Origin of the sequence: Rhizobium sp. NLR22b (assembly GCF_019685295.1) — a bacterium.
Classification (GTDB): domain Bacteria; phylum Pseudomonadota; class Alphaproteobacteria; order Rhizobiales; family Rhizobiaceae; genus Rhizobium.
The window spans coordinates 1-111,664 of the sequence record NZ_JABDWM010000014.1 but is presented as its reverse complement, the minus strand read 5'-3'; the positions used below and the strand labels follow the sequence as shown (position 1 = coordinate 111,664).

The window sequence follows — 111,664 nt, the reverse complement described above, 5'->3', positions numbered from 1 at the left end:
GGAGCAGCGCCTGGCGATCTCGATTGTGTTCTCAAGCGCTTCCGGCAGGTCGGAAAAGAGCTTGGCCATCTCGGCCCGGCTCTTCAGGTAGTGATCCGGAGTCAGGCGAAAACGGCTATCGTCGGAGACGATGGCGTTATGCGCAACCGCCATCAGCGCATCATGGGCGTCGTAATCGTCGCGGGTCGGAAAGAAGGCTTCGTTGGTGGCGACGAGCGGCAGGTCATGCGTGTAAGCAAGCCTGACGATCTTCTGTTCGTGCCGCCTGTCGTAGGTGCCGTGCCGCTGCAGCTCGACATAGAGTCTGTCGCCGAAGAGACGCTTCAGCGTGAGCAGCCGGGCTTCCGCCTGGGCGTGGTGACCTTCCCTGACAGCCGCGTCGACCGGCCCGGTCACCGCGCCGGTCAAGGCGATCAGCCCTTCCGTGCCTGCCTCTTCCAGCCAGGAAGCTCTGATATGAATGGCCTGGTTGCTATCGCCGCCGAGATAGGCGCGGCTGACGAGATCGACCAGCCTTTCGTAACCAGCCTCCGTCGCGGCAAGAAGAACGATCGACGGCAGCTTGATCAGGGCCGGCTGACCGCCGCGCTTTTCGCTTTCCAATCCGTCTTCCATGTCGATCGAGACCTGGCAGCCGATGATCGGCTGCAGGCCCTCGTCCATTGCCTTCTGGGAGAATTCAAGGGCGACGAAGAGATTATTGGTGTCGGTAATGGCGATCGCCGGCTGACTGTCGCCGGTCGCCTTGTAGAGGATCTTCTTCAGAGGCAGCGCGCCCTCAAGAAGCGAATAGGCGGAGTGGACCCTCAGGTGGATGAAGCCCGGCGTGCCGCCGGTCGCCTCACCCATTGAACCCTTTTCCGTCTCCGCCATGATATGCCTTCCCAATCAGCCGAAATGAATCGGATGCATTGTCGGCATTGAGGGCGATGATGTCCAGAAGAAGACCAGCGTGTGAACCGCATGACTGCCATGCGATCCCCTGAAAACTTTAGATCGCGATGACGATAAGCGAGAAGCTGGCAACGAACATTGCGATGGAGGTGAATGCTGCGATATCACGGATCATGTCAGTCATCTGGCTCTCCTTTACTCGGTATGTTTTCACTTTGTTCCATCTATGTTCCGATGTCAACAGGAATCTTTTCCTTCGCGCTTGCGTTTGAAAGATGCGGGTTCCGTGCTGCGAATCGAACAGCTTCAGCGCTGGCTTTGAACATGCTCCGCGCGACCGGCCCGACATCGCCTGCCGAACGGATCCATACAGCGCATCCGATGTCTGATGCACCTGCCCCAAGGCGATCGAGCAATGCTCGGCCTTTTGTACTTCTTATGTTCTCTGTCTTCTGCTATTTCCGTATCAGATGAGACAGGGAGGAAGATGATCATGCTCGACACCGCGGTGCTGAACGACTTCATCGTAGAGGCGAAAGCCGCGACCTATGTCGGCGGCGGTGTGCCTCGCCCGCCCTGCCGACCGGGTGCCCATGATATCGGCTACTTCAGCGGCGACTGGCGTTATCTGGACAGCTATTTCGGCGGCACCGATTTCGCCGGACAGGAAGTGGTTTGGTTTACCGGCGAACCCGTCTGGGCGATGAATTATTTCGGCTGCGTCGTCGCGTCCGATCTCATCGACGGCAGAGCCGCCGGGACCGTGATCAAGGCGGCGCTGTCGGCAATGTATCGGGAGGGCCGCTTTCTCGGCGGAATGGAATTCGATCATCCGTTCGGCCGCTATGTCGACCGCAGCGAAGGCGGCTGCGAGCGATTCAGTGGCCATGAATGCATCATGGTCGCCGGGCGGAAGGCTTATGTGCTCGATTACCGCGGCGGGCTGGTCGTCCCGTAGTCGAGCTAGAAGTCGACGACCTTGCCATCGGAGATCGTGACGCGCCGATCCATGCGGCCGGCGAGTTCGTGATTGTGAGTGGCGATGAGGGCAGCAAGGCCAGATTGGCGCACCAGCGCCTCCAGCGCATCGAAGACGTAGCTTGCCGTTTCCGGATCCAGATTGCCGGTCGGCTCGTCGGCAAGAAGCAGCGTCGGCGCATTGGCGACGGCGCGGGCGATCGCGACACGCTGCTGTTCGCCTCCTGAAAGCTCGGCCGGGCGATGCGAACCGCGATGGCCGATGCGCATATAGTCGAGGAGCTGACCAGCTCGCTCCTGGGCTTCCTTCCAGGACAGACCGGCGATCAGCTGCGGCATCATGATGTTCTCAAGCGCCGAAAATTCCGGCAGGAGATGGTGGAACTGGTAGACGAAGCCGATCTCGCGGCGGCGGATCGCCGTGCGCTTCTCGTCGGAAAGACCGTCACAGGCATGGCCGTTGATGGTGACTTCGCCGCCATCCGGATGCTCGAGCAGGCCTGCCACATGCAGCAGCGTCGACTTGCCCGTGCCGGAGGGGGCGACGAGGGCGACGATCTCCCCTTTCGACAGCGAGAAATCTGCTCCCTTCAAGATCGTGAGCAGCGTATCACCCTGCCCGTAATGGCGCTCGACGCCGGTAAGCTTGAGGACGACGTTGCGGTTCATGAATGCGGCATTCCTTATTCGTAGCGCAGGGCCTGCACCGGATCGAGCCTGGAGGCGCGCCATGCCGGGAAGATGGTGGCGATGAAGGAGAGGCTGAGCGCCATGACGACCACCGAGATCGTTTCGCTGATATCCATCTCGGCCGGCAGCTGGCTGAGGAAATAGACCTGGGGATTGAAAATCACGGTGCCGGATATCCAGGAGAAGAACTGGCGGATGGATTCGATATTGACGCAGACGAGAACGCCGAGCAGCACACCGGCAAGAGTACCGACGATGCCGATCGCCGCCCCGGTCATGAAGAAGATGCGCATGATGGCGCCGGCGCTGGCGCCCATGGTGCGCAGGATGGCGATATCGCTGCCTTTGTCCTTCACCAGCATGATGAGGCCGGAGATGATGTTCAGCGCCGCCACCAGCACGATCAGCGTCAGGATCATGAACATGACGTTGCGCTCGACTTGCAGCGCCGAAAAGAAGGTCTGGTTGCGCTGGCGCCAGTCAGTGAGGTTGATCTGACGGCCTGCCGCTTCCTCCACTTTGGGCTTCAGAGCATCGATATCGTCGGGGTGATCGACGAAAAGCTCGATCGACTGCACCAGCCCCTCGGCATTGAAATAAAGCTGCGCCTCCTCGAGCGGCATGAAGATGATCGAGGAATCATATTCGGACATGCCGATCTCGAACAGCCCGGAGATCTTGTAGGACTTGACGCGCGGGCTGACGCCCATCGGCGTAATGTCACCATCCGGTGACGTCAGCGTAATCAGGTCGCCGACGCGCAGGCCGAGCTGGTCGGCCATGCGGGTGCCGATCAACACGCCTTGGCCGGAAGCAAAACCCACCATGTCGCCCGGGTTAATATGCTCAGAAACCGCTTTGAGTTTGGTCAGATCTTCCGCGCGGACACCGCGCACCAGCGCACCGGTGCTGCCGCCAGCCTGGGCGGAGGCGAGCACCTGGCCTTCGACCAGCGGCAGCGCCATCTTGACGCCGGGCACGGCGGCGAGCCTGCTGGCGAGATCCGCATAATCAGTGAAAGGTCCGTCGACCGGCTGCACGATCATATGACCGTTGATGCCGAGGATGCGCGAGACGAGTTCGGTGCGAAAGCCGTTCATGACGGCCATGACGATGATCAGCGTCGCAACGCCGAGCATGATGCCGACGAAGGAGAAGCCGGCGATGACCGAGATGAAGGCCTCCTTGCGGCGGGCGCGCAGATAACGCCACGCCACGAGGCGCTCAAAGGTGGAAAATGGCTTGCCAGCCGGACCCAAGCCGGATTTTGAACTCCGGTCCACTGCTGCCTCTGCCATTTCGCCTCCGTTTCCTTAAGCCACGAACCTGTTGATCGCCGCTTCGATGGTCATCGTTTCACGGGCGCCGGTCTTGCGGTCCTTCACTTCGACCTCGCCGTTCGCGACCGCACGCGGCCCGGCGATGATCTGGACAGGTACGCCGATCAGGTCGGCCGTCGCGAATTTCGTGCCGGCCCGGTCGTCGGTATCGTCATACAGCACATCCTTGCCGGCCTTTTTCAGCGCGGCGTAGATCAGCTCGCAAGTATCGTCGCAGGCCTCATCGCCCACCTTCATGTTGATGACGACGACATCGAAGGGTGCGACCGATGCCGGCCAGATGATTCCGTTCTCATCATGCGATGCTTCGATGATGGCGGGAACAAGGCGTGTCGGACCGATACCGTAGGAACCCATGTGGACGAAATGTTCCTTGCCATCCGGTCCTTGCACTTTCGCGCCCATGGGCTCGGAATATTTCGTGCCAAAGTAAAAGATATGGCCAACCTCGATGCCGCGAGCGGAAAGGCGCTCGGCTTCGGGAACGGCGTTGAAGGCAGCCTCGTCGTGCATTTCCGAGGTGGCCGCATAGAGCGAGGTCCACTTGTCGAAGATCGCCTTCAGGCCTTCGACGCTGTCGAAATCGGTGTTTTCGCCGGGAATATCGAAACCGACGAAGTCCTTATGGCAGAAGACCTCGGATTCGCCGGTATCGGCGAGGATGATGAATTCATGGCTGAGATTGCCGCCAATCGGCCCGGTATCCGCGCGCATCGGGATGGCGCGAAGGCCAAGCCGATCGAATGTTCTGAGATAGGCGGCGAACATCTTATTATAGGAATGCTCCGCCCCTTCGCGCGTCAAATCGAAGGAATAAGCGTCCTTCATCATGAATTCGCGCGAGCGCATGGTGCCGAAGCGAGGCCGGATCTCGTCACGGAACTTCAGCTGGATGTGATAGAGATTGAGCGGCAGGTCCTTGTAGGATTTGACGGAGGAGCGGAAAATATCCGTCACCATCTCCTCGTTGGTGGGGCCGTAGAGCATCGGCCGGTCCTGGCGGTCCTTGATACGCAGCATCTCCTTGCCATAGGCATCATAACGGCCGCTTTCCTGCCAGAGCTCGGCCGATTGCAGGGTCGGCATCGAAAGCTCGATAGCTCCGGCGCGGTTCTGCTCCTCACGGATAATGGCGTTGACCTTGTCTAGCACACGCTTGCCGAGCGGCAACCAGGAATAGATGCCCTGAGACTGCTGGCGGATCATGCCGGCGCGCAGCATTAACCGATGGGAGACGATTTCCGCCTCCTTGGGGTTTTCCTTAAGGATGGGCATGAAGTAGCGAGACAGACGCATGGCGATTCCGGAGCAGTTGAGATCCCGCTGGCGAGCGGAATCGAAGATAGGTTGTGAATGTGGGAGCGTTCATAGCCGCTTCGCAGCGGGAAGGAAACCCGCAACTGCTGTCGGGCGCCTCCGGGACACGCTTGTTCGCACCCGCAAAATGAAAGGGCGTGAAAAAGTGCGTGTTTATAAGGACTTGAACGAAAATCTTGTCAACAGAAAAATTTTGCTGGCGTGTAGCAAAAATACAAAAAAAGCTAATGACAAAGCCCAATGTTTGGGCTAGTTTTAGCTCACAAAACAGGCAAGGAAGTTAATTCTTGCCATTTCGCGGTCAAGTCTTGGGAGGATCAGATCTTAGGCGCGCTCGTCGCAGCCCCGGCAACGGTTACAGATCACGCGATACTTAAAACAAGGCTTTTAGCCTTGTTTTTTTTTGGTTTTTCACCCTCTCCCCCCCTTCAAACTCCAGACGGCTTCCGTAAGGTGAGCCCCTCATTCCGTTAGGCGAGCGCTCTGACGCGCCAGCATGACGCCAACTGGACTTCCATGATAAGATTTGCATATGCTCAAAGTTTGAGCAAAAGCTATTTCAATAGAAGCTAGGCCCGAGTTGTGGAAGGGCGTCAAATCCCCAGCCGAAATAAGTGTCGCAGACATACCAGATGCCATAGATCAGCGCTGAGATCAGCGTCGTCAGCGAAAAGACGAAGGCGGCGCGAAAGCGGGTGGGCGCACTTGGCACGGTGCCGAGCACGACATCGTCGTCTTCCGCCTGGGTGCGCAGGCCGATCGGCAGAACGGCGAACAGCGTCATCCACCAGATGATGAAATAGACGGCGAATCCCTGAAGGAAGGTCTGGAGCATTATCTTTCCCGGTGGTGTCTTGCCGACAGAACGCGTGAAGCGCGGTGCCGCTTGGAGCTGGCGCACTTATACGGCGGAATAGCGTCCAACTCAAAGCGAACGCAACATTTCGCCGTCTTCGGGTCACTCTGCCGCAGCGAAAACGAGTCCGATTGTATTTGCTTTAGGCCTGTTCGAGTTCGATCAGCGTGCCGAAGAAATCCTTGGGGTGCAGAAAGAGCACCGGCTTGCCATGCGCGCCGGTCTTCGGCTGGCCGTCGCCAAGCACCCGCGCGCCGGCGACGACCAGTCGGTCACGGGCGAGGATGATATCGTCCACCTCGTAACAGATATGATGCATGCCGCCGGACGGGTTCTTTTCGAGGAAAGTTGCGATCGGCGAGTCTTGCCCGAGCGGCTGCAGCAATTCGACCTTGGTGTTCGGCAATTCGACGAAGACGACGGTGACCCCGTGTTCCGGCAGAGGCTGCGGCTGCGATACGGCGGCCCCCAGCGTGTCGCGATAAGCGGCCGTCGCCGCTGCGAGGTCGCGAACGGCTATGGCGATATGGTTCACTCGGCCGAGCATGGTCAGACCTTGGTGATGAAGGCGGTGACAAGGGGCTTTTTACCCCAGGCGTGATTTGCAGCTGCGCGGATGGCACGCCGCACGGCCTCCTGCAGCATGTCGATATCCTTGCGGCGGGCGCGCGGAATGCTTTCGATGGCGCTGATCGCCGCATCGTAGAGCGTATCTTCCATCTCCTCGCCTTCGTCATCATAAACCGGCAGGCCGATCGAGACGAGATCGGGATCGCCGAGAATGTCATACCGCGCGTCGAGCAAGACGTTTACCGCGACATGGCCGACATAGGAGAGTTTCTTGCGCTCGCCGATACCCATTTCATCGAAATCGCCGATCAGCAGGCCGTCCTTGTAGATCCGGCCATGCGGCGCTTCGCCGATCACCTCGACCGGACCTGGCGCCAGCCGCAGGATATCCCCGTTGCGCACCCGCGGGACGATCGCAATGCCGGATTGCTCGGCAAGCTCCTTATGCGCCGTCAGATGCGTCGCCTCGCCATGCACCGGCACGACGATTTTCGGCCGGGTCCACTCATACATCCTCTGCAACTCGTTGCGGCGCGGATGGCCGGAGACGTGGACGAGCGCCTCGGTATCGGTGATGATATGTACGCCCTGCTCGACAAGGCCGTTCTTGATATCCTGGATCGCCTTCTCGTTGCCGGGAATGGCGCGCGAGGAAAAGACGACGATATCGCCTGCCGCAAAGGCCACGTTGCGCATCTCGTCGCGGGAGAGCTTGGCAAGGGCGGCCCGCGCCTCACCCTGGCTGCCAGTCAGGATGACGACGACCTTGTCGCGCGGAATGTAACCGTACTCCTCCTCGGAAATGAAAGGTTTGACCCCTTCCATCAGGCCGATATCACTAGCGACATCGACGACGCGCTTCAGCGAACTGCCGAGCAGCAGCACTTCGCGGCCGGCCGCCTCGGCAGCCTCGGCTACGGTGCGAATACGCCCGACATTCGACGAGAAGGTGGTGATCGCCACCCGGCCCTCGGCATCCTCGATGATCTTGCGCAGGCTTTCCGACACATCTTTCTCGGAGGGCGAAACACCGTCGCGCAGGGCGTTGGTGGAATCGCACATCAGCGCCAGCACGCCCTCGTCGCCAAGCTGGCGGAAGCGCGTCTCATCGGTCAGCGGCCCGAGCGAAGGCTCGTGGTCGATCTTCCAGTCGCCGGTGTGGATAACGTTGCCGGCCGGCGTGCGGATCATCAGCGACATCGGCTCGGGAATCGAGTGATTGACGGCCACACCTTCGATGCTGAAGGGGCCGACATTGATCGTGTCGCCTGCCTTGAACGGCGTCACCGGCACTTCGCCGATCGTTGCCTTCTCGAAGTTGCGTTTGGCTTCGAGCAGACCCGATGTAAAGGCCGAGGCGAAAACCGGAACATTTAGGCCCGGCCAGAGGTCGGCAAGCGCCCCGTAATGGTCTTCATGGGCATGGGTAATGATAATCGCTTTGAGGTTCTTGCGCTCGCTGGCGAGGAAGCGGATATCGGGCAGAACGAGATCGACGCCCGGCAGGTCGGGTCCGGGGAAAGTGACGCCGCAGTCAACCATGATCCACTGGCGATGCTCGGGCGGGCCGTAGCCGTAAAGGGCAAGATTCATCCCGATCTCGCCGACGCCACCCAGAGGCAGGAATACCAATTCGTCCTGTTTCGCCATAATTTTCGTTTTTTCCGCTATCCAAAAAACACATCACCCGCGGCAATAGACATGACCGTGCCAGCGCCGGTATCGAGCATCAACAAGCCATTATCATCAATCCCGGCGAATTGTCCGGAAATCGACCGGTCCGGTAAATTGACCGTGATATTTTCCCCGACGCCGCAGGCGATGGCGCGCCAGCGCGCGGTGATCTCGGCAATGCCGCGGCCCTGATCCCATATTTCGAGCACATCCGCCGTCGCCGCGAAGAGATGGGCGAAGAGCTCCTCCGGCGACGCCGCGCTCGCATGCTCGCGCAGGCAGGTGACGGGATAGAGCGGATTGTCCGGCATGACCGAGACATTGATGCCGATGCCGACGATCAGCGCATAGCGGCCGTCCGGCAGCCTTTCGCCTTCGATCAGGATGCCGCAGGTCTTCTTTCTGCCGATGAGGACATCGTTCGGCCATTTGACCTCGAGCGGCTCGGCGCCCAGCGGCAGCACCCGGCGGATCGCCTGGTGAACGGCAACGGCGATTGCCAGCGGCAGCGAGCCGAGGCGCTCCATCGGCGCCGGGTCGATCAGCAGAAGAGAGGCGTAGAGATTGCCGCGTTCGGAAACCCAGAGCCTGCCGCGACGGCCGCGGCCGCCCGTCTGCCTCTCGGCCGTCACCCAGAGATTGCCGGGATCCCCCGCCCGGGCTCGGGCGAGGCATTCGCTGTTGGTGGACGATGTTTCCGACAGAGCCTCATGCCTGATATCGCCGAGCGATATCCGGCGCCGTCCGTCGGAGGCCATCAGAAGAGCGTCGCGGCGGCAAGCTCTGCCGCGCCGCCGATCGGGCCGCCGATGAGGACATAAGCGGTGACGAAGAGACCGGAGAGACCGAAGACCAGCCGCAGGGCGCCGGAGACACGGGCGAATTCGCCGGTCGCTTCATCGAACCACATCAGCTTGATGACGCGCAGATAATAATAGGCGCCGACGACCGAGGCGAGAACGCCGATGATGGCGAGCGCATAAAGCTTGGCTTCGATGGCGGCGACGAAAACGAAGTACTTGGCGAAGAAGCCTGCCAGCGGCGGGATGCCGGCGAGCGAGAACATCAGCACCGTCAGCACGACGGCCATGAACGGGTTTGTCGTGGAGAGGCCGGCGAGATCGTCGACGTTTTCGACGACGGTGCCGTCCTTGCGGCGCATCGACATGATGATTGCAAAGGTGCCGAGCGTCATGATCATGTAAATGACCATGTAAAGCATGACGCCGGAAACACCGGTCTGATTGCCGGCAGCTAGGCCGACCAACGCATAACCCATGTGGCCGATCGAAGAATAGGCCATCAGCCGCTTGATGTTCTTCTGACCGATCGCGGCAAAGGAGCCGAGCAGCATCGAGGCGATCGAGATGAAGACGACGACCTGCTGCCAGTCGGCCAGAACCGGCTGGAAGGCGGTGATGACCATGCGTGTCATCATCGCCATGGCGGCAACCTTGGGGGCTGCGGCAAGGAAGGCGGTGACCGGCGTCGGCGCGCCTTCATAAACATCCGGCGTCCACATGTGGAACGGAACGGCCGAGATCTTGAAGGCGATGCCGGCGAGGATGAAGACCAGGCCGAAGATGAGGCCGAGCGACCGTGCGCCCTCGACGGACAGCGCCTGGGCAATTTCGGCGAAATGGGTGTGACCGGTGAAGCCATAGACCAGCGACATGCCGTAGAGCAGCATGCCGGATGACAGTGCGCCGAGCACGAAATATTTGAGACCGGCCTCGGTCGACTTCAGGCTGTCGCGGTTGATCGCGGCGACGACATAAAGCGCCAGCGACTGCAGTTCCAGCGCAAGATAGAGCGAGATCAGGTCGTTGGCCGAGATCATCAGCAGGATGCCGAGAGTCGCCAGCAGCAGGAGAACCGGGAACTCGAACTTGTCGAGCTGATTTTCGCGGGCATGCCCCATCGTCATGAACAGAGCGACCAGCGAACCGAGGAGCGCCACCAGCTTCATGAAGCGCGAGAAGCCGTCGGCCATGTAGACGCCGCCGAAGGCGAGGCCTTCCGCCGGCACGAAGAGCAGCCACAGACCGGATGCGAGCAGCAGCACGATGGCGAGGCCGGTGACGACAAGGCCCGACCGCTCGCCTGAGAAGACGCCGACCATCAACAGGACCAGGGCGCCGACCGCGAGGATGAGCTCCGGCGCGGAAAGATGCAGACTGAGGAGAATTGTTTCAGCGGTCATGTCCGATAAGTCCCGTCATCATTTCATAGACAGCGCAACGTTCTGCGCTGCGTGCACGGCGGCCGTGTAGTTGTTGACCAGCAGATCCACCGAGGCGGCCGTCGCATCGAAGACCGGAGCCGGATAAACGCCGAAGAAGATGGTCAGCGCGACCAGCGGATAAAGGATCAGCTGTTCGCGTCTGGAAAGATCGAGCAGCGCCTTCAGCTTTTCCTTCTCCAGCGCGCCGAAAATTACCCGGCGATAGAGCCAGAGCGCATAGGCGGCCGAGAGAATGACGCCGGTGGCGGCAAAGAGCGCGACCCAGGTGTTGACCCGGAAGACGCCGATCAGCGTCAGGAATTCGCCGATGAAGCCAGACGTGCCGGGAAGCCCGACATTGGCCATGGTGAAGACCATCATCGCCACGGCATATTTCGGCATGTTGTTGACGAGGCCGCCATAGGCGTTGATCTCGCGGGTATGGGTACGGTCGTAGACGACGCCGACGCAGAGGAAGAGCGCGCCGGAGACGATGCCGTGCGACAGCATCTGGAAGATCGACCCCTGAACACCCTGCATGTTGGCGGCGAAGATGCCCATGGTCACGTAGCCCATATGCGCCACGGAGGAATAGGCGATCAGTTTCTTCATGTCGTCCTGCATCATCGCTACCAGCGAGGTGTAGATGATGGCGATGACCGACATGGCGAAGACGAGCGGCGCAAAATAATCGGACGCGACCGGGAACATGCCGAGCGAGAAGCGGATGAGACCGTAGCCGCCGAGCTTCAGGAGCACGCCGGCAAGGATCACCGAGCCTGCCGTCGGCGCCTGAACGTGCGCATCCGGAAGCCAGGTATGAACGGGCCACATCGGCATCTTCACTGCGAAAGAGGCAAAGAAGGCAAGCCAGAGCCAGGTCTGCAGCGCCGGCGGGAACTTGTAGGCGAGCAGCGCGGTGATGTCGGTCGTGCCGGCCTGCCAGTACATCGCCATGATGGCGAGCAGCATCAGCACCGAGCCGAGCAGCGTATAGAGGAAGAACTTGTAGCTCGCATAGACGCGATCCTTGCCGCCCCAGACTCCGATGATCAGGAACATCGGGATGAGGCCCGCCTCGAAGAAGACGTAGAAGAGCACGATATCGAGCGAGACGAAAACGCCGACCATCATCGTTTCGAGGATGAGGAAGGCGATCATGTATTCCTTCAGGCGCCTCTCGATCGAGAGCCAGCTCGCCAGCACACAGAAGGGCATGAGGAAGGTCGTCAGGATGACGAACAGCATAGAGATGCCGTCGACGCCGACGTGGTAGCCAATGCCGGTGCCGAGCCAGTCATGCTTCTCGACCATCTGAAAGCCTGGATTGGCATTGTCGAAGCCGATCCAGATGACGAGCGAGACGATGAAGGTGAAGACGGTGGTGATCAGCGATATCCCCAGCACGTTTCTCCGGCCGCTTTCGCTGTCGCCATTCATCAAGAGCAGGAGCACCACGCCGGCGAGCGGCAGGAAGGTGACCGTTGAAAGAATAGGCCAATCGGTCATCAGAAGGAACTCCCGAGCATCATCCAGGTAACGAGCGCCGCAATGCCGAGCAGCATGGCGAAGGCATAGTGATAGAGGTAACCGGTCTGCAGACGGACCACGCGATCGGTGACGGCGACGACGCGGGCGGCGACACCGTTCGGCCCGTAGGTATCGATGACGCCGACGTCACCCTTCTTCCACAGGAAGCGGCCGAGCGCCCTTGCCGTGCGGACGAACAGGAAGTCGTAGAGTTCGTCGAAATACCACTTGTTGAGCAGGAAATGGTAGAGCACCCGGTGCTGCTTGGCGAGGACGCGCGGCGTCTGCGGCGAGCGGATATACATGTACCAGGCAATGACGAAACCCAGCACCATAGCGATGAAGGGGCTTAAGCCGACAAGCGTGGGTACATGATGGAACTGTTCGAGGAGTTCGTTTTCGGCACCGGTAAAGAGCGCGCCCTTCCAGAACTCGGCATATTCCTCGCCGTAGAACCGGCCTTCGAAGATCACGCCCGCAAATATGGCGCCGAGCGCAAGGATATAGAGCGGCACCAGCATGACCTGGGGCGACTCGTGGACGTGGTGCATGACCTCATGCGAAGCGCGCGGCTTGCCGAAGAAGGTCATGAAGATCAGGCGCCAGGAGTAGAAGCTGGTAAATAGAGCCGCAATGACCAGCAGCGAGAAGGCGAAGCCCGAGACCGGCGAATGCGATGCGTAGGTCGCCTCGATGATCACGTCCTTGGAGAAGAAGCCGGCAAGGCCGAACGGCGTGAAGGGAATGCCGACGCCGGTGATCGCCAGCGTGCCGATGATCATGAGGCCGGCGGTAACTTTGATGTGCGGATACAGGCCGCCCATGTGGCGCATGTCCTGCTCGCCGTCGACGGCGTGGATGACCGAGCCGGCACAGAGGAAGAGCAGCGCCTTGAAGAAGGCATGCGTGAAGAGATGGAAGATCGCCGCGCCGTAAGCCCCTACCCCGAGCGCCACGAACATGTAGCCGAGCTGCGAGCAGGTGGAATAGGCGATGACGCGCTTAATGTCGTTCTGCACCAGGCCGACGGTTGCCGCGAAGAAGGCGGTGATCGCGCCGATCACGGTGACGACCGTGAGCGCATCCGGCGACAGTTCGAACAGCGGCGACATGCGGGCGACGAGGAAGACGCCGGCGGTGACCATGGTCGCGGCATGGATGAGGGCCGAGACCGGGGTCGGGCCTTCCATCGCGTCCGGGAGCCAGGTGTGCAGCAGGAACTGCGCCGACTTGCCCATTGCGCCCATGAACAGCAGCAGGCAGATGCCGGTCAGCGCGTGCGCCTTGTCGAGCTGCATGCCGAAGAGGTTGAGGATCACTTCGCTCGCCTCACCGCCGCCTTCATGCGGGGCGAAATTCGATGCATTGGCGAAGATCGTATCGAGGTTAATCGAACCAAACAGCACGAAGACACCGGCAATGCCCAGCACGAAACCGAAGTCGCCGACGCGGTTGACGATGAAAGCCTTCATCGCCGCGGCCGTCGCCGACGGCTTCTTGAACCAGAAGCCGATCAGAAGATAGGAGGCGAGACCGACGCCTTCCCAGCCGAAGAACATCTGCGCCAGGTTGTCGGCCGTCACCAGCATCAGCATGGCGAAGGTGAAGAGCGAGAGATAGGCAAAGAAGCGCGGGCGATGCGGATCGGTATGCATGTAGCCGATCGAATAGATATGCACCAAGGTCGAGACCGTGTTGACGACGATCAGCATGACTGAGGTCAGCGTATCCACGCGCAGCGACCAGGAGACGTCGACGCCGCCGGACTGGATCCAGCGCAGCACCTCGACCTTGATCGGCCCGCCTTCAAGATGGCCCATGCCAACGTTGAAGAAGACGATCCACGACAGGATGCCGGCGATGATCATCAGGCCGCTGGTTACATATTCCGAGGCCTTGGCGCCGATGGCGCGGCCGAAAAGGCCGGCGACGATCGCGCCGATCAAGGGAAGAAAGACAATAGCCTTATAGAGGAACATGAGCCACTCAGCCCTTCATCATATTGACGTCTTCGACCGCGATCGAGCCGCGGTTGCGGTAGAAGACAACGAGAATTGCAAGACCGATCGCCGCTTCGGCAGCCGCGACCGTCAGAATGAACAGCGCGAAGACCTGGCCGACAATGTCGTTCAGGAAGGAAGAGAAGGCGACCATGTTGATGTTGACGGCAAGCAGGATCAGTTCGACCGACATCAGGATGACGATGACGTTCTTCCGGTTCAGGAAGATGCCGAAGACGCCGAGCGTGAAGAGGATGGCGCTGACTGTCAGGTAGTGGGAAAGACCGATGACCATGTTCTTTGTTCCTTGACCTGCCTTTAGACGCCCTGCCCCGGCTTGACCGTAACCACCTCGACGGCGGTGGCGGGCGTGCGGGCAACCTGCCTGGAAATATTCTGCCGCTTGATGTTGGTGCGATGCCTCAGCGTCAGCACGATCGCGCCGATCATGGCGACCAGCAGCACCAGGCCGGCAATCTGGAAGAAATAGACGTAGTTGGTGTAAAGCACGTCGCCGAGAGCGGCCGTATTGGTGCGCTCGGTCAGTGCCGGGATCGGCATGGCGACTGATTTGGCGATCTCAGGCGAGATGACGCTGCCGCCGATGACGACGATCAGTTCGGCCGCCAGGATGATCCCGATCAATCCGCCGATCGGCGCATATTCGAGCACGCCTGCCCTCAATTCGGTGAAGTCGATGTCGAGCATCATCACTACGAAGAGGAAGAGGACGGCGACGGCGCCGACATAGACGACGAGCAGGATCATCGCCAGGAACTCGGCGCCGAGCAGCAGGAACAGGCCGGCCGCGTTGAAGAACACCAGGATCAGAAACAAAACCGAGTGAACCGGGTTCTTCGCCCAGATGACCATGAACGCCGACGCCACCGCGACAAAGGCGAAAAGATAGAAAAATAGAGCCTGCAGACCCATGTTGGTGCCTTTTTCATCTTCCCCCGGGCAGCCGGGAATTTTCCCTGCCCGATGGAGCTTCGCGGCACTCGCCGGCAAAGCTCCTGTGCATATTGACCGTGACAGGAGCGAGCAGCTCCACCGCGGCGTTTCAGATCTCAATCAGCGGTACGGCGAGTCGATCGCGATGTTGCGGGCGATTTCGCGCTCCCACCGGTCCCCGTTATCGAGAAGGCGCGCCTTGTCGAAATAGAGCTCTTCGCGGGTTTCCGTCGCAAATTCGAAATTCGGACCTTCGACGATCGCGTCGACCGGGCAGGCTTCCTGGCAGAAGCCGCAATAGATGCACTTCACCATGTCGATGTCGTAGCGCACGGTGCGGCGCGTGCCGTCGTTGCGGCGCGGACCGGCCTCGATGGTGATCGCCTGGGCTGGACAGATCGCCTCGCAGAGCTTGCAGGCAATGCAGCGTTCCTCGCCGTTCGGATAACGGCGCAGCGCATGCTCGCCGCGGAAGCGCGGGGAGACCGGACCCTTTTCGAAGGGATAGTTGATGGTCGCCTTCTGGCGGAAGAAATAGCGCATCGACAGAAAGAACGCGCCGAAGAATTCCTTGAGGAACAGCGAGTTGATGGAGCTGGACAAGCTTGCCATCTTCAACCTCCAATTTTGCCGGAAACGAGAGCTGGGATCATTACGCCCATCCCATCAGTTTCAGCACGAATGCAACGATGATGACCATGGCGAGCGACAGCGGCAGGAAGACCTTCCAGCCGAGGCGCATGAGCTGGTCGTAGCGGTAGCGCGGGACGAAGGCCTTGACCATCGCGAACATGAAGAACACGAAGCATGCCTTCAGCATGAACCAGATAATGCCCGGGACCCAATTGAGAATCCAGATATCGACAGGAGGCAGCCAGCCGCCGAGGAAGAGGATCGTCGTCAGCGAGCACATCAGGCAGACGGCCGCATATTCGCCGAGCATGAACATCATGTATGGCGAGGAACCGTACTCGACCATGAAGCCGGCGACGAGTTCCGATTCGGCTTCCGGAAGGTCGAAAGGCGGACGGTTCGTCTCGGCGAGCGCCGAGATGAAGAAGACGATGAACATCGGGAACAGCGACAGCCAGTGCCAGTCGAGAAACGAGGCCGGCAGGCCGAGCATGGTGCCGAGGCCGGTATGCTGCGCATTGACGATGTCGGTCAGGTTGAGCGAGCCGACGCAGAGCAGAACGGTGACGATGACGAAGCCGATCGAGACTTCATAGGACACCATCTGTGCGGCCGAGCGCAGCGCGCCGAGGAAGGGATACTTCGAATTCGAAGCCCAGCCGCCCATGATGATCCCGTAGACTTCAAGCGAGGAGATCGCGAAGATATAGAGAATGCCGACATTGATGTTGGCGATCACCCAGCCATCAGCGAGCGGCACCACCGCCCAGGTGGACAGCGCCAACAGCACGGTCACCAGCGGGGCCAGCAGGAACACCGCCTTGTTGGCGCCGGCCGGAATGATCGGCTCCTTGAACACGAACTTCAGAAGGTCGGCGAAGGACTGGAACAGGCCGAAGGGACCGACAACGTTCGGGCCGCGGCGCAGCTGCACGGCCGCCCAAATCTTGCGGTCGGCAAGCAGCACGTAAGCGATGAAGACGAGCAGGCAGACGAGAAGCAGCAGCGACTGACCGATCATGATGATCCCCGGCCAGACATAGGTTGAGAAGAAAGAATCCATGAGTTCCTGCCCTTACTCTGCCGCGACTTTGAAGTTGTTGCGGGCCAATGCCGAGCACTCGGCCATGACAGCCGAGGCGCGCGCTATCGGGTTCGTCAAATAGAAGTCTTTGACCGGCGACGCAAACCCTGACTTGTTCATCTTGCCGGCTTTTTTCGCGACTGCGGCAATTTGGGCGCTATCAGTTTCGGCGATCTCGTCGATGGCGGCGAAATGCGGGAAAGCGGCATAGAGCCGGCCGCGCAACTCACTCAGTGAATCGAAGGGAAGCTTCTTGCCGAGCACGTCGGACAGCGCACGGATGATCGCCCAATCCTCACGGGCATCGCCCGGCGCAAAGCCTGCGCGATTGCCCATCTGGACGCGGCCTTCGGTGTTGACCCAGGTGCCGGACTTTTCGGTATAGGCTGCGGCCGGCAGGATGACGTCGGCATGGTGCGCGCCGTTATCGCCATGCGAGCCGATATAGACGGTGAGCTTGGCCTTCTTGGCGGTGAAGTCGAGTTCATCGGCGCCGAGCAGGAAGAGCACCTCCATCGACTGCAGCATTTCAGCGGCGTTGACGCCCGCAGCACCCGGCACGAAGCCGAGATCAAGGCCGCCGACACGCGAGGCAGCGGTGTGGAGGACGGCGAAGCCGTTCCAGCCTTCGACGACCGCACCGACCGAACCGGCAAGCTTGGCGGCACTTGCGAGAACACCGGCGCCATCGCTGCGCGACAGCGCGCCCTGGCCGATGATGATCATCGGCTTGGCGGCGTTCTTCAGGACGTTCGCGAAGGCATGGCCGCCATCGACCAGATCCTTGAGCGTGTCGGGTCCGCCGCCGAGATAGTCATAGCTGTAACGCAGTTCACTGGGCTCGCCGATCACGCCGATCGGGAACTTGCCGCGACGCCAGCGCTTGCGGATGCGGGCGTTGAGAATAGCCGCCTCGAAACGCGGATTGGCGCCGATGATCAGCAGCGCGTCGGCCTGGTCGATGCCCGCAATAGTCGGGTTGAAGAGGTAGCTTGCACGGCCGAGCGACGGATCGAGTGCCGTCCCATCCTGGCGACAGTCGAGATTAGCCGATCCCAGCGCCTTGACCAGCTCGGAGAGCGCATACATTTCCTCGACGGAAGCCAGATCGCCAGCGATCGCGCCGATCTTTTCGCCTGAAGTGGCACTGACAGCAGCCTTGATGGCGCCGAAGGCCTCGGCCCAGCTGGCCGGCTGCAGGCGGCCGTCGCGGCGGACGTAAGGCCGGTCGAGGCGCTGCGTCTTCAAACCGTCCCAGATGAAGCGGCTCTTGTCGGAAATCCACTCCTCGTTGATCACCTCGTTGACGCGCGGCAGGATGCGCATGACTTCACGGCCACGGGTGTCGACGCGGATCGCCGAACCGACGGCATCCATGACGTCGATCGACTCGGTCTTGTTCAATTCCCAGGGGCGGGCGGTGAAGGCGAAGGGCTTGGAGGTGAGCGCGCCGACCGGGCAGAGGTCGACGACGTTGCCCTGCAGTTCGGAGGTCATCGCCTGTTCGAGATAGGTGGTGATCTCGGCATCCTCGCCGCGACCGATCAGGCCGAGTTCGGAAATGCCGGCAACCTCGGTGGTGAAGCGGACGCAGCGCGTGCAATGGATGCAGCGGTTCATCACCGTCTTGACGAGCGGGCCGATATACTTGTCCTCGACTGCGCGCTTGTCTTCCTGGTAGCGCGAGGTGTCGATGCCGAATGCCATCGCCTGATCCTGCAGGTCGCATTCGCCGCCCTGGTCGCAGATCGGGCAGTCGAGCGGATGGTTGATCAGCAGGAACTCCATCACGCCTTCACGGGCCTTCTTGACCATCGGCGTGTTGGTGAAGACCTCGGGCAGTTCGCCATTCGGGCCGCCGCGGATGTCGCGCACGCTCATGGCGCAGGAAGCCTGCGGCTTCGGCGGTCCGCCCTTCACCTCGACAAGGCACATGCGGCAGTTGCCGGCAACCGACAGGCGCTCGTGGAAGCAGAAGCGCGGAACTTCAGCGCCGGCATCCTCACACGCCTGCAATAGCGTGAAATGATCCGGAACTTCGATCTCGTTGCCGTCAATCTTCAGTTTTGCCATCGTCGCTCAGTCCTGTTTCCCGTTTGCCTGATGACGGCAAACAAACCTGTTTTGCAACATTCTCTTTGCCGAGCCGGATCTTTCGTCCTGCTGGCAGCCGATGTCGCCCAAATTGTCTGTCGCGCGTTCCAGACGCGGAACCCGCACCGGCATCTGCAGCGTGGGCCCTCCGCCCCTTCGCTGATCCGCCCTATTTCCGGCCGGTTTGCGCGGCCGGACAGCTCATTTCCTTCTGCGGCCCCGCCCGGCCAGAACCTTCGCCTGACCGATCCAGTCGTCGCGTGCGATGCGGCCGCTAAGGCCGAGCTCGGCGTCAAGCCGGGCGATATCCTCGTCGGTCCAGGCGGCAATCTCGGCGAAGCCGCGAATGCCTTTGGTGTTCAACACCTGCTCCAGCTTCGGACCGATGCCGGCGATCAGCTTGAGATCGTCGGCCTTTGCAGCCCGCTGAGCCGGTTTTACCTTCACGCTGGGCGTCGGCTGGCTTGCCTGAGTCGGTTCGCTTGCCGGCTTGACGACTCTCAGCCTCGGCCCAGCCTTCCTTTCGGCGGCAGGCTTGTCGGCCGCGGGCTTGCTGAACGCCTTGACGGCCGGGCGGATGTTCTCCGACCGGATATCGACAGCGGGCGCCGGTTCGTCGGGCGGCGTATCATCGAGGGCGGCGGCGGGTTTGCCCGTCGTTTCCAGAGCACTCTGGAAGGCCCCGAAAAAGGCTCCCGCCATCTGCGTCGAGAAACCGAAGCCAATAGCCGTTGCGGCGGCAAAGGCTGCGGCAGGATGTGCCATCAGCGGATGCACCGGCATTGCCTGTGCGTTTTCCAGCATCTCGGCGGCAAGACGGCCGAAGCCGGCCGCGAAATCGGCGGTCTCTTCCTTCTTCCCACTCTTGGATGCCTTGTCGGTCATGATTATTCAGCCGCCTCCAGAACCGCGCCGTGATCGAGCGCGCTCGCCGTATACTGGTCGATGCGCTTTTCGATCTCGGGACGGAAGTTACGGATCAGACCCTGCACCGGCCATGCGGCGGCGTCGCCGAGCGCGCAGATGGTGTGGCCTTCGATCTGCTTGGTCACCTGAAACAGCATGTCGATTTCGCGCTTCTGGGCGTTGCCCTTGGCCATGCGCTCCATCACGCGCCACATCCAGCCCGTGCCTTCCCGGCAGGGCGTGCACTGGCCGCAGCTCTCATGCTTGAAGAAGGCGGAGATGCGGGCGATCGCCTTGATGACGTCCGTGGACTTGTCCATGACAATCGCGGCGGCCGTGCCGAAGGAGGAACCGACGCCGCGCAGACCGTCAAAATCCATCGGGCAATCGATGATGTCCTTGGCCGGAACGATCGGGCAGGATGCACCGCCCGGAATGACGGCGAGCAGATTGTCCCAGCCACCGCGGATGCCGCCGGCGTGGCGGTCGACCAGTTCGCGGAAGGTGATGCCCATTTCCTCTTCAACGGTGCACGGCTTGTTGACGTGGCCGGAGAGCATGAACAGCTTGGTGCCGACATTGTTCGGACGACCGATGGCCGAGAACCAGCCAGCGCCGCGGCGCAGAATCGTCGGCGCGACCGCGATCGATTCGACGTTGTTGACGGTCGTCGGGCAGCCGTAGAGGCCCATGTTGGCTGGGAAAGGCGGCTTCAGGCGCGGCTGGCCCTTCTTGCCTTCCAGGCTTTCAAGCAGCGCGGTTTCCTCGCCGCAGATATAGGCGCCGGCGCCGTGATGGACGAAGATGTCCATGTCCCAGCCGAGCTTGTTGTTCTTGCCAAGCAGGCCGTAGTCATAGCACTCGTCGATCGCCGCCTGCAGCGCTTCGCGCTCGCGGATGTATTCACCGCGCACGTAGATGTAGGCGGCATTGGCGCCCATGGCGAAGCTTGCGACGACGCACCCTTCGATCAGTGTATGCGGATCGTGGCGCATGATGTCGCGGTCTTTGCAGGTGCCGGGCTCCGATTCGTCGGCATTGACGACGAGGTAATGCGGGCGGCCGTCGCTTTCCTTCGGCATGAAGGACCATTTGAGGCCTGTCGGGAAACCGGCACCGCCGCGACCGCGAAGGCCGGAGGCCTTCATCTCGTTGATAATCCAGTCGCGGCCCTTTTCGAGGATCTGCTTGGTGCCGTCCCAGTGGCCGCGGCTCATCGCGCCCTTCAGGGACTTGTCCTTGAGGCCGTAGATATTGGTAAAGATGCGGTCTTTATCTTGTAACATGCTTCACCTCTTACCGCGGCTTCTTGCCGAAGACCTTGATATATTCCGCTTCGCCGCCCTTGGCGAGCGCCTTGGCCTGCTTGACCCAGTCGTCGCGCTCGATGCGGCCGCGGAAGTTCAGGTAACTATCGACCCATTCGCGTTCGGCCTTCTTCCAGCCTGCGACCTGCGCGAAGGTGAAGATGCCGATTTCATTCAATGTCGCCTCTATCTTCGGACCGACGCCGGAGATCATCTTCAGGTCATCAGGAGCGGCGGGCTTTTCGATGCCGGCCGGACGGTTCTTGTCGGTCAGGCTGGGCTTGGCCGCCGGAGCGGTTTCGGCCTTGGCCGCAGCAGGCGTCGCCTCGGCAGGCGCCGTGCCGGAAACCGGCTGCTCCTCGGCTGCCCTGGCGTTTTTCGCAGCAGCCTTCGGCGCCGTCGCCGGTGTCTTCAAGACCGCATTGGTCTCGGCATCAGTGCTCTTCGGGCGGCCGGCCTCGGAGGGCGGGACCGGCGCAGCGTCGACCGGTGCCGACACGGTTTCGGCCTCGCTCTTCTTGGCGCGTGTCCTTGCCTTCGGCTCTTCGGTCGTCAGCGAGGTCGGGCCGCCTTCCGGTGCTGAGAATATCCGATCGATCTGAGTGCCCGGCTTGATGCTCGCGCCATTGCCGGCAGCAAAGGTGTCGATGATCTCCTCGAGGCGCTCCGGCGTCAGGTCTTCGTACGTGTCCTTGCCGATCATCACCATCGGGGCGTTGACGCAGGCGCCAAGACATTCGACCTCTTCCCAGGAGAGCGTGCCTTCGGCATTGCGCTCGAATGGGTGGGAATGGATCTTGCTCTTGCAGACCGACATCAGCGCTTCCGAGCCGCGCAGCATGCAGGGCGTGGTGCCGCAGACCTGGACATGGGCGCGCGTGCCGACAGGATGCAGCTGGAACTGCGTATAGAAGGTCGCGACCTCGAGCACTCTGATATAAGCCATGTCAAGCATGTTGGCGATCTTTTCGATCGCCGCGCGCGTGACCCAGCCGTCCTGTTCCTGCGCTCGCATCAGCAGCGGAATGACCGCCGACTGCTGGCGGCCGGCGGGGTATTTCTGGATCGTCTTGTCCGCCCAGACCGCATTTTCATCGCTGAAAGCGAATGCGGCAGGCTGAAATTGATCTTCGGCTAATCGACGAACGGACATTCTTCCTCACGCCTTGTCAGTTTAGGGTTCCACACCGCGAAGCGGTCAAAGACTGCATTTCGCAGGCATAGGCCGACTGGTCTTTCTGCATAAATACGACGAATTTGCTGCCATTCGGGATGGCGGCCTTGATCTGATAGCCCTTGGACAAAAGCTCGCCCATGGACGATTGCTGCCCCGGCGGCGTCACTTCCTTATGACCCAGCGGCGTGCCGAGGGTGTCAGCCTCCTGAGCCGAAACCCCGGACGCCGAGAGAAGAATTGCGACGGCCAGCGGCAGAAGCTGCATCAGCGGTCCACCTCGCCGAAGACGATATCGAGCGAGCCAAGGACAGCAGCGACGTCGGCAAGCTGGTGGCCGCGACACATGAAGTCCATCGCCTGCAGGTGGGCGTAACCCGGAGCGCGGATCTTGCAGCGATACGGCTTGTTCGAGCCGTCGGAGACGAGATAGACGCCGAACTCGCCCTTCGGCGCTTCGACCGCGGCGTAAACTTCACCGGCCGGCACATGATAGCCTTCGGTATAGAGCTTGAAGTGGTGGATCAGCGCTTCCATCGAACGCTTCATCTCGCCGCGCTTCGGCGGAACGACCTTGCCGTCGATCGACGAGAAAGGACCGGTCTTCGCATCCGAGAGGAGGCGATTGACGCACTGCTTCATGATGCGGACCGATTGGCGCATCTCGATCATGCGGATGAGGTAGCGGTCATAATTGTCGCCGTTCTTGCCGATCGGGATGTCGAATTCGAGATCGGAATAACATTCGTAAGGCTGGGCGCGACGCAGATCCCAGGCAGCACCCGAACCGCGCACCATGACGCCGGAGAAGCCCCAGGCCCAGCAATCTTCCAACGAGACGACGCCGATATCGACGTTGCGCTGCTTGAAGATGCGGTTGCCGGTCAAAAGATCGTCGATGTCATCGAGCGCCTTGAGGAACGGATCGCACCAGTCGCCGATGTCCTGCACGAGCTTTTCCGGCAGATCCTGGTGGACGCCGCCCGGACGGAAATAGGCAGCGTGCATGCGCGAGCCGCTGGCCCGTTCATAGAACACCATCAGCTTTTCACGCTCTTCAAAGCCCCAGAGCGGCGGCGTCAACGCGCCGACGTCCATCGCCTGCGTCGTGACGTTCAGAAGATGCGAGAGGATGCGGCCGATTTCCGAATAGAGAACGCGGATCAGCTGGCCGCGGATCGGGATCTCGATGCCGAGCAGCTTTTCGACGGCCATGGCATAGGCATGCTCCTGGTTCATCGGCGCGACATAGTCGAGGCGATCGAAATAGGGCACCGCCTGCAGATAGGTCTTGGTCTCGATCAGCTTCTCGGTGCCGCGATGCAGCAGGCCGATATGCGGATCGACCCGCTCCACAATTTCGCCGTCAAGCTCCAGGACAAGACGAAGAACGCCGTGCGCCGCCGGATGCTGCGGTCCGAAATTGATGTTGAAGTTGCGGACGTTATGTTCGGTCATTTGCTAGGCGCTCCGCTATTGCAGGCATTAGCCAGTGGGCAATAGGCAATAGTGTAGTGGTTAGTTCTCACGTTCGTTCTGTCCATCCTGCAGGCGGCGAATAAGCGACCGCAGCATCTTCCCTATCTCCGCAATCAAGGAAAGCGCCGACTGGGTCTGCGAGACCGTGGCTATTCCTACTCGCGCCGAGAGTATCAGATGCGTCTCCAATTCCTTCAGGGATCCTTGGGCGATTTTCAAATGGTGAACATATGCACCCGTTGCCTCGCGCCCGTAACCTTCCGCTATGTTTGCCGCGATGGACGCTGCCGAACGTCTTACCTGGGAGGTAAGGCCATAAACTTCCTCTTTGGGAAATCCCTTGGTCAGGCCGTAACATTCAACCGCAAGATCCATGGAGCGCTGCCACACCGTAAGATCCTGATAGGAATTAATCGCCGTTGCCATTCTCCCTTATCACTATTGCCTACTGCCTATTGGCTTCTGCCTAGAACTACTGTTTCGCCTTCTCATCACCCGGCAGCACGTATTCGGTGCCTTCCCATGGCGACATGAAGTCGAAGTTGCGGAATTCCTGTTTCAGTTCCACCGGCTCATAGACGACGCGCTTCGCTGCGTCATCGTAGCGAACTTCGACGAAACCGGTCGTCGGAAAGTCCTTGCGCAAAGGATGCCCTTCGAAACCGTAATCAGTCAGGATGCGGCGCAGATCCGGATGGCCGGTGAACAGGACGCCGTACATATCCCAGGTTTCGCGTTCGAACCAATCGGCGCCGGGATGAACCGCACAGGCCGATGGGACCGGCGTATCCTCGTCGGTCGCGACCTTGACGCGGATGCGCAGGTTCTTCTTCGGCGACAGCAGATGATAGACGACGTCGAAGCGCAGCTCGCGCTGCGGCCAGTCGACGCCGCAAATATCGATCAGGTTGACGAATCCGCATTTGGCGTCGTCACGCAGGAAGGTCAGGAGCGCGATCAGGTTTTCACCCGTCGCCGTCAGCGTCAGCTCGCCATACTTCAACTGCGATGCGGCGATCAGGTTGCCGCGCGCTTCGCCAAGATAGGAGGCAAGCTCAGTCAGGGCTTCACTCATATGCCTTGTCCTTAACCCTTAGCGTTCGATCGTGCCGGTGCGCCGGATCTTCTTCTGCAGCAGAAGCACGCCGTAGAGCAGCGCTTCGGCCGTGGGGGGACAGCCCGGCACGTAGATGTCGATCGGCACGACGCGGTCGCAGCCGCGCACCACGGAATAGGAATAGTGATAGTAGCCGCCGCCATTGGCGCAGGAGCCCATCGAGATGACGTAGCGTGGCTCGGGCATCTGGTCGTAGACCTTGCGGAGCGCCGGCGCCATCTTGTTGGTCAACGTGCCGGCGACGATCATCACGTCGGACTGGCGCGGCGAAGCGCGCGGCGCAAAACCAAAGCGCTCGACGTCATAACGCGGCATGGAGAGCTGCATCATTTCGACGGCGCAGCAGGCAAGACCAAAGGTCATCCACATCAGCGAGCCGGTACGGGCCCAGTTGATCAGCTCGTCCGTCGAAGTGACGAGGAAACCCTTGTCGGCGAGTTCGTTGTTGATCTCGCCAAAAAATGCGTCGTTGCTCCCGATCGGCTTGCCGGTCGACGGATCGATGATCCCCTTCGGCTGCGGCGCGACGAGCGACTGGTTGCTCACAGGGGTCACTCCCATTCTAGGGCTCCCTTTTTCCATTCATAGATAAAGCCGATGGTCAGCACGAGGAGGAAGACCATCATGGACCAGAAGCCGAACCAGCCGATGGCGCCGAAAGAAACGGCCCAGGGGAAGAGGAAGGCGACCTCGAGGTCGAAGATGATGAAGAGGATCGACACGAGATAGAAGCGGATGTCGAACTTCATGCGGGCGTCGTCAAAGGCGTTGAAACCGCATTCGTAAGCCGAGAGCTTTTCCGAATCTGGCGCTTTGAAAGCCACGGCGAACGGCGCAATGAGCAGCGCCAGGCCGATAACGAGCGCAATGGCGATGAAGATAGCGATCGGAATATAGGAACTGAGCAGTTCAGTCATCATGTTCATCCTTGCTTGTCGGAGGCGCCAGACGGCGCTTTTGGGCAATTGCCCGACAAGCGAACGTGCGTTGCAACAAGCCGTGGTTAGCGCAGCCGACGCCCCGGCGCAAGACTTTTACGGCGGCAATTCGACGCGTCGCGCGCGGACATTATCAAGCAGATGCAACGATGTCGCGACAAATCCGCAGAAGTCGATTCAAGCTGCATGCCTGACCCCTGGAAACTGCATGGCTTTCGGAGGAGAATGGCGCGAGTGACGGGGCTCGAACCCGCGACCTCCGGCGTGACAGGCCGGCACTCTAACCGACTGAGCTACACCCGCGCATGACGGACGGAAGAGCCGGACGGCGGCGCCTGAACGCCTGCTTTGAAATGGCGCGAGTGACGGGGCTCGAACCCGCGACCTCCGGCGTGACAGGCCGGCACTCTAACCGACTGAGCTACACCCGCACTTCATTTCAAGCAATCCGGATGCCTTCGCACCCTCACCAAAACGGCTGGCCGTTTCGATGAGCGGCTAACTACGGGGTTCGCCTTTTAGTGTCAAGCAGGTTTGGAGACAAAACCATGACAGTCGCTGAATTGTTTCGGTAAAGCCGCTGCAGGCAGAACGGAAAGCCGGCAATTCCAACCTCCGCAGCCGCAGCGAGGCACGATGGGAGCCGGCGGCGCAGGCAAAATGGATAAATCCGCCGCCCCCCTTTATCCACAGGCCGACTGCGCCTGATCGGCAGCGCAGACCAGCAGACGACCGCCAAAAAAATCAAAAATTCTTCACAAACACTCTTGCGGTTTTGCCGTGATCCGCATAGATGACGGCCACCAACGCAGCAGGCCGATCGGCTTCGCCAGCGATGGGCGATTAGCTCAGTTGGTAGAGCGCCTCGTTTACACCGAGGATGTCGGGAGTTCGAGTCTCTCATCGCCCACCATTCTATCCTTTTGAAATTGCTAGAACCCCTTGCGCCGTAAAGCTTTTTGCCCATATTGACGTCACAAATCGCGTCACAAAACGGGTCTCGCATGGCTGGCAAGCCTCAACACTGGAAAGAACGCAACGGGCGTTATTCGGCCCGAATCGTGATCCCTCCCCACCTTCGGCCATTCCTCGACAATCGTGCAGAACTTGAAATCCAGCTCGGCGGTGACCGGCGAACGGCCCTTCGCAATCATGCTGCTGCCGTGGCCTCTATCCAGCGGCAGATCGGCATTGCTCGGCAGAAGCACGAAGCCGCAACCGGCCAGCGGCCGAAAGCCCCCTCCTACCCTCTGACGGTCCAGCAGATCGCTCTTCGAGAATATCAATCTCAAATCGATTTCGACGCGGAGATAAGACAGGAGGATTATCGCTATGGCCGGCTAGATCCCGATCCCGATGATGGACGAATGTTCCGCGACGGCTTCTCCGGGCTTCTTTCAGATGACCAGTTAGAGCAGTTGGTCGGCCACAGGATTGCCAGCGCGCGGCTCGCTGGCAACACTGATGCGGTCAAGGGCACAAGCGAGTGGAGGATCATGGCGCAAGCAATGTGCGTTGCCTTCTATGAAGCGATGGGCCGAGAGTTTGAACGCAACGAAGGTATCTTCACCGGCAAACCGACTCACCCCCTGCTTGTCGACGCGCCCGCCATCGAAGACGAACCGATCACCTTCGACAATATAATAGACGACGAGGTGAAGCGCCGGGCGCGCGGGAAAAACGCAAAGCCATTACCTGACCGCACTGTAAAGAAGTATCGCGACCATTGCGCCGCGTTCGCCAAGTGGCGAAAAAACAAGAACGCACTCACGGTCACAGCAGCAGAAGGCAAGTGCTGGATCGAATCATTGCAGGACGCGGGCGAACTCAGCAACCGCACCGTTAAGGCGATGCTTCAGAATCTCCGCACCGTCATGAACTGGGGACGACAGAACGATCCGACGAACTTCTTCCCGGCCGGCAACCCGCTAAATGGCATCAAGGCCCCAGATTACACTACCCTACCCTCTTACCTCCGCGCTTTCACCATGGACGAAGCTAGGCTTGTGCTGACCGCCGCCCGAAAGGAGGACAAAGCAATTTTCCGTTGGATACCGTGGCTTTGCGCATACTCAGGCATGCGGGTGAGCGAGGCTGGAAATCTCCACAAGGAAGACTTCTTTGAAACAGGCGGCCGGTGGTTCTGGAAAGTTACCACAGTGGGGAACCGCACCTTGAAGACAGAAAGCAGTGAACGGCGCGTTCCGGTTCACAAAGCTCTCGCCGAAGAAGGGTTGATCGATTTCGTCAAGGCGGCACCCGCTGGCCGCCTGTTCAAAGGCGAGACGAAAGCGGAAATCAGCGTTCAGCCTCGCGTGGGGACATGGGTTCGTGCCTTGATTCCTTTCGACAAGCGCCCGGAACTTTCTCCTAACCACGGCTGGCGTCACCTGTTCGAAGACCTGTGCCGTCGTGATCATGTGCCGGAAGACGCCCGCAACTACATCACCGGGCGAACGGACGGCAAATCGCAAGAGCTTTATGGTCGCAGTGAAGTCATGCTTCCTGGACTCGCTGCAGCGATGGATCAAGTCCACGCTATCACGTTAGCCTAGTCGCCTTCTGCAAGATCATCTCAAAAGCTGACGATAGCTTCGACGTTCTGATAGCGACCAAGGATTCGTTGCAGTGATGGGCTAACTTCGAAGCCCTCTTCGGTCACATAGGCGTTTGCGAGCATCGCTTTCTCAAGCGATGTGATCGCTGGCGGGCGGCTTCCGTGCGCGGGAAAGTCACCCATGAGAACCATTTCGACATATACTACATCGTCAGATTGATAGACGACCAGAGGGGCGAAGCGCAGTTCCTCGCCCTCGTAGGTGGCAGTGACGAACCGCCTCGCGGCCAGAGCATCCTGGAGCACTATCTCAACCGTGGGCTGGCGATGCCCTTGATTAAGGGCAGGGTTGCCGAGCGATAAACTAAGTGAAAGACCCAACATATAGCGGTTTCCTTTGCGAATCACGACGACATATTGCGATGTTTAGATACTACATCAAAAACGGAACGGACACTTCGCGCATTTTGTTCTTCTTTTGTTCATTTTAGGGATTCACACCGGATTCCGTCCATGAGACAATAGTTCCCAGATTGAAGTTGGGAACAAGAATGAATATCGCCTCTGCACTGTCCAGCGTGAAGAAAGCCATTGGATTCCCGGTAGAAGAAAAGGCCTATTCCCTTAATAGTCCTGACTTCGCCGACATGATCAGCTTCAGACACACCTTTTCTGGGGTGAACGTCAGCGGAAATTCATCCCTCTATGTTCCGGCTGTTCTTCAGGCTCTCCGATTGATCTCAGAAACTATCGGATCTCTTCCTTGCAAGGTCTACCGGGAAACCGAAGATGGCAAGGACGTGGCGACCGATCATTCCGCTTATCGTATCGTCCATAGACGAGCGAACGAATGGACAGGCGCCGGTGATCTCCGCACCAGCCTGACAGCCGACGCGCTCATGCACGGCGACGGCTATGCAAAGGTGGTCCGCTTCCCCGACGACGGCCGGCCGTTCGAGCTTCAGCGCCTGAAGCCGGGCAAAGTGACAGTCCTTGAGAACGAAATGACCGGCGCACCAGTCTTTCGCGTCTCCGAGAAGTCCGGCACTCGTGACTATCCGCACACCGAAATTCTTCATATCCGGTCCTTCCTGGCAACCTCCCCGATCGCGTTCGGCAAGGAAGCTGTTGGCCTTGCGTCGATTCTTGAGCGTCACGGCGCGCAATTCTTCGGTTCCGGTGCTCGCCCGACCGGCATCATCTCCAATGAAAAACCACAGGGCGGCGAAGCCGGTGCCCAGGCAGTCGGCAATATCCGAAAGTCCTTCCGCGAGTGGCAGAAGGGCGGTTCCGGCGATCCGCTGATCCTTGATGCCGGTTGGAAGTATGATCAGCCGGCCATGACCTCAACCGATGCCCAGTTCCTTGAGCATCGGCTGGAACAGGTCCGCGAAATCGCCCGCATCTTTGGTGTTCCGCCGACCATGCTTTTCGAGCTTACCCGCGGAACATGGTCGAACACCGAACAGATGGGCGCGCAATTCCTTCAGCTCTGCCTTCGCCCTTGGCTTGATCGCTGGCAGGACGCTTACGCGACCGTCCTTCTCAGCGAGGATGAACAGGACGACCACTATTTTGAATTCGTCGTTGATGACCTCATGCGCGCAGACGCAGCGAGTCGCACCGCCAACATGACCGCGCTTGTGACGAACCGGATCATGACGCCGAATGAGGCGCGCGCGATCCAGAACATGCCGCCCCTGCCGGGTGGTGACGAACTCATCAATCCGCACACGACCAGCAACGCCGCCCCGACCACGGCCCCGGCGAAGGATGCCGCATGACACAGCATATCGCCTTCTTCGGCGACAGCCAAAAGGCTTTCTCCTTCCCGACCCGCGAACTTATCGAAGAGCTTGAGCGTAAGACCGGCCACGGCGTCGGCGCACTGTTCCGACGTTTCCGCACGTCCGAATACTCCCTCTCTGACGTGCTTCAGGTGATCCGGCTCGGCCTCGTCGGTGGAGGCACCTCCCCAGCCGAAGCTGACCAGCTTGTTTCGATTTACGGCGTCGGGCGTCCGCTCGCCGAAATCTTCGCCGTTGCCGATGGCGTCATCACGGCCCTGTTTTTCGGCAGCGCCTCGGAAAATCCCCACGACGGAACGGGACAGTCCGCATGACCGAGCGCATCGAAATCAAGGCCGCACTCACCGTTGACGACGCCGGCACCATCACCGGCATTGCTTGGCCCTTCGGTTCTCCCGATCGCGTCGGCGACGTGATCGAAAAGGGCGCATTCGCCTCCCCTGAAGTCTTGCCGATGCTGTTCGCGCACGACCAGGCGCAGGTTATCGGCGTTTGGGACCAGATCGAAGAAACCCCGGATGGCCTCACAGTCAAAGGCCGCTTGCTCGTGGACGACGTTGAGCGCGCCCGCGAAGTCCGCGCCATGATCCGCACGAAGGCTGTTTCCGGCCTGTCTATCGGCTTCCGCACAAGGGCTGCGAAGCCCCGGCAGCGCGGGCGCACGATTACGGCCCTCGACCTTCACGAAATCTCAGTTGTCGCCGTTCCCAGCCATCCCGGCGCGCAAATCACGTCAGTAAAGGCCGCCGATGGCACGGCAGAACACAAGGAACCCAAGTTGGAAAACGAAGAAATCGAAATGAAGAATGATCCGGTGATTTCGCCGGAAGACCTGAAGGCCCTCAAGGCCGACATTGCAACCATCAAGGCGAAGCTCAATCGCCCAACTGCTGCGAACAACAACCAGCCGACCGCGGAGAACGACAACGACCTTGAGCGCAAGGCCTTCAATTCATTTCTCCGCCGCGGCGTCGAACGCATGTCCGCCGATGAGGTGAAGGCGCTCACGGTTGCCAGTGACACGAACGGCGGATTCCTCGCCCCGGAAGAAGTCGGCAATGAGCTTATCAAGCTGCTATCCGAATATTCTCCGATCCGCAGCTATGCCCGCGTCGTCTCGATCTCGGCAGAGTCGATCAAGTATCCGCGCCGCGTCTCCGGCACTGCCGCAACGTGGGTGGATGAAACCGAAGACCGCACCGAAAGCGGCATGACCTTTGAACAGGTCACGCTGACCCCCATCGAACTCGCGACCTTCACCGACGTTTCGAACCAGCTTCTCGAAGACAACGCATATGGCCTTGAGGGCGAACTTCTGGCCGACTATGCGCAGTCGTTCGGTCAGACCGAAGGGCTTGCGTTCGTCAAGGGCACGGGCGTCAAGCAGCCGAAGGGCATCATGATCGCTTCCGGCATCAAGGAAGTGAAGACGGGCGTAGCCGCTGCTTTCCCGTCCACGAACCCGGCTGACGTGCTTATCGGCATGTATCACGGCATCGCCACGACTCACGCCAATAATGGCGTCTGGCTGATGAATCGCAACACGCTCGGCACCATTCGCCAGTGGAAGGACAGCACCGGCCGCTATCTCGTTCTCGACCCGATCACCGCAGGCGGCGTTTCCACGCTGCTTGGCCGGCCGATTGTCGAGATGCCCGACATGGATGACATCGGCGGGGGCAAGTATCCAATCCTGTTCGGCGACCTGACCGGCTACCGGATCGTTGACCGCGTCGGACTCTCGACACTTCGCGACCCCTACACCCTCGCAACGAAGGGCCAAGTTCGCTTTCACGCCCGCAAGCGCGTGGGCGCCGACGTGACGCACCCTGACCGCTTCATCAAACTGAAGGTCGCGGCCTAAACCATGACCTACGAGCGGCCCGCATATGAGCAGGTGACGATTGCGCACGGTGGCAACACCGTGATGCTTCGCCCTTCCTTGCGGGCGGCTGCGACCCTTGTTGAACGCCACGGCTTCCCCGGCCTCTTCCGGGCACTGGACGAACTAAACCTCACCATCATTTCCGAAATCATCCTGGCGGGCTCCACCAACCGGCAGGATGCGGCGGCTTTCCTTCTTTCCCATGCTGGAAAGCCGCTTTTCCCTTTTCTTGTTGCCGTGCGCCAACCGCTCGCCGAGTTGATTTCGATGTTCATGCCGGCCCCCCATCCAAAGGCGGAACCATCCAAAGGGAAGGCCGTCTCGTGGTCTGAAGCTTATGTGGGCCTCTTTGGCTATGCGACCGGCTGGATTGGCTGGACGCCTGAAGCCGCATGGAACGCCACGCCGACCGAGATCGATCGCGCCTACGTCGCTCACCTCGACATGCTCAAGGCCATTCACGGTAGCGCAGAGAAAGAGCAGCTCGCCCACGATCCACGTGAGGAAGTCACCGAAGGCGAAGCCCGATCGGGCCTCACCAAGCTCAAGGCCAACGCCCAGCGAGGCAAGCCATGAGCAAACCGCCCCGCCTCTGCTCATGCGGCCGCGTCGTGCCAAACACGGAAATCTGCGAATGTCGCCGATTGGTGACACGCGAGCGCAACCGTCGCCATGATGAGCGCCGGCCTTCAGCCCGCGCCCGCGGCTATAACCATGAGTGGCGCAAAGCCCGCCTCGACTATCTCGCCATGAACCCGCACTGCCGCGAATGTAGCAAGGCGGGCGTCACCCGGCTTGCAACGGTCGTGGATCACATCATTCCGCACCGTGGCGACAAGAACCTCTTTTGGCATCGCGCCAACTGGCAACCGCTTTGCGCCCCTTGCCACAACTCAATCAAGCAACGTCAGGAAAGAAATCTGTAAATGAAAAAGATCACCCTTCCGCCCAATGTATGGACCCGTTTCGACGGTTCTTCGTTCCAACCTCGTCCGCCCGCCGTAATCAAGATCACGACGGTTCGGGCCAAAGAGCCCGATGAGATCGTCCCGCCTGATACCTCAACAGATGCCTTCATCACGAACACTGGCGTTACCGATCAGCTCCTGGACCTGGAGTCTCTGACGCGCGAATTCTTCACTGCTATCTATCTCATGCCAGCCGATAGCAGCGGTGCAGCTACAGTCATTTCGGCTTAGCGATGACACCCGCCGAACGCGCTCGCCAGATCGACAAGGAAGAGTTTGCAGCCGAATCCCAAGCGGCACGCGAGCGCGCCTTCGCTTACTCCAAACACTGCCGGCAGCGTGAACAGCAGCGGGTGCGAGCCTGGATGGGCATCACGAAGAACGTCGTCAACAAGGTCAATCAACTTCACGTCTCAGACCGTGCGCATCGGCATACTGTGAACGGCAAAACGAAAACGTTGGTCGAATGGGCCGACGTCCTCGGCATCACCCCTAAAGCACTGCTCTGTCGTCGTCGCAAACTTGGCTCGATGGAGGCAGCCATCGCCTTCCGACCGGCTGGACGTTGGGCGAAGTGCCCCGACGCCGGGGTATCTCCGAACTTTGCCCCTTCAGAGGGGACCGGCGCGGGGAGCACCGCGGAAGAGACGCCGAAAATAACTTTTTCAGAAAAGGCCTAGTCGCAGCATGTCCGCAGTCAGTCTTGAACTCGCCAAGGCCCATATGAAGATCGACGGAATCGCCGAAGATGAGCTTATTTCGCTCTATATCGACGGCGCGGAAACGTGGGTCGGCAACTATATCGGCCGGCCCATCGCGGATCTCGACCCCGTTCCGGCAGACGTCAAAATCGCACTTTTGCGGCTTGTTTCCTTCTATTTCGAGTGCCGTAACATCGCGACTTTTGGCCTGTCCATGCAGCTTGCGCCGCATGGCGTGACCTCGATCCTCGATAACTACCGAGAAAAGTGGTTCACCGATGGCCAGTAAGGACGGGCTAGACGGTCTAATGAAGGCGTTCGATCGGGTGAAGAACGCCCCGCGCAATAGCATCAATGCCGCTTTGCTCGCCTCGGCGAACGAACTCGCGGACGCTCAGCGGCATCTTGCGCCGGAAGATACCGGCGCGCTGAAGGAAAGCATCGTCGTTACTGGCCCCGGCCAATCGACCCCCGCCTATAGCCAGCCGGGTGGCGAGACCGTGGCCGGCGAGCATGAGGTGATCGTGACCGTTGGTGATCACACCGTCCGGTATCCGCACCTTGTCGAATACGGCACGAGCGACACCGAAGCTCAGCCCTTCTTTTGGCCGGCCCTTCGCCTTCTCCGCAAACGCCTTCAGCAACGAATTGACCGCGCCGGCAGGAAGGCCGTGCTCGACGCATGGAATGGAAAGAATGTTTGAACCGACGCTTGCCTTGCAGACTGCCATCCGCGCCGCTCTCGTGAACTCGCCGGCCGTGGTGGATCTCGTGCCGCTTGACCAAATCCGCGCCGGCAGCACCCGCCCCGACAAGACGCCCTGCATCATTTTGAGCGACGGCAACACGACCTTGCACGGTCACGACTACCGCAGCCAGCGCACGGCATGGGTTTATCTCGACCTGCATATTTGGACCCTGGACGCTGGACAGGACGCGGCGAAGGAAATCGCGGGCGCGGTTATGGCCGCACTGGATAAGCCCCTCAAAATTGAGGGTGGTGACTGTGATCATTTCCGCGTCGTGCGCTCGACCTTCCCGCGCGATCCTGACCCTGCATACGGTCACGGCATCCTGTCAGTCGAAGCTCTCATTCGATGGTTGATTTGACATGCTGAACATCGGAACGATGGATCGCCGCATCACTATTGAGCGCGAAACGGAAACCGTGTCACCGTCCGGCGATGTGCGGAAGGCATGGGCGCCCGTCGCGACTGTTTGGGCTGAAGTGCTTCAGCAAACGGCGAGCGAATTCTTCACCGGCTACGGCGAGGCCGAAACCGGCACCGTGATTTTCCGTGTCCGGTATCGCCCAGGCATCACGACGAAGGACCGCGTGACCAACGACGGCACGGCATACGGCTTGAAGGAAATCAAGGAACTCGGCAGGCACGACGCGCTTGAACTCCGCGGCGAGGCCCTGAAGTCGTGACTCACCTTCGCGGTGTAAAGCCGGCCATCGAACGCGATACCAACGCACTGCTGAGGGCACCGGCAGCGCCGAAGCAGCTTTCCGCCTACGCGCGCGCCGAATGGAAGCGGATTATGCCCGGCCTTATCGAGCGTGGAATCATCACCCGTGGCGATCTCGGCGGGGTGGAAGACTATTGCCGCGCCCGCGGTCTTGTTCGCGAGATTGAGGACGCGCTTCGCACTTCCGGCGAAATCGACATGAAGCTTTGCCGCCTTCAGGACAAGGCAATGCAGACGGCCCGGCAGCTTGCCGCCGAATATGGTCTCTCGCCGGTATCGCGCGCCCGTGTCGGCAGCGCAGCGGCCGACGATGACGACTCCGACAACCCGCTCATGATCGGCAGGAACCGGCCATGAGCAAAAGCGCGTTTCCGCATTGGATTTTTGACGGCAGCACCATTGATGATCCGCTTGGCCGTGGAAAGGACGCTGTTGACTTCATTCGGGCGCTGAAGCATCCGGCCAGTGTCGCCGCGAAGGGCCGATTTCAGCTCTACGATTTTCAGGAGCGAATGACGCGCCGGATTTATGGCCCGCGCAACCCGGACGGAAGCCGGATCGTCCGCACTGTCTTCCTGATGCTGCCCCGGGGCAACCGTAAGACTAGCATCGCCGCAGCGTGGGCGCTTCTCCATACCATCGGCCCGGAAGCCCGCGCGGCTGGGCAGGCCATTTTTGCGGCATCCGACCGCGAACAGGCAGGTATCGGCTTTAAGGAAGCTGCGAACATCGTGCGCGAGGATCGCCGCATCGTGGCCGCGACCCGCATCTATGACGCCCATAACTCGGCAAAAAAGATCATGTGTCGCCTGAATAAGGCCGAATTGCTCGCCGTTTCGAGCGATGGCGCTGCCCAGCACGGCAAGACGCCCAGCTTTGTGCTTGTCGATGAAATCCATGCTTGGAAGGGCCGAGAGCTTTGGGAGGCCCTCAAGTCCGGTATGGCGAAGGTTCCCAACACCCTCATGATTATCGCCACGACGGCAGGCCGTGGGCAGGAGAATATCGGTTTCGAGCTTTACGACTACGCCCGGAAGGTCGCGACGGGCGAGATTCATGATCCGTCATTTCTTCCGATCATCTTCGAAGCAGAACCCGGCGACGATTGGCGCGACGAAGCCGTTTGGCACAAGGTCAATCCTGGCCTCGCGCACGGTTTCCCTGATCTCGGCGGATTGCGGACGATGGCGCGCGAGGCTGAACACCGGCCCGCCGAACGCTTCGCCTTTCAGCAGTTCCACCTCAATATGTGGCAGGCCGCTTCCCGCGATCCGCTTTTCGACATGGCCGTCTATGACGCCGGACGCGACCTGAATTTCGACCTTGCCGAACTTGAGGGCTTGCCTTGCTGGCTCGGCGTGGACCTGTCCCGATCGGGCGATCTTACGGCAATCGTTGCCGCGTTCCGTCATGACGATGGTCGGATCTCGCTTCACCCATGGTTCTTCCTACCGTCCGAAGGTCTGGAGGATAAGGCCAAGGTCGAACAGGTTCCTTATCCCCGGTGGCGCGATGATGGCCTGTTGAACGTGATCGATGGACCGGTGATCGAACCCGACGTGATCGCCGACCAGATCGTTGACATTTGCGGCACCTACGACGTGCGCGAAGTCATCTTCGACCCATCGCTTGCCGGGCCGCTCATGTCGAAGCTCATGGATCATGGCATCAACGTGCTTCAGCTTCCGCAGACGGCAAAGCACATGCACGGCCCGATTTGCGACCTCGAGCGCGTGGTGAATGGCCGCCGAGTCCGCCACGGCGCGCACCCGATCCTTCGCAACCACTTCGAAAGCGTCGTGGTGAAGCGGGCGACCAGCGCCAGCGAACTGACCACGATGCACAAGGGCACCCGCCACAGCAATCATATCGACGGCGCTATCGCGTCCGCGCTTTCCGTCTTCCGGGCCGCCGCGAACGACAACCAGCGCTCAATCTTTGACCTCGACCCCAACGAATTTGACCGGCTTCGCGATGAAGCCGAAGCAGCATAAGGATTTTTGCAATGGATGACGGCCAGCGCCTTTTGGTCACTTTCGAAGCCCGACTGAACAAGTATGAGCGCGATCTTGAGCGCTCCAAGGGCAAGAGCCGCACTAACTTCCGGGCGATCCAGAAAGAGGCCGAAACCGCTGCTTCCGGTATCGAGAATGCGATGGGCGGCGCAATGAAGACGCTCGGCAGCTTCGGCAAGGGCTTGCTCGGCGGCATCGCGGGCGGGCTGGCCGTGGGCGGCCTGGACCAGATTATTGAACGCGTCGGCGAGCTTGCGAAGGGCGTTGCCGAAGTCGGCGACATGGCGAAGATGGCCGGCCTGAAGGTGAAGGACTTTCAGGAACTCAAGTATGTGGCCGAACAGAACCGCATTCCCGTTGATGCCCTGACCGACGCCATGAAGGAGCTTTCGCTTCGCGCGGACGAGTGGATCAAAACCGGTTCCGGCAGCGGCGCGGAATCTTTCCAGCGCATGGGCTATAGCGCGGAACAGCTTGCCCGGAAGCTCCAAGATCCGAAGGCCCTCTTGCTGGATATCATCGACCGTATGCAGCGCCTGGACAGCGCGGCCCGCATCCGCGTCTTCGATGAAGTCTTCGGCGGACAGGGCGGCGAAAAGTTTGTGCAGCTCATCGACCGGGGAGCGGACGGCATCCGCGCGACGATCAAGGAAGCGAACGACCTTGGCCTTGTCATGGATGAGCAGCTCATCGAGCGCGCCGATGAATTTAACCGCAAGTGGTCCGCAGCCGCGAGCTCGTTCGGCACCTATTGGAAAGAAGCCTTCCTCAGCGTGGCATTCCTCGCCGATGACCTCCTTGACCGCTTCAATAAGGTTGATGAACAGACGACCCGCAATGTGCAGTCCGCGCTTGTCTCGACTTATCAGAAGCTCGAAACGGCAAAAACGCGCCTTGCCGACCTCACCCAGGAAAAGGGCGCGTCTCCCGACGATCCGACCATTGATCTCAATATTGAGAGGCAGAAAGAGCTTGTTGAGGAACTGGCCGGCGAAGCCATTAAGCTTCGCGACGTTCTCGACCGGCGCAATGGCTATGACGACAACTTTATCTATAAGACCGGCGAAGACGCCAAGGGCGCAACGCCTCCCGTGAATAACCTCAACACTGCCCTGTCCGGCAGCGGTAGCGCTGCCGCGAGGGCCGTCGCCGGCATCAAGAGCTATTCCGATGCTATCCGCGCCCTGAAGGAAGAGGTGCCGGACTTGGCGAAGTCGCTCGCCGATCTCGATGCGAAGGCGAAGATTGACGCGATCTATCAAAAGGCCATTTCCCAGGCAAGCGGCCAGCGCGAAATCGCCCTGGCTAACGAGATGCGCGGCAAGGCGCTTTCGTCGCTCAACCTCAAGAGCGCGACGGACGACCCCACGAGCTATCTTTCCGCCGTTCTCGCCAACGGCAAGGGGAAGGACAGCATCACCGGAATGGCAGACGCTTTTGCGCAAAAGCTGGCGAAGATGCTCGCTTCCATGCCCGACGATCTCAAGGGCAGCGTCACCATCAATTCCGGTTTTCGCGATATTGCTCGACAGCAGCAGCTTTGGCTTGATGCCCTGAAGAAGTATGGATCCCCGGAAGCCGCCCGGAAGTGGGTGGCACCGCCCGGCAACAGCCAGCACAACAAGGGCAACGCTGCCGATCTAGGATATGGTTCCGATCGCGCGCGCGATTGGGTTCATGCGAACGCTGGCAATTTCGGCCTGTCCTTCCCGCTCTCGAATGAGAATTGGCACATTGAGGATGCCGACGCCCGCGCCAAGAATACTGCCGACGAAATCCAGCGCTTGACCGATGCGGCGCAGAAGCAGGCCGACGCGTATAGCCAGATCACCGGGGGCGCCAGCGAATATACGGCGCAACAGGGTATCGAACAGCAGGCGCTCGGCATGACGGCGCAGCGGGCCGCCGCGCTTCGCTATGAACAGGAAATGCTGAACGAAGCCCAGCGGGCCGGCATCGCGCTCACGCCCCAACAGCGGCAGGAAATCGCCAGTCTTGCCCAGGGAATGGCATCAGCCGAAATTAGCGTGAACAGCTTGCGGGAGAAGCAGGAGCAAGCGCAGGAGACGGCCCACTTCTTCGGTCAGTCCATGACCGACGCGCTCACGGGCATCATTGACGGCACCATGACGGCACAAGAGGCATTGCAACAGTTCCTGAAAACCCTTCTTCAAGCTAGCCTTCAGGCCCTGCTCATGGGTGAGGGTCCGCTTGCCAATCTGTTTGGCACCGCGCCCAAGGCCGACAAGCAGAAAGAGGGTGGTGGTGTTGGCTTCGGTGGACTGTTCGGCTCACTGCTCGGTGGACTGTTTGGATTCGCCGAAGGCGGCTTCACCGGTCGTGGCGGAAAATATGAGCCGGCAGGCGTCGTGCACCGTGGCGAGTTTGTCATGAGCACGGAGGCAACGCGCCGGATTGGTGTCGCGAACCTTGAAGCTATGCACCGTGGCGCACGTCGTGGCGGGTTCGCCGAAGGAGGCTATGTCGGCAACGCACCCGCACTTCGCAAGCCCGACCTGGAGCCCGCGAACAGTAACACCGCGCCTGTCCAGCAGATCACCATTTCCGCCCCTGTCACGGTCAACGCAAACGGTGGCACTCCGGAGCAGAACGCCGATCTCGCTAAGCAAATCGGCGCGCAGATCGAAGGCACCATGCGCGGGGTCGTGGTTTCAGAGATTCAGAAACAAATGCGGCCGGGCAATCTTCTGAGCGCCGGGCGCGGGCGCTAAACGCTAAGCGCCGGAAGTGGAGTAAGGCTTCCCGCGCCTTACAGTCGACTTGAAACAGAAAGACCCCGGCGGGGTCTGACGTCGCCGGGGGCATGAGATGCAATCGCCGCTATGCGACTACCCATATAATAGTCGCCAAAAGCGCCGGTTGCGTGAAAAATTTCCCGAAAAAACTCACGCAACCGGTTCGTTTTGTGGCTATCCTATTCATAAGCAGGGTCTGACTTATCTGCTGTTGAATAGGCTGGCATAGCCGCCGATGATTTCCATACAATACCGTCAGATCCGGCAGGACGAGCAACGCTGGTAGATTGCGACTCGTGAGCGTTATCAGATCGCCAAACTGGTTTGATAACTCTACGCCAGCCATATCCGGCAACGGTATGGGAAGTCTGACATAAAGGCCGACAGTCTGACCCCGGCCTCCCTGTAACAAGGTTGTCAAGTTTGGTATGTCTCCCCGACAAGCTCGTCATATGGGCTGTCGTGCGGCCTCAGAGAAAGAATACTCTTCTTTCCAGACGGAGCTTTACCTAGAGCAATGTGACTGGATGCTTGGCCGATAGGCGTTACATCCTGTTCATGCTCTAGGTAAAGCTATGTCAGCTTCCTAGAGAAAGGTTATAGGGTTTAGGAAAGCTCATGAACGAGCCTGAACTTCCATGGCTAGCGTTACTCGAACATGTTCCGCTTGTATCTGGTGACAGGAATTCGGATTGACTCGTCTGCCGGCTGATCGACCGGCAAGCACGCATAAATCTGCCCATCATTCTCCGCGTCGCCCTCTTGTTTGAGCTGTTCGATCATTTCAGCGATGGAGTCCCGGCACTCCTTCATTGTCCCGCTCCCCGGAGAGATCGACATAATATCGTTGGGGAAGATCGATACCGCGCGCACTCTGGTGTCGTCCGGTAGCTCATCCGCCTTCGCCACGTTCAAACAGGCGGTTGCCAGCAGCACCGCACATAAAATCCTAAGCATCATCCCCCCTACGACGATTCCTATCATTGAGCGTATAGCGCACGTTGGGCGGCGACAAGAACCGACCTGTTCAGCAGTCGTCTGGCCCCCGCGGTAAATCAATATTTACTGACTAAGCGTTTGATATAATTGTTGTTTTTTGAATTTCACGCTTTACATTTGAGGTTAAATGGAGGATATCGATAATCGTTAAAACGAACCGAAGGGCGTTTGAAAATGAAGACTGCAAGCAGCGAAATCTATCTCCCAGACAATCTCTATGAGGAACTCGTGAACCGGCTTGTCGAAGTCATTCCGCTCCTCGGCGGCCGGGACGAACTTGTCGCACGATTGGGGGAAGTGACCGGCATCTGGCCCGAACACTCCCGGCTCGAAGAAGCCGTTGACTTTGCTCTTGCGTCTTAACTCTAACATGTTAAATGTTAGATCATCAGTGAAGGGGCTAATGATGGTCAAGACGGCGGCAGAGTATCAGCGGGCTTATCGGGAACGTTTAAGGGAGAAGGAAAAGGAAGCGATCGGAGTGGCCGACGACGCCTTCCAGATGCCTTTTAACGTGTTCATGGCTGACTTCTGGAATGACGTCACAACCTACCTTGAATGGACGGGCATCAAGGAACTGCCGGACTACGCTGGTGACGGTGATAGCGATCCAGATTGGAACCCGGAAACCGATGGGCCAAATCGCGGAGCACTCGGCCGGGCGGAAAGAATGGTCGGGCTTTACCTCGATGCAGCCAGCGCCCTGGCCGGTTACGTCAACCGCTACAAGGTGCAGGAGATCGGCAACCGGATCGCCGAACTTGAGGCCGCAGACCTCAACGACCCGGACGCACGGAAACAGGCTTTGGCGGATATCGTCAGGCTTACGAAATACCGGGACCAGCTCTCTAAGCAGGTCCGGTGGACCCTTCCACAATGGAAGGTCAAGGGCGAGTGATCGCTTTGAATGCCCTGCCGGAGGCGGTTGCCGCCGCCCCGGCAGGTGAAGGAATGCCGATTGCCAAATCAACCTTCCAGAAAAGGACCATTATCATGCCGAACCGCGACCTTAAAGCCGTCGAAGTCATGGGCCGAAAGGCCTTCAATAGCTTCCTGTTTGAAATTTATGGCGACCGCGCAACCGATAGCGTGAAACCCGATATCGCGCTTCAGGGCGACGGCATCTATCGAGTCGAGGTTTTCAATTCGCCCGAAGGGATTATCGCTGCAGCACACGAGTTGCATCGCGTCCATGTCGCCCGTCTCACGCCAGAGCCCGATTTCGTGGATATGACACCGGCGGACAAAGCCATCATCAAGGGAGCGGCGCGCTAATGTCGGCACAGCCACCCCGCAAAATGCCAGCCGAAGATATCCCCGAATTCATTCGCGGCAAACACCGGCTCTCTCCCGCCGTGCAGAAGATTGTTGATGACAATCGCCGGCAACACGACGAGCAAAGTGAGGTATTCCGAGCCGTCGCTCGCGACATCATCGAAAATGCACAAAAACAGTTGGCGACGGCTCTTAAGCTCGATCTCCATGCCTTCGCCCAAGTGCCCGACGACGTGCTCGACCATCTTCTGGCGACAAGTCGAACGGCAAAGGCACTTGAGGAAGTTCCCGGCACGAAGATCACAGTAAGCTTCATGAGCGAGGTGAACGTCAACGGCATCCGGGTTCCAAACGAGGACTCCGAATAGCAAAGCTAGGCCCGCTTCACAGCGGGCCTTTCTCATTCTGGATTCTCTATGGCAAAATTCTCACCCGAAACAATCGAGAAGCACTTACGGCGCAAACATCCCGGTTGCCCAGATTTCGCCATCGCCTTTTTTGTCGTCGAGATCGCGAAGAAAGATTGGAAGGGGGCGACCATTGGCAAAGCTGTCGGCATCACGATGCAAAACGTGCTTCGCCATAGCATGACCGACTACGACCAATTGCTCTTAGCAGGCGTCGATCGCGAAGAGGCTCGCCGACGGGTGCAGCCAAGAATCAACACAATGATTAACGCTTGGAAGAGGCTCCGGACCTGACGGCCTTTTTCCCTACCGCCAAGAAATGATAAGGCCGATTACTGAGAGAACCACGGCGAGAATACCAACCCAGGCAGCGACTTTGGCCCAGAAAAGCGTTGCCTTACCCGTTTCGCTATTGCGTCGGGCGATTTCACCGCGAGCCTTCAAAGCGACAGGACTGTCATTCATCCCAGCTAATTCCGCAAGCTGTGCATCCGTTAGCTTGCGAGCTTGTTGTTCCATTTCTTCCGAAGTGCCGTTCAGCATTGCGATTGCTTCCACGCTTAAAATTAACGCTATCACAGGACAGAAAATAGTCGGGTATCGCGTTAGTGTCGTCCGGTTTTTACATCCTCCGCCATGATATAAAGTGGGTCTGTAACGCACCCGAAGGAGGCGACATGAACCTAATCGAATCTCTGCAAAACGCGTGGCAGTTGATCCAAAAAGAACCATGGATCTTCCTATCCTTTGCGGGGACGATGGCTACCGGCGGCTTTCTCACCGGCCGGTGGTTTAATGCCGAAAAGGTATCGAACCTTGAAAGCCGGATTGCGCGGCGGGACGAACAAATCAAAGATCTTGAGCAGCGAAATAAGGATCTCAAGGAAAAATTTGAGACTCAGATGCCTACAGCATCTGCAATCGACGAAGTCAAACGTCCACAGCGGCATTACCTAATCGGGCGTTTCACGGCCGAATACCAGAATGAGAATAGAGGAAAGCTAACGCCACGCATGGAAGCCGGCCTCGACTTGCCTCCGGCCGAGTGGATCAATGCCCGTCTCGAGAAACTAGATGAGACTTGGCGTGTCCGAAATGTGCGAGGTATGCATTTCGACATCTACGAGCCCACCGAGCGGTAATTACCTCACAGAAAAAGGCCCGCGTCGGACAGTGCCCCCATGTCCATGGCATATCCCTGACTCGTGTTCTGCAACGAGTCTATTCAGGGTGAATCCGCACCCATAACCACAATGTTGCATTTACTCCAAGAAAACTGGAACAAAAAATACAAACATAACCTTGCGGTTGTAAGCACGGGATAGATTAATAAGAAGCCTGTCGCGCTGATTCGTGCGAGTGAATCCACGATGGCAACCTCAAAGGAGACTACCTTGGAAGACAACGTAAAGAAGTCTTTGGACCAAATTTTCAGCCGCCATCGCGAGGCGGAGCAGGCGCGTCAGGTTCAGAAAGAAGCGATGGTAAGTGCGGAAGCCAAATTCAAGGCTGAGTTCGAGGAGGCAATCGACAGTATTATCCTACCCGTCATGAACGAGATTGGCGAATACATCAAATCGCAGGGCTACGATTTTCGGGTCGACCGCAAGGCCGAACGGGTGGAGAATCCGAGAACCGGCCAGACCACGCCCGCCAACGTAAGCCTGGTGATTATCACGAAAGACGAGCCCCGCCACTCTCAGAGGAATCCGTCATTCACCATATTTGCCGAAGTCCATAGCAAGAAAGTTCGGTTCTACGAAAGCACTCCCAGCATGTCGGGCCCCGCTGGCGACTACCCCCTCACAGCATTAACACGCGAAATGGTTCAGGCCGGCATAGTAAAATTGATAAATCGAGTTTTCTGATCGGACCTGACATGAAGGCCTGATTTTCCGAAAAAAGTCACAAAATATCGTTGGTCACAATGTCACAAATTAGCATATATTAATACATATTTTTCTTTTGCTTCTCATGACTTTATCGAACGTCACAATGAGAGTATCGAGTTTTCGAGTCTCTCATCGCCCACCATTCTTCCCCTCAAGTTTCAAAGAGTGATGTCAACAACCGCAGTCTCATCTGCCGCTGACTGGCTCACGCAGCTATCTGCCTCTGCAGAGGCTGCCGGCTGGGAACGCGGCTTCGGCAAGACGTTCCGGCGCAGCATAGCTGTCCGGCAGGTCAAATGCGGCGCCGTCTGGAAACCAGGTTCCGCCAAAACGGACTACTCCGGCCGCCGGGCCACCTCCTATTGGGCGAATGGATGGGGGCCGGCAAAAGTGGGAGAATCGCCGCCCGGAAAGTCTTCGCGTTTGGAGGCTTATGACACCTGGAGGTGTGCCATGAGGGCTCTCAGCTCCGCATTGACGCTGTGCATCGCGATAGCCCTTGGCGCGCCAAGCGCCACATATGTCAGCCTGCCCGGATACGCGTTCAAAACGAATCCGAACTGTCAGCGCCACGTATCGAAGACGAAGTTTGACAGGAGATGCGACCAGCCGAGACTGGGTTTCAAGGACTTTACGCCCCCGCTTGTGACCGTGCTCGGGATCTGAAGATCCTGCTCGGCTCCTGGCAAATCATGCCTTCGCCAGTTCTTGATCCACCGCGGAAACCAGCCGCGAATCATCCGCCGTCACATCGGGCGCAAAGCGGGCGGCGACTTTGCCGTCGCGGCCGATCAGGAATTTTTCGAAATTCCAGAGGATGTCATCCTCGTCGCCGCCTGAAATGCCGTGGGCATTCAGGCGTTCGCGCATCGGACCCTCGCCCGTCGTCTTCACGCCCGATTTGGTCAGCTGCCGGTAGAGCGGGTGCTGGGCCTCGCCCTTGACCGAAATCTTAGAAAAAATCGGGAAGGTGACGTCGTAGGTGGTGGTGCAGAAATCGAAGATCTCGGCGTCGGTGCCGGGTTCCTGGCCCTTGAAGTCGTTGGCGGGGAAAGCGGCGATGACGAAGCCGCGCTCGCGCTTTTCGCCATAGAGCCTTTCCAGTCCCTCATATTGCGGCGTGAGTCCGCATTTCGAGGCGACGTTGACGATCAGAAGCACCCTGCCCTTGTATTCGTTCAGTGTGATCTGTCGACCATCCACCGTCTTGACCGGAATATCCAGCACATTGCCCATCATGGGAACCTCCAATTGGCAAGGATCGGTCCGGCGAGCTTAGCGATATCGCCGTCATTGTCATCAGGGTGAAGATCAACTCGGCGTCAGCATCCCCGGCGTCGCCGTTGGCAACCCCGGGGCAACCGATCAGGCAGGTGAGGTTTCCCTTACGTCATCGAGCAGGAAATGCACGACGAGGTAATCCGTCTTGTAGTGGCGGCCGCTGTCCGAGACGGATTCGACGCTGCCGCCATCCTTTGGATGCCAGGGATGATAATGAGGGTTGGTGGTGATGAGCGTGATGGCCTTGCCGGCGAACGGCCCCTCGCCCAATCGGAAGCGCATCTCGGCGAGCGGCCAGATTCGCTCGTAATCTTCCATGGCGATGCGCGCCTTCAGCGCCTTCCGGTGCAGCGGCTCGCCGGCGCCTGCTTCTGCGGATGATTCCAGCATCACTTCTTCGGCATCGGCAATGATGGCATTGAACTCTTCGGGCCACATCCGTCTCATGAAGTCGCTCCTCCCAGGGCTCTTTCGTCATTCACAGGCGAAACTTAACGCTTTGTCCGAAAGAAGCAAATTCTTGTCATGCCGTTGTCATCGGCGTCGGCTGGTCCTACGTTCCCTCGAACCGCACCAGGGCCGTCAGCCGCCCCAATCCCGAGATCAGAGATGAAGACACGTGAAGAAAGGCAGGCGCTGCGGGCGAGCATGCCGCGCACCCCGCTCAGCGCCCATCATATGGAAAACGCCCGGCTGCTGCCGGATCGCGGCGAACTGCTCTACCGGATCCCGAATGGCGGCATCGGCGTCGAAGTGGGTGCAGCCTTCGGCGAATATACGGCGGAGATCCTGGAAAAGAATCGCCCCGCCCAGCTTTATCTCATCGATCCCTGGTCGATGGATCGCTACAGCTCCGGGCTCGACGCGATTCACACGAATTTCGCAGCCGAGATCGGCGCCGGCCGGCTGCACCTGATGCAAGGCACATCGCTCGACAAGCTCGCCGAATTCGCGGATGACTTCCTCGACTGGGCCTATATCGACACCGACCATTCGTTCGAGCTCACCTGGCAGGAGCTCTTGCTCTGCGAGAAGAAGGTGAAGCGGACAGGACGCATTGCCGGTCATGATTTCTGCACCGGCAACACGGTCAAACCGATCGTCTACGGTGTCGTCGAGGCGGTTACCAAATTCTGCAAGGATTATGGCTGGCAATTCGAATTCCTGACGGTCGAATCACACGCGCATTTTTCCTATTGCCTGAAGCGCCTCTGATCCGTCTAAAGCGCGGCGCGATCTTCAGATTCGCTTGGCCCGCGCTTTAGTCTTTTTTGCGCATGTCTTTATCGCAAAACCGCTGCACACTTTTGCGAGACATGCTTTACGCCTTGCCGGAATATTGATCGTCGCTGACCTTTTCCATCCAGTCGACATGACTGCCGTCCAATGCCTCGTGGATAGCGATGTGCGTCATTGCCGTGTCCGGGCCGGCGCCGTGCCAGTGTTTTTCGCGCGGCGCAAACCAGACGGTGTCGCCGGCGCGGATTTCGCGAATCTCCTCGCCCCAGCTCTGGGCGAGGCCCTTGCCTGAGGTGACGACCAGCGTCTGGCCGAGCGGATGCGTGTGCCAAGCCGTGCGGGCGCCCGGTTCGAAGGTGACGGAGGTTGCCCTCACCCGGGCCGGCGCCGGCGGCTCGATCAGCGGATCCTGGCGAACATTGCCGGTAAAGTAGTCGGCCGGCGGTTTCGTTGAAGGGCGAGAGCCAGCGGGTTTAATCTCCATGATCGTTCCTTTCCGTCCATTGCGGTTGAAGCCTTGTCTCCGGACGATATTTGATCGAGGCGACCGATCAAGGCCGGATTGGCAATTGCCGCACAGTTGCCCGCCTGATAGGCGAGTGCCTTTCATAACCTGGGGAGATGTTCATGAAACACCATGCTTTTGGCCGCACGCCCTTCACCGTCACCAATGTCGGCTTCGGCGCCTGGCAGATCGGCGGCTCCTGGGGCGATATCAGCGAGGCGGATGGGCGCGCGGCGCTGAATGCCGCGCTCGATGCCGGCATGACGTTCATCGACACGGCGGATGTTTACGGCGACGGCCGCTCGGAAAAGATCATTGCCGATGTCTTGAAGGCACGCGGCGGCGAGCGCCCGATGGTCGCGACCAAGGCAGGCCGCCGCCTCACCCCGCATGTCGCGGAAGGCTATACCAGGGCCAATCTCGAGGGCTTTATCGATCGCAGCCTGGAGAATCTTGCGGTTGACTGTCTCGACCTCGTGCAGTTGCACTGCCCGCCGCGCGAGGTGCTTTACCAGCCTGAGGTCTTCGAGAGCCTGGACACGCTGCAGAAGGCCGGCAAGATCAAGGGCTATGGCGTCAGCGTCGAAAAGGTCGAGGACGGGCTGAAGGCGATCGAATATCCCGGCGTCGTCAGTATTCAGATCATCTACAATATCTTCCGCCAGCGCCCCGCCCATCTGTTTTTCCAGGAAGCACGCCGCAGGAACGTGGCGATCATCGCCCGCGTGCCGCTGGCAAGCGGCCTTCTCTCCGGCAAGATCACCCGGCTTACACATTTCGCCAGCGACGACCACCGCAATTTCAATCGCCATGGTGAGGCCTTCGATGTCGGCGAGACTTTTGCAGGCGTTCCCTTCGAGGTCGGACTGCAGGCGGTCGAGGAAGTGCGCAAGCTGGTGCCAGCCGGCGCCACTATGGCTGGCTTCGCGCTGCGTTGGGTCCTGATGGCTGAAGCGGTCACCGTCGTCATCCCCGGCGCCCGCAATGCCGAACAGGCCAAGGCAAACGCGGCCGCCGCCGACCTCGCGCCGCTTTCGGCCGATGTCATGGCGGCGACGCGTGAAATCTACGAGCGGCTGATCGCACCGCATGTGCATCAGCGCTGGTAAGCTCTGACGGGCCGTTCTAGCCCGCCCGGCCACTTGGCCGGGCCTGAGACATCATCCCAAGAAGGACCGGATCAGACCGTCACGACAATCTTGCCGAACTGCTCGTTCGATTCCAAGAAGCGGTGCGCTTCGACGATCTGTTCGAAAGGGAATGTCCTTGATATGACAGGTTCCAGGGCGCCGGACGCGAGCCCTTCGTAGATAAAGGTCTTTGCAGCCTGCAGCCGCGCCGGGTCGCGGAGAATCTCATGGACGAGATAACCGCGTAGCGTCAGGCCTTTGCCGAGCACCGCAGGGAGCGGAAACGGCGTCGGCTCCTGGTTCAATCCGCCATATTCGATGAAAATGCCGCCCGATGACATTGCCGCGCTCAGCGGTTCGAAAATGGGGCCGGCGACAGCATCGAAGACGACCCGAACGCCATCCCGGCCGGCGACGGCCTTCAGCTTCATTTCCAGATCTTCCTCCTGTGAAGCGAGGACATGCGCAGCACCGGCATCGTGCAATGCCTTACGCTTGCGGGAGGTCCTGGTAATCGCAATCGGCATCGCACCGACCTTGTTGGCAATCTGGATCGCAGCAAGACCCACGCTGCTCGAGGCCGCGGTAACGGCGACGAAATCACCTTTGCTCAACCCGGCAGTGTCGATGAGTGCGCCGTAGGCCGTCAAAAACGGCATCCAGACGGCAGCGGCCGCCTCCCAGGACAGCGTCGGCGGATGCCTGACGACAAATTCGGCGGGAAAATTTATGAGTTCCCCATAAGCCGGCCACTGGACCATGGAGATGGGCGGGATGATGCTAACACGGTCGCCCGGCACAAAACCATCCACACCCTCGCCCACCGCCTCGACGATACCGGCCGCTTCGAGGCCGAGGCCAGAAGGCAGCGGCGCGGTTTCGATATAGGCGCCTGACCGCAACAAAGCTTCAGCGCGATTGATGCCCAGCGCCTTGACACGGATCTGAACCAACCCCGGCTGGGGCGCGGGAATCACTACATCTTCGATGCGGAGAACCTCGGGGCCGCCAAGCTCATGAAAGCGGATTACGCGTGGCATTCGATATCAACTCCAAAATGATTGAACCGAATGATCTATGCCAAGCCGCCTCCAGAAGATAAATTGGCCCGGAGGTAAGACAGAAGAAACCAAGAGTTTGCAATATGGATCGTCTCACCAGCATGGCCGTCTTCGTGAAGGCCGTCGATCTGGGCTCATTCGCAGCGGCCGCCGCGGCTCTTGGCCTGTCCGGACCGATGGTCGGCAAGCATATCCGCTTTCTCGAGGAGCGCTTGGGTGTGAGCCTCATCAACCGGACGACGCGGCGCCAGAGCCCGACGGAATTCGGACGCGCCTATTACGAGCGCTGCCGGATGATCCTTGCGGAGACCGAGGCTGCGGATGCGCTTGCAGTCGACCATCTTTCCGAACCCTGCGGAAGGCTGCGCGTCACTATGCCCGTTCATTTCGGTCGGCGCTGCGTGGTCCCGATCCTAATCGAACTCGCTCAGCGGCATCCGAATCTCGAACTTGATCTATCGCTCAGCGATCCTGTCGTCGACCTCGCGGAGGGCGGCTACGATCTCGCGATCCGCACCGGCGAGTTGGAGGATAGATTGGGCGTCATTGCGCGCCGTGTCGCGCGCCAGCGCATGGTGGTCTGCGCCTCGCCGGCCTATCTCGATGACCACGGCAGGCCTGAACAGCTCAAGGATCTCGGCGGGCACGATGCTATCGTCTATGCCCGCTCCGCCCGGTTCCGTCCGTGGCTTTTTCCACGCGGCGAAGAGCCACCGATTGAAATCAGGCCCAAGAGCCGTTTGAGGCTCGATGATCTCGATGCCATTGCCGATGCGGCAACGGCAGGCATGGGGCTCGCCTGGCTGCCCTCCTGGCTTATCCGGGACCGTGTGCAGGCAGGGATGCTGGTGGTGGTCCTGCCGGACGAGCCGGAATTCCCGTATGATTGTCATGCGCTGTGGCTGCAGACATCGCACCTGCCGCTCAGGACTCGTCTTGCGGTCGACGCATTGGCGGCTGCCTTGCCCAAATTCATGACGTAGGCCATCGGCCGTTCAGGGGCGAATCGGCCAAAAGAAAAAGGCCGGGAGCAAAACCCGGCCTTTAAGTTCGATGGGAACGCGAACTCAGTTCGTGGCGGTCAGGTTGACCGGGAAGAACAGGGTTTCCCCGGACGAGTCGCTCACACCGTCATTATCGGTGACAGCGTAAGGCTTGCCCGATGCGTCGAAGGTGAAGCCTTCGAGCTTGTCGAGCACATAGCCGTTGGTCGCCGTCTTCAGTTCGCCGAGGAAATCGTGCGCTTCGGTCTTCTTCACGACCGGCAGTTCGCCCCCGAGCTTGGCCGGCTTCAGTTCCGAGATCGCCACCTTGTAAAGCTTCTTCAGCCTGGCGGCGTCGCCGACGAGATTGTCGCGCTCGATGATATAGACGCTATCGCCGTGGGCGGAGATCTCAGACAGGCCGACCCAGCCACTTTCCGTCTTGTCGAGCGGATAGCGCACGGCGCCCCATTCCTTCTTCTTCGGATTGTATGAGACGAGCTTGACGAAGCCCTTCTCGTCGTCACCCCACTCGCGCTGGACGGCCATCCAGAGCGTGGCATCGTCGCCGGTGCCGACAATGGTCACACCCTCGAAGCCGTAGCGGATCTCGTTGGCGGCGAGTTCCCTAGGCAGGGCGATCTCGGCCTTGATGTCGCCCTTGGCATTGACGTTGTAGAGGGCATGCGGGACGAGGCGTTCGCTGTTTCCTTCCGAGGCAAGCCAGAAGGAGCCGTCGGCCGCCGCCGCGATGCCTTCGATGTCGAGCTTCTGGGCTGGAGCGCCGTCACGCTTGACGACGAGCGCGTCGATGATGACGGCCGGCTTCTTGGTTGCGTCGATCGTGTAGATCGTCGGCTGCGAGCCCAGAGCGCTGTCGCTGACGGCGTAGAGCATGCCCGGTTTGCCGGGAACGGCGGCGAGACCCGAAAGCGCTGCGAAACCGATCGGAGTGCCTTCCTTGTCGGCGGAGACGATCTGCGGATAGGCTTGGTCGCCTTCCGCACGCTCATAGATCATTACGTGCGAGCGCACCCCGCCGTCCTTGCCGAGATCGAGTTCATTGGCGGTCGCAAAGAGGTTACGCTGCGGGATGGCGACCCCGCCTTCCGGCGAAATGCCCGACGGCAGAAGCTGCATGAGTTCGGGGTCGGCGCCGGTATCCTTATAGACGCCAACGACCGAGGCGCGCTCGGCAAGCAGGAAGAAATATTGGTCGTCGCCGAACTTGGCAGCTTCAAGGCCTTCCGGCTCGACGCCCTTCGATCCCGAACGGCTTTCGGGGTAATGGCCGATATGGGCGACGGCGCGTTCAAAGGAAGCGCCCGATTCATAGAGAACCTTGCCCGCCTTGTCGAAGTTGGTGAAGCCGCGCGAGCCGCCCTGGTAATCGCCTTCATTGGCAATGACGAGGCGGTTGTCGTCCAGCCACTTCACGGCATCAGGCTCGCGCAGGACGCCCTTCGATTCGCTCGAGAATTTCAGGGCGCCGTCGCGTTTGGTGTCGATGCCTGAGAGATCAACGCTGCCGGCGGAGAAGTGGGCCTTCACCTGAGCCGTGTTGGCATCGATGATGACGATCTCGTTGTTGTCCTGCAGCGTCAGCGCAATCTCGTTCTGCCCGTTGAAGGCAACGAATTCCGGCTCCGGGTCTTCAGGGGCGACACCGCCAAGGCCGGTCAGCGCCACATGCCTGATGGTGCCGCAATCGACGGTGCCGTTCTTGACCTGGAAAACGGCGAGGTCGCCCGCCGGCATCTGCGGGATCTTGCCGTCATTGACGTCTTCGTCGCGCTCGTTTTCGATCGCGATGGCACCGAGCGTCTTGTCCTTGTTGAGGGCGATGGAATCCGGCTGGCCGCCGAGATCGCAGGTGTTCTCGATCTTCTTTGTCGCTACGTCGACGATTGCGAGGCGGCCGGAGGGCCTGGCCTTGCTTTCGGAGGTATTGACGGCAACCAGCGCCTTGCCGGCACTCGAGGTGACCGATGTCGGCTCGCCATCCATCATCAGCGCGCCGCCGGCCCTCGGAACCCTGGCGTCGGTGATGTCGATGAAGCCGATCGCATCGAACGGGCTGTCGCTATAGATCAGGGTGTTGCCGTCGTCGGTCGCGGTGATGATTTCTGCGGATGTCGGCGACAGCTTGTCCTTGTCACCAGGCAGGTTCTGAGCGACCGGGAAAGAGGCGATGCGGTTGAAAACCGGCTCGGCCGCAGCCGGGAAGGCCACGGATGCGAGAAGCACGGCAGCGAGCGCTGCCTTGCGGGATGAAACTGTCATGGAAACCCCCAATGTCCAAAAAGATCGAACAGAGGGGTTTGCGGGACCGCTATGACAGAGACATGACAGCCCCCGAAATTTCAGAGGGTCGGCGTCAGGCTGCCTGTTTTTCCCGACGCATCTCGTTCCTCATGATGAAGAGCGACGCGGAAAGAATGAGTGCAGCGCCCAGCCACAGATAGCCGGCGGGCGCATAGCCGAAGAACAGCCAGCCGGCGAGCACGTTGAGCGGCAGCTTCAGGTCATCGAAGGGCTGGACATAGGCGGCGTCGGCGCTGGCATAGGCAAGGGTCAGCAGATACTGCGCCACGACCGTCAGGAGGCCTGCCAGAAGGAAGAGCGCGAGTGTCGTGCCTGGCGGCACTGCGAAGCCCGCAGCAAGCGCCAGACCGCCGTTGATCGGCGTCAGCAGCACCAACAACCAGACGATGATGGTCTCCGGCCTCTCGATACCGGTCAGGCTCTTGGTGATGAGCGACGAGGCACCCCAGAGCAGTGCCGAGAGTACCGGCAGGAGCGCTGCCCAGGTGAAGCTGTCCGACCATGGCTGGAGGATGATCATGGCGCCGGCAAAGCCGACACCGGTCGCTGCCCAGCGGGCCGCGCCGACGCGCTCACCGAGGAACAGGCGGGCACCGAGAATGATGAAGAAGGGTGAGGTCATGACCAGCGCGATCGCCTGCCAGATCGGCACTGAGGCAAGACCGGAAACCCAGGCCTCGACGCCGAGCGCGGCAAAGACGACGCGCACGACGTGCCGCCAGGGATAGTTCGTACGCATAGCCGCAAGGCCGGATTTGCGCAGGAAGGGCAAGGAGAAGAGGAAGGCGAAGGCATATTGCCAGAAAGCAGCAGAGGCTGGCGGAAAGGCGAGCTTCATGGTCAGCCATTGGGTGACGACGTTGAGCAGCGAGAAAGCGACGCCTCCAAGCACCATGAAAGCAGCGCCAGCAAAGGCGCGGGAACGCTGCATTGTAAGGGAATTCTGATTCATGTCTTCCACCCAGAACTACAGCGCCGCGCGTCTTTCCAGACGCGCAAAGGACGCTGTAGCGCTTTTAATTGCTGCATAATTTCATCCTCAAATCGATTCCGATTTAGGGAATTATGCAGGCGACCAACATAAATCAGGACGCATGAGGCGACGGTGCGCAGACGCCGGCAGTCCCCTGCCCGCTCGCGGCCATGCTCATTCTCTTTCATCCGGACTATACCGTCGGCTCCGGAATCGCACCGGATCTGCTGACCCTTCCCCTGCCAAAGCCTCGGAAGGCGCTCGCGGGCTCGGGCCGCAGCCCTTACCGCCGGTGGGGACTTTCACCCCGCCCTGAGAACAGCACCGTTCGTAAAACAAAGCGCTGCCTGCGGCAAGCGGCAAAACAAAAAGGGGTCCGGCGCGCCGAACCCCTCGAAATCCTGCTCAACCGTTCTCGTTTACGGCCGGCGGACGATCAAATCAGCCGTTGACGGCGTCCTTCAGGCCCTTGCCGGGCGTGAACTTCGGAACGTTGCGAGCCGGGATATCGACTTCAGCGCCGGTCGACGGGTTACGGCCCTTCGTTGCAGCGCGATGAGAAACGGTGAAGCTGCCGAAACCAGCGAGGCGGATGTCGCCCTTGTTCTTGAGTTCGGCCTGGACAACGTCAAAAACCGCGTCAACAGCGGAAGCCGCGTCAGACTTCGTCAGTCCTGCCTTTTCGGCGACTGCGGACACGAGTTCATTCTTGTTCATGTTTCCACCCCTTTCTAAATGGTATGAAACGACTCAAATCTAAGCTAGGCGCAGATTAGGTTTCATCAGGCCCGCCGGGAACCCAAAAGCCCTGCAAATCAAGGAAAAGCAAGCGTCTCCATGACGTTTTCACAAAAAAGGCTGGCGTTTCCGCCAGCCTTTTTGCGTCTTTTGCGCCAATAGGGCACAAATGTGGCAAATGCCACTCAATGCGCTATGGTTGCGCCCGTGTCATCGAGGCCTTCGACCGAAGTGATGACGGGCGTTTCCACCGTCCCATCCCACTCGATCGGCTCCGGCCGCCGGATCAGCGCGTGCTTGATCACCTCGCCCATCCGCGAGACCGGAATGATCTCCATGTTGTTCTTCACATTGTCCGGAATCTCCGCCAGGTCCTTGGCGTTCTCCTCCGGAATCAGCACCTTCTTGATGCCGCCGCGAAGCGCTGCTAGCAGCTTTTCCTTGAGGCCGCCGATCGGCAGCACACGGCCGCGGAGGGTGATTTCACCGGTCATGGCCACATGCTTGTTGACCGGGATGCCGGTCATGATCGAGACAATGGCGGTTGCCATGGCGACACCGGCCGACGGGCCATCCTTCGGCGTCGCCCCTTCCGGCACGTGCACGTGGATGTCGTTCTTTTCGAACATAGGCGGTTCGATGCCGAAATCGACAGCGCGCGAGCGGACATAGGAGGCCGCCGCCGAGATCGATTCCTTCATGACGTCCTTCAGATTGCCGGTAACCGTCATGCGGCCCTTGCCCGGCATCATCACACCTTCGATGGTCAGCAGCTCGCCGCCGACTTCCGTCCAGGCAAGACCGGTCACGACGCCGACCTGATCCTCGCCCTCGGCCTCGCCATGGCGGAAGCGCGGGACGCCGAGATAGTCGGCGATGTTGGCGGCCGTCACGTGAACGGACTTCGTCTTGCCCTTGATGATCTCGGTGACCGCCTTGCGGGCGAGCTTCATCAATTCGCGTTCGAAGCTGCGGACACCTGCTTCGCGGGTATACTGCTGGCTGATTGCCATCAGGGCATCGTCGCTGACCGAGAATTCTTCCGGCTGCAACGCATGTTCCTTGATGGCCTTCGGCAACAGGTGCCGCTTGGCGATCTCGCGCTTTTCATCCTCGGTGTAGCCGGCGATACGGATGATTTCCATGCGGTCCATCAGCGGCGCCGGAATGTTCAGCGTATTCGCCGTCGTGATGAACATCACGTCGGAGAGGTCGTATTCGACTTCCAGGTAATGGTCCATGAAGGTCGAGTTCTGCGCCGGATCGAGCACTTCGAGCAGGGCCGAGGACGGATCGCCGCGGAAGTCCATGCCCATCTTGTCGATTTCATCGAGCAGGAAGAGCGGGTTGGACTTCTTCGCTTTCTTCATCGACTGGATGACCTTGCCGGGCATCGAGCCGATATAGGTGCGGCGGTGACCGCGGATTTCGGCTTCGTCGCGAACGCCGCCGAGCGCCATGCGGACATACTCACGGCCGGTCGCCTTGGCGATCGACTGGGCCAGCGAGGTCTTGCCGACGCCCGGAGGGCCGACGAGGCAGAGGATCGGGCCTTTGATCTTGGTGGCACGCGCCTGCACGGCCAGATATTCGACGATGCGCTCCTTGACCTTGTCGAGACCGAAGTGATCGGCTTCGAGGATCTTCTCGGCATTGTTGAGGTCGGCCTTGATCTTCGACTTCTTGCCCCACGGGATGCCGAGCAGCCAATCGAGATAATTGCGCACGACGGTGGCTTCCGCCGACATCGGGCTCATCTGGCGCAGCTTCTTCAGCTCCGCCTCGGCCTTTTCACGGGCTTCCTTGGACAGCTTGGTCTTGGCGATGCGCTCTTCCAGTTCGCTCATCTCGTCGCGGCCTTCCTCGCCGTCACCGAGCTCCTTCTGGATCGCCTTCATCTGCTCATTGAGGTAGTATTCGCGCTGGGTCTTCTCCATCTGGCGCTTGACGCGCGAGCGGATGCGCTTTTCGACCTGCAGGACCGAGATCTCGCCTTCCATGAAGCCGAGAGCCTTTTCGAGACGCTGCTTGACGCTGGTCGTCTCCAGCATCTCCTGCTTCTCGGTGATCTTGATCGACAGATGCGAGGCGACCGTATCGGCGAGCTTGGAATAGTCGTCGATCTGGCTGGCGGCGCCGACCACTTCGGGCGAAATTTTCTTGTTGAGCTTCACATAGCTTTCGAATTCGGAGACGACCGAGCGCGACAAGGCTTCCAGCTCGACCGGATCGTCATGGGGCTCCTCGAGCACATGGCCGAGCGCCTCGTAGAAATCCTCGCGGCTGGAATAGGTGTCGATCTCGGCGCGAGCGCGGCCTTCGACGAGAACCTTGACGGTGCCGTCGGGCAGCTTCAGGAGCTGCAGCACGTTGGCCACCGTGCCGACATTGTGAATCGCCGAAGGGTCCGGATCATCGTCGCTGGCGTTGACCTGCGTCACCAGCATGATCTGCTTGTCCGAGCCCATGACTTCTTCGAGCGCACGGATCGATTTTTCCCGTCCGACAAACAGCGGCACGATCATATGCGGGAACACCACGATGTCGCGCAAAGGCAAAACAGGGTAGGCGGTGCTGCTCGCTACAGACGTTTTCTTCGTCATTTTTTTGTCCTTTCCATCGTCCCGTTACCGGGCTCTCTGCACGGCCGCTTGGGACCGGCCGGCTCTCACTTGGCTCTACAAGTGGAGGTTCTGACTACGCTTTTCAAGCCACGCTAACGCCCGCGTTCCCCGGACGTGACAGCTTTATTACAACGGAACGCCAACACTATGAAGCGCGTGGCTGGACCGGCGCTTACCACTTCCGACCAGGCTAAAATACAACGTCGGCAACAGGCTTACGAGATCATCGCATCATTGCCAAGCATCACCCTTGCACAACATCGGCAAAGGCATATCCGGTCCCCACTGCAAATACTAACAGCGCCTCGCATGGTTTTTCAAATAGAAAGGGGCCCGCCAATGGCAAGCCCCCAAAAGAATCGTGCGAAAGTCCAAGGTCACGCCGACGCGTTGGCCTTTTCCTCCTGGCGATCGGCATAGATGTAAAGCGGACGGGCCGAACCGCGCACCACTTCCTCGGAGATGACGACCTCGCGCACGCCTTCCAGCGTCGGCAGTTCGAACATCGTGTCGAGCAGGATCTTCTCCATGATCGAGCGAAGGCCGCGGGCACCGGTTTTGCGCACAATCGCCTTGCGGGCGATTTCGCGCAGCGCGTCCTCGTGGAAGGTCAGTTCGACGTCTTCCATCTCGAACAGGCGCTGATACTGCTTGATCAGCGCGTTCTTCGGCTCGGACAGGATCTGGATCAGCGCATCCTCGTCGAGATCCTCGAGCGTCGCCAGAACCGGCAGACGGCCGATGAATTCCGGGATGAGGCCGAACTTGACCAGATCTTCCGGCTCCAGTTCGCGCAGGACTTCGCCGACGCGGCGGTCGTCCTGGGCCTTGACGGTCGCGCCGAAGCCGATCGAGGTCTTCTCGCCACGGGCGGAGATGATCTTGTCGAGACCGGCGAAAGCGCCGCCGCAGATGAACAGGATGTTCGTCGTGTCGACCTGCAGGAATTCCTGCTGCGGGTGCTTGCGGCCGCCCTGCGGCGGGACGGAAGCGACCGTGCCTTCCATGATCTTCAGAAGCGCCTGCTGGACGCCCTCACCCGAGACGTCGCGGGTGATCGACGGATTGTCGGACTTGCGCGAAATCTTGTCGACTTCGTCGATGTAGACGATGCCGCGCTGGGCGCGCTCGACATTGTAGTCGGCCGCCTGCAGGAGCTTCAAGATGATGTTTTCGACGTCCTCACCGACGTAGCCGGCTTCCGTCAGCGTCGTCGCATCGGCCATCGTGAAGGGAACGTCGATGATGCGGGCCAGGGTCTGGGCAAGATAGGTCTTGCCGCAGCCGGTCGGTCCGACCAGCATGATGTTCGACTTCGCCAGCTCGACTTCGCCGTTCTTGGAGGCGTGCGCCAGGCGCTTGTAATGGTTGTGAACGGCAACCGACAGGATCTTCTTCGCCTGGCGCTGGCCGATGACGTATTCGTCGAGGACCTTGATGATGTCCTGGGGCGTCGGAACGCCGTCGCGGGACTTGACCATCGAGGACTTGTTTTCCTCGCGGATGATGTCCATGCACAATTCGACGCATTCATCGCAGATGAAGACGGTCGGTCCGGCAATCAGTTTCCGGACTTCGTGCTGGCTCTTTCCGCAGAACGAACAATAGAGGGTGTTCTTGGAGTCGCCGCCGTTGCTGCCGCTGACCTTGCTCATATCATTTTCCTTCCAGCACGCCGCATTTCAAGGCGAAATCGCGGTCCACTCTATCAGCTCCTGGCGGCACTCCGTTTCCGGAGCCTTTGCCGAGAAGGGCTTCAGGGGCTACGAACCGGTCCCAATCAACCATGTTCGGGTTCCGGCGGCAACGAATCCCCTTCGAATGCCAAATGCTATGTCATAAAAATTCAACATAGCATTAATAGTTACTATTAGCGTCTTCGCCGCCAGATGAAAGCCTTGTTCGATCACAAATGAGATAGAACTGTGGCGGCAAAAACACCATCCCAATTAATTACTAGGCCTGCTCGCCTTCCATCTCGAGCCGCGACGTCAAAACCTTGTCGATCACGCCCCAGCCCTGGGCCTCGTCCGCATCCATGAAATGGTCACGATCGAGGGTCTTTTCAACTTCCTCGTAGCTGCGGCCGGTGTGCTTGACGTAGACCTCGTTCAGGCGGCGCTTCATCTTGAGGATGTCGCGGGCGTGGCGCTCGATGTCCGAGGCCTGGCCCTGGAAGCCGCCCGAGGGCTGATGAACCATGATGCGGGAATTCGGGGTGGCGAAGCGCATGTCCTTATGGCCGGCCGCCAACAGCAGCGAACCCATGGACGCCGCCTGGCCGATGCAGAGCGTCGATACAGCAGGTTTGATGAACTGCATCGTGTCGTAGATCGCCATGCCGGCGGTGACGACGCCACCGGGAGAATTGATGTAGAGAGCGATTTCCTTCTTCGGGTTTTCGGCCTCGAGGAAGAGCAACTGGGCGCAGACGAGCGTCGCCATGTGATCCTCGACGGCGCCGGTCAGGAAGATGATGCGTTCCTTCAACAGGCGGGAATAGATGTCGTAGGAGCGTTCACCGCGGTTGGTCTGTTCCACGACCATCGGCACGAGGGCCATTGCGGTATCAACTGGGTTTCTCATGTGCGTCCTTTGTCAACGTCATGCCGGCAGGCCGGGAATCAAAGAAAATGTCTTATCCCTACATAGAGTGTCCCTGCCCTCCTCTTCAAGACACGCATTGGGATAACGTTAAGAAGGAGGGCAAGGCCGCAGGGCTTCGACGCCGGCAGCCTCTTTCTCGCAAACGCCTGTTGGCCGCGAGCCCTCGATGTCGACTCCCCGGCTTTTCTCCATGACAGGATGAAGGAAAGGTTACTCCATTCGACAGCGCTCATGCACGTTTACTCAACGGAAAGCCTATCGCCAGATACCGGCCGAAAATCATGCCGCAGTGCAGCGACATTAAGGAACTGGCGAGCTTCCTCCGCAAGGATGCGGGCCAACAGACAGGTCGACGGGCAAGGGGTTGCTGCCGTGTTCAATATCGCTACGGGTCTCGCCATCTGGTGTTCGGAGGCCATGACGCTCGCTTTGGTGCTTTTCGTCGCCTGGCGCCACAATGTCAGGAACGAAGCCTATCTCTATTGGGGCCTCGGCTTCTTTCTGACCGCCATCGGCTTTGCGATGATCTCGCTGCGCAGCGAAATCCCCAGCCTGCTTTCCATCGAGGTGGGCAATGCCATCGCGCTGCTCGGCCAGAGCGCCTGGGTGGCGGGCTTTCTGGCGCTCGACCGCAAAAAGATCGAATGGTGGGCTCTGCTGCCGCCGGCAATCTGGCTTGCCGGGGTCTTTTTGCCCTGGGTCAACACCGATTATTCCAACCGCGTCGTGCTCTATAATCTCGCTTCTGCGACGGGTGCCACGGCATTGGCCATGGCGGTCGCCGCCGGCGACATGCGCCGCGAGCGCACCCGCATCAAGCTGATGGGGGTGTTCGTTATCCAGGGCTGCCTGTGTTTCGGCTCGGCGCTGACGATGGCGGTGACGCTGCCAAGCGATATCGAGGCGACCAATCTCGGCGGTGTCTCCGCCATGGCAAGCGCCTTCCTGCTCACCATCGCCTTCGCGCTCACTTGCCGACTGGTCATGGAACGCTCCGAACGGCATCTACGCGCGATGACGCTGACCGATTCCCTGACCGGCGTGCTCAACCGTCGTGGCCTGCTCGGCTATTTCGAGTCCATCCAGGAGAGAGCCCATAGCGAGCAGCGGCAGGTCGCGGTGATCCTTTTCGACCTCGATCATTTCAAGCGCGTCAACGACCGCTTCGGCCATCAGTCCGGCGACGCCGTGCTCACCGCCTTCGCTCGCATGGCCCGGCAATATATTCCAAACAACATCTTCGGCCGCATGGGCGGCGAGGAATTCGCCGCCTTCGCGAGCGTCACAGACCAGACGGAAGCCGAGGCGATCGCCGAAGCGATCCGCACCGAATTCTGCCGCCTTCCCGTCAGCACTGGCGAAGCGATCGTTCCGGTCACGGTCAGCATTGGCGTCGCCCTCGCCTCCTCGATCGACGCCAATATCGACAAGCTGATCTCGGCCGCCGACCGAGCCCTCTATGCGGCCAAAGCCGCCGGCCGCAATTGCACGGTCACCTTCGGCGAAGAGGAAGCGGCGGCCCCGGCGCCGGCCACGCCGAGCACCACCGCCGGCGAACTCGTGCCGACGGTCGACGACCAGGTCGAGGCGCTGCGGCGCATGGGCGCCCTGTCACGGGCCAGTTAGCCGTAAAAAAAAAAAAAAGCAGTATCAATCCCCGGGCTTAGACACAGATCTTAAAGCCGTTGGCGCATTCAGATCGGGCGCTCCTCGTTCCGTGCCCAACACGCCTCTCCACATCTTTTCGAGGGCCGGTAAATCCGCTAAGCCTCGGTTCATGACGTTACCGCCCTTCCTTTCGATCGACCCTGCCCTCCGCCATGTCTCGCTGGACGCCCGCAATCCGGCCTTCTACGGCAACCCGAATGCCGTTTACGCCGCGCTCCACGCCCATTGTCCGACCTTCTACTGGACCGAGCAGAAACAGTGGTTCTTCACCGGCTACGACCATGTGAACGCGCTGCTGCGCGACCGCCGCTTCGGCCGGCAGATCCTGCATATCGCCAGCCGCGAGGAACTCGGCCTTGCCGAGCCGATGGCGCATCTTGAAAGTTTCGATCTCTCGGAACGTTATTCCCTGCTCGAGCTCGAACCACCCGAGCACACGCGGCTGCGCACGCTCGTCAATCGCGCCTTCGTCTCCCGCCATGTCGAGAAGATGAAGCCGGAGCTTGTCGAGCTTGCCAACCGGCTGATCGACGGCTTCGCGCAGAAGGGCGAGGTCGAGCTGCTCTCGGCCTTTGCCGACATCATCCCGGTGACGATGATCGCGCGGATGATCGGCATCCCGGAGGAGATGGGGCCGCAACTGCTCGCCTGGTCGCATGCCTATGTGCGCATGTACATGTTCGGCCGCACGCGCCGGCAAGAAGAAGAGGCCGAACGGGCCGCCAGAGAATTTTCCGACTATGTCAGAGTAGTGATCGCTGAACGCCGGGCCGAGCCGCGCGATGACCTGCTGACCCACATGATCCACACGGAGCACAAGGGTCAGTACCTCACCGAGGAGGAGCTCATTTCAACGACGATCGTGCTGCTCAATGCCGGCCATGAAGCGACCGTGCACCAGATCGGCAACTCCGTACACACCATCCTCGACAGCGGCTGCGATCCGGCAGAACTCTTCCGGGATGAAGCGGCGACGGAGCGCACCGTCGAGGAAACCCTGCGTATCTGCGCGCCCGTCCACATCTTCCAGCGCTGGGCGCTCGAGCCCGCTGAGATCGACGGCGTTTCCTTCAGGCGCGGCGACAAGGTAAGCCTCATCCTCGCCGCCGCCAATCTCGACCCGGCGAAATTCACCGACCCCCTCGCCTTCCGGCCAGACCGAAACGAGGCGCCGAACCTCTCCTTCGGCGCCGGCATCCATTTCTGCATCGGCGCACCGCTGGCTCGGCTGGAGCTCAACGTCGTCCTGCCGATCCTGTTCGAACGGCTTTCCGGCCTCAGGCTGGCGAAGACGCCCGTCGTCAAGGACGTCTATCATTTTCACGGGCTCGACCGGCTGGATCTCCGGTGGTGATCGGCACCGGTCGGCAGATCAGCGGAAGCTCTGCGCGGCGTGCTTGTGCGATCTCGCGGCATTACGCTGCCTGTTCTTGAAGCTTGCTGGATATGTCGAGCGCCGACATGGGTTTTCCGATCAAATAGCCTTGCAGTTGGTCGCAGCCGGCCTCCCGCAAGATCGCCGCCTGGCGGATATTCTCGATGCCTTCCGCGGTCACGGGAATCTGCAGAGCGGTCGCCAAAGCGATGGTCGCCTTGAGAACATCGGCGCCATTCGAGGCCTGGTCGAGAGCGGAGACCAGCGAGCGATCGATCTTCATCCGATCAAAGCCGAACTGCCGCAATGCGCCGATGCTTGCATAGCCGCAGCCGAAGTCGTCGAGCGCGAATTTGATACCGACCTGCTTGAGGTGATCTATCGACCGACGCGCCTGATCCGGATTGGTCATGAGGACGCCTTCGGTGATTTCCAATGTCAGGCGCCTGGGATCGAAATCGAGTTCCTGCAGGAGAGAGATCACCTCGGCGGCAAATTCCGGATTGCAGAGCTGGACCGGCGAAACGTTGACGGACAACGCTAAACCGGGCCAGTTCTTGGCGTGCTCGATCGATGTTTTCAGCATGTGACCGCCGAGAGCATCGATGAGGCCGCATCTTTCAGCAAGCGGAATGAAAATCTCCGGACTGATATTTCCTGTCGCAGTGCGCCAGCGGGCTAGCGCTTCAAGACCGGTGACAACGCCCGTCGTCGCCGAAACGAGAGGTTGGAAGACGGCTTCGATCGCGCCATTGCCGATGGCATTCTTCAACAGAGTTTCCAGTTCGGCGACCCTTTGGCGCTCCCGATCCAACTCGGGGTCGTATTCGATCGCCCGCCCTCTGCCATTTTCCTTGGCGCGGTAGAGCGCCATGTCAGCCCTGCGCAAAAGCTCCAGGGGCTCAATGTCTGCGTCACGCGCAGCAGCGCCGATGCTCGCGCCAACCTCGATCGTTCGTCCATCGATTTTGAAGGGTTCGGCAAACAGCGCCAGAATCGTCTCTTCTATCTCCTGACGCGCGACAGTTCCGACCTGGACCAGAGCGAACTCGTCGCCCCCCAACCGGGCCACGGCAACGACTTCGGGGTGGCAGGCGATCAGCGCGTTCGAGACGATCCGGATCAGATCATCCCCGACCGCATGCCCCCAGGCGTCATTGACCGCCTTGAAACCGTCGAGATCGACCAGGTAGAGCCGAGGCGGCGAAATCTCCGAGCCTTTCAGGTCTTCCAGCAGGGCGAGAAGCCCATGCCTGTTCAGGAGGCCGCTCAGGCTATCGTGGTTCGCTTCGAAAATCGCTGCTTGCGCCAGTTGACGAAGACGCCGCGCTTCGGCTGCGCCCACCAGCAGAACGCCGGCCAGGAACAGCACGAGAATGATGATAGCGGCCGCAACAAAAGGGTAGACCTGTCGGAACACGGCGCTTCCCGGCGCTTTGCTCGGCCAGACGAGATGGCCGATGACGCCACCCTTCATATCCGTGATCGGTGTGTTCAGCAGACTCGGCTCGGGCGCGGCGGCAAGGCGCAAGCCCTCGAGTTCGTGTTCGTTCGAAAGCGTGCTGAGAACGTCCGAGTTGAATTCCTTGTAGAAGCTCAGCACGCTGAGCTTCGTCGGAAGCTCGCCTTCCGCTTGATAAGGCTGGATCGGTTGTGACGCGATGAGCGCGATGCCGGTTTCCGTCTTGATGAAATTGACAACCGGCGCCTGTCCGAAATCGGTGGCCGTATTGATCTGCCGGTAGAAAGCTTCGCCGAAAAAGGCGCTCGGCTGGAAGGGCTTGCCTTTGGCATAGGCGGAGACGATCGACGAGCGGTCGGGACCGGTCACGATGGCGCCGTCGTAAAGCGGATAATCCTCGCTGGTTTTACCCCAGTTCTCATAAGCCCAATCCGCGGCGTCGGGAGATGCGATCGCCTTATAGGCATCATCCCATACGGCGTTGTCAGTCGTTGTCGCGCTCAGGCGGCTGACAAAGGCTGCGATCGCCGCGCGAGCGGCGCGGCTGGCTCTGGCATCATCGATTTCGTTCGCCGACCGCGTCATCGTGGCGACGACATGCGCCATGAGGCCGGTCAAGACGAGCGCGACGACGAGGAAGAAAACGGTTGTCGCAATGATGGAAGACGTTTGGGTTCGAACGTGCCTACCCGCAAGATTCGACGACATGCCAATCCCGAAAAGATGAACTGCAAGGTCATGTCTGTGGTGACGGCAGGAGACATCATGTCCGCAATGCGCTGCAGATAAGGTCTAGCATTTGACGATGTAGGTCTCGTTAATGGGAAAGATCAAATGCCCTCCATCCGTGAAAGAGAGGCGGTTATTTCGGGGGAAACGGATCATAATCGCCGCAAACCGGGACAGACCGCCATCGCCAAAGCCGGCTCGCAGCCGCTGTTCAGACCCTGATCACATAGTCCTTGCGAGTCGTTTCAACGACTTCCCAGGTTCCCTTGAAGCCGGGCCTCAAGATCATCCGGTCGCCCTCCCTCAGGTGGACCGGCTCACCGCCGTCCTCCGTGACGATCGAATGGCCTGACAGCAGGCTGAAATATTCCCACTCCTCGTAAACGATCCGCCACTTGCCGGGTGTCGCCTCCCAGATCCCGGAATAGAGGCCGCCGTCGCCCTCCTCCAGATTCCAGGTGCGAAATTGCGGATCACCGGAGATGATCCGAGCGGGCTCCGGCGCGCCGAACTCGGGTTCGACGTTGTCGATGTTGAAGGTGATGAAATTCGCCGCAACCATCGTGGACCTCTCCGCTGTCAGTGTCGTTTGCGGCAAGGGTCTGCGCGCGATTGTTTGAAATTTGTCTCTCGTCTCACAGGGCATTGACCGCGCTTGGGAACCTCCAGGAGCCCCTTCTCCCATCATCTTGAGCGACATTTGTGAAGGTGGCGGTTAGAATTGTCGGTGGTGCTTTCAGTTTGTGAGAGTTTTGCCTGCCTTGGCCGCGGCCGCATCTGACGCAATGCCAGGCTGATAAGGAGCCGCTTGAAATAGGGGCTATCTTGGCGCGGCCGAACGCAGGTCCGGTCGCCGCTCTGTCACTCCGACGGGGACGACTGTCAGAGCAGCGATACCCGCTTCATCGGCTGCAAGCAGAAGCGCCTCGCGGAATCGTTCCGGGCTAATTTTCCCGGTAATTGCATCGACACAGGCTTTTACGGCAGCGACGTATTCCTCGCCGTCATCAGAAGGCCAATCGTTGATCAGGAGATGCGCCGCATCGCCGAGCGTCCGGACGATCTTGCGTGTTGCCGGACCGCGCAAAGCAAGCGCGACCGGCGTGAATGCCGATGATGTATTCCAGCACATCGTCCCCGACCCCTCAAAGGCATGGTTACTGCAATCCTAACCGCGCAACATACGCTTGTTTTCTGAAATTTGGAATTGAAAACTGAGCAATAAAACTGCTTCAACGTGAAGTAGCGGAGACTAAAGAAAGGGGCTCAGGGACCTCCTGTCCGGGCGTCCTGAGGCCCGGCGATATGGGTCGCGCTGATTACGAGGACAGCAATTGATACGACCGATTTGCAACCGGTCGCCACCGAAGTGCAGCCGCTCAGCGTTTGGCACGAAGCCCATGGCCGCCATCATGGACCTGTCAGTGCGTGTGGGTACTGGTCACTCTGACATAATAGCCGTCGGGATCGATAAGGCGAAAGTCACGCAGTCCCCAAGGCTGCACGGCGAGGGCGGAAAGTGGCCAGCCGCTCTCGTCCGCCTTGCGATAGGCATCCTCGACATCAGCGACCTTCAGGACGATCTCGACGCCGAGGCCGACCCTGTCGCCAATTTCGCCGCGTAACGGATGATCGCTCGAAAGGACGCTTCGCGAATTGATCGCGATGGCGGCGTCGCCGTTTCTCAACATCGCATATTCCGTGCTCGTCGAGCCCTCGACTTCAAAGCCCAGGACTCGCTGATAGAAATCAATCGATGTCCGGGGCGTTTGGACAAACAACTCCAACGTCAGGTGCAACTGCGCCTCCCTCTGCGCGAATTCTATGCTTTTACCAGAACAAGCGGACGAACCGCCGCACTGGAACGGCCAAACTTCAACTGCCTGGTCCGGATCAAACACGCTGCCGCCGCAATTCGCGAAGGACTCGTTCAATTCCCTGTTCCACCGTCAGCTTCGATGTGTCGAGAATTTCGCATCCGTATGTCGCTGCTTCGTGCCGTAGGAAGGCGGCCCAGTTCATCATATCCGGATTTGCCAACTCAGGCTGGCCTCGATCAATCGAAAGGCGCCGGGCTCGGGTGTCGTCGTCGCAATCGATCAGGAGGCAGGAATGCGAACCGATCCCGGCACGTTCGGCAGCTTCGGCCAGAAAGGAAAAACGCGACTGCCCCTCGAACAGGACGCTACGTCCTTCTGCCAGGAGCGGCGACAGTCGCGATATCCATGCGAAAGTGGCCGCTCTCTGCCATTCTTCGACGGAGCCGAATTGGTCAACCATCTCTTGCATAGGCGGAGCGCCGATGCTGTCCTTGTAAAAGACTTCGATCTCCTGCCCGTGCCGGCGTCCGACAGCCTCAGCAATGGTAGTTTTCCCGGCTCCCGATGCGCCGGTGAGAATGACGAGTGGCATGAATGTTCCCGCAATGGCGGCCAGCAGAAGGCATCCGCAAGGCGGCGCTGGTTGTATTTCGACAATGATCGTCTGCGAAATTACAACGTTTGCTGCGAAGGACAATCAGATCTTCGAGAGCGCCTGCTCAAGATCGGCGATGATGTCGTTAACGTCCTCGATGCCGATGGAAAGCCGCACCACGTCGGGTCCGGCGCCGGCGGCGATTTTCTGCTCGTCGCTCAGTTGCCGGTGCGTCGTCGAGGCCGGATGAATGACGAGCGAGCGGGTGTCGCCGATATTGGCCAGATGGGAGAAGAGCTCAAGTCCTTCGACCAGAGTCTTGCCAGCCTCATAACCGCCCCGGATGCCGAAGGTGAAGACGGAGCCTGCGCCCTTCGGCGAATAACGCTGCTGCAGGGCATGGTTCGGATCGTCTTCAAGGCCGGCATAATTCACCCAAGCGATCTTGCTGTGCGCCTTCAGCCACCGGGCGACAGCGATGGCATTGTCGCTGTGGCGCTGCATTCTGAGCGGCAGCGTCTCGATGCCGGTCAGAATCAGGAAGGCATTGAAGGGCGAAATCGCCGGGCCGAGGTCGCGCAGGCCGAGCACGCGGGCAGCGATCGCAAAGGCGAAATTGCCGAAAGTCGCGTGCAGCACCATGCCGTTATATTCCGGTCGCGGGCTAGACAGCATCGGGTAATTGCCTGACTTCGACCAGTCGAAGGTGCCGCCGTCGACGATAAGGCCGCCCATGGAGTTGCCGTGGCCGCCGAGAAATTTCGTCAGCGAGTGCACGACGATATCGGCGCCGTGCTCGATCGGACGGATGAGATAGGGTGTTGCCATCGTGTTGTCGACGATCAGCGGCAGGCCGTGGCGATGAGCGACGTCGGCAATAGCGGCGATATCGACGAAAGTGCCGCCCGGATTGGCAAGGCTTTCGATGAAGATGCCGCGGGTCTTGTCGTCGATCTGGCTTTCGAAGCTCGCCGGATCGGCGGAATCGGCCCAGCGCACCTGCCAGCCGAAATTCTCGAAAGCATGGCCGAACTGATTGATCGAGCCGCCATAGAGCTTGCGGGCGGCGATAAAATTTTCGCCCGGGCGCATGATGGTGTGGAAGACGATCATCTGCGCCGCGTGGCCGGAGGCGACGGCAAGGGCCGCCGTACCGCCCTCGAGCGCGGCGACGCGTTCCTCGAGCACGGCCTGCGTCGGGTTCATGATGCGGGTGTAAATATTACCGAAGGCCTGCAGGCCGAAGAGGGCGGCGGCATGGTCGGAATCGTTGAAGACGAAAGCGGTCGTCTGGTAGATCGGCGTCACCCGTGCGCCGGTCGCTGGGTCGGGCTGTGCGCCTGCGTGGATCGCCAAGGTGTTGAATCCAGGATCGTTCTTGGCCATGTCGCCCTCCGAATTGTTGATCACGAGGCAGGATCATAGCTTGTCGCCGACAAAAGTTAATCGCGATCCGTTTCAACCCTTGGGCGTTCGATGGAAAATCCCTCTCAGGGCAGCCCTGCTCAGGCAATGAGACGGGGATATTCGATCGCCGGGCAACGGTTCATCACCACTCTAATGCCGGCAGCCTCCGCTTTTGCCGCCGCGGCATCGTCGCGGACGCCAAGCTGAGCCCAGATGACCTTCGGTAGCGGCCTCAGCGCCAACGCCTCGTTAACGACCCCATCGAGATATTCGGCGGCGCGAAAGACGTCGACCATATCGATCGGCACCGGAACGTCGGCAAGCCGGGCATAGACGGTGCGGCCTTGGATCTGTTTGCCCGCCTGCCCCGGATTGACGGGTATGACCTCATAGCCGCGCGACAGCAGATAGCCCATGACGCCGTTGCTCGGCCGCGCCGGATTGGGCGAGGCACCGGTCAGGGCGATGGTCTTTACCGATTGCAGGATTCCGGTGAGATAATCATCCGTGTAGGCGTCATGATCCATTTCCATTTCTCCATTCCGGGAATGCCTTTGAGCCCGCCGGCATTTTTTGGCATGTCGACAAAACCGGCTGCACGTGTTTTGCGTATATAGGAGTTGAATGGCTCTGAGGATGATTCAATGAGAAATATTGCTCTTGCCCTCACGCTTGTGCTCGCCGCGTCACCCGCAGCGGCGATTTCGCGCTACAACCCGCTCACCATGAGCTGCGCCAGCGTGCGGGCGGCCATCCACAATCAGGGCGCCGTCATCTTCCGCTACCAATCTCCCCGCGGGCTACCGCTTTATGATCGCTACGTCCGCAACAGCAATTATTGTGACGCAACCGATTATGCGGAGTGGACCCATATCCCGTCAAAGGACGATCCCCGCTGCCCGGTTCTGAACTGCCAAAACCTAGACAACCTTGACGGGATGCTCTTCATTCCGAATCATCAGCTCTGACGTTGCCGCCGTCACGCCTCCTCCCGGCCGCCGTTCGCCTTCTCTGCTTGCAAACAAGCTTTGAGCTCAATCGCGCGCTGCGATTTCCCCTAGATTATACAATCTGAAGCTTCTTTTTTGTGTATATCAAAGTTATAGAATAATATCTGTATTTCAGCAGCATAGAAAGATCCGCTTCGGATTTCCCCCAGCATTTTTCCCCTTATGTTCTCCGTAAGAGCCATATATGTTCTCTCGTCCATTAGAAACATCTCATAGTTGAGAAGATCGCCTGGATTGAACGCATATCGCGCGCACGTAAAACTTGTCGTCAGAGCCCGACATTGTCTGCATATTGAAAGGATGCTATGGGAACCGAAAACGCATCCGCGACCGCGGCAATGCATTTTCGTGCAAATATCAGTTGTCTTTCCAGAATTCTGCCCCGTCGGGGCGAGGCGCTTCGCCTTCCTCCGCAGCACCGGATTTATCCCTTGCCTCTCGACGTCATCCTGCTCGTTCTGTTCGGTGCGTTGCTGCATGCGACATGGAACGCGATCGTCAAAGCGGGAAGCGACAAATCCCTGGATGCGGCGTTGATTTCGGCCGGCGGCGCGGTGTCCGCGCTGCCGTTTCTGGCATTTCTGCCGTTGCCGCAGAGCGCAGCCTGGCCGTTCATCGGCGCCTCGGCCATCCTGCAGTTCGCCTATTTCCAGCTGGTTGCCGCCGCCTACCGAGCCGGTGATATCGGCCTCGTCTATCCGCTGATGCGTGGTTGCGCGCCGTTGCTGGTCGCCGCGACAAGCGGTGTCGTCCTGCGCGAAAATCTTTCCGGCGCCGCTCTTGCCGGCACCATGACGATTTCAGCCGGCGTCCTGACGCTCGCCCTGGAGGCTCGGCGCAGCAGCGGCCACGCGGTCGCCTTCTCCATTGCCAATGCTTTCGTCATCGCCAGCTACACTTATGTTGACGGCGTCGGCGCTCGTCTTTCAGGCAATGCGGTTTCCTATACGTTGTGGATGTCGCTGCTGCCGCCGATACTGCTACTTGCCTGGGCGGCGTCGCAGCGCGGCAGCTTGACGGTGCTGCGTCACGTTCGCCGCAACTGGTGGCGCGGCCTGATCGGCGGCGCGGGATCAATTGCATCCTATGGACTGGCACTTTGGGCGATGACGAAGGCGCCGGTGGCGACCGTTGCTGCACTGCGGGAAACTTCGATCCTCTTTGCCCTGGTGCTCTCGGTTGTCGTATTCAAGGAAAAAGCCGGCATCTGGCGTTACGTCGCTGGCGTCGTCATCGCGATCGGCGTGCTGGTTCTGAAACTCGCCTGATCATTCGCCCTTCCATTCCGGCTTGCGCTTGCCGAGAAAGGCGCCGATCCCTTCCTGCGCGTCCTGCGTCAGCATGTTGTCCACCATCACCTTGGCGGCATAATCATAGGCCGCCTCCACTGGTAGTTCGAGCTGCCCATAAAACGCTTCCTTGCCAATTTTCAGGATCAGTGGCGATTTGCCGGCAATCACGGCGGCATATTTGGAAACGACCTGCGCCAGATACTGCTTCGGCACGATGCGGTTGACGAGGCCGAAATCCTTGGCGGTCGAGGCGTCGATCGTCTCACCGGTCAAGAGCATCTCCATAGCCTGCTTACGGTGCGCGGCACGGGAAACGGCCACCATTGGCGTCGAACAGAACAGGCCGATATTGACACCCGGCGTGCAGAACGTCGAAGTGTCGGTGCAGATCGCCAGATCGCACGAGGCGACGAGCTGACAGCCCGCAGCCGTTGCAAGCCCATCGACCTCGGCGATAACAGGTTTTGGCAGATGCGCGATCTTCAGCATCAAATCGGCGCAGAGCCGGAAGCTTTTCTCGAAAAAAGCGGCGCCCTGATCTTCGTCAACGCGATGGGCCGTGAGTTCCTTGAGGTCATGGCCGGCGGAAAAGACGACGCCGGTGGAGGCGATGACGATGACGCGCACATCCAAATCGGCCTGCGCCTTTTCGAGCTCAGCCATCAGCGCTTCGAGAAGCGCGATCGAAAGCACATTGGCCGGCGGGTCGTTAAGCACGAGCCGCAGCACGCCGTCGCGCAACGAGCGGAGCAACAATCCATCCGTCCTGTCCGCTTCCTTTCGGAAGGATACGATTTCGGCCATGATGCTGCTCCCTGCACTCGATTTTCACACATTCGTTCTGCCACAAGGCGCCGCCAATTTCGAGCAGGATCCGCCGTCGCGGTCAAAACCAGAACCATGATTTCGATCTCTCCGCCCTCGCCTTCGCAGGGGTCAGACCGATATCGCGTAGCTCGTCATCGGTGAGTTCCGACAGCTTGCGGCGGCTGCGGCGCTTTTCGAGCCGACACTCGACGGCTACCAGCAGCCGCCTGCTCCAACGCGCCGTCTCACGATGTTTCAGCCGAAGGGCGCTCAGCGGTATCTCCAAGCTTTCGTCGAATTCTATAGTCATCTCTTCATCCTTTCCTGATGGACGAAAGATGCGATGGAAGGTGCCGCGAAAGAAGCTTATGGATATTATTATATGCATAAGGATTTCTTTGGAATGGCTCTCAATCTCGACCAACTCGCAACCTTCATCAATGTCGCCGACCTCGGGAGCTTTACGGCTGCGGCCGACAAGGAAGGCGTGACGCAGCCGGCCGTCAGCCTGCAGATCAAGGGGCTCGAACAGCGGCTCGGCGTCAGGCTGATCGAGCGCGTCGGACGGCGGGCGCAACCGACGGCGGCGGGCATCGACCTGCTTTCGCATGCAAGGCGTCTGCTTCAGGAGGCAGCCGCGGCGGAAGAAGCGATGATGCCCCACAGGGATGGCGCCAGCGGCCGTGTGCGCATCGGCAGCGGCGGCACGGCATCGATCCATCTGCTTCCGCGCGCCATCTCCGCCGCCCGGAAGTCCATGCCCGGCCTCGAAATCACCGTCTCGATCGGCAATGCCGACGATATTCTGCGCGATCTGGAAGCCAACAGTCTCGACATCGCCGTCGTGGCCCTGCCGGCATCGGGACGGAACTTCGAGATCGAACCCTTTTTCGAGGAGGAATTGCTGGCTGTCGCCCCCGCGGGCAGCCCCGTGCCCAAGGGTGGACCGGACGCCGCCTTCATGCGCGACAGGACGCTGCTACTATATGAGGGCGGCAATACGAGACGGGCAATCGACGCCTGGCTGGCAGCCCCGGGCACCAGGATCCGACCGGCGATGGAGTTCGGCAGTATTGAGGCGATCAAGGAACTGGTGGCCGTGGGACTCGGCTGGTCGATCCTGCCGGGGTTGGCGGTGAAGCGCGACCGCGCCGGTCTCCTGACGGCATCGTCGCTGCGGCCGAAGCTGACACGCCGCCTTGGCATGGTTCTTCGCCGGGACAAACATCTGACACGCGGCCTTCGGGAAATGATAAAATGCCTGCGCGCTTTTGAGGATTAGCGATGGTTTTCGACCGACGGCGGGGCAAATATTCAGTTCGATTGTGGGGTATCACAACACCACACTTATAACCATTTGTTTTCATTTGTACTTTTTTCCGTCCGTCGCGAAAGCCGATATTGACCCGGTGTCACATTGCCTTTATACACCGCGCCAGAACGCAGCCTGTCCGGGCTGCTTTCTTTTTGGCAGGTTCGCGCTTGCCAATCCAAGCAACAAGAAACGCCCTTAAAGCCCTCGGGCCAAGGGTCCTAAAAGAGAGTATTCACATGGCAACCTTCTCACAGAAGCCTGCAGAGGTGGAGAAGAAGTGGGTGATCATCGACGCCGAAGGGCTGGTCGTTGGCCGTCTCGCTTCCATCATCGCTATGCGCCTGCGCGGCAAGCACAAGGCAACCTTCACACCCCACGTTGACGACGGCGACAACGTCATCGTCATCAATGCCGACAAGGTCGTTTTCACCGGCAAGAAGTATTCCGACAAGGTCTACTACTGGCACACCGGTTATGCCGGCGGCATCAAGGAACGCACCGCACGCCAGATCATCGAAGGCCGCTTCCCGGAGCGCGTCCTCGAAAAGGCCGTCGAACGCATGGTTCCGCGCGGCCCGCTCGGCCGTCGCCAGATGAAGAACCTGCGCGTCTACGCCGGCTCCAACCATCCCCATGAAGCCCAGCAGCCGGTCGCCCTCGACGTTGCCGCGCTCAACAAAAAGAACGTAAGGAGCGCCTGATCATGGCTGACCTCTCCTCCCTGAAGGATCTCGGCACGGCTTCCGAAGCTGCTGCTCCGGCCCACGTCCGCAAGGTCGATTCGCTCGGCCGCTCCTACGCCACCGGCAAGCGCAAGAACGCCGTTGCCCGCGTCTGGGTCAAGCCGGGCTCCGGCAAGATCATCGTCAACGGCAAGGAATTCGCGGAATATTTCGCGCGTCCGGTGCTGCAGATGATCCTGCGCCAGCCGATCGTCGCGGCTGCCCGTGACGGCCAGTTCGACATCGTCGCAACCGTTGCCGGCGGCGGCCTCTCCGGCCAGGCCGGCGCCGTTCGCCACGGCCTGTCCAAGGCGCTGACCTACTTCGAACCGGGCCTGCGCTCGGTGCTGAAGAAGGGCGGCTTCCTGACCCGCGACAGCCGCGTCGTCGAACGCAAGAAGTACGGCAAGGCAAAGGCCCGCCGCTCGTTCCAGTTCTCCAAGCGTTAATCGCTTCGGACAGACGGAATTTGCGAAAGGCCGGGAAAACCCGGCCTTTTTCTTTGGGTGTTTGATGAATCCCGGGAAGCGCCTGCCGGTCGCCATTGCCGCACTCCGGTTCTGCTGGTAAAAATCCGACAAAACGCTTCGCGAACGAGCGGAGCGGCAATCAAGGTCGCATCATGGGAACAACCAAGTCCGCAGACAACTAAGCCGCAACAACTTTGCGCTGTTGTTGCGGCATCTGTCCAGCAAATCCGATACTGATGAAAGACAGATCGCCGCCGAATGAAAATCATTTGAGCGGACCTTACCCATGTCTTATCCGAAAATTCCGTCGTGGAATTACTCCGTGCCGGCAAGCTTGTTGCTGATCGCCCCTTTCGACGTCCTGGCGTCGCTTGCCATGGACATCTATCTCCCGGTCGTGCCGACGATGCCCCAGGCACTTGGCACCTCGCCTGAAGTCATCCAGTTGACCCTCAGCCTCTACATGCTTGTGCTCGGCGTCGGCCAGATTGTCTTTGGTCCGATCTCCGATATCGTCGGGCGACGGCCCGTGCTGATCGGCGGGGCGGCACTCTTTGCCCTTGCGTCCTTTCTGCTTGCCGGGGCCTCATCCGCACTTCTCTTCGTGGCCTTGCGATTGTTGCAGGCGATCGGCGCCTCGGCGGCTCTTGTCGCCACCTTCGCAACAGTGCGCGACGTCTACGCCGAACGGCCGGAAAGCAGCGTGATCTATAGCCTGCTCGGTTCGCTGCTATCGCTTGTGCCTGCGTTCGGGCCGGTCGTCGGCGCGGTGATTGCCGACCACTATGGGTGGCGAGCCATCTTTCTCGTCATCGGCCTGCTTTCGATCGTTGCCATTCTCAATGCCGGCATGCGGTGGCATGAAACCCGCCCCGCTGCGGCGACGACAACCATCGCCATACGCCCGATCCTCGCGAGCCTGCCCTTCTGGATCTACACGACCGGTTTCAGCGCGGCGATGGGAGCCTTCTTCGTCTTCTTCTCGACCGCACCCCGTATCCTGATCGATCGGGCCGGCTTTTCCGGCATCACCTTCAGCTTCATCTTTGCCTCGGTGGCCTTGGTGATGATCGTGACGGCGCGTTTTGCCAAGCGCTTCGTCACACGCTGGGGCATCACAGGCAGCCTCGCAAGAGGCATGACGTTGCTGCTTGTCGGCGCGGTAACGCTTGCTATGGGAGAGATGTTTCTGCAGGCACCCCTTATCGGCCTCATCCTGCCGATGTGGATCATCGCGATCGGCATTGTCTTTGCGACAGCCGTCACGGCAAATGGTGCGCTTGCGGCTTTCGGCGATACCGCGGGAACAGCCGTGGCGCTCTACTTCTGTGTCGAAAGCCTGCTGGTCGTTGCAGGCACATTGTTCGTGGTTCTGCTCGACGGGAACACAGCCTGGCCACTCGCTGCCTATACCGGCGCGGCAGCGCTGATAACGTTGGCCGGATTGCGTCAGCTAGCGCGGAAGGCCGCCTGAGGAATTTGCCACGGAATGGCGGCAGCTTAAAACGCAGAGCGGCCGTCAAGCGAGGCATCGCTTGAAATCTCGGCGCACCTCGCCTACCCCTTACCTACCCCGAACCGAACATCAGTTCCTTTCGGGGCAGGATCAGGCGGTTTGGTCGTGACGGTGGCCAGGCAATATAAGGTCGACATCGAACGCGACTACGTTGGCGCCCACAGAGAAGGAGCCCCCCTTGGCGAACAAGACCATTGATCACGCCTTCACGGCGACCAGCCTCACCTCCGCCGCCAGCGACCCGACCTTTGCCGGCGCGCTGTCCTTCATGCGCCGCCGCTTCACCAAGGAGCTTGCCGGCGTCGATGTCGCCGTCTGGGGCATCCCCTTCGATGCCGCCACATCGAACAGGCCGGGCACGCGCTTCGGCCCGCAGGCGATCCGGCGTGCCTCGGCGATATTCGACAATGATGCGCAATATCCCTTCAACCGCGACCTGTTTGCCGACATGGCGGTGATCGACTATGGCGATTGCCTGCTCGACTACGGCAATCATCAGGACACACCTGGTGCCATCGAACGCCAGGCCAACGCGATCCTCGACAGCGGCGCCTTTCTGCTGACGCTCGGCGGCGATCACTACGTCACATGGCCGCTGCTGAAAGCCCATGCGGCAAAACACGGGCCTCTCGCACTCGTGCAGTTCGACGCTCACCAGGATACCTGGTTCGACGAAGAGCGGCGCATCGACCACGGCTCCTTCGTGGCGCGGGCCGTGCGCGAAGGTATCATCGATCCTGACCGCTCGATCCAGATCGGCATCCGCACCCATGCGCCGGAGGATTGCGGCCTCAATATTCTCTATGGTCATCAGGTCGAAGACATGAATGCCGGCGACATCGCCTCGGCGATCATCTCTCATACGCGCGGCGCCCCTGCCTATCTCACCTTCGATATCGATTGCCTGGATCCGGCCTTTGCGCCAGGTACCGGCACGCCAGTTGCCGGCGGACCGTCGAGCGCCAAAATCCTCTCGGTGCTGCAGCGCCTGCACCAGCTCGATATCCGCGGCGCCGACGTGGTCGAAGTGTCGCCGCCCTACGACCATGCCGATATCACCGCCATTGCGGGGGCAACGGTGGCAATGTATATGCTTGGCCTTCATGCCGAGCGACGCGCCATTGCGGCCTCACAAGGCTGATTTATCATCGTTCAAATTGAATCCGGAAATCCTCAGAACCCATTGAAAGCGCAGGTCTAACATGGCACCGAAAATCTTCATCGATGGCGAACACGGCACAACGGGTCTGCAGATCCGCACGCGCATGGCCGGCCGCCGCGATGTCGAGCTTCTGTCCATTCCCGAGGCCGAGCGGCGCAACGCCGCCATGCGCGAAGACATGCTGAACGGCGCCGATATCGCCATTCTGTGCCTGCCCGACGACGCGTCGAAGGAAGCGGTCCAGATGCTGTCGGGCAACAACAACGTCCGCGTCATCGACACCTCCACGGCCTTCCGCGTCAATCCCGCCTGGGCCTACGGCTTTGCCGAAATGGACGACGCACAGGCCGACAGGATCAAGGCCGCCCGCTTCGTCTCGAACCCCGGCTGCTATCCCACAGGCGCGATCGGGCTTATCCGGCCGCTGCGCGCCGCCGGCATCCTGCCGGACGGCTATCCGGTGACGGTCAACGCGGTCTCCGGTTATACCGGCGGCGGCAAGCAGATGATCGCGCAGATGGAAAACCCGGATCATCCGGATGCGATCACCGCGCCGCATTTCCTCTACGGCCTGCCGCTCACCCACAAACACGTGCCGGAGATGACCGCACATGGCCTGCTCGACCGAGCCCCGATCTTTTCGCCGTCGGTCGGCAAGTTCGCGCAGGGCATGATCGTACAGGTGCCGCTGCATCTCGGCGATCTCGCCGAGGGCGCGACGATGGAAAGCATTCACGCGGCACTGGTTGCCCATTATGCCGGACAGGACATCGTCACGGTCGTGCCGCTCGCCGAAAGCAAGGCGCTCCCCCGCGTCAACGCCGTCGAACTGGAGGGCAAGGACACGATGAAGCTCTTCGTCTTCGGTACGCCGGGTGGTTCCCAGGTCAATCTGGTGGCGCTGCTCGACAACCTCGGCAAGGGCGCCTCGGGTGCTGCCGTGCAGAACATGGACCTGATGCTCGCCAGCTGAGGCCACGATGCTGGATAGGCTTGTCGCCGATATGCAGGCGTGGTTTGCCGCCGCCCTACCCGGTCACGGCATTTATGCGCTGATGGCGTTTGCCTTGATCGCCGGGCTAGCTCGCGGCTTTTCCGGTTTCGGCGCAGCGTTGATCTTCGTCCCGCTCGGCGGTGCCATCGTCGGGCCGAAGCTGGTCTCGCCGATCCTGCTCGTCATCGACGGCATCGCCACACTGGGGATGATCCCACCCGCCTGGCGCGACGCCAACCGGTCCGAGGTCTTCGTCATGGCGGCCGGTGCGGCACTCGGCGTCCCGACCGGCACGGCGCTGCTGGCGCTGCTCGACCCGACGCTGCTGCGCTGGAGCATCACGATCATCGCCATCTGTCTGCTCGCGCTTCTCGTATCGGGATGGCGCTACCACGGCGCGCCGTTCGCGCCGCTCGGCAGCGGCGTCGGCCTGATTGCCGGACTTTTCAGCGGCGCCGCGCAGCTCGGCGGGCCGCCTGTCGTCGCCTATTGGCTCGGCGGCAAGACCGACTTCGCGCGTGTCAGAGCGAATGTCGTGCTGTATTTCTCGATCTCGTCGGTGTTCAGCGCCATCAGCTATTATGTCGGAGGACTGTTCGTGCCCGCCGTGTTCGCGCTCACCGTCGTCGTCCTGCCGAGTTATGCGCTGGGTCTCTATGGCGGCTCGAAACTGTTCGGGCTTGCCGAGGAACGGACCTTCCGCATCGCCTGCTACGTGCTGATCGCGGCCGCTGCCGTTATCGGCATGCCGCTGCTCGACGGCGTGCTGCGTTAGAACGAAAGGCCTCTCGCTTCAATCGCGTTCGGTGATCATCGTCTCGTGCGGGTATTCGCCGTAAAAGCCGCGCCAGTTGGCGACGGCGAAACCAAATACAACAAGCGCGCCGGCCTGGTGCAGCAGGCCCCAGTGAAGCGGCACCTGCATCAGCAGCGTGGCAATGCCGATTGCCGCCTGAACGGTCACCAGCGCGAAAAGCAGGACGGCGCGGCGGGCATGGGTGGTCCAGGGTGCGGCGCGAAGGGCGATCACCATGTTAATGAGCACCATTGCGAAGAGCGTATAGGCGCCGATGCGGTGGATGAACTGCACGGTTTTCGGATTCTCGAAGGCATTTATCCAGAAGGGCTGCTGAATCAGCAGATCGGAGGGAATGAGGGCGCCATCCATCAGCGGCCAGGTATTGTAGGAAAAACCGGCATCGAGTCCCGCCACCAGGGCGCCGAGATAGATCTGGAACAGCGCGAAAACAGCGATTGCGGCAGCGAAGCCGCGCGAACTGCGTGCCGGCGCCGGATCGTTGGAGTGCGGCGACAGCCCGCGCATGATCCACATGCAGCCGGCAAAGATCAGGCAGGCCATGACGAGATGCGTCGCCAGCCGGTACTGACTGACGTCGGTGCGAACGGAAAGGCCTGAGGACACCATCCACCAGCCGATGAAACCCTGCAGACCGCCGAGCGCCAGGATGCAGACGAGCGGCCAGCGCAGGCGTTTCTCAATCCGCCCCGTCAGCCAGAAATAGAGGAGCGGCAGCGCGAAGATCACGCCGATGCCGCGGGCGATCAGCCGGTGCGCCCATTCCCACCAGAAGATGTTTTTGAACTCGTCGACGCTCATGGAACTGTTCAACTGCTGAAATTCGGGAATACGCTGGTAGAGGCGGAACTCCTCTTCCCATTCCGCGGCTGTCAGCGGCGGAATGACGCCGTGGATCGGCTTCCACTCGGTGATCGACAGACCGGAATTGGTCAACCGCGTTGCCCCTCCAACGAGCACGAGACAAAAGAGCGCCAAAAGCACAAAGCCGAGCCACAGCCGCAATGCGCGCCGGTTGCGGTTCTGCTTGCGTACTTCGCTCAGGATCGCCTGTTCCGTGGTGAGGTTCGCGACGGCCATGATGTCTCCTTCTATCCGGCAGTTGATTTGCCCCACCGGCTCATGCAAAACAAGCCCCGAAGCTTTGCGGCATGCCGTCGCGCCGCTCCGCGCTACCCACACAAGAGATAAACAATGCCCGTCCGCCTCCGCAAATTCATCGGCACGATCATTATCATCGTGCTTGTGCTCGTCTACGCACTGGTGGCGAACACGATCGCGGTGGTGACGCTCGGCAACGCCCCCTGGTGGGGGCACCTGCTCTACTTCTTGCTGACCGGCCTGCTTTGGGTATTGCCGGCAATGGTCATCATCAAGTGGATGGCCGGACCGCGGCAGCAGTAGACCATTAACGGCCGAATAACCGTGATCGGCGGAAAACCTCGTCGATGGGCGGCGATTAAACCAAATATACGTCCTGCACACCTACTTTCCCGTTCAGCATTTTGACCGGAGAGTTCCCGTGCAGACGCAAAAGCTCGATTTTGATGAACAGTCGTCGGACGATGGCGCGCTGGCCGAGATGGCGATTTCACGCCTACGCCAGACGAGCATGAAACTTGCCATGGCGAAAATCGACATTACGGTTTTTGACGCGATGGAGCCATTGGAGGATGATTGGCGGGCTCTGGAGACCGATGATCTCCATTCGCTTCATCAGAGCTATGATTGGTGCGCTGCCTGGGTCAATGCCTTTCGCCAGCCGCTGGCGATCCTCAAAGGCACCTATGCCGGGGAGACGGCCTTCATTCTGCCGATCGAGATCGTCAGATCCCGCGGATTGGCCGTCGCAAAGTTCATCGCTGCCGATCACAGCAATATCAATACCGGTCTGTTCTCCGGCAATTTTGCTGAAAGTGGCGGCAGCATCGATGCGGAGAAGTTCGCGGCGCAGCTTCGGCAGGCCTTAAAGGGCCATGCCGATCTGCTGCTGCTGCAAAACCTTCCGCTGGAATGGCGCGGGAGGCAGACCCCACTCACCGGACTGCCGATCGTGCAAAACCAGAACCACGCCTATCAATTGCCGTTCCTCTCCAATTTCGAGGAGACGCTGAAGCAGCTCAACGCCAAAAGCCGGCGTAAGAAATTCCGCGTTCAATCGAGGCGTCTGGAGGCGGCCGGCGGCGTCGAACACACCATCCCGGAAACATCGGAAGAACAGCACCGCCTGCTCGATATCTTCTTCCGCCTGAAGAGTATTCGCTTCGCCAGCCTTGGCCTGCCCGACGTCTTTGCCGATCGGGAAACACAGGCCTTCCTGCACGGCCTCATCGGTAAGCGGGATGATGCGAGACAGTATCTCGGCCTGCAGATGCATGCGCTGCGGCTGAAGGGCGAGAACAAGGACCGGATCGCTGCGGTCTCGGGCATTTCGCGCAAGGGTGATCACGTCATCTGCCAGTTCGGGGCGATCGACGAAGATCTTGCGCCCGATACCAGCCCCGGCGAATTCCTCTATTGGCAAACCATTTCCGGACTGCACGGCAAAGGCGTCGCGCTGTTCGATTTTGGCCTCGGCGATCAGACCTACAAACGATCCTGGGCGCCGGTTGAGACCGCTCATTACGACGTGGTGCTGCCGGTTTCGCCATTTGGCCTCGCCGCCGGCGCGGCACACCGGATCGTTACCCGGAGCAAGGCGCATATCAAGGCGCGGCCGAAGCTCTATAAATTCGCCCAGGGCATCCGCGCACGGATTGGCTGAGCGTTCTTGGTCTTGCGCATGTCGTTCTTCGCAAAACCGCTGCACAGTTTTGCGTGACATGCTTCAGGCGGCCTGGCCGAGCGCCTGCTCGTCCACTTGGCCGCCCGACATCAGCACGACGCGGTCATAGCCCGCCGCCTGGAATTCCGTCATCAGGGCAACGAAGATCGTCTCCTCTAGCCGCGGTAGGGAGAGGATAATTTCAACATCCCGGCTGCGCGTGAGCCGCGAGACGCCTGCAACGTCGGCCGCACCGCATTCGACCACCACGAGGTCGTAGGCGGCGGCGAGCGCATCGAGCAGCAGCGACAGCCGGTCGACACCGCGCATGGCGCGGCGCACGTCGCTCTGACCCTGCGGGATCAGATGAGCATCGGAAAGACGATCGCTGTGGATCGTGTCGCCGAAGGCCGCCTCGCCGCACAGCAGATCGGTGATGCCAGCCGCGACCTGGTTCTCGGCCATCAGTTCTGTGGGATAGCCGGAGCCGGTCATATCAATCAGAATGACGCGGCGGCCGGCATCGGCGAGCATGCGCGTCAACGAAACCGTCGCCGCCGAACCGTTATCACCAGTTGGAGATATGACGATTGCCAGCGGCGCCCGGCTGCCCGTGAGGTAGTCCGCAACGGAGGCAATGGAAAATTCATGGTCGTCCTCCGGCGCCTCTTCGGCGGCCGCCGTTTCTTCGATCATATCCTTTCCGTCATCCTCCGTGACAACGGCGAGCATGCTCGGCTGGACGGGCCTTCCGGCGGCCGGTGCTGCCTGCGGCACATCCTTGTCTCCGACGACCGTTTCCGCCTCGACCGCGTCACGGGACGCATCGACAGCACGAAGCGCCCGACCGCTGAAGAGTTCGGCGAGCATGGTGACGATGGCGCTCAGGATCAGCGTTGCGACGGCCGCGACGACGACGATCGGAACCACCTTCGGGAAATAGGGATCGACCGGCTCGATGGCCCGGGAAACGATACGGGCGTCAGCCGGGCTGGAATTGCTGTCGGCGCGCGAGGCGGCCTCGCGGTAGCGCACCAGATAGGTTTCGAGCAGCTGGCGCTGGGCGTTTGCCTCGCGCTCGAGCGCGTTGAGGCCGACCTCGTCTTCGCCGGCGCGGGCGCTGTTAGCCTGTACCGCGTCCTTCTGGCGCTCGAGCTCGCTTGCGCGGAGGTCGGCAACTTTCGCCTCATTTTCGATGCTGGCCAGAATCTTCTGCGTCTCCTGGCGGATTTGGCCGCGAATATCGGAGAGCTGGGCGCGCAGACTCTTCAGCCTCGGATGACTGTTGAGAAGGCTGGTCTGCAGATCTGATATTTGCGACTGCAGGCCCGATTCCGTAGCCTTCAGCCGCTGGATCGCCTGGGAAGACATGATGTCAGGCAGCGTATCGGAGGCTTCGCCCGATGACAGCGCATTGCGCACCGCCTGCGCCCTCGCCTCGGCATTGGCCTTGTCGCCCCGTACGCGGGTGAGTTCTGCGGAGATGTCATTAAGCTGCTGGGCGGGAAATGTGGTCGTGCCGTTCGTTTGCAGCAGACCGTGGGTGGTGCGATACTCGGCAACCTTCTTCTCGGCATCGCTGACCTTCTTCCGCAGGTTTTCGATCTCCGGCTCGAGCCAACGCGTCGCTTCCGAATTGGAAGCGAGCTTGGCGCCGCTCTGGGTGGAAAGGTAGACATTCGCCATGGCGTTCGGGATGGCGGCGGCGAGCTTCGGATCCTTCGACGTGAAGTTGATGCCGATGACGCGCGAACCCGGCACCTGATAGACCTGCAGCCGCTCGACAAAAGCATCGATTACTCGTTCTTCCGGCGGGTTCTCCATCGGATTCTTCTTCAGATGCAGATTCACGAGGATGCTGCTCATCGCCGAGCCGTTGGCGGCATCGTCGAATTCCGGCAGATTGTAGAGCTTCAGGTCGTTGATCACCTTCTTGAGGAGATCGGCCGATTGCAGGAGCTGCACCTGGCTGGCGATATTCAGCTCGTCCATCAGCGGCCCGCCGCCGGCTTCGTTCGCCTGCTGGGTACTGGCGAAGGCTGGCGCGCGGGGTTCGATGAGGATGCGTGTTTCGCTGCGATATTGCGGCGAGATGATCTTGGCGCCGGCAAAGGCGACGCCGACCGCCGCAAGCGTGATCGTCAAAATCCTGAGCCGGCGCGCCCACACGGCGCGAACCAACTGGCCGAGGTCGATGTCCACATCCTGATCACGCACTACCCCGGACATGCTCTTACTCCACAACAAAGGTGCCGCAAGCGTAAACGACCATGGTAACGCAACGGTTAATTCGATCTCGCCAAGAAATAGAGGAGATCGGCAAAGAATTGGGGGATTGCCATGCGCCTTTTACCGGGTATTAACCCTAACGGATCGATAACGGCTGCACCGAGTTCATTTTCTGTGAGCACAAGCGGATGTCTGTCGCCCCGCCTAAGATCCTTTTGGCCCTGAGCCTTGCAGCCATGACGGCGGCATTGGGCGGCTGCACGACGTACAAGCCGGCTCCGAAAGCCTTCAACGAGGCAACCATCCAGCCCTATACGCTTGATAGCGGCGATCGGCTGCGCATCACCGTCTTCGACCAGCAGAGCCTAACCAATACCTACACGGTGGACCAGGCCGGTTACATCGCCTTCCCCCTCATCGGTCAGGTCCCTGCCCGCGGCCGAACCCTCCAGCAACTCTCAGGGCAGATCGCCCAGAAACTGCAGCAGGGCTATCTTCGCGATCCCGATGTCACCATCGACGTCGACCGTTACCGTTCGATCTTCATCATGGGCGAAGTCGGCCAGCCCGGCCAATATGCCTATGTTCCGGGCATGACCGTGCAGAATGCCATCGCCGTTGCCGGCGGCTTCTCCAGCCGCGCCAACCAAAGCATGGTCGATGTCACCCGCAAGATAAACGGACAGGTGCTGACCGGCCGCATCAATATATCCGGCCCGATCATCGCGGGCGACACGATCTACGTTCGCGAACGGCTCTTCTGAGCAATGGCAAGAGAGAGGCCGCTCCGCATTCTTCACTGCTTCAGATCGCCGGTCGGCGGAATTTTCCGCCATGTCCGCGACCTGGTCGAGGAACACAGCAAGGCCGGGCATCACATCGGCATTCTCTGCGACAGCTCGACCGGCGGCGAGCACGAGGACAGATTGTTCGACGATATCCGCCCATATCTGTCGCTCGGCCTGACGCGCGTCCCGATCCGCCGCTCGGTCAGCCCGTCCGATATCGCGACGATGTGGGATACGTACAAGAAGATTAAAAGTTTGCGGCCGGATGTGCTGCACGGGCACGGCGCCAAGGGCGGCGTGCTCGCGCGACTTGCCGGCTCAGCCCTGCGGGTGAACAGGTATCGCGTAGCCCGCCTCTATACCGCGCATGGCGGAAGCCTGCATTATTCGCGCTCCTCATTCACAGGACAGTTCGTCCTCAGGATGGAGCGCCTGCAGGAATATTTCACCGATGCGCTGGTCTTCATCTGCGAATACGAGCGCGACACCTATGCCCGCAAGGTGGGCAAGCCGCGGACGAAGACGAAACTGATCTATAACGGCATCGGAGAGCGTGAATTCGAGCCGATCCACACCCGGTCGGATGCCGTGCATTTCATCTATGTCGGGATGCTTCGGGACCTCAAGGGTCCCGATCTGTTTGTCGATGCCTTCGCCAAGACCGAGCGGCTGCTCGGCAGGCCGCTTTCGGCATTGATGATCGGCGACGGACCTGACCGCGACCGCTATCGCGAGATGATGATCGAACGCGGCCTCGGAAAACGGATCGGCATGCTGCCGGCAATGCGTATCCACGAAGCCTTTGCCATGGCGCAAAATCTCGTCGTCCCGTCTCGCGCCGAAGCGATGCCCTATATCGTGCTCGAAGGGCTGGGGGCCGGCAAAACGATCATAGCCAGCCGCGTCGGCGGCATTCCCGAGGTGCTCGGCAAGGACAGTCCGGCTCTTGTAGAGCCCGGCAATTCCGACGATCTCGCTCGCGTCATGGCGGAAGCGCTCAGCACGCCCGGCTGGCACACCAGAACTATGCCGTCGCATGAGGCAGTTAAGGCCGTGTTTTCCTCGACCGTGATGGCGCGGGATGTCCTGCAATTATACCATGAGCTCGTCAGTCCCGCCGCCGAACAAGCAGTGTTCGTTACCCCGTAAATATTTCTTAGGGGCTTTCTGGTATTTCGCTTGCTGACAACGAGCGACAAAACCCCATGAACAAATTGGAAAAAAGCGATCAATTCGACGTGGAAGCGCTGCGCAAGCAAATTTCCGACATCGAGGCGCGCGGCGACGCAGGTCAGGCCCACTCCGCCGACCCGATCGAAATTAACCCCTATGCCCGGCAGATCGCCGAACAGTTCCGCGACGGCACTCGTTCGCCTGTCATTATTATCGGCCAATTGCGGCTCCTGGAATTCCTGGCGCTCTTTTCGATTGCCCTGATCGTCCGCTACTTCTGGCCGGGCGACGGCAGCGATCCCTTGCTGGTCCGGACGGGCATGGCAGCGATTGCTTCGGCCTCGACCGTCATCGCCCTGCAGCTTGCCGACACCTACACCATTCCCGCACTCCGGGCGAAGCTACGGCTGATGCCCCGCATTCTCGCCTCCTGGACGATTGCGCTTGTCCTCACGATCGGCCTGTTCGCGCTCATTCGTGGCACCACATGGGCGATGGTCGATGCCTATGTCCCATGGTTCACCGTCGGCGTGCTCTTTCTCGCGGCCGAGCGTTTCCTTGTCGCCTACGGCATCCGTAACTGGGCGCGCAACGGCATCATGGAGCGGCGCGCTGTCATCGTCGGCGGCGGCGAACCGGCCAAGGAGCTGATCCGCATCCTCGAACAACAGGCCGACAACGACATTCGCATCTGCGGCATCTTCGACGACCGCGGCGAGAAGCGCTCACCGATCATGGTCGCCGGTTACCCAAAGCTCGGCACCGTGGCGGAACTCGTCGAATTCGTGCGGCTGACGCGCATCGACATGTTGATCATCGCCCTGCCGCTTTCGGCCGAAGCCCGCATCTTCGATCTCCTGAAGAAGCTCTGGGTCCTGCCGGTCGATATCCGGCTTGCGGCGCACGCCAACCGGCTGCGCTTCCGGCCACGCGCCTATTCGCATGTCGGCGCTGTGCCGATGCTCGACATTTTCAAGATGCCGATCCGCGACTGGGATTCCGTCGCCAAACGCGGCTTCGACATCTTTTTCACTCTGGTCGCGCTTGCGCTGCTCTGGCCGCTGATGGCCGCAACCGCGATCGCCATCAAGGCGACCTCGGAAGGTCCTGTCTTCTTCATGCAGAAGCGTCATGGCTTCAACAACGAAGTCATCAATGTCTTCAAGTTCCGCTCGATGTACACCAACATGGCCGACCCCTCAGGCAAGGCCGCGGTGACCAAGGGCGATCCGCGCGTCACCCGTGTCGGAAGGTTCATCCGCAAGACCTCGATCGACGAGCTGCCGCAGCTTTTCAACGTGCTGCGGGGGGAGCTCTCGCTGGTCGGTCCGCGTCCCCATGCGGTTCTTGCACAGGCGCGCGACCGCGCCTTCGCTGATGTCGTCGAAGGCTATTTCGCCCGCCACCGCGTCAAGCCTGGTGTGACCGGTTGGGCGCAGATCAACGGCTGGCGCGGCGAGGTCGATAACGATGAGAAAATCAAGTTCCGCACGGCCTACGATCTCTATTATATCGAGAACTGGTCGCTCTGGTTCGATCTCAAAATCCTGTTCCTGACGCCGATCCGGCTGCTCAACACGGAAAACGCCTATTGAGCGCGATCCAGGCGACATATTCGCGCGTCGCCCAGCCGCAGCGGGCAACGCTGCGGCTGATCGGCTCCGCCTTCGTCGCTTTCGGTGTTTTCCTTTCCGGCTTCGTCATCGATGAGCCGGCGCCCTATGAACTCTGGATGGCGGGGCTGATCGGCCTCTGGTTCATCCTGGGTCTCAGGATTTCGCGCAGCGTCGCGCCGTTGCTTGCCCTTCTGCTCACTTTCAATCTCGGTGGCATGCTGTCGCTGACGCAGATGAAGGATCTTGCGACGGCGCCGATGTATATCGCTGTCTCGACCTTCCTGGCGCTGACCGCGGTTTTCTACGGGGCAATCATCGAGGACAGCCATAAGCGGCTGCCGCTGATCTTCAACGCCTGGAGCCTGGCTGCCGTCGTCACGTCGGCGCTTGGCGTACTCGGCTATTTCCACGCCTTTCCCGGCTCGGAAGTGTTCACTCTCTATGACCGCGCCAAAGGCGCATTCCAGGATCCGAACGTCTTCGGCCCCTTCCTGGTGCCGCCGTCGCTCCATCTCATCCACGGCATTCTGGTCGGCGATCTGAAGAAATCGCCGTTGAAGGCAGCCGCCCTTCTCGTGATTGCCCTCGGCATCTTCCTCTCCTTTTCCCGCGCCGCCTGGGGTCTCTTTGCGCTCGGCGTGGTGCTCCTGATTTTCATCATGCTGCTGAAGGAGCGCAGCGGCGCCTTCCGCTTGCGGGTGCTGATCCTGTCACTGGCGGCGATCGTCATGCTGGTCGCATCGCTGCTCGTGGCGCTGCAGATTCCGAAGGTCGCTGAGCTGTTTTCAACACGCGCTCAGCTGGTGCAGCAGTATGACGGCGAACATCTCGGCCGCTTCGAGCGCCACAGGATCGGTTTCACCATGATGATGGAGCGCCCGCTCGGCATCGGTCCGCTCGTGTTCGGCACCATGTTTCCCGAGGACGAGCATAACATCTGGCTGAAGTCGCTCACCTCCTATGGCTGGCTCGGCTTCGTCAGCTATGTCGGAATGCTCCTCTGGACGCTCATCCTGGGTTTCCGGAACCTGCTTCACGACCGGCCGTGGCAACCCTTCCTGATGATTGCCTGGATCTCCGTTCTCGGCCATGCGACGATCGGCAATGTTATCGACATCGACCACTGGCGCCATGTCTATCTGCTCTTCGGCACGGTCTGGGGCTGCGCGGCGCTGGAAGCGCGTCACAGGCGCGGCCGAATGCCCGGAGGAATGGCGTAGTCATGCCGCATTATGGCGGGCTATTTCGTCGCGCCGGCCGTCAAACCGGCGATAAACCGCCGCTGGAAAACGAGATAGGTCAGGATGAGTGGGGCAATGACAATGACCGCACCGGCGGTCAGAACCGGCGTGTTGACAGTATAACGTCCCTGGAAAAACAGCATGCCGAGGGGCAGTGTCCGATAGGCATCGTCGTTCACCAGAATGAAGGGGATCAGAAACTCGTTCCAGGTCCAGATGAACAGGAAGAGCGCCAGTGTCGACATTGCCGGCATCATCAGCGGAACGACGATCTTGCGCAAAATATAGAAGCGCCCGGCACCATCGAGAACGGCCGCTTCCAGAATTTCTTCTGGCAATTGCTGCATCGCGCTGGCAAGGAAGATCGTCGAGAATGGGATCGACATCGCGATCTGGGGCACAATGACGGCCGCATAGGTGTTGATCAACCCGAGATACCGCATTTCATAATAAAGCGGAATGATGAAGGCCTCCGCCGGCACCATCATGCCGAGCGTCAGGATAGCGAACAGGCTGCGCCTGAGCGGAAAGGACAGATAAGCAAAGGCAAAACCCGTCAGCAGGCCCAGAAAGACGCTTGCCGCGACGACGGGAATGACAACGATGATCGAATTCCAGAAGTAGATGTTGAAATGGCCGGCGTTCCAGGCATCGAGGTAATTTTCGAAATGCGGATATGCCGGGAGCGCGAACGCGCCCTGCAGAACGTCGGCCTTGCTCTTGATCGAGGTGAGCAGCAGAAGCAGGAACGGCGTAATCGTTACGAATGCAAGAAGCCAGAGGACAAGGCGAAGGAAGAGCGGGGCAGCGGGAATGTTGGACTTGCGGCTCATCAAGCCATTCCTTTACTTTTTGAGCCCACCAGCCGGTGAATTGCAAAATTGATGGCGAATGTCAGCAGCGCGCCGACAATGGCGATGGCCGCCGCCGCGCCAAACCGATTGAGCTCGAAACCGAGCTGGTACATGTAGATATTCGGCACGAGCGTGGCATTGGCGGGCCCGCCGCGGGTCATTGTGAAAATCAGGTCGAAACTTTTGATCGACGCGATAACCGTCAGCAGCAAAACCACCCTGATCTCCGGCATGAGAAGCGGCAGCGTTATCCAGACAAACGTCTTTCGCGCCGAAGCACCATCGACCTTCGCAGCATCAAAGAGCGAGGGATCGATGCGCTGGATTCCCGTGAGGAAGATCACCATGCAAAAACCGAAGAAATACCAGGTGGCAACGATCCCGACCGCGGGAAGCACGAAGTTGAAATCTCCCAGCCAAGGGAGTGCGAACATGCCCAAGCCCACCGCTCTCAAAAACTGGTTGAACGGACCGAATGCAGGATTGTAGAGCCATGCCCAGATGATGCCCAACACGGCAGTCGGCATGATATATGGGAGGAACAGGAATGTCCGCAGGGCGAGTTGTTCCCGTTGCTTCAGATTCCAGACGCAGGCGGCAAGACCTATGCCGAGCCCGAGCGGCAGGACGCAATAGAATATCATCAGCTCGGCATTGTTGCGCAAGGCGATGTAAAAACGATCATCGGAAAAGAGATCGATGTAATTGCCGAGGCCAACCCACTTGGGCACGGTCAAGCCGTCCCAACTGGTCAGGCTCAACGCCAAAGCCGCGACAATCGGCCCGAAGACAAAGACCGCGTAAAGCAGCAAACCGGGGAATAGATAGATCCAATTGGTATGTTCGGAGCCATCAAGTGGGGAGCGCTTCATTCCGGTACTCCATGAAGCCAACGCTATCGTCGTCGTGCAGCAAGCCTGAGATCGCGGCGCTGATTTCTTGAGATGATGTCGACGAGACGCAGGCCGCGGACGGTCGCGGCCTGCGTCCGCGCCATTTATTTCTGACCTTTCAGGTAAGCCTGATAATCCTTGTCCATAGCGTCGACAAAGGCTTCAGGCGTGATCTTGCCGGACAGGAGAAGCGGCGTGTTATCGTCGATTGTCTTCAGCATCGTCGGGCTCGACCAATCGGGATAGTGGCCAAGAGCGTCGTTGGCGTTGAGCGTCTTCCACATCTCGATGCCGGAGCTCAGCAGCGGCGTGAGCTTTGGCTTCGCATCCGCCGCAAGCGACGTTGCCGGAAGATAGCTGGCATTGGCCCAGGCTTCGGCAGCTTTTTCCGAAACCATGTAGTCGATATATTCACCGGCCAGGTCCTGCGTTTTCTGATCTTTGGCAAGGCTTGTTATTGCCCAGGCAAGATCCACGCCTCCGACGCTCAGCGGCTTTGTAATGCCTTTCGGGGCAGGAATGGCCATGAAGCCGATATCCTGGTTGTGCTGCATATCACCGAAATACCAGGTTCCCGAGATCAGGAAGGCGCCCTGCCCCGATATGAAAAGCTGAACGGCGTCGTCACCCGAAATGCCTTCGAAACCGGGATAGAAATAGCCGCCCTGCGCCCATTTCTGCACCAGTTTTGCGGATTCGATGTTGCCTTTGGTATTCCAGGAACCGCCCCTGCCGTAAATCAGATCGTCAAGTTCAGCGCGATTGCCCGCGTCGATATGGGCTTGATCGATGGCACCGATCATGTGCAGGGCGAGATGCTGCTTTGCGCTGCCCATCATGAAGGGCGCCACGCCTTTTTCCTTCAGCTTGTCGAGATCGGCCAAAAGCTCCTCGAAGGTCTTCGGCAGTGCTATGCCGGCGTCGTCGAGGATCTTCTTGTTGTAATAGAGGCCGACGATCTCAGCGAGGCCTGATATGCCGTAGGTCTTGCCGACCCCGAACTTTGGCCCATCCCAGCGATCTCGCGCCAGGACGGAATCGGACTGGCGCTTATCCCAGCTGTATTTCTTGATGTAGTCGTCAACCGGCAGGAGCAGTCCTTCCTTGACCATTGCGCCCATATCGCCGGCGCCCTGGTTGACTTTCGTGACGACCGGGCCGTTCCCTGCCGAAACCGCGAGCTTCAGCGTCAACTTCATGTCATCGAAGGTGCGGGCGGTACGCTTGATCGTAACGCCGGGATGCGCAGCCTCGAACTCTTTGTTCAACTGCTCTATGACCGCACTCTGACCTTCGTAGGTCTGGTCATCCCAAACAGCCAGATCGTCAGCCCTGACGGCTGCCGAAAGGCCAAGATTCATAAGCGCTGCACCAGCAAGCGCGACGGCCGTTTTCATTTGAAATGCCGGCAGCATGTTGATCGATTTCACGCTTCTTTTCATCTGCTCCACCTCACTTGGTTTATTCTCCACTCCCCGCTCGAGCCTTGCGCCAGGCGCCGCCGAACGTTTTCTTCCCCCAGAGCTTTGCCTGACCGGCGAATCTGAGGTAATCGTCAGTGCATCAGCTCCTCTCGCGACCCAAAACGACAAAGCGCCACGCAGGAGGTGGCAAAGTGATGGACACCGGTTGCTTCATCCGTCCCGCGACTGAAGCGGATATCGAAGCCTTTTTTGAAATCTGCCTGAAAACCGCGAATGGCGGTCACGATGCCAGCGCTCTCTATAGTGACCCGCGTCTGCCCGGTTACATCTGGTCGGTGCCATATCTCAAGTTCGCCAAAGACTTTGCCTTTGTTCTCGTCCAGCACGACCGACCGGCCGGCTATGTCGTGGCCGCACCCGACACCAGCCGGTTCGATCAGGACTTGGCGGCAAGCTGGTGGCCGCTGGTGCGCCGAGAGGTCGCCGGACTGGCGCCGACCCGTCCGCGCGACGCCGACGTCTTGGAACGAATCCAAAATCCGCGCAGTGGAACGGTCTGGCTTCAGCACCAGTACCCGGCGCATCTCCACATCAACGTCCTTCCCGGCCTTCAGGCAAGCGGCTGGGGACGAAAGATGATCGACACCGAGCTGCAGGCACTTCGAAATCATGGGGTCACGGCCGTGCATCTCGGGGTCGACCCTGCAAACGAACGCGCCAAAGGCTTCTACCGTCACCTTGGCTTTTCCGAATTCGAACGCGATGGCGCCGTCGCCTTTGCTATGCGGATCGATCAGGGATCCCGTTGAAACCGCCGGCGCCAAACCGCTCATGACATCGGCTCCGCATTTGCAGCGTGAAGCCCATATTTCAAAGCGACGGCCGCCGGCATGGCGCTCCAGCCCTGAAGCAGGGAGCCGCGTCCATAAGGCGGCGAGAAATATTCCACTGCGCCTATCCAGCCATTGTCGAGGCAGGTTTCCCACCAGCGTGTCAATGCGTAGCGGGCGCCTCCAAGCCCGTGGCGAAGGCGTTCTTCGGCATAAGCGCCGTCCCAATAAGGCCAGTCCGAGCCGTTATGGTAGCGGTAGGGAAAAGCGGTCTTGGACCGCAAATCACTTTGCCGCTTGAATGGTGGATAGGCGCACATCACACCCCAGCTGCCATAGGGCTGTTCCTGATTGTTGCGCGTTTCAAGTCTGGTTTCGAACGCTCTCAGCAGGCCGACAGCCTTCTCTTCTGAAATAGCACTAAATCGCGATAAGGTCAGGCTGTCGAGAGCCAGATGATCCTCGACAAAAGAGCCAGGCGTTCCGTAGTCGAGATATCCTCCCGTTGCCGGGACGAAGAGCTTGGCTTCGATTTCCCGCCGAGCAAGAATTGCGGTCTTGCGCGCATGTTCGGCAAGGGTCGGATCATGCCCCTCGCCCAGTCTCGCCACCGCATCCATAGCGCCGACGAAAAGGCCGAGATCGTAGGAGACAAAGCCGTCACGGAAGACATTGTCGGCCCAATCTCGGTCGTTGCGCGGCTTCAGCGGCAGAACGCTGTCGGGACCGGCCAGACTGACATAGCGATCCATGATCGCCCTCACTGTCGGCCAATGAAGCTGCACCTCGGCCGCGTCTTTCGTCACGCCGAAATAGTCATCCAGAAAAAGAATGAAGAAAAGCGGACTGTCGAAGTGGTCGCTCCACCAATCCTGCGGACGGTTATGATACTCCGGAACGGCTCTTTTATGGCTTTTGGGATTAGCCTTGCAGTCGGCGACGAAGCGCTGCCAGGCATCCGATTGCGCCGGTCCCGTCAGGATAACTCCGCTCGGGGCCTCTCCGTCGGGCTGTATTCCCTTGGCGAGCAGTCGGATCTCGTCGCGCACCGCCTCCGGAGCAATCGTCAAAAGAGGCTGCGTCGTCCAATAGCCGTCGCGGTAATAGGTCCGCGCCGGAGCGCTATAGGCCTGTCCGGCGGCAAGGCCGGCGAAGGCGCCATTTTCGTCGCGCCTTATGCTGGAAAGGGCCGCATGGATCCCCTGGCTGACCATAGTGCGCATCAGCGGGTCGGCCTCAGGCATCATGTCGCAACGCGCCACATATTCCGCGGCTTGGGTCATAATGGCTTCACTGCTGAGATCGAGCGCTCTCTCGGCTTCGTCTCTCGAGGCGCCGCAGGCAATCCGCAGATCGGCATCTCGAGCTTCCACGATAAGGACGCCCCAGCCCATTTCGAAAATCTTCCGATGACCGCTGCGGAACACCTTCGCTTTCGCGTCTCGCCCATCCGGCTCGTGCCACCAGGCGCAACGGCGCGCTGGATAGACGCCCTGCAGGCTCACTCCATTGATCAGCATCACCGGCAGCGACTGCGCGACGAAAACGCCGCCCTGTTTCGAGACGAGTCGGTTCGGAGCGTAGCTATAGGGGCCGGCGATCGGAGAAAACCGCACACGCCCCAGGCTGCCGGCACCCCAAAGGGCAAGATCGGCATATCCGTCCGGATGAACATCCGCCTGGAGGCGTGGCGCCATTATAGGCAGCAAGACACCGGCGTCGGCTGAAAGCTGCCCGTTGGTCGAGGGCTTAATCATAGACAGGTCCCCGACAGCCGCATTGAGGAACCTGCAGAATGCGAAACGAAGAAACAGCTGAACCAGCCTGAGCCGGTTCCTCTTTGGGCGATCTTGGCGCGTACGCGCCGACCCAGACAATATGTACGGTGCATACTTGTCCTCGACCCTGTTTCAATCGCGCATTTGACAACGCGTTGATCCCAGCCTACAGGCGGCTCCTCTCTTGTCAAGGACGTAGACAAATTGTCGGCTTCCGTGTACTGAACTGGGCTACGGAGATGGGGATTGAGCACTAAACCCATCATTTCGCGATGGTTGAGAACCGGACCGACCTTACATTAGGGATACGCCTCGAACTAATTGGAACGCGCAGCCGGATGGCAACGACGTCGTCTATCGTACAGACTCCCATCGCACGAAAAATCTCGACCAATACGGTGATCCGGACCGTGTTAGCCAAGGGGAAGATCTCTCGCGCCGATATTGCCAAGCTGACAGGCTTGTCGAAACAGACGATTTCCGATGTCGTGCGCGATCTTGAGGATGATGGGTGGCTGAAAGCTGTCGGGCAGACCGATGGTCGTCCCGGCCGGAATGCGATCATCTATGAAATCAACGCAAGAGCGGGCCTGGCTGTCTCCATCGATCTCGGAGGCACCAAGATCGCTGCGGCTATCTGCGATCTGTTGGGTAACGTCGTTGCGGAAACCAAAGTGCCCACTGACCCACGCGGCGGACCGCATCTCGTCAACCAGTTCAGCGACCTGATCACTCAACTCGCGCTTGCGGCGGGGACGACTGCCGACAAGCTGCGTCTCGTCGTTCTCGGCAGTCCCGGCGTCCTCGATCCGGCTACCGGACATATCAACGTCGCGCCGAACATTCCCGGCGTGGACGCAATGGATCTGCGGCAAGCGTTCAGCGACAAGATGGGCATACCGGTGATCATTGAAAATGACGTCAACCTCGCCGCGCAAGGGGAGAGATGGCGGGGTCACGGCATCGAGGTCGGCAATTTCGCTTTCGTGGCGCTTGGGACGGGCGTTGGCATGGGCATTATCGCCAATGGCGCGCTGTTGCGCGGTGCCCGCGGCGCGGCCGGCGAAATCGCCTATCTTCCACTCGGCGGCGATGCTTTCGATCCAGGCGGTTTTACACTGGGAACCTTCGAGAGCGCGGTCGGCAGCGTCGCCATGCTGCGGCGCTATACCGGTTTCGGCGGGCGCAGCGCCTCTACCGTGGCCGACCTCTTCGCTGCGTTCAATGCAGGCGAAACGAGCGCCATCGCCGCAATCGAAGAGACGGCGAGGCTGGTGGCGATCGCTATTGCCACCATCGGAGCAACTCTCGACCCGGAACTGGTGATCACCGGCGGCAGTATCGGTGCAAGGCCGGAGCTCGTAAACGCCATCCGCGCTTTTCTGCCGCGTTGCACCCCTTACCCGCCGCGCATCGAGATCAGCCGATTCGGCAACCGCGCCGCTCTCATGGGAGGCATGGGTATCGCCGTCGAGCGCATGCATGACGATCTGTTCGGTGTAAAATTGCAGGACGCTTGAAGATCGCAGCAGCTCGCAATCAGCCGCTGCGCCACTTGCGAAGCGCGGCAAATGCGCTAGATTTTGCGTCATGATCACAGCAACGCAGATACGCGGCGCGCGCGCCATGATCGGAATGAGCATCGAAGAGCTCGCCGCCGCAAGCGGCCTGCCGGTCGAGATCGTGACGGCTTTGGAAAAGGGCGAGTTTGAGGGTGAGCCGCATGCGTTGTTCGACGTGCGCAGCACTCTCGAAGCGCACGGCATCATCTTCCTGTCGAGCGGCAATCAGGATGAAGGCGGCCCCGGCATCCGGTTGCGGGCACGCACATCAACCGATGACGGCATCCGGCCGGAAAATCTCAATGCCGCCAATGACGACTGACCAGATTGGTCCGTCGCGTCTCGCTGTCTGATCCTTTATCGCGGGAACCACGGGTCAGAGATAGGCCTTGGCAAGGTCAGCGAGTTTGCCGCCGTCTCTCACGCCCTGTCTGTAAAGCTGAATGATAACCGCACCGATCCTCTCGGCTTCCGGCGTCGTTCTGACCAGGCCGCGTTCGTCGCAGACCTTGTCGAGCACTTGGGAAAGCAGATCGAGATCTTCCGAAAAGAGCGGTAAATCATGCGGATGAATTGATGACCGTAACATCACGCCGCACTTCCCTCCGAGGGCAAACGCCTACACGCTTGCATCGCCGGCCGCCCTCCGCAACCGGCAATGAAGTTATTATGCGTGAGGGTCCGAACTTTAGCAACTGCGCAAACTCCTGCGGAATAAAATTTCTTCCGCGCGTCTGGCGCATTTTGCAGCAGGGATCCGAACCGGCTCAGGCGTGTTGCGATTTTTCAGATTCGCCGTTCGGCTTCATCCTGATCTGGCGTTACCGCAACATTCTTCAGCCGTTGCGGCGGCCTCCAGCGGCGATGAACGGCGGATCGATGAAGCCTTCCATGATCACCTTGGCGGTCAGCTCGATCACTCGTTCCTCGGCAAGTTCGGCAAGCGCGAGGGCAACGTCGCCCTCTGGCCAGCCGGCCTTGACCGCCTCGTCCGACAGAGCTTGGAAAGCATCGGCAAGGGCCTGCCTGCAAGTTAGGTTCTGGTTCATATCCGCCATGCGCTCGCACCAGGCCATCACTGAGAGGAACAATCCTAATCTACACATATTCGCAAAAATGCGAAGCACCAAAAGGTTCTCTGGAATTTAAAAGCAGACTATCCAGCGTAAAATTCTGTATATCCTTAACAAAATATACAAATATCAGTCCATATTATTGATGGACCCCCAAAATGGACGAGAATAAATATTTTCCAAGCACTCCCGTTAAGAGAGTACTTCATTGGATAATTTACTTCAAATGGTCAAAATCGAATTCGATACACTGATCATTTACTCTGCCCAATGGCATAGACCCGAAGTCCGGCCGTTTTCAGCATCTTCGCGCCACCCTGTCAATTAGCTTCGGGATATTCCCGGCGCGAGCATGACCCTCAATCGCGTCGTGGTGAAGAGGATATTAAAGCGGTTCGGCCGTTGGGCATCGGAGGATAGCGGCGAATGCCGACCGGCGTGATCACCTTATTACCATAACGGCACCACACTGGCGTCAAAGTCCGCCGTACCATTGCCTCGGCGCGTTCAATTTTTTCAGGAGGTAAAATGTCTATTGAACTGGATGCTACTACCTATGTTCACGCCAAGCCGACGACCGCTCATTCCTATATCCTGCCGGCCGTTGTCGACGTTCTTGAAAATAGTTTCCACGAGGCAAACGAAACGGCGGTCTTTGATCTCGGCTGCGGCACCGGCGGCGCTGCCTCGGTGCTTGTGGAGAAAGGCTACGATGTCCTCGGCGTCGATCCATCGGAGGACGGCATTGCGAAAGCGAAAGCGGTCCATCCCGGTCTTCCGCTGGAAATCGGTTCCGGCTACGACGATCTTTCCAGCCGCTACGGGACCTTCGATGCGGTGATCAGCATAGAGGTCGTGGAGCATGTTTACGACCCGAAGGCTTTCTCGGCGACCATGTACGATCTGGTGAAACCGGGGGGCATCGCGGTCGTATCGACGCCTTTTCACGGTTACTGGAAAAATCTGGCTTTGGCGGTAAGCGGAAAGATGGATGATCATTTCATGCCGCTCAAGGAGCACGGCCACATCAAATTCTGGTCCCCGGGGACGCTCAGCACGCTGCTGCTCGACACAGGTTTCGAAGACGTCGACTTCGAATATGTCGGGAGAATTCCGCTTCTGGCAAAATCGATGATCGCGATCGCGCAGAAACCGCACTGATAACCCGTTCTCTACCGCAGCCAGGCACGCGCTGCACTCACCGTTAACGTGATGTTGTGACTAGGGTCTTCAAGGAGTTAAATGGTCGGGGCGACTGGACTCGAACCAGCGACCCCTTGACCCCCAGTCAAGTGCGCTACCGGGCTGCGCTACGCCCCGACCTGCCGAAACGGCTTGCATCGTTTAGTTTTTCGGCGCGTGCAATGCAAGCAGAAAAAACCTGCATCCGACAAAAAGCAAGCAGTTCGCTTGCAACGGTCAGATCGCGGCGACCTTCAGCCGACCTTCGGCGGTCTGGCGAGGCTGCCACGCCCGATAATTGGCAATCGAAAAATGCGGGGTTTCGAAAAGCGTGGCGTGGGTGTCGGTGATGACGGTGACGTCGGCGCCGGCGGCCTCCCCGGCAAGAATGCCGGCAACGGCATCTTCGAAGACCAGGCAGTTCGCGGGGTCGACCCCGAGGCGGCTTGCACCGAGCAGATAACCCTCGGGGCTCGGCTTGCCCGATTTGACCGTTTCGCCGCTGACTATCACCTTCGGCATCGGGATGCCGGCCGCTGCCATGCGGCGCTCGGCGAGTTCGATCGGCGCCGAGGTGACGATCGCCCATCTGCCGTCGGGGATGGCGTTGAGGAAGCGGACGGCATCGGGGATTTCGACGATGCCGGAGACGTCCTCCATCTCCTCGGCCAGCAGCAGATCCGCCTCGTGCACCGGATCGACATCGGGCAAGCCGAGGCCGCGGATCACGTCGGAGGCACGGATGCCGTGGATCGTTTTCAGGAAAACTTCCGGCTCAAAGCCGTGGCGTCTTGCCCATTCGCTCCAGACGCGCTCGACGACGGTAATGGAATTCAGCAGCGTTCCGTCCATATCGAAGAGGAAGGCGTCATAGGATCTGTCGAGGACGTCGTGGTGACCGGGCACGGGTGTTTCCTTGCGAGCACGAGGCAGTGGGGGCCTCTCCGGCAGGCGAGTAGCCGAGAGCAGCGACGGCGTCAACGTCAGTCGTTGACATCAGGATGCGTGACGTTGCGAACATCGGCCAGACCACGTGCGGCGTCGCGATTGCCGGTCGCAGCGGCGGCTTCGAAGATTCGCATCGCGTCATCGTACATTTTCAGATTGAGATAGCAGTAGCCGCGCAGAACCATCAGATCGATCCGCTCCTGCTGCAGCTGAGCGCGCTGATCGAGATAGATGAGGGTTTCACGGTAACGCCCCGCGTCGAAGGCCGACAAGGCGCGATCAGCGAGGATCGCCACCTGCAGTTCGGCAGCGCGCTGGCGGCTCTGCGGCGCCTTGGTTGCCGCAACGGCAGCATTGCCGGAAAGACCGGCGCGCAGATAGGCGAGGCTCTGACCATAGGCTGCGTCTTCGCGGATCTTGCGGACCGGGCTCTGCAACGCCGTCTCGAACGCCGAGACCGCCTCCATCGGCCGGTTAATATCCATCAGGCACCAGCCGCGCGACAGCGCCTCGCCGGGCCCGAGTCGTGATGCGTCGATGGTCGTCGAGCAGTCCCGCGCCTGGCGCGGACCGCGCTTGACAGTCACCGTCTGCATCGCCGGCCTTGCGGCGCGGATGGCGACTTCCGGTTCCGGCTGCTGCATAGCTTCCGGCTCGGCCGGAAGCGGCGCCATGGAAGCGGCCGAACGCTGCGGCGTCTCTACCGGCTGGTCCGGCTGCTGCGGCGCGAGCGGCGCCTTCGCGGACTGCGTATCGGCGCTCGATACCGACAAGGAAGTGTCCTGAAGATTGGCGATGCGCGCCGACCGGCCGGCCCAGCCGCGCTGGAGGTCGAGGACACCCTTGCGGTCGTTCAGCTGCTCACGCGTGACGGCAAGGCCATAGGCGGACGGTTCGTCATCCGGTTTCCAGGCAAGCGCGGTTTCGAACCAGCGCGCGGCAGTCTGGAACTGGTTGAGAGAACGGGCATACCAGCCGAACTGCTGCGCCGTCGGCACATATTTCCGGGCGATGACCTCGGCTGCGATCCGATGAAGCACGTCCTCGCTGAGATCGGCCGGCGGCTGCAGCGCCATCAGATTGGCGGTAGCGGCAAGATAGGTCGCGGTCGCATCATCGGAAACGGCGCGCCAGCGGAACATCACGTCCTCGGCTTCCTGAGGCGCCTTGCGGGCGATCAGCGCCAGCGCCAACCCCTGCGAGGCGGCCGCCGTATCCTCCCTGTCGCGGGCGGCACGAAACCACTTTTCGGCATCGGCAGGATTGTTGCGGCGAAGCTGGTGCCAGCCGAGCAGCAGCGCATCGGAGGCCAGCCCCTGGCTTTCGGCGAGCTTTTCGAGGTGAGCGATATAATTCGGCGCGATGGCGAGCTTCGGATCGTCATTGCTTTCAGCGACGAAGCGTCGGGCAAGATTATCACGAATTGCATCGAATTCCCTGCTGCCGTCGACAGCTGGCTCTTCCAGCGCCAGCAGCGCCTGCATCGGCTGGTAGTCAAGCAGCGTCGAGGCTTTTTCGACCGTCGCCTGCCGTTCGGCAGCGTCGGTGCAGTTCTTCAGGATATAGGCATAAGCATCCTGCCCGCGCTGCGGCCTCTCCGTCCGGATGAAGGCCTCGGCGACACGCCAGAGCACGTCGACCTCGCTGCAGGTGAGCAGGCTCGGCGTCGCGGCGGCGATATCGACCACGGTCGCATATTGCTTGAGGTCCGAAGCATTGATGAGGCGAGAGCGGGCTTCGGCGACACCAAGCCGCTCGAGCAGATCGGCCGGTGGCTCCCACCCGGCGTCGGCAGCCTGGCGGTCGGCGATCGCTTTGCGCAACTCCGCATAGCGGCCATCGGAATAAAGCTTCCACATAGCCTCGAGCTGCTTGTCGCCGTTTTGCGGCACGGCAAGCGGATCGGCCGGCGGAACCCAGTTTGGATAAAGCGCCTGAAGGCGGGAGATTTCAGCCTGCAGGCGCACTTTGTCGCCGCGGCTGGCAAAATAGCGAAGCGCGCTTTCATCGACGGCAGGCGGCGCGGACGCGGCGGCCCGTTGAGGCGCTGGCGGATTGGAGACGATCGGCGGTGCGACCGGAGTCGGCTCTGCAGCTGTCCGGGGGACGTCGGGTTGTGGTGCTGGCTCACCGCTGCCCGGTGCCGGTGGCGGCGACGAAGTGATCGCTTCGATCTTGTCGGCGACGGTCTCGGCATTGAATTCGGAATTGCCCGCGGGAGCGTCGTCCGGCTTGATGCGACCCATCAGCAGCAGCTCCGGCGCCGGCCTGGCTGCAGAGCCGAGGCCTAAATTTTGCTGCAGGGCGCCACGATCCTTCAGCCCGGTGATGAGGGTCGCCACCACGACTGCCGCTGAAATCGCCACGAGAGAAGATTTCACAGACACTCCGGATGCTTCTCCCCGATATAGGCCAGCCCTAGCAGTTGAAGCGTGGACGGAAAATAGAGTGTGGGTGCGAATTGCAGAGCCGAGACCGGCAGCCTGGTCCCGTCGACTACACAGGCCACAACATCGTTAACAATTCTATAACCCGGGTCCAGCAACACGGTCTTCGGCCGGCCTGTGGTCAGATCGATGGTGGCCGGAACGCCATTCTGCGACATCCCCGTTCGCAGGCGGTTCAACAGCGCCTTATCCGTGATGCCGCCGCGCGCGAGATAGAGCGGGATGCGAAGGGCATTATAGGCAAATTCGGCATCGAAACCCTCTGCCGGTCGCGGTGGGCCACTGAGACTGACCCATTCGGCAGGAAGCTTGCGCGGACCGAACTGCATCGTCTTCAACAGCGCTACGCCATCGTCCGACAGCTCTTTCCAGGCATCGGAGGGAGCAAGCGCCGCCATGACAGGCATTGCCTCGTAAATCCAGTAGGAAGGATTGACGACAGGACCGTCGTCACGATCGGCGGCTCCAAAACCTGCGCTGCCCGGCATCAGCAGGGTCCGGCCCGCCGAGCGGACGACGGCTTCGGCAAGCAGCGCCTGCGCCATGCGAGAGGCGGCGAGGATATAGTCGTTGCGCTTCCATGCGGTGCCGGCAAGCGCCAGAGCATAGGCGATCAATATGTCGCCATCCGAGGCATTATTGGTATCGGTCACGTGCGGCTTGACGTTGGGATCCCATTTCCAGACGGCCAGGCCATCGTCGCGCAACAGCAACTCGGTGCGGGTAAAATACCAGATCTGCTCGAAATCCGCGGGGCTTGCCGAGAGATAAGCGAGCAGCATGCCGTAGCCCTGCCCTTCGCTGTGGCTGATATTGCTGTTGCCGTTATCGATGATCCGGCCGCTCGCATCGAGAAACTTCGCCTTGTAGGCGGACCACGCATCGGCATTGATCATCGCCTGCTGTGCGGCGGCGGACGGGCTTGCGGGGGCGAACGCAGCCGTCGCCGCAAGCAGAAGCACGCACCACCACCTCATTTGGACCGACCCAGCGTTTTTAGCATGCGCGAGGTAGCGACGCCGATCAGCAGCACGAAGACGACGAGCAGCGAAGCATAGGAGAGGATGTTCGTCGACAACCAGTTAGCGGCGATCAAGCGGTAATTGGCGATCGACCAAGGCGTGGACGCGACGAAATCGAAGCGGGTGACGGGCACGGTATCGATCTTGCCCGTCTTGCTCGAATAGGTGGTGATATGCCCGGACATCTGCGGCCAGTTCAGCTGACCGGTCAGCACCTCGAGCCCTTCGCGCAGATCCTTCGCCGAGGGTGCTGCCACCACGGTCCACGAACCCTCTCCCAGGGGGCTGGAGCCCTGCGCAATCATGAGGGTGTCGGCGTTGGACGGCGTGAAGACCTTCTCGGCGACGGGGATGAACTGCAGCGAACTGCGGGTGATATCGAAATTGCGCCCCAGCCATTCACGGAAGGCAGTGATGCGGCTGCGCAAGATACCGCCGCCCACCTTGGAATTCCACTCCTCGAAGGCCGTGCCGGTATCGACGACGCCTGGCTGCGGGTCGGCGACGGGACGCCATGAGGCTTGGCTCGCCGCCGAGATGTTGGCCTGCGTCAGCGCGGTTGCCGGCATCTGCGAAATCGAGCCGATAAAGATGGCGTCCCGATCGCCGATCGTATTCGGCGAAGCCACGGTTTCGACGGCGATCGGATGACCGGCCATTACCGCCATCTGACCAAGGAGCGTAGCGGCGGCCGAAAGCGTATCGGCATCGACGCGATCGATGAACAGCGGCGTCGGCTCCGTCGCCCAGCTGTAGGGATAAGCCGTGCCGGACATGGCGGCCAGGTTCGGACGCTGCCCGACGCGGGCAAAATCCGGAATGTGCACTTCGGAGGTGTCGAACAGGGCAAAACGGGGACTGGCGCCGGCGGTAGCACCGGGAGCGCAAGTTGTATCGTTTTTCGTCATCAGGATCGTCTCGATCCCAATCGTATTGAGGCCGGGTTTGAAGTGGCGCATCGTCACGCGGATCGGCAGATGACGAAGAATGCCGCCGGTGGTCGAGGTAAGCGGTACGGTGGAGGCGATGTTGTCGTTGACGTAGATATCGATATGGCTGCCGGGCAGCACATTGTCGGTATAGGCGGCATCGAGCAGCACCTTCGCCTCGCCATAGGCATTGGCATAGAAGTCGGCCGGCACGGCGACATTGAAACTGGCGCGCAACCGCCGGCCGGAAAATTCCGTGGTCTTCACGCCGAGTTGGGAGAGGGCGATGCTGGTGTCGGAAAAAACCAGCGGCGCATTCGGCGCGCTCCATCGCTCGGTGGTCAGTGCATCGCGGCGGACATCTGCGGACCTGTCCGTTGGCGACACAATGGTATCGATCGCCGAGGAAACCGCTTGCCAGGAGGGACCGCTGATCAGCAGCACGGGCGAACCGCTGCGCGGATCGATCACGAAAGCGGCCAGCGGCGCGCTTTCGGCGCCGGGCGGCAGGCTGGGAAAGAACGGCCGCAGCTCCGCGGCGGTCCCGACGAGGACCCCGAGCTTGCCAGGACCGGCGGCTGCAAGGGAGGCGGTGTTGAAGGCAAATATTTGGTTCGGCATGCTGCTCAGCACCGACAAACCCTGTGCCAGCCGCAACAATGGCTTGGTCGTCCCCGGCTGCTCCAGCGCCGGGACGACGATATCGAACTCTGTCCTGCCGGCGCCATCGACGCCGATGGCGCGGATCGCGTCGGCACTCGAAAGCTCCGCGGCATTCCCGCCGGCAAAGCTCAGAAAGGTTCCGGCCGGATCGATATTCGACCATAATTCATAGGTGGACTGGATGCTGCAATCGGTGCGATGGCGTTGCTCTGCCTGGAAGGTCACGAGATTGGCGCCCGGCTGCAGCAGGCCGGAGGGAACCTCGAAAGTGACGGCGGAAGAGCCGTCCGCCGAGCCGACCCGCTGCTGACCGATCGGACGATTGTTGAGATAGACGGTCAGCGCGGAAGCTTCAGGCGCGACGACGATCGAATTCTGGTAAGCGAAGGTGAAACTTGCCTTGGCGGCCGCCTGCTCGGGCGTCAGATAGACAGACCATGACCGGCGGTCAAATTCGCCGCTGAGGCTGAATTTCGAAAAGGGCACAAGATAACGCCTGCTATCGCGGTGGCGCGGCTGCGAAGCGGCATTCGCCGCCGCGCCAGGCTGAGGCGCCGGCGTCGCCGGCTGCGGCACGGCAGTGATCGGCGCGGGAACGGGCGCGGGCGTTACGGAAATGGGTGGCGTGACAGGTACCGGCGCCGCCGCTGCGGGCGGAGCGGGCGGCGTCAATCTCGGGGCGGTGGACCCACCGGGCGGCCGCTCGCCGGACATATCGAAGGGCGCCGTCTGCGCCTGGGTGACAGCGGGGGCATGCAACAGGAGAAGCGCGGCGGCGACGATCTTTCTCATCCGGCATTGACCTTTGCCGCCCGCTGCTGCGCCTCCCGCTCCGGCCGCATGCTGCGGAAGAGGTAAACCAGGCCGCGGCTGGTCTGATAGAGCGACAGGCCGAGAAACCAGATGGTACCGCGAATGAGGCCCGGATTGCGGCGGCGCGATTCCTGGAACTGGGTCCACTGATCGGAATTGGCAAACATCAGATCGGCGATGAGGCGATGATCAAGCGCGCTTTTCGGCACGTATTGACAGCCGACATTGCTGATATCGCCTGATGGCTCGATGTTGCGGACGATCAGCGGCAGGGTTTCCAGATCTGCGCCGCTATAGGGCCGGAAGCGCATCTCGCCGGGGGCGCCGACGAGCAGCTCATCGAGATGCTTGTTGAAGATATGCAGCCTTGCACCGTGGACGGAGACGTCCTCGATCGAGGCGGCATACCACTTGCCGTTGGCGTAAAACTCGCAGCGCCGGTTGACGCGGACGCGGCGGGACAAAGCGCGCTCGCCGCGTTCCGACACGACACCAAGCGCACAGCCGGCCATGATCAGATTGATGATGTTCCACGCGCCGACGACAAGCGTGACGTCGGCCTTATAGGGCTCGGCATAAATCCTGTAGAAGGTGATGATCAGCGCGATGATCTGCACCGCAAAGATCACGAAGAAGGGACGGCTGATCTCCGACAGGCGGCTGACGGCGATCGATTCGTCCTTGGCGGTAACCTTGAAGGTCGGCTTCCTCGGATTGAGCATCACCGAGACGACGGCCGGCAGCAGATGCACCGTCTGGACATATTCGTAAAGCTCGGAAATCCAGGGCCAGCGGAAGGATCCGTAGAGGTAGTTCTGCATCATCAGATTCACGAGCATATAGGCAAGCGTATAGGCAAGGAATTCACCGCCGGAGGCCGTGAAGATTTCCAGATCGAAGAACAGGTAGAAGAGCGGCGCAAACAGGAAGATCGTGCGCGGGAACGGAAAGAGCCAGAAAAGCGTGGATGACATATAGCACAGGCGCTGCGGGATCGACAGGCCGCGCTTGAAAAGCGGGAAGCGGAAGCGCAGGATCTGCATCATGCCCTGCGCCCAGCGGCTGCGCTGGCCGATGAAGCTTGCAAAGGTGGCCGGTTGCAGCCCGGCGATCAGCGGCTTGTCGACATAGATGCTGTTCCAGCCGCTGCCATGGAGAGCCAGCGCCGTCTCGCAATCCTCGGTAATGCTAATGCCCGAAAAGCCGTTCTGGGATTCGAGCGCCTTGCGGCTCAAAACCGCGGCCGAACCGCAGAAGAAGGCGGCATTCCATTTGTCGAGGCCGCGCTGGATGATGCCGTAGAACATCTCATTCTCGCTCGGCATCTTTTCGAAAGTGCGCAGATTGCGTTCGAGCGGATCGGGATTGATGAAGAAATGCGGGGTCTGGACGAGAAAGAGCTTCGGGTCGTCTTCGAAATAGCCGACGGTCTCGATCAGGAAGTCGCGGGCCGGCGCGTGGTCCGCGTCGAAGACGGCGATGAGTTCGCCGGTCGAATGTTTCATACCATTGTTGAGATTGCCGGCCTTGGCATGCTCGTTGCGGTCGCGCGTGAGATAGGTGACGTCAAGATCCTGGCAGAGCTGCTTCAGCTCGATATGGCGGGCCGCCGCCGCCTGCGCCTCGAGCAACTTGCCGGAATTGCGCTTCTGTAGGGTGCCGCCGTCGTCGAGCAGCCAGACATGCAGCTTGTCGGCCGGATAGTCCATCGCCTTGGCGGCAGCCAGCGTGTTTCCGAGAAGGCCGGCATCCTCGTTATAGGTGGGAACGAAGATATCGACATGCGGCAAGCGACCGGGATTGGCGGCACGCGACGGGCGCGGCGGGAGCGGCGTGGCAACGATGAAAAGGCTGAGCGCCAGCATCGCGACGCTGTACATTTCGGCAAGGTAGAGCAGCAAGCCGGGAATGAAATTCTCAGGCTGATTCAGCGGCGGCAGCGTATTCGTGGTGCGCCAATAGACGTAGCGCAGCACGATCGACGTGCCGAAGGCCAGCGCCACCAGGCGCCATGTCCCCTCGCCCTTCAGAATTTTAATCAGCGCCATCACCGTGACGACCGTGATGCTGGTGATGAGCTGGGTCTGCAGATTAACCGGCAGAGTGATCAGCACGATCATACAGAGCGAAACAACGGCCCATATGAAGACACTGCGGGCTTTGCGCATCGACGTTCCTTCGAAATTGCTCCACCGGGCACCGTTCGGCCGCTGGCATCCTCGTTATCTCCGGCAGACGGCCGTCATGGCCGCGTCGCCTATGCAGTCCGGCGAGGGCACGGTGACGCCGATTGCTCTTGCCGATTGTTCCAGCGGCGCGGCCGGATCCGGCGCTGCGTTCGTCTGTGGGGCCTCGCTCGGCAGCGGCACGTGCGGCCCGATGGGCGCGGGCAAGCGCGCAGCGCCCTGCGCCGGTTGCTGGCTTGGGGCGCTGCGAACCGGAGCTGTCCGCGGCAGGCGGACTACGGCAGGCGCCGGCTCATAGCCGATCGGCATCGGGCTGGCGCGATATCCGCCCTCATCGGGGTAGATCGGTTCACCGGTACGACCGAGCGCCGCGCTGGTGGGCGGCGGGTTACCGTACGGATTCCAGGTCGGACCGTCGAAGGTGCCGGTGATGGTATAGCCGTAGACAACGCCGAGCAGCTGGCGCTCGGTCGCGCGGGCGTCACAGAGGCGCACGCGCAGCTGGATCATGCCGAAATTGCGCGCCTGGGTATTGGCGGCCGCGCTCGAGCGGATCTGCTGCCAGGCATAAATGCAGGTATCGCCGGCGCGGCTGCGGCCGGAGGCATAGCCGAAGGGGCCATAAGTGTTCTGCAGGAAGGTCGCCGATGTCGCCATCGGCACGCCGGGAGCCGAACGGGCTACCTCGCGGGCAATGCCGCTCTCGTTGATCATGCTGAAGCTGGCATTGCCCATCCCGGGATTTCTCCCGGAAGCGCCAAAGAACTCAGCTTTGATAAAATTCTGGCCGGCTACTGAAGAGGAGGTGAACAGCGAGATCGCCTGCTCGACGCCATTGCCGCGCTTGCGCTCGACGACGCTGACAATCGACGGGCCGCCCGGCGGCGGCAGGACCAGCGCCTTTTCAGGCGCCACCGTCTCCGGTCCGGAAAGCTGTCGCACACCGCCTGTCGACGTGCAGCCGGCCATCAGACCCGCCACGGCCAACAGCGATATCGTCTTCCCCAAGCGCATGTCTCGAGCCGCCGTAATGGTCTTTCCAGATATCCGTTCGCAGACCGAAACGCGACGGACCGTCGAATCAACGGCCATCCGACCGCTCGCCTGACATAAATCGCCGACATGGTTAACGAAGAGTAAAGAGCCCGACCCTGATGCCACCAGACGACTCGCGTTGAACGTGATTCGGACGGTTCAACCGTATGGTGCACAAGCCACTTTAGCAACAAACAATCGGCGCGCTGGCCCCTGCCAGGAACATCAAGGCGGTTGCGGAACCATGCCGTATGGCCGGCGTTGCCCTGAGGTCTAGAGTTCAAAAAGGAGAACACCCCATGCGCAAGATCATGCTGGCTACGGCCGCCATGCTGACCATCTGCTCGGCCGCCTTCGCACAGAGCACCGTGGTTGTCACCGATCCGGCACCAACCGGCTCCGTCGTCCTGCCCGGGGAGGTGCGCACCTATGTCATGGAGCAAAACACACCATCCGTCGTCTATGACGGCGAAATCACCGTTGGCGCGACGCTGCCGGATACCGTTGAAGTCCATACCGTGCCCAATGCCGATGGCTATGCCTATACGGTCGTCAACGAGCGGCGCGTGATCGTCGAGCCGAAGACGCATCGCGTGATCCAGATTCTCGAGTAGGGGATTGGGGGCTGGAGACGCGCAGTCCTGCACGACTTCACGTCCCCTCATCTCCCGCGTTGACTGGCACGTTCAAGAGTTCACGGATCTTGTGGGCGAGTTGCTCCAGGCTGAATGGCTTGGCGAGCAGCGAAACGCCATGGTCGAGCACGCCATTGTGGACAATGGCATTGCGCGTGTAACCGGTGGTGTAAAGGACCCGGATCGCCGGCCATTTTTCTTGAACGGCATCAGCAAGCTGACGTCCGCTCATCTGCGGCATAACGATATCGGTGAAGATCAGGTCGACGCCGGGATTCTCCTCCAAAAGGAGAAGCGCCTCCACGCCACTTGCCGCCTGCAACACGCTGTAGCCGAGTTCGTGGAGGCTTTCGGCGGTCATGGTGCGGACATGCTCGTCGTCCTCCACTACCAGGATAGTATCGTTGACACTTCCCTGGGGAATCGGCTGGGCGCCGGCGGCGGCCAGGCGGGCATCCGCCTTGCCGACATGACGCGGCAAATAAATCTTCACCGTCGTTCCCCGGTCGATCTCCGAATAGATCTTGATGTGGCCGCCGCTCTGTTTGATGTAGCCGTAGACTTGGCTCAGCCCGAGACCGGTTCCCTTGCCGGGTCCTTTGGTGGTGTAAAACGGCTCGAAGGCGCGGTCGATTACATCGGGCGACATGCCGGTGCCAGTGTCGGTGATGCTGATCATCACATATTGGCCCGCCTCGACCTCCGAATGCATACGCGAATATCGCTCGTCAAGTTCGGTATTGGCGGTCTCGATCGTCAGATGACCGCCGCCGGGCATGGCGTCGCGCGCATTGACGGAAAGGTTCAGCATGGCGTTTTCGAGTTGGCTGAGATCGGCGAAGGTCGGCCAGAGGCCACCGGCAAGCACGGTCTCGATCCGGATATGTTCGCCGAGCGTGCGCCGCAGCAACTCCGACATGCCGCCGACCAGCTTGTTGACATCAATCACCTCGGGGGCCAGCGGCTGCTGGCGAGAGAAGGCCAGAAGCCGTGCGGTCAATACCGCGGCCCGCTGGGCTCCGTCTCTGGCATTCTGAAGGGAGTTCAGCAGGCGGGGATCCTCATGTCCGGTCATCCGCCGCTGGGCGAGATCGAGATTGCCGATGATGATCGCCAGCATATTGTTGAAATCATGGGCGACGCCGCCAGTGAGCTGACCGATCGTCTCCATCTTCTGCAATTGTCGCACCTGCGCCTGGGCGGCGGCATTCTCTTCCATCTCATGCCTGAGTTCGGCAGTGCGCTGCACCACCGTTTCTTCAAGGCGCGCGTTGAAGCTGTTGAGTTCGCTACGGAGGCGACTTTGCCTGCCATGGGCGACAATAATCGTCTCCATCAGGCCAATGATGATCACCGCATTGATGAGAAAGGTCGCAAGTCCGATCCATTGGCCGGCGCTCACCGGCCAGAAGGCATCGTCCGGTTCGACGAAAAACTGCTGGACGAGGAAACCGGCGAGCATGGCCGCCACGAGGCCCGGCCCGGCGCCGCCCATGAAACTTGCGAGCAAGACCGCCGGAAGGAAGCTCAGGAAGGGAAACCCGGAGAGATAATCACTGGCGGCAAGTCTCAGAAGAAAGGTCAGGCCGACGAAGGCAACGGCCAGCGGATAGGTATAGCCCGGCCTGTGACGCAGCCAATCCGTGGCACTCAACAAATCCATTCCACACCCCTTCCCGGCCGTCGCGAAAACGACATCCCAGCTTTTGCACATCGAATTTCGCCGGGCAATATGCTGTTTCCAAAGCGCGGCGCGATCCTCCAGATTCGCTTGCCGCGCCTTAGACTTTTATGTTTACACATATCGGCGTTTCAAAACCGCTGCAGTGTTTTGTGTGACAAGTTTTACCACCGCCGCGCGTGGCGTCTTGACGAGCTTCGCAAGCGGTCCACATAAATCTTCATGCCCGGCAGGGGAATGGGTGGACGGGATCATGAAAGACATATTCATCGTCGAGGACGATGCGCTGATCGCCATGTTGCTCGAGGACATGCTCAGCGATCTCGGCTATCGGGTTTGTGCGAGCGCACCGGATCTGGAACGGGCGCTCGCAACCGCCAGGGATGCAGAATTCGACGCTGCAATTCTCGACGTCTCCCTCGCCGGCCGGAGCTCGCTGCCGGTCGCAAAGCTTCTCGATGAACGTGGCAAGCCCTATCTCTATGCAACGGGGTATGGCAGCGCCCCGGAAGGCAGCAGCCCCAGCGCGCTCCCGGTGCTGCGAAAGCCGTTCCAGCTCAGCGAGCTCGAACAGGCGATGAGGCAGCTTTGCGAAAGCTAGAGTATCCGTTTTGATCAGGCGGCTTTTGGTGTCCATTTTTGGTTTTTCCGCAGGAGTGCGTTTGCCAGCAGGATGATCTTTCGCATGATGGCTGTGATGGCGACCTTCGGCGGCTTGCCGGCTTTGATGAGGAGGTCGTATTTGGCGCTGAGTTCCGGGTTGAAGCGGCATGCAA

The 111,664-nt window shown here is 60.2% G+C and carries 112 protein-coding genes, 4 tRNA genes and 1 riboswitch (1 of these 117 cut by a window edge); of the genes, 51 read left to right on the top strand and 65 right to left on the bottom strand.

The genetic code is table 11. The features are described from left to right. Positions 1–873, bottom strand: partial view of a DNA polymerase III subunit alpha gene (dnaE, locus tag HJC00_RS22140; protein ID WP_221147469.1) — the beginning only. The gene continues 2,625 nt to the left of window position 1, outside the view; only the first 873 of its 3,498 coding nucleotides appear in the window; the start codon lies at positions 871–873; the stop codon falls past the left edge of the window. 514 nt (positions 874–1,387) lie between these two features. Here dnaE and HJC00_RS22135 point away from each other — a divergent pair. Next, on the top strand, positions 1,388–1,852 hold the full coding sequence (locus tag HJC00_RS22135; RefSeq protein WP_210628275.1) for a DUF5680 domain-containing protein: 465 nt from the start codon (positions 1,388–1,390) through the stop codon (positions 1,850–1,852). Positions 1,853–1,857: 5 nt separating this feature from the next. Here the strand turns inward: HJC00_RS22135 and HJC00_RS22130 are convergent, their stop codons facing one another. From HJC00_RS22130 to HJC00_RS22005, 26 genes are all read right to left on the bottom strand, one after another. Next, positions 1,858–2,541: an ABC transporter ATP-binding protein gene (locus HJC00_RS22130; protein WP_210628276.1), complete on the bottom strand. Its 684-nt coding sequence runs from the start codon at positions 2,539–2,541 to the stop codon at positions 1,858–1,860. Between the two features lie 14 nt (positions 2,542–2,555). Continuing rightward, entirely contained in the window at positions 2,556–3,860 is a 1,305-nt protein-coding gene (locus HJC00_RS22125) for a lipoprotein-releasing ABC transporter permease subunit (protein ID WP_210628277.1), read from the bottom strand. Between the two features lie 15 nt (positions 3,861–3,875). Beyond that, on the bottom strand, positions 3,876–5,198 hold the full coding sequence (gene proS / locus HJC00_RS22120; protein ID WP_210628278.1) for a proline--tRNA ligase: 1,323 nt from the start codon (positions 5,196–5,198) through the stop codon (positions 3,876–3,878). 580 nt (positions 5,199–5,778) lie between these two features. Further along, positions 5,779–6,054, bottom strand: coding sequence for a DUF1467 family protein (locus HJC00_RS22115; RefSeq protein WP_210628279.1), 276 nt, complete (start codon positions 6,052–6,054; stop codon positions 5,779–5,781). Positions 6,055–6,217: 163 nt separating this feature from the next. Then, positions 6,218–6,622 (bottom strand): methylmalonyl-CoA epimerase, encoded by a 405-nt coding sequence (mce, locus tag HJC00_RS22110; RefSeq protein WP_210628280.1) that lies wholly within the window; start codon positions 6,620–6,622, stop codon positions 6,218–6,220. Between the two features lie 2 nt (positions 6,623–6,624). Then, complete coding sequence (locus HJC00_RS22105; protein ID WP_221147470.1) at positions 6,625–8,295, bottom strand: ribonuclease J; 1,671 nt, start codon at positions 8,293–8,295, stop codon at positions 6,625–6,627. 17 nt (positions 8,296–8,312) lie between these two features. Next, positions 8,313–9,077, bottom strand: coding sequence for a biotin--[acetyl-CoA-carboxylase] ligase (locus tag HJC00_RS22100; RefSeq protein WP_210628282.1), 765 nt, complete (start codon positions 9,075–9,077; stop codon positions 8,313–8,315). Further along, a complete protein-coding gene (gene nuoN / locus HJC00_RS22095) occupies positions 9,077–10,522 on the bottom strand; it encodes an NADH-quinone oxidoreductase subunit NuoN (RefSeq protein ID WP_221164619.1) in 1,446 nt (481 codons plus the stop codon). The genes HJC00_RS22100 and nuoN overlap by 1 nt, the downstream gene beginning before the upstream one ends. A gap of 18 nt (positions 10,523–10,540) precedes the next feature. Further along, entirely contained in the window at positions 10,541–12,052 is a 1,512-nt protein-coding gene (locus HJC00_RS22090; RefSeq protein ID WP_210628284.1) for an NADH-quinone oxidoreductase subunit M, read from the bottom strand. Next, complete coding sequence (gene nuoL / locus HJC00_RS22085) at positions 12,052–14,052, bottom strand: NADH-quinone oxidoreductase subunit L (RefSeq protein ID WP_210628285.1); 2,001 nt, start codon at positions 14,050–14,052, stop codon at positions 12,052–12,054. Before nuoL ends, HJC00_RS22090 begins: the two co-directional genes overlap by 1 nt. 7 nt (positions 14,053–14,059) lie before the next feature. Further along, positions 14,060–14,368, bottom strand: a complete 309-nt coding sequence (nuoK, locus tag HJC00_RS22080) for an NADH-quinone oxidoreductase subunit NuoK (protein ID WP_003587269.1) — start codon at positions 14,366–14,368, stop codon at positions 14,060–14,062. Between the two features lie 23 nt (positions 14,369–14,391). Further along, entirely contained in the window at positions 14,392–15,006 is a 615-nt protein-coding gene (locus HJC00_RS22075) for an NADH-quinone oxidoreductase subunit J (protein ID WP_184452956.1), read from the bottom strand. A gap of 141 nt (positions 15,007–15,147) precedes the next feature. Then, positions 15,148–15,639 (bottom strand): NADH-quinone oxidoreductase subunit NuoI, encoded by a 492-nt coding sequence (gene nuoI, locus HJC00_RS22070; RefSeq protein WP_004680064.1) that lies wholly within the window; start codon positions 15,637–15,639, stop codon positions 15,148–15,150. 40 nt (positions 15,640–15,679) lie between these two features. After that, a complete protein-coding gene (gene nuoH, locus HJC00_RS22065) occupies positions 15,680–16,723 on the bottom strand; it encodes an NADH-quinone oxidoreductase subunit NuoH (protein WP_210628287.1) in 1,044 nt (347 codons plus the stop codon). 12 nt (positions 16,724–16,735) lie between these two features. Next, the gene (nuoG, locus tag HJC00_RS22060) at positions 16,736–18,817 is read right to left on the bottom strand and encodes an NADH-quinone oxidoreductase subunit NuoG (RefSeq protein WP_210628288.1); all 2,082 of its coding nucleotides are present in this window, start codon (positions 18,815–18,817) and stop codon (positions 16,736–16,738) included. 222 nt (positions 18,818–19,039) lie between these two features. After that, complete coding sequence (locus HJC00_RS22055) at positions 19,040–19,723, bottom strand: 5' DNA nuclease (protein WP_221164618.1); 684 nt, start codon at positions 19,721–19,723, stop codon at positions 19,040–19,042. A gap of 2 nt (positions 19,724–19,725) precedes the next feature. Then, positions 19,726–21,030 carry an NADH-quinone oxidoreductase subunit NuoF gene (nuoF, locus tag HJC00_RS22050; protein WP_003558451.1) on the bottom strand — a complete coding sequence of 435 codons (1,305 nt, stop codon included), beginning with the start codon at positions 21,028–21,030 and terminating at the stop codon, positions 19,726–19,728. 10 nt (positions 21,031–21,040) lie between these two features. Then, a complete protein-coding gene (locus HJC00_RS22045; RefSeq protein WP_221155972.1) occupies positions 21,041–22,204 on the bottom strand; it encodes an NADH-quinone oxidoreductase subunit E in 1,164 nt (387 codons plus the stop codon). Between the two features lie 16 nt (positions 22,205–22,220). Beyond that, entirely contained in the window at positions 22,221–22,493 is a 273-nt protein-coding gene (locus HJC00_RS22040; protein ID WP_210628292.1) for a hypothetical protein, read from the bottom strand. Next, the gene (locus tag HJC00_RS22035) at positions 22,493–23,683 is read right to left on the bottom strand and encodes an NADH-quinone oxidoreductase subunit D (RefSeq protein ID WP_210628293.1); all 1,191 of its coding nucleotides are present in this window, start codon (positions 23,681–23,683) and stop codon (positions 22,493–22,495) included. The genes HJC00_RS22040 and HJC00_RS22035 overlap by 1 nt, the downstream gene beginning before the upstream one ends. Positions 23,684–23,743: 60 nt before the next feature. After that, positions 23,744–24,130 (bottom strand): four helix bundle protein, encoded by a 387-nt coding sequence (locus tag HJC00_RS22030; protein ID WP_221164617.1) that lies wholly within the window; start codon positions 24,128–24,130, stop codon positions 23,744–23,746. Between the two features lie 46 nt (positions 24,131–24,176). Further along, positions 24,177–24,779: an NADH-quinone oxidoreductase subunit C gene (locus HJC00_RS22025; RefSeq protein WP_210628295.1), complete on the bottom strand. Its 603-nt coding sequence runs from the start codon at positions 24,777–24,779 to the stop codon at positions 24,177–24,179. A gap of 18 nt (positions 24,780–24,797) precedes the next feature. Next, positions 24,798–25,382 (bottom strand): NADH-quinone oxidoreductase subunit B family protein, encoded by a 585-nt coding sequence (locus tag HJC00_RS22020; RefSeq protein ID WP_210628296.1) that lies wholly within the window; start codon positions 25,380–25,382, stop codon positions 24,798–24,800. After that, positions 25,373–25,738, bottom strand: coding sequence for an NADH-quinone oxidoreductase subunit A (locus HJC00_RS22015; RefSeq protein ID WP_010055493.1), 366 nt, complete (start codon positions 25,736–25,738; stop codon positions 25,373–25,375). The genes HJC00_RS22020 and HJC00_RS22015 overlap by 10 nt, the downstream gene beginning before the upstream one ends. Positions 25,739–25,985: 247 nt before the next feature. Beyond that, positions 25,986–26,062 (bottom strand) — tRNA-Asp (locus tag HJC00_RS22010). A 51-nt stretch (positions 26,063–26,113) separates the two neighbouring features. After that, positions 26,114–26,190, bottom strand: a tRNA-Asp gene (locus HJC00_RS22005). Positions 26,191–26,596: 406 nt separating this feature from the next. Between HJC00_RS22005 and HJC00_RS22000 the strand changes: the two genes are divergently transcribed. Continuing rightward, positions 26,597–26,672: transfer RNA gene (locus HJC00_RS22000), tRNA-Val, on the top strand. 91 nt (positions 26,673–26,763) lie between these two features. Beyond that, on the top strand, positions 26,764–28,314 hold the full coding sequence (locus HJC00_RS21995; RefSeq protein WP_221164616.1) for an integrase: 1,551 nt from the start codon (positions 26,764–26,766) through the stop codon (positions 28,312–28,314). Between the two features lie 20 nt (positions 28,315–28,334). On the opposite strand, the gene HJC00_RS21990 is transcribed toward HJC00_RS21995, so the two are convergent. Then, positions 28,335–28,700 carry a hypothetical protein gene (locus tag HJC00_RS21990; protein ID WP_221164615.1) on the bottom strand — a complete coding sequence of 122 codons (366 nt, stop codon included), beginning with the start codon at positions 28,698–28,700 and terminating at the stop codon, positions 28,335–28,337. 167 nt (positions 28,701–28,867) lie between these two features. On the opposite strand from HJC00_RS21990, the gene HJC00_RS21985 reads away from it, so the two are divergent. The 14 genes from HJC00_RS21985 (at position 28,868) to HJC00_RS21920 (ending at position 39,898) form a co-directional block, all read left to right on the top strand. Continuing rightward, positions 28,868–30,100 (top strand): phage portal protein, encoded by a 1,233-nt coding sequence (locus HJC00_RS21985; protein WP_221164614.1) that lies wholly within the window; start codon positions 28,868–28,870, stop codon positions 30,098–30,100. Further along, positions 30,097–30,438 carry a gene transfer agent family protein gene (locus HJC00_RS21980; RefSeq protein WP_221164613.1) on the top strand — a complete coding sequence of 114 codons (342 nt, stop codon included), beginning with the start codon at positions 30,097–30,099 and terminating at the stop codon, positions 30,436–30,438. Before HJC00_RS21985 ends, HJC00_RS21980 begins: the two co-directional genes overlap by 4 nt. Then, positions 30,435–31,988 carry a phage major capsid protein gene (locus HJC00_RS21975; protein WP_221164612.1) on the top strand — a complete coding sequence of 518 codons (1,554 nt, stop codon included), beginning with the start codon at positions 30,435–30,437 and terminating at the stop codon, positions 31,986–31,988. Before HJC00_RS21980 ends, HJC00_RS21975 begins: the two co-directional genes overlap by 4 nt. Positions 31,989–31,991: 3 nt before the next feature. After that, on the top strand, positions 31,992–32,585 hold the full coding sequence (locus HJC00_RS21970; protein ID WP_221164611.1) for a hypothetical protein: 594 nt from the start codon (positions 31,992–31,994) through the stop codon (positions 32,583–32,585). A gap of 71 nt (positions 32,586–32,656) precedes the next feature. Further along, positions 32,657–32,935, top strand: a complete 279-nt coding sequence (locus HJC00_RS21965) for an HNH endonuclease signature motif containing protein (protein ID WP_311044186.1) — start codon at positions 32,657–32,659, stop codon at positions 32,933–32,935. After that, positions 32,936–33,208 carry a hypothetical protein gene (locus HJC00_RS21960; protein ID WP_221127942.1) on the top strand — a complete coding sequence of 91 codons (273 nt, stop codon included), beginning with the start codon at positions 32,936–32,938 and terminating at the stop codon, positions 33,206–33,208. A gap of 2 nt (positions 33,209–33,210) precedes the next feature. Next, complete coding sequence (locus HJC00_RS21955) at positions 33,211–33,657, top strand: hypothetical protein (RefSeq protein WP_221164609.1); 447 nt, start codon at positions 33,211–33,213, stop codon at positions 33,655–33,657. Positions 33,658–33,664: 7 nt separating this feature from the next. Beyond that, on the top strand, positions 33,665–33,967 hold the full coding sequence (locus HJC00_RS21950; RefSeq protein WP_221164608.1) for a head-tail connector protein: 303 nt from the start codon (positions 33,665–33,667) through the stop codon (positions 33,965–33,967). After that, a complete protein-coding gene (locus HJC00_RS21945; protein WP_221164607.1) occupies positions 33,957–34,382 on the top strand; it encodes an HK97-gp10 family putative phage morphogenesis protein in 426 nt (141 codons plus the stop codon). Before HJC00_RS21950 ends, HJC00_RS21945 begins: the two co-directional genes overlap by 11 nt. Next, positions 34,375–34,788 (top strand): DUF3168 domain-containing protein, encoded by a 414-nt coding sequence (locus tag HJC00_RS21940; RefSeq protein ID WP_221164606.1) that lies wholly within the window; start codon positions 34,375–34,377, stop codon positions 34,786–34,788. Before HJC00_RS21945 ends, HJC00_RS21940 begins: the two co-directional genes overlap by 8 nt. A 19-nt stretch (positions 34,789–34,807) precedes the next feature. After that, positions 34,808–35,110, top strand: coding sequence for a phage head closure protein (locus HJC00_RS21935; protein ID WP_259672296.1), 303 nt, complete (start codon positions 34,808–34,810; stop codon positions 35,108–35,110). After that, on the top strand, positions 35,107–35,508 hold the full coding sequence (locus HJC00_RS21930) for a phage terminase small subunit P27 family (RefSeq protein ID WP_221164604.1): 402 nt from the start codon (positions 35,107–35,109) through the stop codon (positions 35,506–35,508). Before HJC00_RS21935 ends, HJC00_RS21930 begins: the two co-directional genes overlap by 4 nt. After that, positions 35,505–37,145: a terminase large subunit gene (locus tag HJC00_RS21925; protein ID WP_221164603.1), complete on the top strand. Its 1,641-nt coding sequence runs from the start codon at positions 35,505–35,507 to the stop codon at positions 37,143–37,145. Before HJC00_RS21930 ends, HJC00_RS21925 begins: the two co-directional genes overlap by 4 nt. An 11-nt stretch (positions 37,146–37,156) precedes the next feature. Beyond that, positions 37,157–39,898, top strand: a complete 2,742-nt coding sequence (locus tag HJC00_RS21920) for a D-alanyl-D-alanine carboxypeptidase family protein (RefSeq protein ID WP_221164602.1) — start codon at positions 37,157–37,159, stop codon at positions 39,896–39,898. A gap of 672 nt (positions 39,899–40,570) precedes the next feature. Here the strand turns inward: HJC00_RS21920 and HJC00_RS21915 are convergent. Continuing rightward, the gene (locus HJC00_RS21915; RefSeq protein ID WP_221164601.1) at positions 40,571–40,858 is read right to left on the bottom strand and encodes a hypothetical protein; all 288 of its coding nucleotides are present in this window, start codon (positions 40,856–40,858) and stop codon (positions 40,571–40,573) included. A gap of 237 nt (positions 40,859–41,095) precedes the next feature. Between HJC00_RS21915 and HJC00_RS21910 the strand changes: the two genes are divergently transcribed. The 5 genes from HJC00_RS21910 to HJC00_RS21890 are packed head-to-tail and all read left to right on the top strand — an operon-like array spanning position 41,096 to position 42,897. Next, entirely contained in the window at positions 41,096–41,284 is a 189-nt protein-coding gene (locus HJC00_RS21910) for a hypothetical protein (protein ID WP_221164600.1), read from the top strand. 40 nt (positions 41,285–41,324) lie between these two features. Beyond that, positions 41,325–41,819: a hypothetical protein gene (locus HJC00_RS21905; protein WP_221164599.1), complete on the top strand. Its 495-nt coding sequence runs from the start codon at positions 41,325–41,327 to the stop codon at positions 41,817–41,819. Beyond that, positions 41,816–42,196, top strand: coding sequence for a hypothetical protein (locus HJC00_RS21900; protein WP_221164598.1), 381 nt, complete (start codon positions 41,816–41,818; stop codon positions 42,194–42,196). Before HJC00_RS21905 ends, HJC00_RS21900 begins: the two co-directional genes overlap by 4 nt. Beyond that, complete coding sequence (locus HJC00_RS21895; RefSeq protein ID WP_221164597.1) at positions 42,196–42,564, top strand: hypothetical protein; 369 nt, start codon at positions 42,196–42,198, stop codon at positions 42,562–42,564. Before HJC00_RS21900 ends, HJC00_RS21895 begins: the two co-directional genes overlap by 1 nt. 48 nt (positions 42,565–42,612) lie before the next feature. After that, positions 42,613–42,897, top strand: coding sequence for a DUF2293 domain-containing protein (locus tag HJC00_RS21890; protein WP_221164596.1), 285 nt, complete (start codon positions 42,613–42,615; stop codon positions 42,895–42,897). Positions 42,898–42,909: 12 nt separating this feature from the next. Here the strand turns inward: HJC00_RS21890 and HJC00_RS21885 are convergent, their stop codons facing one another. Further along, positions 42,910–43,146, bottom strand: coding sequence for a hypothetical protein (locus HJC00_RS21885; RefSeq protein WP_221164595.1), 237 nt, complete (start codon positions 43,144–43,146; stop codon positions 42,910–42,912). Between the two features lie 134 nt (positions 43,147–43,280). On the opposite strand from HJC00_RS21885, the gene HJC00_RS21880 reads away from it, so the two are divergent. From HJC00_RS21880 to HJC00_RS33040, 3 genes are all read left to right on the top strand, one after another. After that, a complete protein-coding gene (locus HJC00_RS21880; protein ID WP_221164594.1) occupies positions 43,281–43,745 on the top strand; it encodes a hypothetical protein in 465 nt (154 codons plus the stop codon). Positions 43,746–43,997: 252 nt separating this feature from the next. After that, positions 43,998–44,471, top strand: a complete 474-nt coding sequence (locus HJC00_RS21875; protein WP_221164593.1) for a hypothetical protein — start codon at positions 43,998–44,000, stop codon at positions 44,469–44,471. 477 nt (positions 44,472–44,948) lie between these two features. After that, positions 44,949–45,161 carry a hypothetical protein gene (locus tag HJC00_RS33040; RefSeq protein WP_311043584.1) on the top strand — a complete coding sequence of 71 codons (213 nt, stop codon included), beginning with the start codon at positions 44,949–44,951 and terminating at the stop codon, positions 45,159–45,161. A 24-nt stretch (positions 45,162–45,185) separates the two neighbouring features. Here HJC00_RS33040 and HJC00_RS21870 read toward each other — a convergent pair whose 3' ends face one another. Further along, positions 45,186–45,734, bottom strand: a complete 549-nt coding sequence (locus HJC00_RS21870; RefSeq protein ID WP_221155970.1) for a glutathione peroxidase — start codon at positions 45,732–45,734, stop codon at positions 45,186–45,188. A gap of 126 nt (positions 45,735–45,860) precedes the next feature. Continuing rightward, a complete protein-coding gene (locus tag HJC00_RS21865) occupies positions 45,861–46,223 on the bottom strand; it encodes a hypothetical protein (RefSeq protein ID WP_210628298.1) in 363 nt (120 codons plus the stop codon). A 162-nt stretch (positions 46,224–46,385) separates the two neighbouring features. Between HJC00_RS21865 and HJC00_RS21860 the strand changes: the two genes are divergently transcribed. Continuing rightward, a complete protein-coding gene (locus HJC00_RS21860) occupies positions 46,386–46,991 on the top strand; it encodes a class I SAM-dependent methyltransferase (RefSeq protein WP_210628299.1) in 606 nt (201 codons plus the stop codon). A 106-nt stretch (positions 46,992–47,097) separates the two neighbouring features. On the opposite strand, the gene HJC00_RS21855 is transcribed toward HJC00_RS21860, so the two are convergent. After that, on the bottom strand, positions 47,098–47,499 hold the full coding sequence (locus HJC00_RS21855) for a cupin domain-containing protein (protein ID WP_210628300.1): 402 nt from the start codon (positions 47,497–47,499) through the stop codon (positions 47,098–47,100). A 143-nt stretch (positions 47,500–47,642) separates the two neighbouring features. On the opposite strand from HJC00_RS21855, the gene HJC00_RS21850 reads away from it, so the two are divergent. Next, a complete protein-coding gene (locus tag HJC00_RS21850) occupies positions 47,643–48,629 on the top strand; it encodes an aldo/keto reductase (protein WP_210628301.1) in 987 nt (328 codons plus the stop codon). Positions 48,630–48,700: 71 nt separating this feature from the next. Here the strand turns inward: HJC00_RS21850 and HJC00_RS21845 are convergent, their stop codons facing one another. Further along, positions 48,701–49,690 carry a zinc-dependent alcohol dehydrogenase family protein gene (locus tag HJC00_RS21845; protein ID WP_210628302.1) on the bottom strand — a complete coding sequence of 330 codons (990 nt, stop codon included), beginning with the start codon at positions 49,688–49,690 and terminating at the stop codon, positions 48,701–48,703. A 104-nt stretch (positions 49,691–49,794) separates the two neighbouring features. On the opposite strand from HJC00_RS21845, the gene HJC00_RS21840 reads away from it, so the two are divergent. Further along, positions 49,795–50,694, top strand: a complete 900-nt coding sequence (locus HJC00_RS21840) for a LysR family transcriptional regulator (protein ID WP_221164592.1) — start codon at positions 49,795–49,797, stop codon at positions 50,692–50,694. 84 nt (positions 50,695–50,778) lie between these two features. Here the strand turns inward: HJC00_RS21840 and HJC00_RS21835 are convergent, their stop codons facing one another. The 6 genes from HJC00_RS21835 to clpP form a co-directional block, all read right to left on the bottom strand. Further along, positions 50,779–52,977, bottom strand: a complete 2,199-nt coding sequence (locus tag HJC00_RS21835) for an esterase-like activity of phytase family protein (RefSeq protein ID WP_221164591.1) — start codon at positions 52,975–52,977, stop codon at positions 50,779–50,781. Positions 52,978–53,071: 94 nt separating this feature from the next. After that, positions 53,072–53,971 carry a DMT family transporter gene (locus HJC00_RS21830; RefSeq protein ID WP_221164590.1) on the bottom strand — a complete coding sequence of 300 codons (900 nt, stop codon included), beginning with the start codon at positions 53,969–53,971 and terminating at the stop codon, positions 53,072–53,074. A gap of 193 nt (positions 53,972–54,164) precedes the next feature. Next, positions 54,165–54,316, bottom strand: a riboswitch (FMN riboswitch). Between the two features lie 117 nt (positions 54,317–54,433). Next, positions 54,434–54,709: a DNA-binding protein HupB gene (gene hupB / locus HJC00_RS21825; protein WP_003558438.1), complete on the bottom strand. Its 276-nt coding sequence runs from the start codon at positions 54,707–54,709 to the stop codon at positions 54,434–54,436. A gap of 206 nt (positions 54,710–54,915) precedes the next feature. Next, positions 54,916–57,333: an endopeptidase La gene (gene lon, locus HJC00_RS21820; RefSeq protein WP_221164589.1), complete on the bottom strand. Its 2,418-nt coding sequence runs from the start codon at positions 57,331–57,333 to the stop codon at positions 54,916–54,918. A 398-nt stretch (positions 57,334–57,731) separates the two neighbouring features. Continuing rightward, entirely contained in the window at positions 57,732–59,009 is a 1,278-nt protein-coding gene (gene clpX / locus HJC00_RS21815; protein ID WP_004680013.1) for an ATP-dependent Clp protease ATP-binding subunit ClpX, read from the bottom strand. A 301-nt stretch (positions 59,010–59,310) separates the two neighbouring features. Continuing rightward, on the bottom strand, positions 59,311–59,940 hold the full coding sequence (gene clpP, locus HJC00_RS21810; RefSeq protein ID WP_038688182.1) for an ATP-dependent Clp endopeptidase proteolytic subunit ClpP: 630 nt from the start codon (positions 59,938–59,940) through the stop codon (positions 59,311–59,313). Positions 59,941–60,159: 219 nt separating this feature from the next. Here clpP and HJC00_RS21805 point away from each other — a divergent pair, with 219 nt between their 5' ends. Both HJC00_RS21805 and HJC00_RS21800 read left to right on the top strand, forming a co-directional pair. Then, positions 60,160–61,587 carry a GGDEF domain-containing protein gene (locus tag HJC00_RS21805; protein WP_210628307.1) on the top strand — a complete coding sequence of 476 codons (1,428 nt, stop codon included), beginning with the start codon at positions 60,160–60,162 and terminating at the stop codon, positions 61,585–61,587. Between the two features lie 151 nt (positions 61,588–61,738). Beyond that, complete coding sequence (locus HJC00_RS21800; protein WP_210628308.1) at positions 61,739–62,983, top strand: cytochrome P450; 1,245 nt, start codon at positions 61,739–61,741, stop codon at positions 62,981–62,983. 61 nt (positions 62,984–63,044) lie between these two features. Here HJC00_RS21800 and HJC00_RS21795 read toward each other — a convergent pair whose 3' ends face one another. The 7 genes from HJC00_RS21795 to HJC00_RS21765 form a co-directional block, all read right to left on the bottom strand. Next, positions 63,045–65,174, bottom strand: a complete 2,130-nt coding sequence (locus tag HJC00_RS21795) for a bifunctional diguanylate cyclase/phosphodiesterase (RefSeq protein WP_221164588.1) — start codon at positions 65,172–65,174, stop codon at positions 63,045–63,047. A 232-nt stretch (positions 65,175–65,406) separates the two neighbouring features. Continuing rightward, positions 65,407–65,757 carry a cupin domain-containing protein gene (locus tag HJC00_RS21790; RefSeq protein WP_221164587.1) on the bottom strand — a complete coding sequence of 117 codons (351 nt, stop codon included), beginning with the start codon at positions 65,755–65,757 and terminating at the stop codon, positions 65,407–65,409. Positions 65,758–66,015: 258 nt separating this feature from the next. After that, positions 66,016–66,327 carry a DUF982 domain-containing protein gene (locus HJC00_RS21785; protein ID WP_210628311.1) on the bottom strand — a complete coding sequence of 104 codons (312 nt, stop codon included), beginning with the start codon at positions 66,325–66,327 and terminating at the stop codon, positions 66,016–66,018. Positions 66,328–66,616: 289 nt separating this feature from the next. After that, positions 66,617–66,994, bottom strand: coding sequence for a glyoxalase/bleomycin resistance/extradiol dioxygenase family protein (locus tag HJC00_RS21780; RefSeq protein ID WP_210631650.1), 378 nt, complete (start codon positions 66,992–66,994; stop codon positions 66,617–66,619). A gap of 94 nt (positions 66,995–67,088) precedes the next feature. Further along, positions 67,089–67,607 carry an AAA family ATPase gene (locus tag HJC00_RS21775; RefSeq protein WP_221164586.1) on the bottom strand — a complete coding sequence of 173 codons (519 nt, stop codon included), beginning with the start codon at positions 67,605–67,607 and terminating at the stop codon, positions 67,089–67,091. Positions 67,608–67,712: 105 nt separating this feature from the next. Then, positions 67,713–68,996: an O-acetylhomoserine aminocarboxypropyltransferase gene (locus HJC00_RS21770; RefSeq protein WP_210628313.1), complete on the bottom strand. Its 1,284-nt coding sequence runs from the start codon at positions 68,994–68,996 to the stop codon at positions 67,713–67,715. 119 nt (positions 68,997–69,115) lie between these two features. Next, entirely contained in the window at positions 69,116–69,544 is a 429-nt protein-coding gene (locus HJC00_RS21765; RefSeq protein WP_221147478.1) for a CoA-binding protein, read from the bottom strand. A 117-nt stretch (positions 69,545–69,661) separates the two neighbouring features. Between HJC00_RS21765 and HJC00_RS21760 the strand changes: the two genes are divergently transcribed. Together HJC00_RS21760 and HJC00_RS21755 are read left to right on the top strand one after the other, a co-directional pair. After that, positions 69,662–69,985, top strand: coding sequence for a hypothetical protein (locus HJC00_RS21760; protein ID WP_210628315.1), 324 nt, complete (start codon positions 69,662–69,664; stop codon positions 69,983–69,985). 473 nt (positions 69,986–70,458) lie between these two features. Further along, positions 70,459–71,295 (top strand): EamA family transporter, encoded by an 837-nt coding sequence (locus tag HJC00_RS21755; protein WP_221147479.1) that lies wholly within the window; start codon positions 70,459–70,461, stop codon positions 71,293–71,295. Here the strand turns inward: HJC00_RS21755 and HJC00_RS21750 are convergent, their stop codons facing one another. Together HJC00_RS21750 and HJC00_RS21745 are read right to left on the bottom strand one after the other, a co-directional pair. Beyond that, positions 71,296–72,123 (bottom strand): enoyl-CoA hydratase, encoded by an 828-nt coding sequence (locus HJC00_RS21750; RefSeq protein WP_221147480.1) that lies wholly within the window; start codon positions 72,121–72,123, stop codon positions 71,296–71,298. Between the two features lie 82 nt (positions 72,124–72,205). Next, a complete protein-coding gene (locus HJC00_RS21745; protein ID WP_221147481.1) occupies positions 72,206–72,436 on the bottom strand; it encodes a DUF1127 domain-containing protein in 231 nt (76 codons plus the stop codon). Positions 72,437–72,508: 72 nt separating this feature from the next. Here HJC00_RS21745 and HJC00_RS21740 point away from each other — a divergent pair, with 72 nt between their 5' ends. The 7 genes from HJC00_RS21740 to HJC00_RS21710 all read left to right on the top strand — a co-directional run bounded on the left by HJC00_RS21740 (position 72,509) and on the right by HJC00_RS21710 (position 79,080). Further along, positions 72,509–73,408, top strand: coding sequence for a LysR family transcriptional regulator (locus HJC00_RS21740; RefSeq protein ID WP_221147482.1), 900 nt, complete (start codon positions 72,509–72,511; stop codon positions 73,406–73,408). A 269-nt stretch (positions 73,409–73,677) separates the two neighbouring features. Continuing rightward, positions 73,678–74,142 carry a 50S ribosomal protein L13 gene (rplM, locus tag HJC00_RS21735; protein WP_012483399.1) on the top strand — a complete coding sequence of 155 codons (465 nt, stop codon included), beginning with the start codon at positions 73,678–73,680 and terminating at the stop codon, positions 74,140–74,142. Between the two features lie 2 nt (positions 74,143–74,144). Further along, the gene (gene rpsI, locus HJC00_RS21730) at positions 74,145–74,612 is read left to right on the top strand and encodes a 30S ribosomal protein S9 (protein WP_009995734.1); all 468 of its coding nucleotides are present in this window, start codon (positions 74,145–74,147) and stop codon (positions 74,610–74,612) included. Positions 74,613–74,919: 307 nt separating this feature from the next. Beyond that, positions 74,920–76,107 (top strand): CmlA/FloR family chloramphenicol efflux MFS transporter, encoded by a 1,188-nt coding sequence (cml, locus tag HJC00_RS21725; RefSeq protein WP_210628320.1) that lies wholly within the window; start codon positions 74,920–74,922, stop codon positions 76,105–76,107. A 220-nt stretch (positions 76,108–76,327) separates the two neighbouring features. After that, a complete protein-coding gene (speB, locus tag HJC00_RS21720) occupies positions 76,328–77,290 on the top strand; it encodes an agmatinase (protein ID WP_210628321.1) in 963 nt (320 codons plus the stop codon). Positions 77,291–77,351: 61 nt separating this feature from the next. Next, complete coding sequence (gene argC / locus HJC00_RS21715) at positions 77,352–78,284, top strand: N-acetyl-gamma-glutamyl-phosphate reductase (RefSeq protein WP_210628322.1); 933 nt, start codon at positions 77,352–77,354, stop codon at positions 78,282–78,284. A gap of 7 nt (positions 78,285–78,291) precedes the next feature. Beyond that, positions 78,292–79,080, top strand: a complete 789-nt coding sequence (locus tag HJC00_RS21710) for a sulfite exporter TauE/SafE family protein (RefSeq protein WP_210628323.1) — start codon at positions 78,292–78,294, stop codon at positions 79,078–79,080. Positions 79,081–79,098: 18 nt separating this feature from the next. On the opposite strand, the gene HJC00_RS21705 is transcribed toward HJC00_RS21710, so the two are convergent. After that, complete coding sequence (locus HJC00_RS21705; RefSeq protein ID WP_221164585.1) at positions 79,099–80,202, bottom strand: COX15/CtaA family protein; 1,104 nt, start codon at positions 80,200–80,202, stop codon at positions 79,099–79,101. A 114-nt stretch (positions 80,203–80,316) separates the two neighbouring features. On the opposite strand from HJC00_RS21705, the gene HJC00_RS21700 reads away from it, so the two are divergent. Both HJC00_RS21700 and HJC00_RS21695 read left to right on the top strand, forming a co-directional pair. Then, complete coding sequence (locus tag HJC00_RS21700) at positions 80,317–80,526, top strand: DUF2842 domain-containing protein (protein ID WP_210628325.1); 210 nt, start codon at positions 80,317–80,319, stop codon at positions 80,524–80,526. Between the two features lie 118 nt (positions 80,527–80,644). Then, positions 80,645–81,886: a GNAT family N-acetyltransferase gene (locus tag HJC00_RS21695; RefSeq protein WP_221164584.1), complete on the top strand. Its 1,242-nt coding sequence runs from the start codon at positions 80,645–80,647 to the stop codon at positions 81,884–81,886. A 63-nt stretch (positions 81,887–81,949) separates the two neighbouring features. Here HJC00_RS21695 and HJC00_RS21690 read toward each other — a convergent pair whose 3' ends face one another. Beyond that, on the bottom strand, positions 81,950–84,115 hold the full coding sequence (locus HJC00_RS21690; RefSeq protein WP_210628327.1) for a GumC family protein: 2,166 nt from the start codon (positions 84,113–84,115) through the stop codon (positions 81,950–81,952). Between the two features lie 188 nt (positions 84,116–84,303). Between HJC00_RS21690 and HJC00_RS21685 the strand changes: the two genes are divergently transcribed. The 4 genes from HJC00_RS21685 to HJC00_RS21670 are packed head-to-tail and all read left to right on the top strand — an operon-like array spanning position 84,304 to position 88,912. After that, entirely contained in the window at positions 84,304–84,879 is a 576-nt protein-coding gene (locus HJC00_RS21685; RefSeq protein ID WP_012483394.1) for a polysaccharide biosynthesis/export family protein, read from the top strand. Between the two features lie 3 nt (positions 84,880–84,882). Next, positions 84,883–86,052: a glycosyltransferase gene (locus HJC00_RS21680; RefSeq protein WP_221124397.1), complete on the top strand. Its 1,170-nt coding sequence runs from the start codon at positions 84,883–84,885 to the stop codon at positions 86,050–86,052. A 56-nt stretch (positions 86,053–86,108) separates the two neighbouring features. Then, entirely contained in the window at positions 86,109–87,671 is a 1,563-nt protein-coding gene (locus tag HJC00_RS21675) for an undecaprenyl-phosphate glucose phosphotransferase (protein ID WP_210628330.1), read from the top strand. After that, positions 87,668–88,912, top strand: a complete 1,245-nt coding sequence (locus tag HJC00_RS21670; protein ID WP_210628331.1) for an O-antigen ligase — start codon at positions 87,668–87,670, stop codon at positions 88,910–88,912. Before HJC00_RS21675 ends, HJC00_RS21670 begins: the two co-directional genes overlap by 4 nt. Positions 88,913–88,932: 20 nt before the next feature. Here HJC00_RS21670 and HJC00_RS21665 read toward each other — a convergent pair whose 3' ends face one another. The 3 genes from HJC00_RS21665 to HJC00_RS21655 all read right to left on the bottom strand — a co-directional run bounded on the left by HJC00_RS21665 (position 88,933) and on the right by HJC00_RS21655 (position 92,122). Further along, positions 88,933–89,766: a carbohydrate ABC transporter permease gene (locus HJC00_RS21665; RefSeq protein WP_210628332.1), complete on the bottom strand. Its 834-nt coding sequence runs from the start codon at positions 89,764–89,766 to the stop codon at positions 88,933–88,935. Further along, complete coding sequence (locus HJC00_RS21660) at positions 89,766–90,659, bottom strand: carbohydrate ABC transporter permease (RefSeq protein WP_221164583.1); 894 nt, start codon at positions 90,657–90,659, stop codon at positions 89,766–89,768. Before HJC00_RS21660 ends, HJC00_RS21665 begins: the two co-directional genes overlap by 1 nt. Positions 90,660–90,784: 125 nt before the next feature. Beyond that, positions 90,785–92,122, bottom strand: coding sequence for an extracellular solute-binding protein (locus HJC00_RS21655; RefSeq protein ID WP_221123470.1), 1,338 nt, complete (start codon positions 92,120–92,122; stop codon positions 90,785–90,787). 176 nt (positions 92,123–92,298) lie between these two features. On the opposite strand from HJC00_RS21655, the gene HJC00_RS21650 reads away from it, so the two are divergent. After that, positions 92,299–92,913 (top strand): GNAT family N-acetyltransferase, encoded by a 615-nt coding sequence (locus HJC00_RS21650; protein WP_210631653.1) that lies wholly within the window; start codon positions 92,299–92,301, stop codon positions 92,911–92,913. Between the two features lie 20 nt (positions 92,914–92,933). Here HJC00_RS21650 and HJC00_RS21645 read toward each other — a convergent pair whose 3' ends face one another. Beyond that, complete coding sequence (locus HJC00_RS21645; RefSeq protein ID WP_221123469.1) at positions 92,934–94,691, bottom strand: glycogen debranching protein; 1,758 nt, start codon at positions 94,689–94,691, stop codon at positions 92,934–92,936. 359 nt (positions 94,692–95,050) lie between these two features. On the opposite strand from HJC00_RS21645, the gene HJC00_RS21640 reads away from it, so the two are divergent. Both HJC00_RS21640 and HJC00_RS21635 read left to right on the top strand, forming a co-directional pair. Then, positions 95,051–96,232, top strand: a complete 1,182-nt coding sequence (locus HJC00_RS21640; RefSeq protein ID WP_221123468.1) for an ROK family transcriptional regulator — start codon at positions 95,051–95,053, stop codon at positions 96,230–96,232. 70 nt (positions 96,233–96,302) lie between these two features. Beyond that, positions 96,303–96,596: a RodZ family helix-turn-helix domain-containing protein gene (locus HJC00_RS21635; protein ID WP_097598408.1), complete on the top strand. Its 294-nt coding sequence runs from the start codon at positions 96,303–96,305 to the stop codon at positions 96,594–96,596. Between the two features lie 54 nt (positions 96,597–96,650). On the opposite strand, the gene HJC00_RS21630 is transcribed toward HJC00_RS21635, so the two are convergent. After that, positions 96,651–96,863, bottom strand: coding sequence for a hypothetical protein (locus HJC00_RS21630; RefSeq protein WP_210628336.1), 213 nt, complete (start codon positions 96,861–96,863; stop codon positions 96,651–96,653). 247 nt (positions 96,864–97,110) lie between these two features. Continuing rightward, positions 97,111–97,332: a hypothetical protein gene (locus HJC00_RS21625; RefSeq protein ID WP_064806073.1), complete on the bottom strand. Its 222-nt coding sequence runs from the start codon at positions 97,330–97,332 to the stop codon at positions 97,111–97,113. A gap of 543 nt (positions 97,333–97,875) precedes the next feature. Here HJC00_RS21625 and HJC00_RS21620 point away from each other — a divergent pair. Beyond that, positions 97,876–98,508 carry a bifunctional 2-polyprenyl-6-hydroxyphenol methylase/3-demethylubiquinol 3-O-methyltransferase UbiG gene (locus HJC00_RS21620; protein ID WP_221164582.1) on the top strand — a complete coding sequence of 211 codons (633 nt, stop codon included), beginning with the start codon at positions 97,876–97,878 and terminating at the stop codon, positions 98,506–98,508. Between the two features lie 82 nt (positions 98,509–98,590). On the opposite strand, the gene HJC00_RS21615 is transcribed toward HJC00_RS21620, so the two are convergent. The 7 genes from HJC00_RS21615 to bcsN all read right to left on the bottom strand — a co-directional run bounded on the left by HJC00_RS21615 (position 98,591) and on the right by bcsN (position 108,551). Then, positions 98,591–98,667 (bottom strand) — tRNA-Pro (locus HJC00_RS21615). A 99-nt stretch (positions 98,668–98,766) separates the two neighbouring features. Continuing rightward, positions 98,767–99,435, bottom strand: a complete 669-nt coding sequence (locus tag HJC00_RS21610) for an HAD family hydrolase (RefSeq protein ID WP_210628338.1) — start codon at positions 99,433–99,435, stop codon at positions 98,767–98,769. Positions 99,436–99,512: 77 nt separating this feature from the next. Beyond that, complete coding sequence (locus HJC00_RS21605) at positions 99,513–101,858, bottom strand: cellulose synthase (protein WP_210628339.1); 2,346 nt, start codon at positions 101,856–101,858, stop codon at positions 99,513–99,515. Further along, entirely contained in the window at positions 101,855–102,901 is a 1,047-nt protein-coding gene (locus tag HJC00_RS21600) for a glycosyl hydrolase family 8 (protein WP_221164581.1), read from the bottom strand. The genes HJC00_RS21605 and HJC00_RS21600 overlap by 4 nt, the downstream gene beginning before the upstream one ends. After that, positions 102,898–105,330 (bottom strand): cellulose biosynthesis cyclic di-GMP-binding regulatory protein BcsB, encoded by a 2,433-nt coding sequence (locus HJC00_RS21595; protein WP_210628341.1) that lies wholly within the window; start codon positions 105,328–105,330, stop codon positions 102,898–102,900. Before HJC00_RS21595 ends, HJC00_RS21600 begins: the two co-directional genes overlap by 4 nt. After that, positions 105,327–107,519 (bottom strand): UDP-forming cellulose synthase catalytic subunit, encoded by a 2,193-nt coding sequence (bcsA, locus tag HJC00_RS21590; protein WP_210628342.1) that lies wholly within the window; start codon positions 107,517–107,519, stop codon positions 105,327–105,329. Before bcsA ends, HJC00_RS21595 begins: the two co-directional genes overlap by 4 nt. Before the next feature lie 54 nt (positions 107,520–107,573). Beyond that, positions 107,574–108,551 carry a cellulose biosynthesis protein BcsN gene (gene bcsN, locus HJC00_RS21585; RefSeq protein ID WP_221147493.1) on the bottom strand — a complete coding sequence of 326 codons (978 nt, stop codon included), beginning with the start codon at positions 108,549–108,551 and terminating at the stop codon, positions 107,574–107,576. A gap of 320 nt (positions 108,552–108,871) precedes the next feature. Between bcsN and HJC00_RS21580 the strand changes: the two genes are divergently transcribed. Then, positions 108,872–109,186, top strand: coding sequence for a DUF1236 domain-containing protein (locus HJC00_RS21580; RefSeq protein ID WP_210628343.1), 315 nt, complete (start codon positions 108,872–108,874; stop codon positions 109,184–109,186). A gap of 37 nt (positions 109,187–109,223) precedes the next feature. Here HJC00_RS21580 and HJC00_RS21575 read toward each other — a convergent pair whose 3' ends face one another. Next, on the bottom strand, positions 109,224–110,870 hold the full coding sequence (locus HJC00_RS21575; RefSeq protein WP_210628344.1) for an ATP-binding protein: 1,647 nt from the start codon (positions 110,868–110,870) through the stop codon (positions 109,224–109,226). 271 nt (positions 110,871–111,141) lie between these two features. Here HJC00_RS21575 and HJC00_RS21570 point away from each other — a divergent pair, with 271 nt between their 5' ends. After that, positions 111,142–111,489 (top strand): response regulator, encoded by a 348-nt coding sequence (locus tag HJC00_RS21570; protein WP_210628345.1) that lies wholly within the window; start codon positions 111,142–111,144, stop codon positions 111,487–111,489. Positions 111,490–111,664: the final 175 nt, after the last annotated feature.

What these genes read in the sequence shown, in the direction of transcription:
- HJC00_RS22035 (WP_210628293.1), bottom strand. Translation starts at nt 23,683, where the DNA reads ATGACCGAACATAACGTCCGCAACTTCAACATCAATTTCGGACCGCAG.
- HJC00_RS21640 (WP_221123468.1), top strand. Translation starts at nt 95,051, where the DNA reads ATGGCAACGACGTCGTCTATCGTACAGACTCCCATCGCACGAAAAATC.
- HJC00_RS21850 (WP_210628301.1), top strand. Translation starts at nt 47,643, where the DNA reads ATGAAACACCATGCTTTTGGCCGCACGCCCTTCACCGTCACCAATGTC.
- HJC00_RS21925 (WP_221164603.1), top strand. Translation starts at nt 35,505, where the DNA reads ATGAGCAAAAGCGCGTTTCCGCATTGGATTTTTGACGGCAGCACCATT.
- HJC00_RS21655 (WP_221123470.1), bottom strand. Translation starts at nt 92,122, where the DNA reads ATGAAAAGAAGCGTGAAATCGATCAACATGCTGCCGGCATTTCAAATG.
- HJC00_RS22020 (WP_210628296.1), bottom strand. Translation starts at nt 25,382, where the DNA reads ATGGGAGTGACCCCTGTGAGCAACCAGTCGCTCGTCGCGCCGCAGCCG.
- HJC00_RS21885 (WP_221164595.1), bottom strand. Translation starts at nt 43,146, where the DNA reads ATGCTGAACGGCACTTCGGAAGAAATGGAACAACAAGCTCGCAAGCTA.
- HJC00_RS21860 (WP_210628299.1), top strand. Translation starts at nt 46,386, where the DNA reads ATGAAGACACGTGAAGAAAGGCAGGCGCTGCGGGCGAGCATGCCGCGC.
- HJC00_RS21690 (WP_210628327.1), bottom strand. Translation starts at nt 84,115, where the DNA reads ATGTCCGGGGTAGTGCGTGATCAGGATGTGGACATCGACCTCGGCCAG.
- HJC00_RS22105 (WP_221147470.1), bottom strand. Translation starts at nt 8,295, where the DNA reads ATGGCGAAACAGGACGAATTGGTATTCCTGCCTCTGGGTGGCGTCGGC.
- HJC00_RS22055 (WP_221164618.1), bottom strand. Translation starts at nt 19,723, where the DNA reads ATGACCGACAAGGCATCCAAGAGTGGGAAGAAGGAAGAGACCGCCGAT.
- HJC00_RS22115 (WP_210628279.1), bottom strand. Translation starts at nt 6,054, where the DNA reads ATGCTCCAGACCTTCCTTCAGGGATTCGCCGTCTATTTCATCATCTGG.
- HJC00_RS21775 (WP_221164586.1), bottom strand. Translation starts at nt 67,607, where the DNA reads ATGCCACTCGTCATTCTCACCGGCGCATCGGGAGCCGGGAAAACTACC.
- HJC00_RS21580 (WP_210628343.1), top strand. Translation starts at nt 108,872, where the DNA reads ATGCGCAAGATCATGCTGGCTACGGCCGCCATGCTGACCATCTGCTCG.
- HJC00_RS21890 (WP_221164596.1), top strand. Translation starts at nt 42,613, where the DNA reads ATGGCAAAATTCTCACCCGAAACAATCGAGAAGCACTTACGGCGCAAA.
- HJC00_RS21935 (WP_259672296.1), top strand. Translation starts at nt 34,808, where the DNA reads ATGGATCGCCGCATCACTATTGAGCGCGAAACGGAAACCGTGTCACCG.
- HJC00_RS21960 (WP_221127942.1), top strand. Translation starts at nt 32,936, where the DNA reads ATGAAAAAGATCACCCTTCCGCCCAATGTATGGACCCGTTTCGACGGT.
- HJC00_RS22125 (WP_210628277.1), bottom strand. Translation starts at nt 3,860, where the DNA reads ATGGCAGAGGCAGCAGTGGACCGGAGTTCAAAATCCGGCTTGGGTCCG.
- HJC00_RS21750 (WP_221147480.1), bottom strand. Translation starts at nt 72,123, where the DNA reads ATGGCCGAAATCGTATCCTTCCGAAAGGAAGCGGACAGGACGGATGGA.
- HJC00_RS22130 (WP_210628276.1), bottom strand. Translation starts at nt 2,541, where the DNA reads ATGAACCGCAACGTCGTCCTCAAGCTTACCGGCGTCGAGCGCCATTAC.
- HJC00_RS21950 (WP_221164608.1), top strand. Translation starts at nt 33,665, where the DNA reads ATGTCCGCAGTCAGTCTTGAACTCGCCAAGGCCCATATGAAGATCGAC.
- nuoF (WP_003558451.1), bottom strand. Translation starts at nt 21,030, where the DNA reads ATGTTACAAGATAAAGACCGCATCTTTACCAATATCTACGGCCTCAAG.
- HJC00_RS21800 (WP_210628308.1), top strand. Translation starts at nt 61,739, where the DNA reads ATGACGTTACCGCCCTTCCTTTCGATCGACCCTGCCCTCCGCCATGTC.
- clpP (WP_038688182.1), bottom strand. Translation starts at nt 59,940, where the DNA reads ATGAGAAACCCAGTTGATACCGCAATGGCCCTCGTGCCGATGGTCGTG.
- HJC00_RS21835 (WP_221164591.1), bottom strand. Translation starts at nt 52,977, where the DNA reads ATGACAGTTTCATCCCGCAAGGCAGCGCTCGCTGCCGTGCTTCTCGCA.
- HJC00_RS21635 (WP_097598408.1), top strand. Translation starts at nt 96,303, where the DNA reads ATGATCACAGCAACGCAGATACGCGGCGCGCGCGCCATGATCGGAATG.
- HJC00_RS21650 (WP_210631653.1), top strand. Translation starts at nt 92,299, where the DNA reads ATGGACACCGGTTGCTTCATCCGTCCCGCGACTGAAGCGGATATCGAA.
- HJC00_RS21740 (WP_221147482.1), top strand. Translation starts at nt 72,509, where the DNA reads ATGCATAAGGATTTCTTTGGAATGGCTCTCAATCTCGACCAACTCGCA.
- HJC00_RS22045 (WP_221155972.1), bottom strand. Translation starts at nt 22,204, where the DNA reads ATGTCCGTTCGTCGATTAGCCGAAGATCAATTTCAGCCTGCCGCATTC.
- rpsI (WP_009995734.1), top strand. Translation starts at nt 74,145, where the DNA reads ATGGCTGACCTCTCCTCCCTGAAGGATCTCGGCACGGCTTCCGAAGCT.
- HJC00_RS21710 (WP_210628323.1), top strand. Translation starts at nt 78,292, where the DNA reads ATGCTGGATAGGCTTGTCGCCGATATGCAGGCGTGGTTTGCCGCCGCC.
- HJC00_RS21700 (WP_210628325.1), top strand. Translation starts at nt 80,317, where the DNA reads ATGCCCGTCCGCCTCCGCAAATTCATCGGCACGATCATTATCATCGTG.
- HJC00_RS21855 (WP_210628300.1), bottom strand. Translation starts at nt 47,499, where the DNA reads ATGGAGATTAAACCCGCTGGCTCTCGCCCTTCAACGAAACCGCCGGCC.
- HJC00_RS21600 (WP_221164581.1), bottom strand. Translation starts at nt 102,901, where the DNA reads ATGAGGTGGTGGTGCGTGCTTCTGCTTGCGGCGACGGCTGCGTTCGCC.
- HJC00_RS33040 (WP_311043584.1), top strand. Translation starts at nt 44,949, where the DNA reads ATGAGGGCTCTCAGCTCCGCATTGACGCTGTGCATCGCGATAGCCCTT.
- HJC00_RS21845 (WP_210628302.1), bottom strand. Translation starts at nt 49,690, where the DNA reads ATGCCACGCGTAATCCGCTTTCATGAGCTTGGCGGCCCCGAGGTTCTC.
- nuoH (WP_210628287.1), bottom strand. Translation starts at nt 16,723, where the DNA reads ATGGATTCTTTCTTCTCAACCTATGTCTGGCCGGGGATCATCATGATC.
- HJC00_RS21680 (WP_221124397.1), top strand. Translation starts at nt 84,883, where the DNA reads ATGGCAAGAGAGAGGCCGCTCCGCATTCTTCACTGCTTCAGATCGCCG.
- HJC00_RS22090 (WP_210628284.1), bottom strand. Translation starts at nt 12,052, where the DNA reads ATGACCGATTGGCCTATTCTTTCAACGGTCACCTTCCTGCCGCTCGCC.
- HJC00_RS21940 (WP_221164606.1), top strand. Translation starts at nt 34,375, where the DNA reads ATGTTTGAACCGACGCTTGCCTTGCAGACTGCCATCCGCGCCGCTCTC.
- HJC00_RS21870 (WP_221155970.1), bottom strand. Translation starts at nt 45,734, where the DNA reads ATGATGGGCAATGTGCTGGATATTCCGGTCAAGACGGTGGATGGTCGA.
- HJC00_RS21595 (WP_210628341.1), bottom strand. Translation starts at nt 105,330, where the DNA reads ATGAGAAAGATCGTCGCCGCCGCGCTTCTCCTGTTGCATGCCCCCGCT.
- HJC00_RS22100 (WP_210628282.1), bottom strand. Translation starts at nt 9,077, where the DNA reads ATGGCCTCCGACGGACGGCGCCGGATATCGCTCGGCGATATCAGGCAT.
- HJC00_RS22030 (WP_221164617.1), bottom strand. Translation starts at nt 24,130, where the DNA reads ATGGCAACGGCGATTAATTCCTATCAGGATCTTACGGTGTGGCAGCGC.
- HJC00_RS21685 (WP_012483394.1), top strand. Translation starts at nt 84,304, where the DNA reads ATGTCTGTCGCCCCGCCTAAGATCCTTTTGGCCCTGAGCCTTGCAGCC.
- HJC00_RS22025 (WP_210628295.1), bottom strand. Translation starts at nt 24,779, where the DNA reads ATGAGTGAAGCCCTGACTGAGCTTGCCTCCTATCTTGGCGAAGCGCGC.
- HJC00_RS21970 (WP_221164611.1), top strand. Translation starts at nt 31,992, where the DNA reads ATGACCTACGAGCGGCCCGCATATGAGCAGGTGACGATTGCGCACGGT.
- nuoL (WP_210628285.1), bottom strand. Translation starts at nt 14,052, where the DNA reads ATGTTCCTCTATAAGGCTATTGTCTTTCTTCCCTTGATCGGCGCGATC.
- HJC00_RS21985 (WP_221164614.1), top strand. Translation starts at nt 28,868, where the DNA reads ATGAATATCGCCTCTGCACTGTCCAGCGTGAAGAAAGCCATTGGATTC.
- HJC00_RS21990 (WP_221164615.1), bottom strand. Translation starts at nt 28,700, where the DNA reads ATGTTGGGTCTTTCACTTAGTTTATCGCTCGGCAACCCTGCCCTTAAT.
- HJC00_RS21745 (WP_221147481.1), bottom strand. Translation starts at nt 72,436, where the DNA reads ATGACTATAGAATTCGACGAAAGCTTGGAGATACCGCTGAGCGCCCTT.
- HJC00_RS21975 (WP_221164612.1), top strand. Translation starts at nt 30,435, where the DNA reads ATGACCGAGCGCATCGAAATCAAGGCCGCACTCACCGTTGACGACGCC.
- HJC00_RS21705 (WP_221164585.1), bottom strand. Translation starts at nt 80,202, where the DNA reads ATGGCCGTCGCGAACCTCACCACGGAACAGGCGATCCTGAGCGAAGTA.
- HJC00_RS21905 (WP_221164599.1), top strand. Translation starts at nt 41,325, where the DNA reads ATGATGGTCAAGACGGCGGCAGAGTATCAGCGGGCTTATCGGGAACGT.
- HJC00_RS21660 (WP_221164583.1), bottom strand. Translation starts at nt 90,659, where the DNA reads ATGAAGCGCTCCCCACTTGATGGCTCCGAACATACCAATTGGATCTAT.
- HJC00_RS21785 (WP_210628311.1), bottom strand. Translation starts at nt 66,327, where the DNA reads ATGTGCTGGAATACATCATCGGCATTCACGCCGGTCGCGCTTGCTTTG.
- HJC00_RS21840 (WP_221164592.1), top strand. Translation starts at nt 49,795, where the DNA reads ATGGATCGTCTCACCAGCATGGCCGTCTTCGTGAAGGCCGTCGATCTG.
- HJC00_RS21575 (WP_210628344.1), bottom strand. Translation starts at nt 110,870, where the DNA reads ATGGATTTGTTGAGTGCCACGGATTGGCTGCGTCACAGGCCGGGCTAT.
- HJC00_RS21795 (WP_221164588.1), bottom strand. Translation starts at nt 65,174, where the DNA reads ATGTCGTCGAATCTTGCGGGTAGGCACGTTCGAACCCAAACGTCTTCC.
- mce (WP_210628280.1), bottom strand. Translation starts at nt 6,622, where the DNA reads ATGCTCGGCCGAGTGAACCATATCGCCATAGCCGTTCGCGACCTCGCA.
- lon (WP_221164589.1), bottom strand. Translation starts at nt 57,333, where the DNA reads ATGACGAAGAAAACGTCTGTAGCGAGCAGCACCGCCTACCCTGTTTTG.
- proS (WP_210628278.1), bottom strand. Translation starts at nt 5,198, where the DNA reads ATGCGTCTGTCTCGCTACTTCATGCCCATCCTTAAGGAAAACCCCAAG.
- HJC00_RS22075 (WP_184452956.1), bottom strand. Translation starts at nt 15,006, where the DNA reads ATGGGTCTGCAGGCTCTATTTTTCTATCTTTTCGCCTTTGTCGCGGTG.
- HJC00_RS21790 (WP_221164587.1), bottom strand. Translation starts at nt 65,757, where the DNA reads ATGGTTGCGGCGAATTTCATCACCTTCAACATCGACAACGTCGAACCC.
- HJC00_RS21620 (WP_221164582.1), top strand. Translation starts at nt 97,876, where the DNA reads ATGTCTATTGAACTGGATGCTACTACCTATGTTCACGCCAAGCCGACG.
- bcsA (WP_210628342.1), bottom strand. Translation starts at nt 107,519, where the DNA reads ATGCGCAAAGCCCGCAGTGTCTTCATATGGGCCGTTGTTTCGCTCTGT.
- HJC00_RS21760 (WP_210628315.1), top strand. Translation starts at nt 69,662, where the DNA reads ATGAGAAATATTGCTCTTGCCCTCACGCTTGTGCTCGCCGCGTCACCC.
- HJC00_RS21945 (WP_221164607.1), top strand. Translation starts at nt 33,957, where the DNA reads ATGGCCAGTAAGGACGGGCTAGACGGTCTAATGAAGGCGTTCGATCGG.
- hupB (WP_003558438.1), bottom strand. Translation starts at nt 54,709, where the DNA reads ATGAACAAGAATGAACTCGTGTCCGCAGTCGCCGAAAAGGCAGGACTG.
- HJC00_RS21805 (WP_210628307.1), top strand. Translation starts at nt 60,160, where the DNA reads ATGAAGGAAAGGTTACTCCATTCGACAGCGCTCATGCACGTTTACTCA.
- rplM (WP_012483399.1), top strand. Translation starts at nt 73,678, where the DNA reads ATGGCAACCTTCTCACAGAAGCCTGCAGAGGTGGAGAAGAAGTGGGTG.
- HJC00_RS21880 (WP_221164594.1), top strand. Translation starts at nt 43,281, where the DNA reads ATGAACCTAATCGAATCTCTGCAAAACGCGTGGCAGTTGATCCAAAAA.
- HJC00_RS21665 (WP_210628332.1), bottom strand. Translation starts at nt 89,766, where the DNA reads ATGAGCCGCAAGTCCAACATTCCCGCTGCCCCGCTCTTCCTTCGCCTT.
- HJC00_RS21630 (WP_210628336.1), bottom strand. Translation starts at nt 96,863, where the DNA reads ATGTTACGGTCATCAATTCATCCGCATGATTTACCGCTCTTTTCGGAA.
- HJC00_RS21955 (WP_221164609.1), top strand. Translation starts at nt 33,211, where the DNA reads ATGACACCCGCCGAACGCGCTCGCCAGATCGACAAGGAAGAGTTTGCA.
- HJC00_RS21980 (WP_221164613.1), top strand. Translation starts at nt 30,097, where the DNA reads ATGACACAGCATATCGCCTTCTTCGGCGACAGCCAAAAGGCTTTCTCC.
- HJC00_RS21830 (WP_221164590.1), bottom strand. Translation starts at nt 53,971, where the DNA reads ATGAATCAGAATTCCCTTACAATGCAGCGTTCCCGCGCCTTTGCTGGC.
- HJC00_RS21865 (WP_210628298.1), bottom strand. Translation starts at nt 46,223, where the DNA reads ATGAGACGGATGTGGCCCGAAGAGTTCAATGCCATCATTGCCGATGCC.
- argC (WP_210628322.1), top strand. Translation starts at nt 77,352, where the DNA reads ATGGCACCGAAAATCTTCATCGATGGCGAACACGGCACAACGGGTCTG.
- nuoK (WP_003587269.1), bottom strand. Translation starts at nt 14,368, where the DNA reads ATGGTCATCGGTCTTTCCCACTACCTGACAGTCAGCGCCATCCTCTTC.
- nuoG (WP_210628288.1), bottom strand. Translation starts at nt 18,817, where the DNA reads ATGGCAAAACTGAAGATTGACGGCAACGAGATCGAAGTTCCGGATCAT.
- HJC00_RS21765 (WP_221147478.1), bottom strand. Translation starts at nt 69,544, where the DNA reads ATGGATCATGACGCCTACACGGATGATTATCTCACCGGAATCCTGCAA.
- nuoI (WP_004680064.1), bottom strand. Translation starts at nt 15,639, where the DNA reads ATGGCAAGCTTGTCCAGCTCCATCAACTCGCTGTTCCTCAAGGAATTC.
- HJC00_RS22040 (WP_210628292.1), bottom strand. Translation starts at nt 22,493, where the DNA reads ATGCAGCTTCTGCCGCTGGCCGTCGCAATTCTTCTCTCGGCGTCCGGG.
- HJC00_RS22015 (WP_010055493.1), bottom strand. Translation starts at nt 25,738, where the DNA reads ATGACTGAACTGCTCAGTTCCTATATTCCGATCGCTATCTTCATCGCC.
- HJC00_RS21995 (WP_221164616.1), top strand. Translation starts at nt 26,764, where the DNA reads ATGGCTGGCAAGCCTCAACACTGGAAAGAACGCAACGGGCGTTATTCG.
- HJC00_RS21910 (WP_221164600.1), top strand. Translation starts at nt 41,096, where the DNA reads ATGAAGACTGCAAGCAGCGAAATCTATCTCCCAGACAATCTCTATGAG.
- HJC00_RS21920 (WP_221164602.1), top strand. Translation starts at nt 37,157, where the DNA reads ATGGATGACGGCCAGCGCCTTTTGGTCACTTTCGAAGCCCGACTGAAC.
- HJC00_RS22135 (WP_210628275.1), top strand. Translation starts at nt 1,388, where the DNA reads ATGCTCGACACCGCGGTGCTGAACGACTTCATCGTAGAGGCGAAAGCC.
- nuoN (WP_221164619.1), bottom strand. Translation starts at nt 10,522, where the DNA reads ATGACCGCTGAAACAATTCTCCTCAGTCTGCATCTTTCCGCGCCGGAG.
- bcsN (WP_221147493.1), bottom strand. Translation starts at nt 108,551, where the DNA reads ATGCGCTTGGGGAAGACGATATCGCTGTTGGCCGTGGCGGGTCTGATG.
- clpX (WP_004680013.1), bottom strand. Translation starts at nt 59,009, where the DNA reads ATGAGCAAGGTCAGCGGCAGCAACGGCGGCGACTCCAAGAACACCCTC.
- cml (WP_210628320.1), top strand. Translation starts at nt 74,920, where the DNA reads ATGTCTTATCCGAAAATTCCGTCGTGGAATTACTCCGTGCCGGCAAGC.
- HJC00_RS21675 (WP_210628330.1), top strand. Translation starts at nt 86,109, where the DNA reads ATGAACAAATTGGAAAAAAGCGATCAATTCGACGTGGAAGCGCTGCGC.
- HJC00_RS21570 (WP_210628345.1), top strand. Translation starts at nt 111,142, where the DNA reads ATGAAAGACATATTCATCGTCGAGGACGATGCGCTGATCGCCATGTTG.
- HJC00_RS21625 (WP_064806073.1), bottom strand. Translation starts at nt 97,332, where the DNA reads ATGGCGGATATGAACCAGAACCTAACTTGCAGGCAGGCCCTTGCCGAT.
- HJC00_RS21645 (WP_221123469.1), bottom strand. Translation starts at nt 94,691, where the DNA reads ATGATTAAGCCCTCGACCAACGGGCAGCTTTCAGCCGACGCCGGTGTC.
- HJC00_RS21770 (WP_210628313.1), bottom strand. Translation starts at nt 68,996, where the DNA reads ATGGCCAAGAACGATCCTGGATTCAACACCTTGGCGATCCACGCAGGC.
- HJC00_RS21895 (WP_221164597.1), top strand. Translation starts at nt 42,196, where the DNA reads ATGTCGGCACAGCCACCCCGCAAAATGCCAGCCGAAGATATCCCCGAA.